The organism is Alteromonas sp. KUL17 (assembly GCF_006538305.1).
Lineage (GTDB): Bacteria > Pseudomonadota > Gammaproteobacteria > Enterobacterales > Alteromonadaceae > Alteromonas > Alteromonas macleodii.
The window spans coordinates 1-91,273 of sequence record NZ_BJKJ01000018.1; the positions used below are offsets into that span (position 1 = coordinate 1).

At 44.4% G+C, this 91,273-nt stretch carries 76 protein-coding genes, 6 tRNA genes and 2 pseudogenes; 39 read left to right on the forward strand and 45 right to left on the reverse strand.

Annotation, left to right across the window (positions count from 1 at the left end):
* The 3 genes from KUL49_RS14795 to KUL49_RS14805 all read left to right on the forward strand — a co-directional run bounded on the left by KUL49_RS14795 (window position 1) and on the right by KUL49_RS14805 (window position 1,893).
* Window positions 1-85, forward strand: a tRNA-Leu gene (locus KUL49_RS14795).
* 5 nt (window positions 86-90) lie between these two features.
* Window positions 91-166, forward strand: a tRNA-Gln gene (locus tag KUL49_RS14800).
* 320 nt (window positions 167-486) lie between these two features.
* On the forward strand, window positions 487-1,893 hold the full coding sequence (locus tag KUL49_RS14805) for a sodium:alanine symporter family protein (RefSeq protein WP_075176299.1): 1,407 nt from the start codon (window positions 487-489) through the stop codon (window positions 1,891-1,893).
* A 183-nt stretch (window positions 1,894-2,076) separates the two neighbouring features.
* Here KUL49_RS14805 and KUL49_RS14810 read toward each other — a convergent pair whose 3' ends face one another.
* On the reverse strand, window positions 2,077-2,733 hold the full coding sequence (locus KUL49_RS14810; protein WP_131137799.1) for a cupin domain-containing protein: 657 nt from the start codon (window positions 2,731-2,733) through the stop codon (window positions 2,077-2,079).
* A gap of 50 nt (window positions 2,734-2,783) precedes the next feature.
* Entirely contained in the window at window positions 2,784-3,404 is a 621-nt protein-coding gene (locus KUL49_RS14815) for a flavin reductase family protein (RefSeq protein ID WP_080986466.1), read from the reverse strand.
* 92 nt (window positions 3,405-3,496) lie between these two features.
* On the opposite strand from KUL49_RS14815, the gene KUL49_RS14820 reads away from it, so the two are divergent.
* Complete coding sequence (locus KUL49_RS14820; RefSeq protein ID WP_014976142.1) at window positions 3,497-4,054, forward strand: acyl-CoA thioesterase; 558 nt, start codon at window positions 3,497-3,499, stop codon at window positions 4,052-4,054.
* Window positions 4,055-4,123: 69 nt separating this feature from the next.
* On the opposite strand, the gene KUL49_RS14825 is transcribed toward KUL49_RS14820, so the two are convergent.
* On the reverse strand, window positions 4,124-6,688 hold the full coding sequence (locus tag KUL49_RS14825) for a TonB-dependent siderophore receptor (protein ID WP_131137800.1): 2,565 nt from the start codon (window positions 6,686-6,688) through the stop codon (window positions 4,124-4,126).
* Between the two features lie 592 nt (window positions 6,689-7,280).
* On the reverse strand, window positions 7,281-7,451 hold the full coding sequence (locus tag KUL49_RS20835) for a hypothetical protein (protein WP_014949001.1): 171 nt from the start codon (window positions 7,449-7,451) through the stop codon (window positions 7,281-7,283).
* Between the two features lie 247 nt (window positions 7,452-7,698).
* Between KUL49_RS20835 and KUL49_RS14835 the strand changes: the two genes are divergently transcribed.
* On the forward strand, window positions 7,699-7,881 hold the full coding sequence (locus KUL49_RS14835; RefSeq protein WP_131137801.1) for a hypothetical protein: 183 nt from the start codon (window positions 7,699-7,701) through the stop codon (window positions 7,879-7,881).
* A 161-nt stretch (window positions 7,882-8,042) separates the two neighbouring features.
* Here the strand turns inward: KUL49_RS14835 and KUL49_RS14840 are convergent, their stop codons facing one another.
* Window positions 8,043-8,594, reverse strand: coding sequence for a carboxymuconolactone decarboxylase family protein (locus tag KUL49_RS14840; RefSeq protein WP_131137802.1), 552 nt, complete (start codon window positions 8,592-8,594; stop codon window positions 8,043-8,045).
* Window positions 8,595-8,743: 149 nt separating this feature from the next.
* Between KUL49_RS14840 and KUL49_RS14845 the strand changes: the two genes are divergently transcribed.
* A complete protein-coding gene (locus KUL49_RS14845) occupies window positions 8,744-9,334 on the forward strand; it encodes a TetR/AcrR family transcriptional regulator (RefSeq protein ID WP_014976138.1) in 591 nt (196 codons plus the stop codon).
* A 254-nt stretch (window positions 9,335-9,588) separates the two neighbouring features.
* Here the strand turns inward: KUL49_RS14845 and KUL49_RS21250 are convergent, their stop codons facing one another.
* From KUL49_RS21250 to KUL49_RS14855, 3 genes are all read right to left on the reverse strand, one after another.
* Window positions 9,589-9,894: a hypothetical protein gene (locus tag KUL49_RS21250; protein WP_242633847.1), complete on the reverse strand. Its 306-nt coding sequence runs from the start codon at window positions 9,892-9,894 to the stop codon at window positions 9,589-9,591.
* Window positions 9,895-9,975: 81 nt separating this feature from the next.
* Window positions 9,976-10,152, reverse strand: a complete 177-nt coding sequence (locus KUL49_RS20840; protein WP_014948996.1) for a hypothetical protein — start codon at window positions 10,150-10,152, stop codon at window positions 9,976-9,978.
* Window positions 10,152-11,351: an FAD-dependent monooxygenase gene (locus KUL49_RS14855; protein WP_131137803.1), complete on the reverse strand. Its 1,200-nt coding sequence runs from the start codon at window positions 11,349-11,351 to the stop codon at window positions 10,152-10,154. The genes KUL49_RS20840 and KUL49_RS14855 overlap by 1 nt, the downstream gene beginning before the upstream one ends.
* Before the next feature lie 305 nt (window positions 11,352-11,656).
* Between KUL49_RS14855 and miaB the strand changes: the two genes are divergently transcribed.
* The 6 genes from miaB to KUL49_RS14885 all read left to right on the forward strand — a co-directional run bounded on the left by miaB (window position 11,657) and on the right by KUL49_RS14885 (window position 18,678).
* Window positions 11,657-13,090 (forward strand): tRNA (N6-isopentenyl adenosine(37)-C2)-methylthiotransferase MiaB, encoded by a 1,434-nt coding sequence (miaB, locus tag KUL49_RS14860; RefSeq protein WP_014948994.1) that lies wholly within the window; start codon window positions 11,657-11,659, stop codon window positions 13,088-13,090.
* A 29-nt stretch (window positions 13,091-13,119) separates the two neighbouring features.
* Window positions 13,120-14,202, forward strand: coding sequence for a PhoH family protein (locus tag KUL49_RS14865; RefSeq protein WP_039216249.1), 1,083 nt, complete (start codon window positions 13,120-13,122; stop codon window positions 14,200-14,202).
* On the forward strand, window positions 14,199-14,675 hold the full coding sequence (gene ybeY, locus KUL49_RS14870; RefSeq protein WP_039225624.1) for an rRNA maturation RNase YbeY: 477 nt from the start codon (window positions 14,199-14,201) through the stop codon (window positions 14,673-14,675). The genes KUL49_RS14865 and ybeY overlap by 4 nt, the downstream gene beginning before the upstream one ends.
* A 116-nt stretch (window positions 14,676-14,791) precedes the next feature.
* Window positions 14,792-15,649 (forward strand): CNNM family magnesium/cobalt transport protein CorC, encoded by an 858-nt coding sequence (gene corC, locus KUL49_RS14875; protein ID WP_014948991.1) that lies wholly within the window; start codon window positions 14,792-14,794, stop codon window positions 15,647-15,649.
* Between the two features lie 106 nt (window positions 15,650-15,755).
* Entirely contained in the window at window positions 15,756-17,261 is a 1,506-nt protein-coding gene (gene lnt, locus KUL49_RS14880; RefSeq protein ID WP_131137804.1) for an apolipoprotein N-acyltransferase, read from the forward strand.
* Between the two features lie 118 nt (window positions 17,262-17,379).
* Complete coding sequence (locus tag KUL49_RS14885; RefSeq protein WP_039230292.1) at window positions 17,380-18,678, forward strand: amidohydrolase family protein; 1,299 nt, start codon at window positions 17,380-17,382, stop codon at window positions 18,676-18,678.
* Between the two features lie 211 nt (window positions 18,679-18,889).
* Here the strand turns inward: KUL49_RS14885 and pta are convergent, their stop codons facing one another.
* Together pta and KUL49_RS14895 are read right to left on the reverse strand one after the other, a co-directional pair.
* The gene (pta, locus tag KUL49_RS14890; RefSeq protein ID WP_039225623.1) at window positions 18,890-21,031 is read right to left on the reverse strand and encodes a phosphate acetyltransferase; all 2,142 of its coding nucleotides are present in this window, start codon (window positions 21,029-21,031) and stop codon (window positions 18,890-18,892) included.
* A gap of 44 nt (window positions 21,032-21,075) precedes the next feature.
* Complete coding sequence (locus KUL49_RS14895; protein WP_014948987.1) at window positions 21,076-22,257, reverse strand: acetate kinase; 1,182 nt, start codon at window positions 22,255-22,257, stop codon at window positions 21,076-21,078.
* A gap of 388 nt (window positions 22,258-22,645) precedes the next feature.
* Between KUL49_RS14895 and KUL49_RS14900 the strand changes: the two genes are divergently transcribed.
* Window positions 22,646-23,095, forward strand: a complete 450-nt coding sequence (locus KUL49_RS14900) for an Hsp20 family protein (RefSeq protein ID WP_014976128.1) — start codon at window positions 22,646-22,648, stop codon at window positions 23,093-23,095.
* 100 nt (window positions 23,096-23,195) lie between these two features.
* Here the strand turns inward: KUL49_RS14900 and KUL49_RS14905 are convergent, their stop codons facing one another.
* The 8 genes from KUL49_RS14905 to dapB all read right to left on the reverse strand — a co-directional run bounded on the left by KUL49_RS14905 (window position 23,196) and on the right by dapB (window position 34,631).
* Window positions 23,196-23,588 carry a DUF3224 domain-containing protein gene (locus KUL49_RS14905; RefSeq protein ID WP_014948986.1) on the reverse strand — a complete coding sequence of 131 codons (393 nt, stop codon included), beginning with the start codon at window positions 23,586-23,588 and terminating at the stop codon, window positions 23,196-23,198.
* Window positions 23,589-23,678: 90 nt separating this feature from the next.
* Window positions 23,679-24,218: an NUDIX hydrolase gene (locus tag KUL49_RS14910; protein ID WP_131137805.1), complete on the reverse strand. Its 540-nt coding sequence runs from the start codon at window positions 24,216-24,218 to the stop codon at window positions 23,679-23,681.
* Between the two features lie 10 nt (window positions 24,219-24,228).
* Window positions 24,229-26,079, reverse strand: a complete 1,851-nt coding sequence (locus KUL49_RS14915) for a hypothetical protein (RefSeq protein WP_131137806.1) — start codon at window positions 26,077-26,079, stop codon at window positions 24,229-24,231.
* A 124-nt stretch (window positions 26,080-26,203) separates the two neighbouring features.
* Window positions 26,204-28,189, reverse strand: a complete 1,986-nt coding sequence (locus KUL49_RS14920; protein WP_165477913.1) for a methyl-accepting chemotaxis protein — start codon at window positions 28,187-28,189, stop codon at window positions 26,204-26,206.
* Window positions 28,190-28,496: 307 nt separating this feature from the next.
* Entirely contained in the window at window positions 28,497-28,973 is a 477-nt protein-coding gene (gene greA / locus KUL49_RS14925) for a transcription elongation factor GreA (RefSeq protein ID WP_014948981.1), read from the reverse strand.
* 117 nt (window positions 28,974-29,090) lie between these two features.
* Window positions 29,091-32,312 (reverse strand): carbamoyl-phosphate synthase large subunit, encoded by a 3,222-nt coding sequence (carB, locus tag KUL49_RS14930; RefSeq protein WP_075176286.1) that lies wholly within the window; start codon window positions 32,310-32,312, stop codon window positions 29,091-29,093.
* Window positions 32,313-32,325: 13 nt separating this feature from the next.
* Complete coding sequence (gene carA, locus KUL49_RS14935; protein ID WP_014948979.1) at window positions 32,326-33,456, reverse strand: glutamine-hydrolyzing carbamoyl-phosphate synthase small subunit; 1,131 nt, start codon at window positions 33,454-33,456, stop codon at window positions 32,326-32,328.
* 371 nt (window positions 33,457-33,827) lie between these two features.
* Window positions 33,828-34,631: a 4-hydroxy-tetrahydrodipicolinate reductase gene (gene dapB, locus KUL49_RS14940; RefSeq protein WP_014976121.1), complete on the reverse strand. Its 804-nt coding sequence runs from the start codon at window positions 34,629-34,631 to the stop codon at window positions 33,828-33,830.
* A 403-nt stretch (window positions 34,632-35,034) separates the two neighbouring features.
* On the opposite strand from dapB, the gene KUL49_RS14945 reads away from it, so the two are divergent.
* Window positions 35,035-35,718, forward strand: coding sequence for a cytochrome b/b6 domain-containing protein (locus tag KUL49_RS14945; RefSeq protein ID WP_044583832.1), 684 nt, complete (start codon window positions 35,035-35,037; stop codon window positions 35,716-35,718).
* Here the strand turns inward: KUL49_RS14945 and KUL49_RS14950 are convergent, their stop codons facing one another.
* The 3 genes from KUL49_RS14950 to KUL49_RS14960 form a co-directional block, all read right to left on the reverse strand.
* Complete coding sequence (locus KUL49_RS14950) at window positions 35,719-37,623, reverse strand: propionyl-CoA synthetase (RefSeq protein WP_131137808.1); 1,905 nt, start codon at window positions 37,621-37,623, stop codon at window positions 35,719-35,721. It abuts the gene before it with no gap.
* A gap of 189 nt (window positions 37,624-37,812) precedes the next feature.
* Window positions 37,813-40,401 carry a bifunctional diguanylate cyclase/phosphodiesterase gene (locus KUL49_RS14955; protein ID WP_131137809.1) on the reverse strand — a complete coding sequence of 863 codons (2,589 nt, stop codon included), beginning with the start codon at window positions 40,399-40,401 and terminating at the stop codon, window positions 37,813-37,815.
* Between the two features lie 306 nt (window positions 40,402-40,707).
* A complete protein-coding gene (locus tag KUL49_RS14960) occupies window positions 40,708-41,970 on the reverse strand; it encodes a hypothetical protein (protein ID WP_131137810.1) in 1,263 nt (420 codons plus the stop codon).
* Window positions 41,971-42,071: 101 nt separating this feature from the next.
* Between KUL49_RS14960 and KUL49_RS20845 the strand changes: the two genes are divergently transcribed.
* On the forward strand, window positions 42,072-42,224 hold the full coding sequence (locus KUL49_RS20845; protein WP_155279855.1) for a hypothetical protein: 153 nt from the start codon (window positions 42,072-42,074) through the stop codon (window positions 42,222-42,224).
* A gap of 115 nt (window positions 42,225-42,339) precedes the next feature.
* Here KUL49_RS20845 and KUL49_RS14965 read toward each other — a convergent pair whose 3' ends face one another.
* The 5 genes from KUL49_RS14965 to KUL49_RS14990 all read right to left on the reverse strand — a co-directional run bounded on the left by KUL49_RS14965 (window position 42,340) and on the right by KUL49_RS14990 (window position 48,661).
* Window positions 42,340-42,825, reverse strand: coding sequence for a cytochrome c (locus KUL49_RS14965; protein WP_014948974.1), 486 nt, complete (start codon window positions 42,823-42,825; stop codon window positions 42,340-42,342).
* Between the two features lie 311 nt (window positions 42,826-43,136).
* The gene (gene dnaJ, locus KUL49_RS14970; RefSeq protein ID WP_014948973.1) at window positions 43,137-44,267 is read right to left on the reverse strand and encodes a molecular chaperone DnaJ; all 1,131 of its coding nucleotides are present in this window, start codon (window positions 44,265-44,267) and stop codon (window positions 43,137-43,139) included.
* 200 nt (window positions 44,268-44,467) lie between these two features.
* Window positions 44,468-46,396, reverse strand: a complete 1,929-nt coding sequence (gene dnaK, locus KUL49_RS14975; RefSeq protein WP_014948972.1) for a molecular chaperone DnaK — start codon at window positions 46,394-46,396, stop codon at window positions 44,468-44,470.
* Between the two features lie 119 nt (window positions 46,397-46,515).
* Window positions 46,516-47,139: a nucleotide exchange factor GrpE gene (gene grpE, locus KUL49_RS14980; RefSeq protein ID WP_131137811.1), complete on the reverse strand. Its 624-nt coding sequence runs from the start codon at window positions 47,137-47,139 to the stop codon at window positions 46,516-46,518.
* 631 nt (window positions 47,140-47,770) lie between these two features.
* Window positions 47,771-48,661 (reverse strand): aspartyl protease family protein, encoded by an 891-nt coding sequence (locus KUL49_RS14990; RefSeq protein WP_131137812.1) that lies wholly within the window; start codon window positions 48,659-48,661, stop codon window positions 47,771-47,773.
* 257 nt (window positions 48,662-48,918) lie between these two features.
* Between KUL49_RS14990 and KUL49_RS14995 the strand changes: the two genes are divergently transcribed.
* The 6 genes from KUL49_RS14995 to tmpT all read left to right on the forward strand — a co-directional run bounded on the left by KUL49_RS14995 (window position 48,919) and on the right by tmpT (window position 56,322).
* A complete protein-coding gene (locus KUL49_RS14995) occupies window positions 48,919-51,261 on the forward strand; it encodes a fatty acid cis/trans isomerase (protein WP_131137831.1) in 2,343 nt (780 codons plus the stop codon).
* A gap of 90 nt (window positions 51,262-51,351) precedes the next feature.
* On the forward strand, window positions 51,352-52,227 hold the full coding sequence (nadK, locus tag KUL49_RS15000) for an NAD(+) kinase (RefSeq protein ID WP_014948959.1): 876 nt from the start codon (window positions 51,352-51,354) through the stop codon (window positions 52,225-52,227).
* Between the two features lie 259 nt (window positions 52,228-52,486).
* Window positions 52,487-52,996: a DNA starvation/stationary phase protection protein Dps gene (dps, locus tag KUL49_RS15005; RefSeq protein ID WP_014976104.1), complete on the forward strand. Its 510-nt coding sequence runs from the start codon at window positions 52,487-52,489 to the stop codon at window positions 52,994-52,996.
* Between the two features lie 401 nt (window positions 52,997-53,397).
* Complete coding sequence (gene recN, locus KUL49_RS15010) at window positions 53,398-55,083, forward strand: DNA repair protein RecN (RefSeq protein WP_131137813.1); 1,686 nt, start codon at window positions 53,398-53,400, stop codon at window positions 55,081-55,083.
* A 124-nt stretch (window positions 55,084-55,207) separates the two neighbouring features.
* A complete protein-coding gene (locus tag KUL49_RS15015) occupies window positions 55,208-55,564 on the forward strand; it encodes an outer membrane protein assembly factor BamE (protein WP_012517879.1) in 357 nt (118 codons plus the stop codon).
* A 104-nt stretch (window positions 55,565-55,668) separates the two neighbouring features.
* The gene (gene tmpT / locus KUL49_RS15020) at window positions 55,669-56,322 is read left to right on the forward strand and encodes a thiopurine S-methyltransferase (RefSeq protein WP_049586815.1); all 654 of its coding nucleotides are present in this window, start codon (window positions 55,669-55,671) and stop codon (window positions 56,320-56,322) included.
* Window positions 56,323-56,455: 133 nt separating this feature from the next.
* Here the strand turns inward: tmpT and KUL49_RS15025 are convergent, their stop codons facing one another.
* On the reverse strand, window positions 56,456-57,742 hold the full coding sequence (locus tag KUL49_RS15025; RefSeq protein ID WP_061485351.1) for a DUF445 domain-containing protein: 1,287 nt from the start codon (window positions 57,740-57,742) through the stop codon (window positions 56,456-56,458).
* Window positions 57,743-57,754: 12 nt separating this feature from the next.
* On the reverse strand, window positions 57,755-58,249 hold the full coding sequence (locus tag KUL49_RS15030) for an arsenate reductase family protein (protein WP_039216282.1): 495 nt from the start codon (window positions 58,247-58,249) through the stop codon (window positions 57,755-57,757).
* Between the two features lie 561 nt (window positions 58,250-58,810).
* Here KUL49_RS15030 and KUL49_RS15035 point away from each other — a divergent pair.
* Both KUL49_RS15035 and KUL49_RS15040 read left to right on the forward strand, forming a co-directional pair.
* Entirely contained in the window at window positions 58,811-59,482 is a 672-nt protein-coding gene (locus KUL49_RS15035; RefSeq protein WP_131137814.1) for a hypothetical protein, read from the forward strand.
* 40 nt (window positions 59,483-59,522) lie between these two features.
* Window positions 59,523-60,086 (forward strand): sugar O-acetyltransferase, encoded by a 564-nt coding sequence (locus tag KUL49_RS15040; protein WP_131137815.1) that lies wholly within the window; start codon window positions 59,523-59,525, stop codon window positions 60,084-60,086.
* Between the two features lie 223 nt (window positions 60,087-60,309).
* On the opposite strand, the gene dkgB is transcribed toward KUL49_RS15040, so the two are convergent.
* The 6 genes from dkgB to KUL49_RS15070 form a co-directional block, all read right to left on the reverse strand.
* Entirely contained in the window at window positions 60,310-61,113 is an 804-nt protein-coding gene (dkgB, locus tag KUL49_RS15045) for a 2,5-didehydrogluconate reductase DkgB (RefSeq protein WP_131137816.1), read from the reverse strand.
* Between the two features lie 228 nt (window positions 61,114-61,341).
* Window positions 61,342-62,238 carry a 23S rRNA pseudouridine(2605) synthase RluB gene (gene rluB, locus KUL49_RS15050; protein ID WP_014948949.1) on the reverse strand — a complete coding sequence of 299 codons (897 nt, stop codon included), beginning with the start codon at window positions 62,236-62,238 and terminating at the stop codon, window positions 61,342-61,344.
* Window positions 62,239-62,278: 40 nt separating this feature from the next.
* Window positions 62,279-62,872: an SMC-Scp complex subunit ScpB gene (gene scpB / locus KUL49_RS15055; protein ID WP_014948948.1), complete on the reverse strand. Its 594-nt coding sequence runs from the start codon at window positions 62,870-62,872 to the stop codon at window positions 62,279-62,281.
* Window positions 62,859-63,722, reverse strand: coding sequence for a ScpA family protein (locus KUL49_RS15060; RefSeq protein WP_131137817.1), 864 nt, complete (start codon window positions 63,720-63,722; stop codon window positions 62,859-62,861). Before KUL49_RS15060 ends, scpB begins: the two co-directional genes overlap by 14 nt.
* A 232-nt stretch (window positions 63,723-63,954) precedes the next feature.
* Window positions 63,955-64,575, reverse strand: a complete 621-nt coding sequence (locus KUL49_RS15065) for an L-threonylcarbamoyladenylate synthase (protein ID WP_014948946.1) — start codon at window positions 64,573-64,575, stop codon at window positions 63,955-63,957.
* Window positions 64,576-64,801: 226 nt separating this feature from the next.
* On the reverse strand, window positions 64,802-65,659 hold the full coding sequence (locus tag KUL49_RS15070) for a PHP domain-containing protein (RefSeq protein WP_069944025.1): 858 nt from the start codon (window positions 65,657-65,659) through the stop codon (window positions 64,802-64,804).
* Between the two features lie 277 nt (window positions 65,660-65,936).
* Between KUL49_RS15070 and KUL49_RS15075 the strand changes: the two genes are divergently transcribed.
* Genes KUL49_RS15075 through KUL49_RS15105 form a run of 7 tightly spaced genes read left to right on the forward strand, consistent with a single transcriptional unit; the run spans window position 65,937 to window position 73,043 of the window.
* Window positions 65,937-67,673: an anthranilate synthase component 1 gene (locus KUL49_RS15075; RefSeq protein WP_131137818.1), complete on the forward strand. Its 1,737-nt coding sequence runs from the start codon at window positions 65,937-65,939 to the stop codon at window positions 67,671-67,673.
* Window positions 67,670-68,302, forward strand: a complete 633-nt coding sequence (locus tag KUL49_RS15080) for an aminodeoxychorismate/anthranilate synthase component II (RefSeq protein WP_101563971.1) — start codon at window positions 67,670-67,672, stop codon at window positions 68,300-68,302. Before KUL49_RS15075 ends, KUL49_RS15080 begins: the two co-directional genes overlap by 4 nt.
* Window positions 68,295-69,326 carry an anthranilate phosphoribosyltransferase gene (gene trpD, locus KUL49_RS15085; RefSeq protein ID WP_131137819.1) on the forward strand — a complete coding sequence of 344 codons (1,032 nt, stop codon included), beginning with the start codon at window positions 68,295-68,297 and terminating at the stop codon, window positions 69,324-69,326. The genes KUL49_RS15080 and trpD overlap by 8 nt, the downstream gene beginning before the upstream one ends.
* On the forward strand, window positions 69,319-70,728 hold the full coding sequence (trpCF, locus tag KUL49_RS15090) for a bifunctional indole-3-glycerol-phosphate synthase TrpC/phosphoribosylanthranilate isomerase TrpF (RefSeq protein ID WP_131137820.1): 1,410 nt from the start codon (window positions 69,319-69,321) through the stop codon (window positions 70,726-70,728). The genes trpD and trpCF overlap by 8 nt, the downstream gene beginning before the upstream one ends.
* Window positions 70,729-70,748: 20 nt before the next feature.
* Window positions 70,749-71,930, forward strand: coding sequence for a tryptophan synthase subunit beta (gene trpB / locus KUL49_RS15095; RefSeq protein ID WP_131137821.1), 1,182 nt, complete (start codon window positions 70,749-70,751; stop codon window positions 71,928-71,930).
* A complete protein-coding gene (trpA, locus tag KUL49_RS15100) occupies window positions 71,930-72,739 on the forward strand; it encodes a tryptophan synthase subunit alpha (RefSeq protein WP_131137822.1) in 810 nt (269 codons plus the stop codon). The genes trpB and trpA overlap by 1 nt, the downstream gene beginning before the upstream one ends.
* Window positions 72,740-72,743: 4 nt before the next feature.
* The gene (locus KUL49_RS15105; RefSeq protein WP_131137823.1) at window positions 72,744-73,043 is read left to right on the forward strand and encodes a YciI family protein; all 300 of its coding nucleotides are present in this window, start codon (window positions 72,744-72,746) and stop codon (window positions 73,041-73,043) included.
* 387 nt (window positions 73,044-73,430) lie between these two features.
* Here the strand turns inward: KUL49_RS15105 and KUL49_RS15110 are convergent, their stop codons facing one another.
* Window positions 73,431-73,895 carry a pyridoxamine 5'-phosphate oxidase family protein gene (locus KUL49_RS15110; protein WP_131137824.1) on the reverse strand — a complete coding sequence of 155 codons (465 nt, stop codon included), beginning with the start codon at window positions 73,893-73,895 and terminating at the stop codon, window positions 73,431-73,433.
* Between the two features lie 631 nt (window positions 73,896-74,526).
* Here KUL49_RS15110 and KUL49_RS15115 point away from each other — a divergent pair.
* From KUL49_RS15115 to KUL49_RS15125, 3 genes are read left to right on the forward strand one after another with little or no spacing between them, the layout of a single operon-like run.
* A complete protein-coding gene (locus tag KUL49_RS15115; protein WP_014948937.1) occupies window positions 74,527-74,796 on the forward strand; it encodes a PepSY domain-containing protein in 270 nt (89 codons plus the stop codon).
* Between the two features lies 1 nt (window position 74,797).
* Window positions 74,798-75,472, forward strand: a complete 675-nt coding sequence (locus tag KUL49_RS15120) for a response regulator transcription factor (protein WP_131137825.1) — start codon at window positions 74,798-74,800, stop codon at window positions 75,470-75,472.
* Window positions 75,469-76,800, forward strand: coding sequence for an ATP-binding protein (locus KUL49_RS15125; protein ID WP_131137826.1), 1,332 nt, complete (start codon window positions 75,469-75,471; stop codon window positions 76,798-76,800). The genes KUL49_RS15120 and KUL49_RS15125 overlap by 4 nt, the downstream gene beginning before the upstream one ends.
* A gap of 281 nt (window positions 76,801-77,081) precedes the next feature.
* Here KUL49_RS15125 and KUL49_RS15130 read toward each other — a convergent pair whose 3' ends face one another.
* Window positions 77,082-78,122 (reverse strand): AI-2E family transporter, encoded by a 1,041-nt coding sequence (locus tag KUL49_RS15130; RefSeq protein ID WP_101563957.1) that lies wholly within the window; start codon window positions 78,120-78,122, stop codon window positions 77,082-77,084.
* A gap of 73 nt (window positions 78,123-78,195) precedes the next feature.
* Here KUL49_RS15130 and folX point away from each other — a divergent pair.
* Both folX and KUL49_RS15140 read left to right on the forward strand, forming a co-directional pair.
* Window positions 78,196-78,563, forward strand: a pseudogene (gene folX, locus KUL49_RS15135) (dihydroneopterin triphosphate 2'-epimerase).
* A gap of 23 nt (window positions 78,564-78,586) precedes the next feature.
* The gene (locus KUL49_RS15140; protein ID WP_131137827.1) at window positions 78,587-79,483 is read left to right on the forward strand and encodes a TIGR01777 family oxidoreductase; all 897 of its coding nucleotides are present in this window, start codon (window positions 78,587-78,589) and stop codon (window positions 79,481-79,483) included.
* Window positions 79,484-79,811: 328 nt separating this feature from the next.
* On the opposite strand, the gene KUL49_RS15145 is transcribed toward KUL49_RS15140, so the two are convergent.
* Together KUL49_RS15145 and KUL49_RS15150 are read right to left on the reverse strand one after the other, a co-directional pair.
* Window positions 79,812-82,334, reverse strand: a complete 2,523-nt coding sequence (locus tag KUL49_RS15145) for an ABC transporter permease (RefSeq protein WP_131137828.1) — start codon at window positions 82,332-82,334, stop codon at window positions 79,812-79,814.
* Window positions 82,335-83,034 (reverse strand): annotated as a pseudogene (locus KUL49_RS15150) (ABC transporter ATP-binding protein). It lies immediately after the preceding gene.
* 16 nt (window positions 83,035-83,050) lie between these two features.
* Here KUL49_RS15150 and KUL49_RS15155 point away from each other — a divergent pair.
* From KUL49_RS15155 to KUL49_RS15165, 3 genes are all read left to right on the forward strand, one after another.
* Complete coding sequence (locus KUL49_RS15155; RefSeq protein WP_049586851.1) at window positions 83,051-83,707, forward strand: arylesterase; 657 nt, start codon at window positions 83,051-83,053, stop codon at window positions 83,705-83,707.
* A gap of 45 nt (window positions 83,708-83,752) precedes the next feature.
* A complete protein-coding gene (locus KUL49_RS15160) occupies window positions 83,753-83,935 on the forward strand; it encodes a hypothetical protein (RefSeq protein ID WP_131137829.1) in 183 nt (60 codons plus the stop codon).
* 375 nt (window positions 83,936-84,310) lie between these two features.
* On the forward strand, window positions 84,311-85,285 hold the full coding sequence (locus tag KUL49_RS15165) for a transposase (protein ID WP_131137830.1): 975 nt from the start codon (window positions 84,311-84,313) through the stop codon (window positions 85,283-85,285).
* 29 nt (window positions 85,286-85,314) lie between these two features.
* Here KUL49_RS15165 and dusC read toward each other — a convergent pair whose 3' ends face one another.
* From dusC to gltX, 7 genes are all read right to left on the reverse strand, one after another.
* Window positions 85,315-86,253, reverse strand: a complete 939-nt coding sequence (gene dusC, locus KUL49_RS15170) for a tRNA dihydrouridine(16) synthase DusC (RefSeq protein ID WP_069944020.1) — start codon at window positions 86,251-86,253, stop codon at window positions 85,315-85,317.
* Window positions 86,254-86,536: 283 nt separating this feature from the next.
* Window positions 86,537-86,725, reverse strand: a complete 189-nt coding sequence (locus tag KUL49_RS15175; RefSeq protein ID WP_039230420.1) for a DUF1289 domain-containing protein — start codon at window positions 86,723-86,725, stop codon at window positions 86,537-86,539.
* A 277-nt stretch (window positions 86,726-87,002) separates the two neighbouring features.
* Window positions 87,003-87,908 (reverse strand): M14 family metallocarboxypeptidase, encoded by a 906-nt coding sequence (locus KUL49_RS15185; protein WP_049586858.1) that lies wholly within the window; start codon window positions 87,906-87,908, stop codon window positions 87,003-87,005.
* A 347-nt stretch (window positions 87,909-88,255) separates the two neighbouring features.
* A tRNA-Glu gene (locus KUL49_RS15190) sits at window positions 88,256-88,331 on the reverse strand.
* A gap of 156 nt (window positions 88,332-88,487) precedes the next feature.
* Window positions 88,488-88,563, reverse strand: a tRNA-Glu gene (locus KUL49_RS15195).
* Between the two features lie 93 nt (window positions 88,564-88,656).
* A tRNA-Ala gene (locus KUL49_RS15200) sits at window positions 88,657-88,732 on the reverse strand.
* Between the two features lie 86 nt (window positions 88,733-88,818).
* On the reverse strand, window positions 88,819-90,228 hold the full coding sequence (gene gltX, locus KUL49_RS15205; protein ID WP_014948924.1) for a glutamate--tRNA ligase: 1,410 nt from the start codon (window positions 90,226-90,228) through the stop codon (window positions 88,819-88,821).
* 949 nt (window positions 90,229-91,177) lie between these two features.
* Here gltX and KUL49_RS15210 point away from each other — a divergent pair.
* Window positions 91,178-91,253: transfer RNA gene (locus KUL49_RS15210), tRNA-Val, on the forward strand.
* Window positions 91,254-91,273: the final 20 nt, after the last annotated feature.

The following is a 91,273-nucleotide window of genomic DNA, read 5'->3' on the forward strand; positions in this document are numbered from 1 at the left end:
GCGGAAGTGGTGGAATTGGTAGACACGCTGGATTTAGGTTCCAGTGCTTCACGGCGTGAGAGTTCAAGTCTCTCCTTCCGCACCAAGTATTGGGGTATAGCCAAGTTGGTAAGGCAGCGGGTTTTGATCCCGCCATTCATAGGTTCGAGTCCTGTTACCCCAGCCATATTCTTGAAAAAGCCGCTCTTTTGAGCGGTTTTTTTGTTTGTACTCTCGTATTGTTCAGCAAATGTGTTCTTCTCCCCCATGAATGAATAAATTTGCTATATGCGAGCATAAAACGTCATAGTTTCAGTACGTTTTCATTGTCCAATCATTTAATTGTCGTGCTAGTATTGGTTTTTTATCGATATAGCTCGGCTTATTCCAAGGTTTAGCAAATAAAAGTTTGCTTAAGCCGAAGCGTTTGTTCTGACAACGCACCTGTCATGTTCAGTTCATTTCTACACGCCGAGCAATAATTAAAACAATAACGAAGGAAAGTGCGTGATAAACGAATTCGTTTCATTAGTTAACAATATTCTTTGGGGAGACGGTCAGGTACTTATCATTATGCTGCTTGCATGTGGTATCTGGTTTACCGTTAAACTTGGCGGTGTGCAGCTTAGGCACTTTGGCCATATGTTCAGCCTACTAAAGGGCAGTAACACTTCTACTAAGGATGGGATAAGTTCATTCCAAGCTTTGTGTACCAGCTTATCGGCTCGTGTAGGCACGGGTAACTTAGCTGGCGTCGCGGTTGCTATATCTCTAGGTGGTGCTGGCGCTATTTTTTGGATGTGGATGATTGCCCTTCTAGGTATGGCAACCGGCTTTGCCGAAAGTGTACTAGGTCAGCTATACAAAGTCCGTGACGAAAACGGCGAGTTCCGTGGTGGTCCCGCTTATTATATCAAGCAGGGTTTGAACAAAACCTGGCTTGCAGTCGCATTTTCTCTATGTTTGTTCTTTGGCTACGGCTTTGTCTTTAGCGCCGTTCAAGCCAATACTATTACCGATGCATTAAACAATGCGTACTCTTTCCCCACAGAATATGTAGGCCTAGCCATTATTGCACTGGCAGCCTTAATCGTCGTGGGAGGCCTTAAAAGCATTGCGCGCTTTGCCGAGTTTGTGGTGCCATTTATGGGAATAGGCTACGTGCTTGTGGCATTGGCTATTACCTTCATTAATATTTCCGAACTGCCAGCCATGCTGCTCGATATCGTTAAATCAGCATTTGGCTTGCAGGAAGCTGGCGCTGGTGCACTCGGTGCGGCCATTAAAAATGGTATTCAGCGCGGGCTTTATTCAAACGAAGCAGGCAGCGGCTCTGTACCGCACGCTGCGGCTAGTGCTGTGCCTAACCCTAATCACCCCGTATCACAGGGTTACATTCAGATGCTTGGCGTTTTCTTAGATACACTCGTGCTATGTACGTCTACTGCCTTCATCATTTTACTTGCTGGCGGTTCAAGCTCTGATCAAATGGAAGGCATACGCCTAACCCAAGATGCGATGAGCAGTCACCTAGGCGAAGGCGGTACTGACTTTGTGGCTGCCGCCATCAGCTTATTTGCATTCACGTCTGTAGTGGCAAACTATGCCTATGGCGAGAGTAACCTGCACATGTTCAAGCTAGATAATAAAATAGGCCGTGCAGTTTACACTATTGGTTATTTAGGCATGATTTACTGGGGCGCACAGGCAGCCCTACCTCAGGTATGGGCCATGGCCGATATGGCGTTGGGCCTAATGACGGTGATAAACATCATTGCTATTGTATGGATGACCCCTACCATTGTGTCTATCAGCAAAGACTACTTTAAGAAAAAAGACAGTGGCGCAAACATGGAATACAAAGCAGGCGACTGTGAAATACAGGGTAAGTCAGAAGAGGGTATTTGGGATTAAGTCCGGCATTTACTAGGTTAGTGTTTTAAAGTTAGGTGTTTCCACGCTAACTTTGACCAAGTAAGTTCTGGCGTAAGTTTTAGAAAAAGAAAGGCTAACCTCGGGTTAGCCTTTTTCGTTTGTAGTAATTGACCGCAAGTAAAACACTGGTTTTGATTTACCTGCAACAAATGAAATGGCGGCCTACAACGCTACTGGCAAATGCCCTGTCTTCACCCAAATTACTGTTTCTTCCTCCACGTAGGGATGATGCTGACTCATATGAGGATTGCGCAACCATGTGCCTTTTGGGTATGCGCCATGTTCGTCCTTAAATGTACCCGATAGCACAAAAATTTCTTCACCTCCGAAATGCTTGTGAGGCTTAAATACCTCTCCCACGGGCCACCTAACTAGCGCCACATGTTCATGCTCAAAGTTGTGGAGCGGCATCACTTGTAAACCGCCCTGCCCTTGCAGCCATTGTGCTTTATTTGTATTTACGCGTACTTCACTCAAGTCGCGCTTATCAATCTGGTTCAGCTTCACTAAAATAACACAGCCCTCTTTACTAAAAGGGCTATGTTTACTGCCTGGCGGGTTACGCAAGTAAGTGCCTGCAGGGTAATCACCGTGTTCATCGGAAAATACACCTTCAAGCACCAAAATTTCTTCACCATAAGGATGACTATGCTGCTTAAAGCTCGCGCCAGCTTCGTACTTCACGACGCTAGTTGTATGACCAGACTCTTTTGCTTCACGCTCTAAAGGCTTCCGCCATACCGTAGAAGACGGTGACGCCTGCCACTCTTGCATTTGCGTATTAATCGCTAGGCGTTCATCAAAGTTCATATTTAGCATTTAGGTCACCGGTTAATATTGACGCGTTGTCACTGTTTTATTAAAGACCGTTACTCTGGTCTTAGCATTTCGAAAAAGTTATCTCGGGAAATAGTGTAATAATCGCCTCGTCCGCCACCACGGGTAACTGGCGCACTTTTCAGCGTGCTGTAAACGCCGTTCTCGATGAGTGACTTATCAATGTGTACACCCACTACTTCACCCATGATAAACCAGCTATTCACCTCCTCACCTGAGGCGGTCTTAAGCTGTACCACATCAGTTAGCTTACATTCCATGCTCACCTTACTCGCTTTTACGCGGGGAACGCTTACCACTTCACTTTCTACAGTTTGAAGCCCTGCATGGTCAAATTCACTTTCTTCAGGTGCCAGAGGTTTACTTGTCGTGTTCATTGCATCAATCAAATCTTCTGATACAAGATTCCAGCAAAACTCACCCGTTTCCTGTACGTTTACCAGTGAATCTTTCTTACTGCCTACTACTGAAAAGCCGATAATTGGCGGCGTATAGTTCAACGCATTGAAAAAACTATAAGGAGCAAGGTTTAGCACTCCCGTTTTTGATTTTGTAGAGATCCATCCGATTGGGCGCGGTGCGATGATTGCGTTAAACGGATCGTGAGCCAAGCCATGACCTTCTTTTGGTTGATAAAAATGCGTTTGTGACAAAACCATTCCTTAAAATTTGTGGTAGGGTTAATCCAATACTGATATGAACGCTTATTCGGCGCTTTTCAAGGGCTTAAGATTAAAGGTTGTTTATGACTGCACGTAATGTCGCTTTTTCAAGAACAAGACTGACTGAATTAATGGTGCCATCTTTTGCTAATTTTGGCGGTAAGGTGCATGGAGGTGTCATTTTATCGTTAATGGATAAAGTCGCCTATGCCTGCGCAAGTAAACACGCAGGAGCCTATTGTGTAACCGTTACTGTTGATGGCGTCGAGTTTTTACAGCCTGTTGAAGTGGGTGACTTACTTCACCTCGACGCTACCGTTCATTATGTCGGAAACACATCCTTGGTAGTAGGGATAAAAGTCACTACGGAAAATATCAAAACCAACGAGGTCAAACATACCAACAACAGCTTTTTTACCATGGTTGCCAAAGATGATAGCGGCACACCTGTTTCAGTCCCTGAGCTAGAGTTATCTACTCACCATGAAATGCGCAATTTCGTAACGGCTATACGCCGCAGTAAAATTCGCAAGGAAGCACAAGTTAAGCTGCAACGTGATTACGACGCTTTTATTCCCAAAGAAGACTTTGCGCTTTTAAACGAACATCGCTGTGTAGTTACCTTTGAGAAAAATGACTAAGTAACAGGTACAAAAAAAGCCAGTTGCGTATTGATCAACTGGCTTTCAGCACTCAAGAACCGGTGCTAATTAGAAGCTATACGAGACTTTTCCGTAAACAAAACGGCCTGTAAAACCGTACGGCGAAAAGCCTGAATACGGGAATAAGCGCGAGAACGTGGTTACATCATCCACAAGTTCACGGGTTGTTTCTGGGTACACATCAAACAAATTGTTAGCACCAACAGAAACGGTAAGTCCTTCTGTTAACGCAATGCGAACGTCTAGGTCTGTGATCCACTCTGACGGAATGATTTCATTGCGTGCTTCAACTGACGATGGGTCTTCCACTTCACCATAACGAGTAGTGCGTAAGGTTGTTGTGTAGCGGTCATAATTCCACGTAACACCTAAATTCAGTTTGCTGTCAGGCGAAGCCGTTTCGAAGCGACGTAGTTCAACATCATCGAACAAGTTAGCCTGGTCGAAGCCTGCATTTTGCAACACCTCAGGTGCATCGATAACACTTGTTACTTCGTTATCGTTAAAGTTGGCACCTGCGTTAAAGTTAAACGCACCATAATCTGACGTATTAAGCGTATAGGTAGAAACAATATCAACACCTTCCGTACGCGAATCTATCGCATTTAAGAAGAATCGAGCCTGATTAGCTCCCGTACCCGCAAGTAGTGCTTCTATACCCTCACCTGATAGGTTGTTAGACAGCACGATACGATCGTCGATATCAATGCGATAAAAGTCTACTGTCAGGTTGAAATCGGCACTTGGCGAGTAGGTAAAACCTGCACTGTAGTTATTCGATTCTTCTGCATCAAGACCTGGGCTGCCCAGCGCTTGCGCAACATCACTTGACGGCGCAAATGTGCCCGTCTCTGTTGGCTCGCCATCAACAAATACCGTCGCGATTGAGGTGAAGAATTGCTGTTGTAGCGATGGTGCTCTAAAGCCGGTTGATACTGACGCTCGAAGTGCAAATGCATCACTCAGGGTTACACGGTGAGACATTTTCCAATTAAACGTGCTGCCGAAGTCAGAATAATCTTCATAGCGCCCTGCCACTGCTACGTTCCAATTTTCTACAACGTCAGCTTCTACATCCACATAGAAGCTATAGTTATGACGGCTGTTTTCACCTGCAGATTCTGGTGTAAAGCCTGGGAATACTTGCGAACCAGCAGCACCAAACGGGCCGTCTACCGGGTCAGTCACCACGCCGCCAGGTCCAAACGTACCTTGTATGTAAGACCCTTCTTCACCTGCAGTTATTTCATAGCTCTCATGACGATATTCTGCGCCCATAGCGAAGTTCATTTCGCTGTAGAAATACCCGGTATCTACCAAACGCGACGCGTCAGCATTCACAATTGTGGTGTTGTATTCTAGCGTACCCGCGTCAAACTCAGTTTGACTCGTTGGACCTAAAGACGTGTTTAGGGTGTTGATAACACCATACTCAAGCTCATTACCACCATGTGTTACGGACAAGTCGTAATTCCACACATCGCCATAGCCCTTAATACCAGCAAGCAGCGACATATCGGTTATGTCAGTTTGAATAGAAGGTAGGAATCCGTCTGGATAAATTTCAACTACGTTTCGTGAATCTTGAGCACGACGGTAAAAGCCTCCGCCTACCGAATCACGAGTGCTGTAACCTGCGGTAGTATAAAACTCAACGCTATCAGTAAGGGCTTTGCCCGCGTTTATGAACAAGGCGTAGTCTTCTACCTCACCATTTCCGTAAACGTGATTGTAGCGGTTGACCGTAAGCTCACGAGGGTCTAAGTTGCCGTCCGCGTCTCGCGCATAGTTTTCTCGCTGGTCGTAGTCCGAACGGTTCGCCTGTCCACGGTCGCGGTATTCACCTGATACGTTAACAAAGCCGTCATCTCCCCATTCGAAGCCTACGTTGCCGCGAAGGGTAAAGGTTTGTCCATCGGTTACGTCTCTGTCGCTTCCTTCAGCGAATGCTAAATTACCGTCAGCACCAACACTCACACCTTCAAGGTTAGGCACACCGTCCATTGTTGTAACATTAGCACCATACGTTGCCGACACTTCACCGCCTTCGGCAGCATCTTTCAAAACAATATTAATAACACCGGCAATGGCGTCTGAGCCGTACTGAGCCGCAGCACCGTCACGCAACACCTCAATACGCTTAATCGCATTAGCCGGGATAGCGTTTAAATCTACCGCTGAAGAGCCACGCCCCACCGAACCATTTAAATTAAGAAGCGCAGAGGTATGACGACGCTTACCATTAACTAATACCAGCGTGTGGTCTGGTGCTAAACCACGCAGCTGCGCTGGTCGTACGTGGTCGGTGCCATCGGTAATAGATGGCTGAGGGAAGTTAAAGCTAGGCAGTAACTGGTTTAAGATCATGTTGGTTTCAGTGAGCCCCGTTGCTTCTATAGATGAAGCATCGATAATGTCGATAGGTACAGGGGAGTCATTGATGGTGCGACCAACGCGACGTGAACCTACAATTTGGATTTGCTCAACATCTTGCTCATCAACAGAAGCTTGCTCCTGTGCAAGCACTGACGAAGAGGAAAAAGCCATTCCTGCAATTGCAGAAGCAATGAGGGAAAGCTTGAAAGCAGAAGCGTTAAATTTTGCCTGTTGCATTGTGTTGTTCCTGAATTCTTTTAAATTTTACTTTTCGAAGTGTGTAGTTTTGTATTTCGTGAATCAAAAACGCTTTGAAATACAATATCTTCTTTCTGTTGTTGGGGTACTGCTAAACGCCAGATTGTCTGATCAGACTTATTATTATTAGAGATGAAAAGCACGCGGTGCTTGAAGGCTGAGTAAATCACAAAAAGATTCGCTCGCACAATACTAAAGTTGTAATAAATCCTTAATATCGACGACAGGCGGAATTTTGAAGATGAAGCGACGGAATCATCTATTGCACTGGTGGTAAGAGGCGGTAGGAAGGTGCCTCCTTCACAAAAGGTAATTTGGACTAGAGTACATGAAACAGAAAAAGCGCTCCGTTCAGAGCGCTTTTCATACCAAATTTGCACTAATGAGTGCCAAATAGGCGCTTATGCTTTTTTAAGCTTCTTCTTAAGCTTTTTCAGCTTTCCTTCTTGCTTAGAAATTTTCGCCTTAGTTGCTTTAATCGCTTTTTTTAACTCTTTTTTCTTAGCCATGATGTAAATCCTTATCTTTATTTGTAGTGTTCGCTTCACTCACATAACGTTTAGCAAAGCCGCTATTGATCGCCGTGTTTGGCAATAAATTCTCGAATAAAGTGTCTAACTTCACGAGCAGCAGAAGTGTCTAGGTCTTCGCATAACGCGATAAACTGAGCACGCTCTTCGTCGTTAATTCGAATAATCATCTGACTATTCTTTTTCTTCTTTTTATTGTTTTTTTCAGACACCTTAAATCCTTGCAAATATCAATACGTGCAGTATGTCGTTCAATGAGAATCTGCAAGTACTACCACATTATTCGAATACAAAATGTATATCTTATGTATATACATTTCAAGGTATTTTGAACTTTTCCCCCTTATTTTTCATAAAAGCATAATGCTAGCGTCACATTAGTGACTTCAGGCTAAGCCAAAGTAATCCCAATAAAAATGGAAACAACGAACTTACGTAAAATCAAAAGTGAAGTAGACCATGACACAAACACAATCTATAACTCACCTGTCGTGTTTCATCGAAGCAGTGCCGATCGCTAAACAAAATAGATGCAGTAGTTGCGACGATTTGAAAACACTGTTGCAGCAAAAGGGATACGAAGAGTTAGTTGCAATGGAAACCGTAGAAGAATTAAGCCCGCAGCTGCCCTTGGCGTCTTAATAGTCGTATTTTGAATAGGAATAGAAAAATGCTGTTTGCGCTTTTTATCTACACACTGTGTAGCCTACTGCTATTCAGTTTTTGCGAGATTGCTCGCAAGCGTTTAAGCCAGAAACAAAAAACGGAAGCCTTGCTTCCGTTTTAAAAGAGCTATCAAATGATTATTTAGGCGACCAATCAAATTTTTTGAAAGGTTCGTCAACAGGCGTATCGGCCAAATGATTGGTATAATTACTCATCACTTTTTGCGCCAATATAAGTATGATTTCTAACAATTGCTGATGCTTGTATCCAGCGCTGTAAAATGCGTCAAGCTGCGCATTTTCAACATTACCTCGCCCGCGAGTTACAGCCAGCACAGTTTCTTTAAGCGTATTCAATTTGCTGTCAGACAGTGTTTCATCGTTTCGCAACTCTTCAATTAGGTCATCGCGCACTTTCATACTCTTCGCAATACCCGTATGCGCTGGAACGCAGTAATGACACGCGTGCTCTACATTCACTGCCTGCCAAACCACCGTTAACTCTTCTGCATTGAACGATGTTTCTTGCGCTAGTTTATGCAGCACTTGATAGCCTTCAAGCAAAGTCGGCGCTTCTGCCATTACTGCATGTAGATTTGGAATCATTCCAAATGCTGCTTGCGAATTATCAAGTAAAGGCTTCGCTGCTTCTGGCGCACTCTCTTTCGTGTGTAAAGTAAAATCGCTCATGTCACTCTCCTATTGATGTGATCAAAAACTGCAAGCAACGCTTTGCGCTACTCACTACTCGTATGCCAATAATAATAGGTTTACTTGAACGATCGTTCAAGCGATAATTGAACATATGTTCAAAATATTCACGTATAAGGTATGCAGCGATGAAATATGACCACGATGAGATTATAGAAAAAGCCACTACGCTTTTTTGGCAACGAGGCTTTCAGGCGGCTGGCATGCGTGATATTCAGCAGGCATTGGATATGCGCCCCGGTAGTATTTATGCGCGTTTTCAAAGCAAAGAAGGTTTATTCAAACTTGTTGTTGAGCATTATGCAGACAACAGTGCAAAACGTTTAAAGCAAGTCACAGAAGCTCAATCACCTTTAGACGCTCTTTACCACTTTTTTGAAACAGCATTAACTGGCCCCGACGAGCAACGCTACATGCGCCAGTGCTTGTTGGTTAAGTCTATTGCAGAATTAGAACTCATTGGTGATATTGCCAAAAAAGCTGTACTTGAGAGCATGCAAACCCTTAAGGCTGGTTTTAGAAATATTATTGAAGCCTGTATCGAAAAAGGTGAGCTGCCTGAACATACGCCAACGTCAACAGCCGCAGAGTGGCTTCAAAATCAGTTCGTTGGCTTACGAGCGTTTGCCTTACTGCAAGACGATAATCAAACAACTATTAAGATGATAGACAAAGTCATTATCGACTTGAAAGGACAATGGCCACAACAAACACATTAATGTAGATGAAGGCTTACAAAAACTGACGCAGTGCATTTCATGAAAATTGCCGTGAAACCAGTTGGATGAGCCCTTGTTTACTTAAATAAGCGGTTCGGAATGAACCGATTAAACCAAGTGGAAAAACCATTTTTGTCCGTTTTCATATTAATGTAGGCTCGCTTAACCTCAACCCACTGTTCCTGGTCAACAGTCACTTTACCATCAACAAACGGTACATATAGCTGATCGCCTTCAAAGTGGGTTCTAAATTCTTAGTAAAAGTCGCCGTGTAACTCCTCAAGTAAGGCATCGGACTCCCCCAACCCGTTGGGGAGGAAGTAATGAAACCGAGTGAGAACAAGGCTTCCTTCAGCACTTAACTGGTAACTGCCTGCATAGCCATCCCAGCAGGCAGACATCACCTCAACCTTTTCAGGGTCAGGTTTACTCTTCAGCTGATAAAAGTGTTTTTCGCCTTCGTCTGCTGGATGCCCTTGCCAAATATAATAAAGGCTATAGCCTTTTAGATTAACCCACGGACATTGATTGGAGAACCCTTGCGAAAATTGTACGGTCATTCCTTTGAACCTTTGAAAAAGTGAATTGATTTGAGTTCGGCAAGTGGCTAGATTTTGTGACTTTTTAAACCTAAGCAGCAGCTAAGAGAACAGTAACCGCAACAACTGGGCGATAAGCAAAATCCCCATTAAGGGCCAAATCCACTTAGCCCATTTCGCAGCATCCTCATTACTGATTCGCATTTTAGAGCGTTCTATTAGCGGTATAATCAATGCTAGCGCACCAAATAACACCGCCAGTAAAATTAACACTTCCATTATCGTAACCCTATCGCATATTTGAGCACTTCTTGTTTAGCAGGCTCTATGCGCTGCGCCACAGAAAGAAGCTGGTTTCTTATCCATTTTATGGGGGCAACGTCATTGCTAAACAAGGTATAAAACCCATCCATTGCCGTCATCATCACCAAATTATCTCGCTTTCGTGGCTTTTCATAATTGCTGATAAGCCTTTGAGAAAATACTTTATCGGTTAGCGACAATGCGTTGTCGCTACCGAATGGCTTGAATTCAGCACACACAGAAAGAAAGGTTTCTACATCTTTAAAACCTAAATTAACACCCTGTCCGGCAAGCGGATTAATAGTGTGTGCTGCATCACCAACTAACGCACAACAGCCTTTCACATAGTGATTGGCATGAGAACGGGTAAGCGGAAAAATCGCTTTATCAATAACCGAAAAGCTATTGCCATTTCTGGTCAATTCGTCTGGAAACGTTTTAAGAATTTCACTTTCAAGTTGGCTCGCTTTTAAACTTTTAATCCGTTTGAGTTCGTCTGGCGAGTCATACCAAACCAGCGAAGCGAAGTTATCAAACATAGGTAAAAAGGCTTTAGGGCCACTCGATGTAAACTGCTGCCAGGTTACAGGTTCAACGGCGTTCTCCATCTTTATAGTGATCCCCATCGCCTGCTGCGCATATTGCCAACCTGTGGTGCCAATGCCCGCCGCCTTTCTTACCTGAGAGTTTGCACCATCTGCGCCAACAAGCCAGCTCGCTTCAATGGTTCTGCCATTCGAAAGGCTGACCTTAGCCGTATTCGTTAATTGAATATCTTGCACCGTTTGTCCGGTAATGAGCTCAACATTGTCAAACTGCTTTAATGCGTGGTGGCACCCCAGCTGCAACAATCGGTTTTCCACAAAAAAGCCTAGCTGGGGCATGTCGATACTTTGTGCGGTAAAGTCTGTTCGATGGGCTGGGTCGTCCCACACGCTAAGGCCTGTGTAAGGTTTAACACGCATGGCGGCTATGTGCTCCCAAGCACCAAGGGCTTTTAACAGCGTTACCGATGCTTCGCTGATGGCTGAAACCCTTAAGTCGGGCCCCTTCTCAGCGTTAAAAGGTGCTGGTAGATACGGCTCTATCACTGCTACCTTAAACTGCTGCTGAGCAAGTCCCAACGCAAGTGCAGCACCTACCATACCGCCGCCATTTATACAAAAATCGACCATTTACTCTCCTTAAAACACGCACTTGCATTATGTCTTAAAACACAAAGCGCTGTGAAGTAAAACGTAGAACTGGCTTGCCCTAGATCAATTCTTAACGAATCGTCTCAAGATACTGGGAATATGCTTGCATAACAGGTAAAATATGCGGCTATTTTGAACATCTTCCTGTAACTGACATTATCAGTGTTTTTTACGTGGTGATTTAAGCGCCTTACGTAAAATAACATTCTGGCAGCCACCTTTTCTAAACAATGGTGAAACTGCTCTCACTTACAGGAACACTAACAGGTTATCGAATAGTTGTTATGACTAAAAAGCTGTATATCAAAACCTGGGGCTGCCAAATGAACGAGTACGACTCGGAGAAAATGGCAGACTTACTAGACTCAACGCATGGCTACAGTGCTGCAGAAAGTGCTGAAGAAGCCGATGTTATTTTGCTTAACACATGCTCAATTCGTGAAAAAGCACAGGAAAAGGTGTTCCACCAGCTGGGACGTTGGAAAACACTTAAGCAAGATAAACCTGAACTTATTATCGGTGTGGGCGGCTGTGTAGCCTCTCAAGAGGGCGATACTATTCGTCAGCGCGCGCCTTTCGTAGACTTAGTATTTGGTCCACAAACACTGCACCGCTTGCCTGAAATGATCAATCAGCTTCAGGGCGGCGCAAAGTCAGTCATTGACGTTAGCTTCCCGGAAATTGAAAAATTTGACCGTTTGCCTGAACCACGTGCTGAAGGTCCAACGGCGTTCGTTTCAATCATGGAAGGCTGTTCAAAATACTGCACATTCTGTGTTGTGCCTTACACCCGCGGTGAAGAAGTAAGCCGTCCTGTTGACGACGTGTTGCTTGAAATCGCTCAGCTTGCAGGTCAAGGCGTGCGTGAAGTAAATCTTCTAGGTCAAAACGTTAACGCGTATCGCGGTGAAAATTACGACGGTACAATTTGTCGTTTCTCTGAGCTGCTTGAATTGGTAGCGGCCATCGACGGTATCGACAGAATTCGTTACACCACCTCACACCCGGTTGAATTTACTGATGACATTATAGAAGCATACGCGTCTATTCCAGAGTTAGTAGACCACCTACATTTGCCTGTTCAAAGCGGCTCTGACCGTATATTGAACTTGATGAAGCGTGGCCATACAGCAATCGAATACAAGTCTAAAATGCGTAAGCTGAAGAAAATTCGCCCGAACATTAGCTTATCGAGCGACTTCATTATTGGTTTCCCAGGTGAAACAGATGCCGACTTTGAAGCCACCATGGATTTGATTCAGGCAGTCGATTACGACCTTAGCTTCAGCTTTATTTACAGTGCTCGCCCGGGTACGCCTGCTGCCGACGCAGTAGATGACGTAAGTGAAGAAACTAAGAAGCAACGTCTTCACCTACTACAGCAGCGTATTACGCAACAGGCCCTTCGTATTGCTCGTCACATGGTTGGCACAGAGCAGCGAATCTTGGTTGAAGGTCCGTCGAAGAAAAACCCAATGGAGCTTTCGGGACGTACTGAAAATAACCGTGTAGTGAACTTCGAAGGCACACCAGACATGATTGGCGAATTCGTTGATGTAAACATCACTGACGTATTCACTAACTCATTACGTGGTGAAGTTGTGCGCAGAGAGAGCGAAATGGGCTTGCGTGTTGCCGTTTCGCCCCAATCTATCATGGCAAAGCATCAGGCAGATTTGCCCGATGAGCTTGGCGTGGGTCAATTTAACCCAGCCTAAATACATTTTATAGCGAGGAAAAAAGTAGCTTGAGTACATTGGTTAGTAACGAATTTGAATTAGAACCGGCAGATAGCAAACGTTTGTCGAGTTTATGTGGCCCCTTTGATGACAACATTAAACAAATTGAGCGCAGGTTAGGCGTAGAGATTACCTACCGCAATAACGCATTCAAGGTGTTGGGTGAACCGCAGCAAATAAAAAGTGCCAGCGAATTACTTAAGCTTCTTTATATAGAAACTCAGCCTATTAAGGGCCGTATTCCCGAGCTAGAAGCAGAACAAGTTCATCTTGCCATTCAAGAAGCCCGCGTTATTGAAAAAGACGCAACAGGCGGCTATGGCAAAGAAGTCAATATTAAGACCAAGCGCGGTGTGATTAAGCCGCGTAATCCTAACCAAGCGCAATATGTGGCGAACATTGTAAACCACGATATTACTTTTGGTATTGGACCTGCCGGTACGGGTAAAACCTACCTAGCGGTCGCTGCTGCTGTGGACGCGCTTGAGCGACAAGAAATTCGCCGTATCTTGCTTACCCGCCCGGCGGTAGAAGCGGGTGAAAAGCTCGGTTTCTTACCCGGCGACCTTTCACAAAAAGTTGACCCGTACCTTCGTCCGCTTTACGACGCCCTATTTGAAATGTTGGGCTTCGAGAAAGTAGAAAAGCTTATGGAACGCAACGTCATTGAAGTTGCACCGCTGGCCTATATGCGCGGTCGAACGCTGAACGATGCCTTTATTATCCTGGATGAAAGTCAAAACACCACGGTAGAGCAAATGAAAATGTTCTTAACCCGTATTGGCTTCAATTCAAAAGCGGTGATCACCGGTGACATCACGCAGGTAGACTTACCTCGCGGTGCAAAATCAGGTCTTCGTCATGCTATTGAAGTGTTAAGTGAAGTGGATGACATTTCTTTCAACTTCTTTAACGCTGAAGACGTGGTCCGCCACCCTGTGGTTGCGCGCATCGTAAGAGCCTATGAAGTGCACGATGCTGAACAAGAGCGTCTTCGCAAAGCACGTAAAGAAGAAGCGTTGCGACTTCAACGTGAACAGGCTTCTCAAGACGATAATGCCACGCAAACGAAAGACGACAACGCATCGTGAGTGCCATTATTGATGTACAGCAAGCGTTTGAAGGTGACGAGGCCATTTTGTCCGCCATTCCCTCACCTTCGGAACTTGAGCTTTGGGCTAACGCCGTGCTCAATTACGAAGGGTTAGCTGAGCAAGAAGTGACCATTCGCTTTACTGACGAAGCCGAAAGTCAAAGCCTTAACCATGAATACCGAGGAAAAGATAAACCCACAAATGTTTTATCTTTTCCGTTTGAAGCGCCTCCAGGTATAGAAATAAACCTTTTAGGCGACCTGGTTATTTGTGCCCCCGTTATTAGTCGAGAAGCCGAAGAACAGCATAAAGACGTAAGCAACCACTACGCGCACATGACTGTTCACGGGCTATTGCATTTAATGGGTTACGACCATATTGATGATGCGGAAGCTGAGGAAATGGAAAGCAAGGAAATTGATATTCTTGCGCACCTTGGCATTGCTAATCCTTACGAATCTATTGATTAACAATTCAATATAAACCATTGTTAGTTAAGTACTTTAACACTTAATAACAATAAAACATTGACGACCAGCGAGAACCATTTTAACGTTGGCGTTGAACTAACAATTAAACGGACATTATGAGCGACGATAATCCTCACTCTACCAACGGCTCATCAGGCAAGAGTTGGTTAGATAAACTAAAAAATTCAATTTCTGGCGAGCCGAGAAGTAAAGAAGAGTTAGTATCGGTTATTACTGATGCTGAACAGAACGAAATCATAGACCCACAAACCCGCGAAATGATTGAAGGGGTTATTGGGGTAAATGAAATGCGAGTAAGGGATATCATGATCCCTCGCGCTCAAATGACCACCATCGATGTAGAGCAAAAGGTAGAAGAGTTTTTACCTGTAATGCTTGAATCTGCTCACTCCCGTTTTCCCGTTATCAGCGAAGATAAAGACCACATCGAAGGTATTCTGTTAGCAAAAGATCTTTTAGCTTTTGCATTTAACGCGGAAAAAGAATTCAACCTTCGCGATATTCTGCGCCCTGCGGTTATTGTCCCAGAAAGCAAACGCGTGGACGTTCTGCTTAAAGAGTTCCGTCAGCAACGCTACCACATGGCCATTGTTGTAGACGAATATGGCGGTGTGTCTGGTCTAGTCACGATTGAAGATATCCTTGAAATTATCGTGGGTGAAATTGAAGACGAATACGATACGGAAGAAGATGGTACCGATGATATTCGCCCGTTAAATAAATCAACATACTCTGTTAAAGCCTTAACGCCGGTTGACGATTTTAACGAGTTTTTTGAAACCAAGTTTAGCGAAGAAGAAGCCGACACTATTGGCGGTATTGTGCTGAAAGCGTTTGGTCATATGCCTGAAACCAATGACGAAATCACCATTGGCGACATTCAATTTAAAGTGACTAACTCTGATAAGCGCCGACTTATCCAACTTAAGGTTTCAGTGCCTTCTCTCGAATAGTGAAGTAACGCAAACTACGCCTGTTTCAGCATAGGGCAGCATGATTTTATGCGTGCTCACCCTATGTTGACGTAACAACTCTATTAACCACGATCAGATGACTCCTATGCTGAAACGGTTTACTCCCCACCTTCTTCTTTTACTAAGTGGTGCAAGCTTAACCCTTGCTTTTGCTCCCTTTAACATGTGGCTTTTAACTATTCCTGCGCTTGCACTTGCTATACGTCAGGTGATAAAGCTCAAACATCGCCCATTTTTAGCCGGATGGCTGTTCGGTGCGGGATGGTTTGGAGCGGGTATAAGTTGGGTTCATGTGAGTATTGCCGACTTTGGCGGGCTTCCCATTGCGGCATCTATTGGCATTATGGCGTTGCTATGTGGCTACTTATCGCTTTATCCTGCGCTTGCCACCAAGTTAACCGCCAAGTTCTTCTCTCCTCACTTGTGGCCAATGGCGTTACCTCTTTTCTGGGTTGCGGCTGAGTGGTTACGAAGCTGGATGCTAACCGGCTTTCCATGGTTATCTTTAGGGTATAGTCAACTAGAGAGCCCTCTTTCAGGCTTTGCGCCAATCATCGGAGAAACGGGAATAAGCGCGCTTATCGTTATCAGCGCTACGCTATTTGCGTTGATACACAATAAGCGAACTTTCGCCAACGCAGTGCTAGTGGCACTGTGCTTATTTACCAGTGGCTACCTTCTTAAACAACATACTTGGGTTGCCCCCCAAAAAACCTACTCAGTAGGCATGGCTCAAGGCAACATCGCGCAAAGTCTGCGATGGGTGCCAGAGCAAGATGGTCCAACCATGGACACCTACTGGAAATTAACTGAAAGCTTATGGGATAACGACCTCATCATTTGGCCTGAAGCCGCGGTCCCTAAGTTAGAACCATTAGCCCAACCTTATCTTGCTAAAGTTAACGAAAGAGCCTTTCAAGAGAACACGGCACTTATTACGGGTATTGTTAATTACAACTGGGAAACTGATGAAGCGTGGAACAACCTAATTGTGCTAGGTAAACGTACGCCAGATGCCGCTTATCCCGACTATCAATATTTCCACAACAACCGATTTTCGAAACATCATCTATTGCCCGTAGGCGAATTCGTACCTTTTGAAGACTGGCTTCGCCCGCTCGCTCCCCTATTCGATTTACCTATGTCATCATTCTCTCGAGGTGACTATCAACAGGCAAACCTTGAAGCTAACGGCATTCACCTAGCCCCCGCTATCTGTTTTGAAATTGCGTTTCCTCATCAAGTGATGGCAAATGTATTTGAAAATACCGACATGATCATAACCGTGAGTAATGATGCGTGGTTTGGTCACTCACATGGGCCTGCTCAGCATTTGCAGATAGCGCAAATGCGCGCCCTTGAGTTAGGCCGCCCTGTCGTTAGAGCGACAAATAATGGCATTACGGCTTTTATAGACCACAGAGGCGAAATAACTGCTCGGCTACCTCAATTCATGGCAGGTAATATTTCGGCGCCAGTTGTCGCAACCAGAGGGTTTACACCGTATTACCATCTTCAAGAGCTAGGTGTTTGGTTTATAGTTATTTTGCTATTTGTTAGTGCGTTACTTCTTAGACGAAGACAGAGATGATCTGTACAAGTTAAAGGTACCGACACAATAGTCATTCAATAATAATACTAACTCGATGTAGGACATGTTGAGCTTGTTTTTTTGCAAAGTTCAATGTGTGCTAATTAAGGAAATACTTGTGAACTGGGTTTCTCTTTTTTCAAAAAAACTACTCACCTTTTCTATCACTGCCATTGTTTGCTCTACTGCTGTTTTCGCAGAGACAACGGTAATTACTGCAGATCGCATGATTGACGTTGCTAACGGGAAAGTCGTCAAACAGGCGGCTGTTATTGTAACGGACAATATAATTACTGCATCTGGTCGTCTTAAAGACCTGACAGTTCCAAACGAAGCAACACGTATTGATTTAGGCAATGCCACGCTAATGCCTGGGTTAATGGATATGCACGTACACTTAACCAGTGATGCAACTCGACACGGGTACAAGCGTTTAGAAGTATCACTGCCCCGCGCGGCTATTACTGGCGTTAAACACGCTAAAGCAACGTTAGATGCAGGTTTTACCACTGTGCGTAATGTAGGTGCACCTGGTTTTGCTGATGTTGCGTTAAGAGATGCCATCAACGCGGGCGACGTAGTGGGACCGCGCATGTTTGTAGCTGGGCCAAGCCTAGGCGTAACTGGCGGCCATTGTGACAGCAATCTTTTGCCCTATGAGTATGACAATTATAGCGAAGGTGTAGCCGATGGCCCGTGGGAAGTACGCAAAAAAGTACGTCGAAATATTAAGTACGGCGCTACCGTGATCAAATTCTGCGCTACAGGTGGCGTTTTGTCTAAAGGCACAAAAGTAGGTGCACAGCAGTACACATTCGAAGAAATGAAAGCCCTCATTGATGAGGCCCATTTACGTGGTTTGACAGTAGCGACTCATGCTCATGGCACTAATGGCATTAAAGCAGCCATTAAAGCGGGTGTAGATTCAGTAGAACACGTAAGTTTGCTTGATGACGAAGCGATAGATTTAGCGAAAAAGAACGGTACTTACTTCTCTATGGATATTTACGTAACTGAATATATTCTGGGTGAAGGAGAGAAAGCCGGTATTCTAGAAGAAAGCCTGAATAAAGAGCGTATTGTTGGTAAAACTCAGCGCGAAAACTTTGAGAAGGCAGTTAAAGCTGGTGTAAATATGGTATTTGGTTCCGATGCCGGGGTTTACCCTCACGGTGATAATCCTAAGCAGTTTGCCCGGATGGTGAAGTTCGGTATGACCCCCATTCAGGCTATTCAAGCTGCTACTATTAACCCTGCCCGCTTACTGAAACAAGAAGCTACCCTTGGAAGTTTGGAAAAAGGTAAGCTGGCAGATATCGTCGCAGTGCCCGGCAACCCACTAGATGATATGAGCCTTATGGAAAAAGTGGGCTTTGTTATGAAAGATGGACAAATTGTGAAGCAGTACGCGATGTGATGAATGGCCGCTAAAGGAAAAATTTTAGTTTGTAGTTCATAGATTGCAGCTTGCTGCACAGAGCAGAGGATAGTCGCTACGCAAGGTTAATAGCTTAGCAATACATCACACTGCATCAGACTAAAAAATAAAAAACGGCGCTAACTTCATTTGAAGTAGCGCCGTTTTTGTTAGCAGCAACTACCTTACAACAGATAGGTAGTCTACCCTGTTAAGCGTTACCTGCCGCCTGAATAGCAGTAAGTGCTATGGTAAATACAATATCGTCAACCAATGCACCGCGACTTAAATCGTTAACGGGCTTTCGCATGCCTTGGAGCATTGGGCCAATACACACTAGATCGAAGCTACGCTGTACCGCTTTGTAAGTGGTATTTCCGGTATTGAGGTCAGGAAAAACAAACACGTTTGCCTTACCAGCAACAGGGCTATTTGGTGCCTTGCTCTTGCCCACACTTTCGATAGCCGCTGCATCGTATTGAAGTGGACCATCAATAAGTAAATCAGGGCGAAGGCTTTGCGCAATTTTGGTCGCTTCTCTCACCTTTTCTACATCGCTTCCTGCACCTGACGAACCAGTGCTGTAGCTAATCATCGCAACCCGCGGTTCAATGCCAAACATTTGTGCAGATTCCGCAGATTGAATAGCAATATCAGCGAGCTGTTGAGCGTTGGGATCTGGGTTAATTGCACAGTCGCCGTAAACCAAAACTTGGTCAGGCAACAGCATAAAAAATACTGACGACACCAACGACGCGTTTTCAGCGGTCTTTATCAACTGGAGCGCTGGGCGAATAGTGTTCGCAGTTGTATTTACTGCACCTGACACTAATCCATCCACGTCATCTTGCTGAAGCATCATCGTGCCCAGAGTTACGTTATCTTCTAACAACTCTTGGGCAACCACTTCCGTCACACCTTTATGGCCGCGTAGCGCCACTAAGCTCTCAACATAGTCTTTTTTAATGGCCGACGGCGAGAGAATCTCAACGCCTTCGCTCAGTACAACACCTTGCTGTTCTGCTACCCGTCTAATCTCAGTTTCATCGCCTAGCAATACAGGACGAGCAAGACCCCGTTTGGCACAAATAGAGGCCGCCACCACGGTTCTTGGCTCGTTTCCTTCAGGAAGCACAATGCGTTTATTTACCTGCCTTGCACGGTTTGTTAGGTAAAAACGAAACGCTGATGGAGAGAGTTTTTTCTGGCGCGACACTTTTTGGGTAAGTGAATTTACCCAACTTGCGTCTAAACTTTCCGCAGTGTGAACCATCACCTTTTCAATGCGTTTACTGTCATCTACAGGTACTTCCTGATTAAAAGCGTGAAGTGCTTGGGCGGTTTGCCATGTATTAGAATTTACAAGCATGACAGGCAGACCTGTTTCCATGGCCTGGCTGCACAACGCCATAATATTTTCATCGGGCTGGTAGCCGCCGGTAAGCAAGAGCGCGCCTAGCTTTGTGCCGTTTAATGCAGCTAAACAGCACGAAACAAAAACATCGCCGCGATCACCCGACATTACAAGTAGCGCCCCCGGCTTTAGGGTGTGCGTCATGTTGTGAATTTCTCGCGCGCAAAACGTGACACTACTTAAACGCCGCTCAGCCAGCTCGCCTTCGTTTAACAAGCTAGCGTTAAGATGCTTCGCTACGTCGGTGGCGCGAGGAGATACTAAATCAGCGCTCCAGTCAATTGTGCCAAGTAGACTCAAGCCCTTTTTGAAAATAGGCAAATCACGTAACGCTTGGGTTCGCTCTTCGTCGTGCTCAGGGGCTTCTATTGCGCCAATATCAGCGCGTAAGCGACCATGTTCATCAAAAGGCGCGTTAACCTTGTTGAAGATACAGCCCACTACTTTTTGACTTTTGTGACCGCCATAGGTGTCTACAACAATTTCGAGGCGATGATTGATATCTGTGGTCGACTCATTTCCCGGCACAGCCACGAAAACGATGTCGGCATCAAGTGCCCGACTAATTTCTAAATTCAGGCGCTCTGCATAAGGATGATGGCGAGTTGTCACCAGTCCTTCAATAACAGTAACAGCCTCTTGAACACTGCTTTCTTCAAACCGCTCGATGATCTCCTCTAAGAGCTCATCGGTGCTGTCGTTACTGATCATTCGCTCTACGTATTCAAGCTCGAAAGGCGTGATGGGCGACACACTGGCATGGTGCGCAATAATTGCTGTAGAGCGCTCTTCGCCGTTATCGCCTTTACGTGGCTGTGCAACGGGCTTAAAGAAATTGAGCTTTATGCCTTGTTCCTCAATAGCACGAACAAGGCCCATGCTGACCGTAGTTAGGCCAACACTTGTGCCTACGGGGATCAACATAATTCTGCGAGACATAGTTACTCCTGCTTTTGCTAACGCGTTGGCGTTGCTTATATAATTTACGCGAAGGTTGCAGCTTCTGCGGCTATCACCCATTCTTCATTTGTAGGCACAACATAAACTGCCGTTGATGCGGTATCAGCGGTAATCTTTCCACCTTGACCAAATCGCGCGTCGGTATTCCTTTGCTCATCTAAGCTAATTCCAAAGTGGGCGAAATACCCCATAGTTGTCTCACGAATAAGCGATGAGTTCTCCCCTATTCCGCCTGTAAATACAATAGCGTCTAACGTGGGCACGGCTACCATATAACCCGCGATGTATTTAGCTAAGCGATAGCAAAAAATTTCAATGGCCAATAATGCACCTTCGTGACCTTCAAGCGCCGCATCTTCAAGGGTTCGACAGTCGTTACTCAGCTCTGAGATACCAAGTAATCCAGACTGTTTGTTAAGTAAATCACTTATCTCATCTGCGGTTTTGCCAAGCTTCTTCTGCAACGTTCCCGGTAGACTCGGATCTAAGTCGCCACAGCGAGTGCCCATAACTAAGCCTTCAAGAGGAATAAAGCCAAGGCTTGTGTCTACTGCCACACCTTTTTCTATAGCCGACACACTGCAGCCATTGCCTAGGTGGGCACTGATAATGCTGGTATCTGAAACCGGCTTCTCAAGAATTTTTGCCATGCTATCAAGTATGAACTTGTGACTGGTTCCATGGAATCCGTAGCGTCTTATGCCGTGCTCGCGATAAAGCGACATGGGTAAAGCATAAATGAAGGCTTTTTGGGGTAAGGTTTGAAAGAAAGAAGTATCAAATACGACTACGTGAGGCAGGTCAGGGTAAGCCTCTTGCGCCGTGACGATCCCCTTTAGGTTCGCCATATTATGAAGCGGAGCCATGCTTGCATAATCTTCAATTGCTTTTAGTACGCTATCATCGACAAGTGCAGCCTGCTTAAACTTTTCACCACCATGAACAACACGATGCCCTATTGCGATAGGCTTAACGCCCGTACTAGCGATAACTTCTGAAATTGCGCTTAACGCTTCGGTATGGCCAGCTTTTTCAGGTAGTGCGCGTTTTTCTTTTTTGCCGTTTAACTTGTAAGACAAACTAGCATCACTATTACCTAGTGCTTCAGCAATACCAGACAGTCCAGCCTCTCCAGTGTCAGCGTCAATTATCGCGAACTTTACGGACGAACTGCCGCAATTTAAAACTATAACTTCTTTCTTCATTTTTTAAATTTACAAATAAAAGTGGTAAGACATTTTGCTTAACCAAATTGTAGCATTTATAAACAACCGGATTGGTTAAACAATTGCTAAATGTTTTATAAAAACATCGCATACACTTATTGTATGTGAGGTTTTTTCTCAATATTTATTGAAAAGCACGCGATTCATTTCATGCCGTAAAAAAAGAAACAAATAAAACCAATAAATACATACACTTAAAATTAAATCCAAGTTTTTTGGAAAAAATATGCATTTTCTTTCTTGAAAAGTATTTGGGCCATTCCTATATATGTTTTGTCGGCGCTGAAAGGTCAGGTCGACAAAACCGCCGCCGCAGAGTCGGGGCATTTAAACTTTTAACATATTGCTTAATTTTGAGGATATGACTATGCGTACTATCGATCTATCTCCACTTTACCGTTCATTCATTGGTTCTGATCACCTAGCGTCATTAATTGATGCAGCATCTCGTGCTGAGAAGCAAAGTACCTACCCGCCGTATAACATAGAGTTACTTGGCGATGACAAGTATCGTGTAACCATGGCTATTGCCGGCTTTAGTAAAGACGACGTTTCTATTCAGGTTGAAGAAAACACGTTGACGATTACGGGCACGAAGAAAACGGAAGCGGACGATAAAGAAAGCAAAGAGCGTAAGTTCTTACACAAGGGCATTTCAGAGCGTAACTTTGAGCGTAAATTCCAACTTGGCGACCATGTAAAAGTGCTAGCTGCAGATATGGAAAACGGTCTGTTACACATCGATATGGAGCGAGTCATTCCTGAAGCCAAGAAGCCTCGTCAAATAGAGATTGGTTCTCGTTTAATTGAAAATTAATAGTTAGTTTCTTGGTTTGTTTCCCAACTTTTAGCGGCGCCTTTCGGCGCCGTTTTTTTGGGCTTAAAAAAATCGCTTTTCGTTGCCGCTTACCCGTTACTCACGCGTTGTCGATTTCAATGGCGTAATCAGCTTTACCCGATTCACCAGACTTAAAGTTACCTCGAAGGTTTTTTCCCGTCAGTTCACCTGTAGCAGACCCTTCAATTGATATAAATTCGCTGCTTGCAACTCCATTCTCAAACTTACCGGCATGCTGAAAAGTAACCGTGCCGCGCATACCGTTTACTACGCCAACGAAGGTTTCAAACCCGGTAAATTTGGCAGACATCTGAGATTGATAAGACATCAAAAACTCGACATTAGATTCGCCACTCATTTCACCAGAATACACCTGCTTAATACTAGCGTGAGATACCTTAATTCCCTCTGATCTTTCACTAAGTGTGTCTTCGTCCCATTGAGTAATGGAAAAACTTCCTTTGAACGCCATAAATATCTCTTTATAAATGGTTTTTAGTTATAAACTGTAAACCCTAGCTTCTCAGAAAGAAAAAACAGTCAGCAAATTGTAACAGGGTGTTTAGATAATCCCCTTAAGCATGGCTAACCCCACTGCGTTACAGGTGCTTGCGTCCTTGATTTCTCCACGTTTTATTTTCTCCTTTAACTCATTTAAGGAGAGTGAAACAACGCGCAAGTCTTCTTCCTCAACATCGAGTTTTTGTGTGCCTTGGGTGAGGCCTTTAGCTACATAAATGTGATAACCCTGATTACAAAAACCGTATGCTAAATATTGAAAACCCACATATTCCATTGAATCTGCAGTTAAGCCAGTCTCTTCTTTAAGTTCACCTTTCGCCAATTCAACAGGGTCGACATCAGGGTTACTTTCCCATGCACCTTGAGGCAACTCAAGCTGGCGCTCTTTTATGGTATAGCGATATTGCTCAACCATGTAAACCGTATCGCCTTCTATCGGCAAAATAATAGCGAAGTCAGGCTTTTCCACCACGCCGTAAATGCCTTCGTTTCCACTGCTGCGTTGTATTTTGTCTTCTCTTACGCGAAGCCATTTGTTTTCGTACACAACTTTTGTATCTAGTGTTTTAATATCAGCCATGCCTCACTCCTCACTCACTGTCTTTTTCGTTTCGAAGAAAACCTGCACTTTCTTCCGTCTCTTTAAGTGTTAGGCGATCGTCAGGTTTTTTATTAAACGCTCGGGTTTGTTGATTAACTTGATGAATGGTACTTGCATTGGCTAAGTCTGATTCATTAGTGATTGAAGCGATGGTCTCTCTACCGCGTAAGAATGCTTTAATTTCGTCGACGATTTCCTTCAATTCTCCGTCGTTTTTGTTCATTCCCATTACAAAGCGCGGGGCTTCCAGATTGTTCATACCGCTAGTGGCGAATATAGAAGTGTTAATTCGGCTAGTAATGATCCACGGTGTGATACTGCTTCTAACTACGACATTTTCAGACCGTGTAGAATCGTGAATTGCCATACCTGTTGAAACTCTAGACTCGGTATACGTGCCTTCGGTTTTCATGTACATCAGCAAAGAGTTAAAGTTCAGCTCGCCCCAAAACATGTGAGACGCGTTATTTAAAATACTTCCTGCCGCTCTGAAAGTAAGCCAAGCGAATATCAGCATGAGCAAATTATTGACCATAGAAAAAGCATTGTTCAACAGTGCGCTGTTATCTACACCGATATTGATAACCAGATGTAGTAGCTCAGCGAGCTGTACGCCAGATGAGTAAAACAATACCGCGGCAACAACGACGGCAACTTGCGCAATGGCGCTCAGCGCTACTTTAGCCCCTCTGGGTAATGCCAATCCCTCACTGAGGGTTGGCTGAGTTTCTATCAGTAATTCCCCTTCGAAACTACCCTTCCCTTCAGCCTGCTCTTTAAGCTTAGGAACAAAGTCTGCGTATATTCTGTTTGGGACTTCCTTGTAACGACGGTTGGCAAGCACGATGTTTTCTATATTGATAAAAATCTCATTGGGATGAACAGACTCTTGCATGTTTGCTCGAAATTCGCTGACGTCAGTTTGTGGTGTCACTAAATCCATGCGCTTTTTAAGTAATGGAAATACAAGACCTATCACCACGCCGATACTGATGAAGAGGTATACAAAGTTCAGCCAAGCGCTAAAAAAAGCGTGTTCTTCAGACCAGGTTTTAAGTTCATTGATATTACTTCCCACCACACCATCGAGAAACACACCCGCACCAAGAGGAACGACAAGTGCTAATCCAATGATTACACCAATTGACAACCCTCCCGCTTTAGCAAGTTGCGAGTTTCCTTCGTTATGGATGCCCTTTGCCGTAGAGGTCCAGTTGGCAACAAAATAGATAAGCAATACCAAAGAAAGAACAGGCATAACGACAATTTTTGCGACTTCACCTGCAAAGCCATTACTTACTAAAAAATAGACGATGGCGTAGGTAACTAAGCCCACGATAAGTGTCGCCCCCATGGCTAAAATTTCTTGGGCAAGATGGCGTAGCGGGTAAGGTAAGAAAACAAGCTTGGGAAAAACGCTGTGAACTAGCCGAGCGAGCCAGCCTTTTGGCTCCTCAAAGGTAGTATTTCGTCTTCCCATAAGCATAGAGTGCAGTGATTCTTTTGAGTAAAGCAGGGATTTTTGCTCTGCCTGAGCAGCATCTTGTTCAGATTTTGAGAAGTTGTAGGCCAGTGAAGTGGGAACCGTTCTACCTACAAAAAAGCGCATAAGTTGAAGGATACCAACCGCCGTATGGCGTATTCCCGATACTACTAAAACAAAACCAACCGCTAGCAAGGTATAGCCTTTCACCTTGTTGGCTTCAAATATTGCCGGTACTGTGAAAACAACGTAAACCGCTAACAATAGCGTTAAGACACCACCCAGTGTTCTAAGCGCTCCTTCTGTCTTAAATGGGTTCTTTATCCCTAGCGTCTGAGAACCAAAATCATAAGCCATGATGCATCCTTTCGAAAACAAAAGGAAAAATCATACTTAGTGTAAGTAGATTGAGCAATAAATTTGTATCGTCTCTCACTCAATAGAAAACAGTCCTTTGCAAGTTCAGAATAGGCGTGACGACTTAATCTGCTTTAAACCCATCAATGGTTCGCTGTAGTAAGTCATTATTTTGCTGCATTTCATTTGAGAGTTCTGACAACTGCTCAGCAATATAGAGCTCATGTCGGGCAGCTTCTTCTACAGAAACAACATCTTTAGCCACCTCTTCGGTGGTGACAGATTGCTGTTCAGCAGCAGAGGACATGTTGTTCGCCATGTTTTCTAGCTCACTTGCAGCTTCTTTTACTTTCTCAGCGGTGGACCGCCCTTCTAACGTGGTGTCCATAGACGTAGAGATTGAACTGACATTCTTATTGATGTCATTGACAACGATAACGCTTGCCTCTTTTAAACTAACAAGTAGTGTGGAAATTTTGTCCGACGACTCCCGGCTGCTTTGTGCTAATTTTCTTACTTCGTCAGCTACTACAGCAAACCCTCTTCCGTGATCACCCGCTCTCGCAGCCTCAATGGCAGCGTTCAATGCCAACAGGTTAGTCTGATCAGAAAGCGTGTTAATAGTCTCTAGAATAGTGCTTATTTCCGTTACTTTTAGCTCCATCTGTGCCGCGTTGGTTTGAACCCCACGAATATCCTCTGACAACACTGTCATACTATTTCGGATATTGTCGTTAGCTGCTAGCGATTGATCGGCTAGCTCATCTAGCCTCTTACTTGCGTTTAACGTATCTAAGGAAGAATTGGCGATTTCACGACTTGTTACGGCGACTTCTTCTATCGCGGAAGCGATGTTCGCAGTGAGTTGCTGTGTATTTCCGGCATCACTCAACATTTCTGCACATGCCGCCTCTAATTTTCCAGAAAGTCTTGTGCTAGTACCAATTGATTGCCCTAGCCCTCTGATAAGGTCACGTAGCGCTAGAATAGTAGTATTAACTGAACGTGAAATTTCCCCCAACTCATTGCTTGTACTCATTGATACATCGATAGTGAGGTCGCCTTTTTGAGCGATTTTGTCGAGGTTTGAAACCAAGACGCTGAGTTGCTGGGTGATAATACCTATCAACACGCGATAGATAAGTGCGATGAATAATGTCACTACAACAATAATAACAGCAATCGCGGTTAGCGATGACGTTGCGGCAGCGACATTACTATTAGAATCTTGTTTTGCTGTTTCTACAACGCCGCTAAGGATCTTTGCAATTTGGCCAATCTGAGCCGTTGCCAACGCAAACCATTCGTTATTGTTTGGCAAGGAAGCGAAATTTACATCACTTGCTACAACATTGGCAGCAATTGATTCAACCTGCGTTGATGTAGACGAAGATATTGAACTAGCAAATTCGGATTTGAACTCACCGGTTAATCCGAGTGTCAGCTTCTCCGCTAGGTAACTGATATCGTCGGTATAACTGTTAATTTCAGCTTTTGTGTTGGGGTTAATACTTTGCTTTGCTAACACTGCGTTTATTTTCCCCCTGCGCTGTCCAAGCCTTTCTTTCAAGCGAGCAAGATTTAGCCCCTGCAGCAAATGCTGCTTAGCTTTTTGATCACTAAGCAAAATAGTAAACGCATTAGCCGCATTGAGAGCGCGCTTGTTTAATTCACTATAGTAACCAAACGCTTCAGCACCATTTAACGAATCGACTGCTCTCCTTATTTCCCCTTTGTTTGCCTCCACTTTAAAAAGGGGCTGTAATATAACGTCTATACCAAGATCTTCAGACCAGTTTTCGTTGTGAATTGATTTAAGGCTTTGAAAGGCTTGATCTGCATTTTCGCGCTGATTAACAATCTTTTGCTTAGAATCTGAATTTGGATTTCCTAAATATCCGGCTGTTAGCCCACGCTCAACCGCATGGTGATGGGCGACTCTTTCTACTGCGCTGACTAACGTCACCAAACGCTTATCTTGTTCAGCCGATGACATATCCTTTACGAGTTGACTGATGTCTTTATATGCTAAAAATGCAATGGAAAGAAAAAGTGTCCCTGTTCCAATCAACGTAAGTTGTACAACGGATAGTCTACTAAAAATAGTCAAGGTTTTGGCCTCCATTCCGTGCACTTAAATACCGAACCTAATACTTGGAAATTGCTTTAGCGAAGCGTGAATTGTCGAAGAATTCTGCTAATAAAACTCAAAACACTTTTGAAGTATAGGCAGTAACGAGGAAATTGAGGCTTTTTGTTCTAATAAATTAGTCTAATTTAGGACCACTATTACCAAAACTAAAAAATACAAAACAAGGTGAAAATCAAAGGCGTAAAAGTTAGTTATATAGGATCAACTGAGAGGAATGTTTAGATTCAATAAGAGCCAGCGGTATTGCACCGCTAGCCCCTCGATATTAAATGTACTCGACTTCGATGATTTCAACTTCAACTGCGCCGGCTGGCGTTTGAATCGTTACCATGTCATCAAGCTCTTTGCCTATTAGACCACGAGCGATAGGTGAATTAACCGAAATCAAGTTGTTCTTAATATCAGCTTCGTCATCACCAACAATACGGTAGGTGGTTTCTTCATCGGTATCGACGTTTAGAATGGTTACGGTAGTACCGAAAATAACCTTACCCGTATTTTCCATTTTGGTAACGTCGATAATCTGTGCATTTGATAGCTTGCCTTCAATATCTTGAATGCGGCCTTCACAGAAGCTTTGCTGCTCACGGGCCGCGTGATACTCAGCATTTTCTTTTAAGTCACCATGTTCACGTGCTTCGGCAATAGACTCGATAATACGTGGGCGTGTTTTGGTTTTTAGCTCATTTAATTCGTCACGCAGCATTTGAGCGCCGCGCGCTGTCATTGGATACTGACTCATGAATACCGTCTCACTTAGCTAGTAATTTAAACAGAAAAGTGCGCCGCGAAGGCGCACTTTTTATTCGTTCACACAAATGTAATATTGCTAGGATACCTCGTATCCTAGCGTATGTCATTAGTGTTTGAGTCTAGCGTGTAGTTCTTGAACTGACGCCACTTTATTGCGGTCATCAGCAGACTTAGCACGGATAGTTGCGAACGCTGCGTTCATTGTCGTGGTGTAGGTTACCTTGTTTAGCAAGGCTTCACGACGAATGTACACTGAGTCGGTGATGGCTTGACGACCTTCTGTTGTATTAATCAAATACGCGTATTCGCCATTTTTGATTGCATCAACAATATTAGGGCGGCCTTCAGACATCTTATTAACCACAGTACTCATGATGCCTGCATCATAAAGCTCGGTAGCCGTACCGCGGGTAGCTTCAATACTGAAGCCCGCTTCAACCAACGCTTTTGCCAGAGCAATCATACGAGGCTTGTCGGTATCACGTACTGAAATAAGCGCTTTACCTTGCTTAGGTAGTGGCGCACCCGCACCTAAGTTAGCTTTAGCATAGGCTTCTTCGAAGGTATCGCCAACGCCCATTACTTCACCCGTTGAGCGCATCTCTGGGCCTAGCAGTGGGTCAACACCTTGGAACTTAGCAAATGGAAGCACCACTTCTTTCACAGAGTAGAAAGGTGGAATCACTTCTTCTGTTACGCCCTGCTCGGCTAGGCTCACGCCAGCCATTACACGTGCTGCAACTTTAGCAAGAGGTACACCCGTTGCCTTAGAAACGAATGGAACGGTACGTGCTGCACGAGGGTTAACCTCGATTAGGTATACTTCACCATCTTTAATCGCAAACTGTGTATTCATCAGACCGACTACGCCAAGTTCAAGCGCCATGGCTTTAACTTGTTCGCGCATGACATCTTGAATCTCTTTTGAAAGCGAGTGTGGAGGTAATGAACACGCAGAGTCACCAGAGTGAACACCCGCTTGTTCAATGTGTTCCATGATGCCGCCAATCACTACGTCTTTGCCGTCGCAAATAGCATCGATATCAACTTCAATAGCATCATCCAAGAAACGGTCTAGCAATACTGGCGCGTCGTTAGACACTTTAACCGCTTCATTAAGGTAACGCTTAAGATCTTTGAGGTCATACACGATTTCCATCGCACGACCACCTAGCACGTAGCTTGGACGAACCACTAGCGGGAAGCCAATCTCTTCAGCCATAGTTAGCGCTTGCTCAACGTTAGTTACCGTGGCATTCGCAGGCTGCTTGAGGTTAAGCTTGTTCACCATTTGCTGGAAGCGCTCACGGTCTTCAGCACGGTCAATCGCTTCTGGTGAGGTACCGATAACCGGTACACCCGCCGCCTCTAGTGCACGAGCAAGTTTAAGTGGCGTTTGACCACCATATTGCACGATAACGCCTTTCGGCTGCTCTTTAGCAACGATTTCAAGTACATCTTCCAGCGTTACTGGCTCGAAGTACAGACGGTCTGATGTGTCGTAGTCGGTAGATACTGTCTCAGGGTTACAGTTAACCATAATGGTCTCGTAACCGTCTTCACGCATTGAAAGCGCCGCGTGAACACAGCAGTAGTCGAACTCAATACCTTGACCAATTCGGTTTGGACCGCCGCCCAAAACCATGATCTTGTCTTTGTCAGTTGGCGCTGCTTCACACTCTTCGTCATACGTTGAGTACATGTAAGCTGTACTGGTAGAGAATTCTGCTGCACAAGTATCTACACGCTTGTAGACAGGAGAAATACCAAAGTCACGACGGGTTTCACGAATATCGCTTTCTGCCACTTTGGTTAGCTCAGCAAGACGCGCATCAGAGAAGCCTTTACGCTTAAGTGCGCGCATAAAGTCGGCATCAATACCCGGTAAACCAAGCTCTGCTACTTTAGCTTCAAGAAGAATAAGATCTTCAAGCTGTACAAGGTACCAGCGGTCGATATTGGTAAGGTTAAATACCTCTTCAACCGTCATGCCCATACGGAATGCATCACCGATGTACCAAATGCGCTCTGCACCAGGCTGACGAAGTTCATAAACCACTTTATTGCGTGATTCAGGGTCTTCAAGGTCAACCATTGGGTTAAGGCCTGTCGCACCTACTTCAAGACCGCGAAGGGCTTTTTGCAGTGATTCTTGCTGGTTACGGCCAATGGCCATCACTTCACCTACCGACTTCATTTGAGTAGTCAGTCGGTCGTTAGCACCGGCAAACTTCTCAAAGTTAAAGCGTGGGATCTTAGTCACTACGTAGTCGATAGACGGCTCGAAAGATGCTGGCGTTAGGCCACCTGTAATGTCGTTTGCTAATTCATCTAGCGTATAACCTACCGCAAGTTTCGCTGCTACTTTCGCAATTGGGAAACCTGTTGCTTTCGAAGCAAGCGCTGATGAACGCGATACGCGAGGATTCATTTCGATGATTACTACACGACCAGTTTTCGGATCTACACCGAACTGTACGTTTGAACCACCGGTTTCAACGCCAATTTCGCGCAGTACAGCCATCGCTGCATTACGCATTAGCTGGAATTCTTTGTCAGTCAGGGTTTGTGCTGGAGCAACTGTGATTGAGTCGCCGGTATGCACGCCCATAGGGTCGAAGTTTTCGATAGTACATACAATAATGCAGTTATCTGCTTTATCGCGTACTACTTCCATTTCGTACTCTTTCCAACCTAGCAACGATTCATCGATAAGCAGCTCGTTGGTAGGAGAAAGGTCTAAGCCACGGTGACAAATTTCATTAAATTCATCAATGTTGTACGCGATACCGCCGCCGGTTCCACCCATGGTGAAAGACGGACGAATGATACAAGGGAAGCCGATGCGGCTTAGTACATCGTGCGCTTCATCCATGCTGTGCGCGATTTCCGCACGTGGACATTCAAGGCCGATGTTTTTCATTGCTTTGTCAAAGCGCTCGCGGTTTTCTGCTTTATCGATTGCATCTGCCGTTGCACCGATGAGCTCACAACCGAATTCTTCAAGTACGCCGTGCTTGTCTAGCTCTAGCGCACAGTTAAGCGCAGTTTGTCCACCCATTGTAGGTAAGATGGCATCTGGACGTTCTTTTTCAATGATCTTGCGAACTACTTCCCAGTGAATAGGCTCGATATAAGTCGCATCTGCCATTTCTGGGTCGGTCATAATGGTTGCAGGGTTAGAGTTAACCAAAATAACACGGTAGCCTTCTTCTCGAAGGGCTTTACACGCTTGCGCGCCTGAATAATCGAATTCACAAGCCTGGCCGATAACAATAGGGCCAGCACCAATGATAAGAATACTTTGTATGTCGGTACGTTTTGGCATAGCGGGCTAATTCCTACTGCTTGTGTTGTTCAATAAGTTCGATGAAGTGGTCGAATAACGGTGCCGCTTCATGAGGACCTGGGCTGGCTTCAGGGTGTCCCTGGAAGCTGAACGCAGGTTTGTCGGTGCGGTGAATACCCTGCAGCGACTTGTCGAACAACGAAATGTGAGTTACTTCTAGGTTATCTGGCAAGCTAGACTCATCAACTGCAAAACCGTGGTTTTGGCTAGTGATCATAACTACATTGCGCTTAAGGTCTTTAACCGGGTGGTTTGCACCGTGGTGACCAAACTTCATCTTCACTGTCTTCGCACCACTTGCGATAGCAAGTAGCTGGTGACCAAGACAAATACCAAATACAGGCGTACCGGTTTCGACGATAGTTTTGATTGCGGTTACTGCGTAGTCACATGGCTCTGGGTCGCCCGGGCCATTTGACAAAAATACACCATCAGGATTCATGGCTAGTACGTCTTCAGCAGGCGTTTGCGCTGGTACTAACGTAACTTTACAACCGCGGTCAGCTAGCATACGAAGAATATTATTTTTAACACCGTAGTCAAAAGCAACAACGTGATATTTGAACTCGCTTGGTGTTACATAACCTTTACCAAGTTCCCAACTGCCTTCTGTCCATGTTTTTGGCTCAGTAATACTTACTACTTTTGCCAAATCCATGCCTTTAAGGCCAGGGAAAGCTTTTGCTTGCGCTAGTGCGCTAGACTCGTCTAATTCATCAGAGCAAATAATGCAGCCGTTTTGTGCACCTTTGTCTCGCAAGATACGCGTTAAGCGACGTGTATCAATGTCGGCAATACCCACAACGCCTTTCGCTTTAAGGTATTCAGACAAAGTTTGCTGTTGACGAAAGTTACTAGCAACAAGAGGTAGGTCACGGATGATTAGACCTTTCGACCAGATTTTATCTGCTTCGACGTCTTCTTCGTTAGTGCCGGTGTTGCCAATGTGTGGATAAGTAAGGGTGATGAGTTGTTCAGCGTAGGATGGGTCGGTGAGAATTTCTTGATAGCCGGTCATGGAAGTATTAAAAACGACTTCCCCAACGGCGGAGCCTGTAGCGCCTATCGCCGTACCTTTAAAAACAGAACCATCCTCTAACACCAAAAGGGCAGAATTAGCCAAGTCAACCTCCAGATTAAGGATAACTATGTGTTTGTGCAGTTTTCTGCACAAACCCCACAAAAAACGGGAGTTATTGATAACAATACATCCCGTTTTACGATCTTTGCAGCTAATAAAACCGCACTCTTCAGCCATTTTGGCGGCCTCAGAATACGAAATTCTGGCAAATTCCGGCGAGTATACATCACTGACCGAAAATGGCAAATTTATTTGTAATAATTTACTAAAATACCGCTTATACCACGATTTTTGCGCAGAACCACCGAAAGTACGGCTTATTGCTCATTTAAAGTGCAACTTTAGTTTAACACTTTGATAACGCCCTCAAGCTCGCCTGCTAATTTAGCTACAGCATGCTGGCATAAAAACGCCTATAGCTTTAAATCAAGTACATCAACCATGGAGTATAGACCAGGTTCTTTTCCATACAACCACTTCGCTGCATGCACTGCGCCTTTCGCAAAAGTAAGTCGACTTGATGCCTTGTGCGTAATCTCCAGGCGCTCACCAATATCTGCAAATAAGGCTGTGTGTTCACCGACAATGTCTCCGGCTCGAATTGTTGCGAAGCCAATAGTGCCTTGGTCGCGTTCAGGCTCTTTTCCTTCTCTGCCGTATACAGCGCAGGTTTTTAAATCACGGCCCAATTCGTCAGCAATGGCTTCACCAATGGCCATGGCTGTACCAGAAGGCGCATCTTGTTTAAATCTGTGATGTGCTTCTGTTATTTCGATGTCAGCCGTTTCACCCAGCACACTTGCAGCTTGTCGAACTAGGGAAAGCATTAAATTTACGCCCACACTGTAATTAGCCGCAAATACGATAGGTATATGCTTTGCTGCTTCGTCGAGTGCCGCCAACTGTGAATCGTTTAATCCAGTAGTTCCAATAACAACAGGCATTTTATTTTTAACGCACCACGTAAGATTACTTTCAATAACCGAAGGCAGGGTGAAATCGATCATTACATCTGCATCATTACCACTTAAATCTGATAGCGCAGTACAATCAACGTCTTTTTTGCCAATGCCCGCAAGTTCGCCCACATTTAGTCCAACCCAAGGTGAATCATCGCGTACCGTTGCCACGCTAAGTTGTGCATCGTCACTTAAATCTAGCGCTTCAACTAAAACCCGTCCCATACGCCCGTTGGCGCCAAATAATCCTACTTTCATTTTTTCGTTTTACACTTTTATAAACCTTCAACTGTGAGGCATTTTGCCAAATGTCGTCACTATTGCAATGTGAGATTCATATTAAATAGGCATAACAAGGAATCGGTAAGATTTAACTAGTACCAATCTGCATAGTTCTATGCCAAAACTTCAGGCTCGGATGTAAAAAAATTCAGTACACGATGCTTAGGACATGTTGAGCTTTACTGCGCATTTTTGATGCAAAGATCAACATGTCCTAATTGCAACACTAAGACAAACAGAGGTTTTCTGCCGTTGGGCCTACTTGTTTTATAGAGTAAGTTAAGCGACGCTATGGCAATTAACAGATGACCGAGTACTTATTCGTCACCGCTGAACGGCAAGTGTGGATAAGTCAGAATACAACCCAACTAAATTTACTATGCAAAAAACTCTTATATGGGATATTCCCACCCGGCTTTTTCACTGGCTTATTGTAGCGAGCCTTTTAGCGCAATATGCAACAGTTGAATGGCTTGAAAACAAAGTGCAATGGCACTTTTACATTGGGTACTTCACCTTATTCCTTATCGTTTTCCGCATAATCTGGGGATTTGTTGGTACGCAACACGCGAAGTTCAGTAGCTTTATTACTGGTCCCAGAAAGGTTTTCAATTATATAAAAACCTTATTTAATAGGCAGTCCGAACCCGCTATTGGCCACAACCCTTTAGGCGGATGGTTTGTCGTCGTTATGCTAGTGTTGCTTACCATACAAGCGGTATCGGGATTGTTCATGACCGATGATATTTTCTTAGACGGTCCCTATCGCCAGCTAGCCGGAGAAGAAACACTAGCGCTAATGAACACTCTGCATCACCTTGCCTTTGATGTGTTACTTTACGTTATCGCACTTCATATAGGCGCGGTAATATTTTACAGCGTGTATAAGAAGCAAAAATTGGTTCCTGCCATGGTGCATGGCAATAAGGAGTCAGCAACAGCAGGTATTACTGACTCGCGAATTCTACGTGCTTTTGTTGTGGCGCTCATCGCCGCAGCAGCTGTATATGTGGCTATTGAAGTATACCCGCCAGCTCCACAGGCAGATGAATATTACTACTAGCTAAACAGCCGTGGGCTTGTTGACCAAGCCCTTCTCTCGCATGAGCGTCTCAATCTCACTTACGCTTGACGGATCATCGATGGTTGAGGGTACGGCAACAGATTCATTGGCAGCAATTTGACGCAGCAGTTTGCGGAGTATTTTACCTGACCGGGTTTTGGGTAAACGATTGACGACGATGGCTCGCTTAAAGCACGCCACTGGCCCGATTTTATCTCGAACCCGTTGAACCAAATCTTGCTCAAGTGCCTGTTCATCAACGGTAACGCCGTCTTTTAGCAGTACCAATCCAACTGGCAATTGCCCTTTCAGTGCATCATGGATGCCTATTACACTACATTCAGCAATGGCAGGATGTCCTGCAAGCACTTCTTCCATTTCACCGGTAGATAACCGGTGCCCGGCAACGTTTATGACATCGTCGGTGCGACCCATAATAAATACGTAGCCATCTTCATCTAAGTACCCGTTATCTCCGGTGCTGTAATACCCTTCAAATTCTCGTAAATAGCCATCAACAAACCGTTGATGGTCTTGCCAAATCGTTGTCAAACAACCTGGGGGAAGCGGTAACTTGATAGCAATAGCGCCTTTTTCACCGGTTACTTGCTGTTCATCAGCACCTTGCAATACCTTTACGTTAAATCCAGGCGTAGGCACGCTTGATGAACCGGGTTTCGTGGCCAATGGTTCAAGCCCCATCGGGTTTGAACAAATTGGCCAGCCAGTTTCGGTTTGCCACCAATGGTCGATAACGGGAACACCAACCTTCTCGCTCGCCCAGAAATATGTTGGCGGATCTAGACGTTCACCCGCCATAAATAAGGTACGCAAGCTCGACGTATTGTATTTAGATAAAAACTCAGCATCAGGGTCCGCTTTTCGTATCGCTCTAAATGCTGTTGGAGCTGCAAAAAGCACATTCACTTTGTGAGACTCTATCATACGCCAAAATGCACCGGCATCAGGAGTGCCAATGGGCTTTCCTTCGTACAGTACCGTCGTTGCGCCTTTTATGAGCGGGCCATAGACAATATATGAATGACCGACCACCCAACCAACATCCGATGCAGCCCAAAAAATATCGTCCTCACTAATACCGTAAATCGCGCCCATTGAATAATGAAGAGCAACCGCGTGCCCGCCATTATCTCGAACGGCCCCCTTGGGTTTACCGGTTGTACCTGAAGTATAAAGAACATAAAGCGGGTCAGTTGCATCGACGGCAACAGGAGAAGCTGGCACGCTAGCTTCAACCAGAGAGAGCCAATCGTGGTCAGTTGCTTCATTTAACTCAGCAATTAGCTGAGGGCGTTGATACAACACGCATGCCTGTGGTTTGTGCTCTGCCAATGATATTGCTTCATCAACAAGAGGTTTGTACGGTAGAACTTTATTGCCTTCAATGCCACATGACGCAGTAACAATAACTACCGGTTTTGCGTCATCTATTCGTACTGCAAGCTCATTTGCGGCAAAGCCACCAAACACCACAGAGTGCACAGCTCCCAAACGAGCGCAAGCAAGCATCGCGATCACTGCTTGCGGGATCATGGGCATGTAGATAATCACAAGGTCGCCTTTCGTCACACCCAAGCGAGATAAGCCGCCTGCGAACTCGGCAACACGGTTTAATAGCTCTTTGTAAGTAAAGTGCTGAGTGGTTTGTGTAACAGGTGAGTCATAAATAAGCGCGGTTTTATCGCCACGACCATTTTTTACGTGATGATCAAGCGCTAAATAGCTGGTGTTAAGCTGCCCTCCCCTAAACCAGTCGAAGTAACCATTATCTGTAGGTTGGCATCCTTTTTGAGGAGGTTGAAACCACGCTAGCTTTTGTGCTTGTTCTAACCAAAACTCATCGGGGTGCTGGGTCGAGGCAATATATTCATCTTTATAAGTCATAACCATGTCCTGAGTAGGGTTTATCTTCACCCTACGATAGTTACATGACATCTACTAATAAGACTTCAGGCGTAGATCGACCAACAAATTGATTTACATAAATTTAAACTTTATCTATCCATTTGATAACAAGAGGTATCGAAGCGGTTGTTTCAACGCATACTTGAATAAGCCCTCGACTGCGTAGGGTTAACTACCTTCTTTATATTGCTTCTCACTAATTTTTCTTTTCCAATCACCTACACTCATGGGTTTATCTAAGTAATATCCCTGAAATGCTCCGCAACCACATGCCTTAGCTTGATCTAATTGACCCGTTGTCTCTATTCCCTCAGCTACGGTATTTATGTGTAACGCTTTGGCCATGTTGCAAATACTTGTAACTAATAATGTTTTTTGCTGCGAGCCTTCCATCGCTTCGACAAATACCCTGTCTACTTTCAGTTCGGTAATTGGCAAATCTTGAAGATAATTTAAATTTGAGTCACCAAGACCAAAATCGTCGATAGACAAACTAAACCCTTGTTCCGCTAATTCTCTAACGCGACATTGAATAACGCTCACCCCTCTTATCAATGCACCTTCAGTGAGCTCTAGAGTTAAATTTTTGTGTGACACGCGCCACTTATTTACTATTGCGACGAACTTACTCACAAAATCAGCTCGCGCTAAGTGCTTTGCACTGATATTAACAGACAACTTAGTGTTAATTTTCTTTGACTGGCATTCACTAAGTAACCCGCAGGCTTCGTTACACACCCACAGCCCGAGTTCAGCAATAAAATCATTCTCTTCGGCAATAGGAATGAATTCAGAAGGGCTTACTGTACCCATATGAGGATGCTTCCACCTTAACAACACCTCTGAGCTTATAACGCTCTTCGTCGCATCGTATTGAGGTTGAAGCTCAATATATAACTCGTTGTTAGAAATAGCCCTGCTCAGAGAGTGTTTAATGTAATTGTACCGCTCGATATCACTTGCATTAACATGAAAATACTCGTGCTCCGACTTAAAAGTAGAAGTATTTTTTACCTCTCTTAAAGGTTTTCTCGACAATAGTTCTTTTATCTTTTTAAACGAAAAATGCTTTGTTGGAACCGTGCAACTTATGGTTTGCGTTTCAATATTTAAGAGGCTGTTGTGCAGGGTTATTGGCGCTAGCACGTGATCGTGGATAAGAATAGCGCAATCGTGTGCAGCATTTAGAGACTGTGCTTCTTCACCAAAATATTGATGAAGATGAATATAAAAAGCACCTCTCTCACATTTGAATATACTGGCTGAATTGCGCTTGTTAATCTCGAATATGCGAATGAAGCGACTGGCCAAAATTCTCAGAATATAGTCTATCGTTGGCTCTCCAAACGCATTTTCGTACTCTTTTATGTTACAGATAGCAACGCGCATAAACGTGGCAAATGGTTTAGATGACTTGTCGTCATGAGCTTTATCGCCAAGGTATCGCTCAAATTGGTGTAAGTTCGGAAGACCTGTCACCGTATCGATTAAAGCGAGTTGTTTGTAATGCTCAATTTCGTGGTTTTGATTAGTGATATCGCGCACTGAGGCGATAATTAATTGTTGATTATGTACAGAGCATTTCGACAAATTAACTTCACAGGCAATACGTTTACCATTTTTATGGCGAAGACATTCGTTTACCGAGCCATTTTCGCTACACCATGCTAAACCCGCTGGTATGTTTATGAAACAAGAAGGCGCATCGGTATTTTGCACCTTGGTTGATATTAATTTTATATCTTGCCCAATCAGCTCTTCGGGCTCAAAGCCTAATACAGAATAAACGCGTTCATTTGCAGTTAGAATAGTGCCATGTTCATCTATGCTTAACACCACGCTATCCACATTATTCAATAAACTGGTCAGATAATCTGTGTAGTTATGTTGTGAATCCGATAGACGCTGTATTTCCGTTTCATCCTGCACTGCGCCATAAAGCCGGGTTAATTTAATTCCGCTAGCATTTCCTCGCTGAACCTGTAAGAACACGGTTAGCTTTATGCTTTTCCTGCGACCTTGCTTGTCGTGAAATTCAAAGTGCTTTACGAACTCTCTATCTTCTTTAAGCGCTTTAAAAACGCGCTGCTTTAAGTCTCTTCTATCACTCGAGGTAAGCATGTCGAGCACTTCATTAAGGCCGACGCTTTTTACACGAGGTAAGCCTAATAAGGCTTTCATCACCTCAGTCAGAGAAAGTACGCCTGTGAATCTGTCAATCTCCCACGCGCCCACTTTAGAAATTGAACTCACCTCTTCTAACAAGGCAAGCTGTTCGGATAACTTGTCTGAATAGGGATGACGCGCCAGCTCATATTGGTAACTAAGCTCTACTTTTTGGCGCGTAATATCTATCAATGTATGTTGTAGAGGGCTCAATACACTGTGGCGTACAAAAGTGAGAACAACACCCATTACTTCATTTTGCATATCTCGCACGGTAGCAACTACTACATAGCTATCAGCATAATGTTCGAGTGAAGGGGGAAAGATAAAATCTTTGCAAGGTATTGGAGCGCTCAAAGGTGTAAGCGGGAGCATGAGCAATACATGTGAAGGAAAAACAACACTCTCGGCTTCTAATGATAGGTGGTTTACGTCGCAAGATAATACCGTTGCTCTTCCATTGCTAGGGTTTACCGAGGCAAGTAATATACACAGAGCCTCTGTTTTCGTTCGACTTTCATTGAGCAACACAGAAATGTTTTGCTGTGTTGTGCGCATGGTTGACAACATGCGTTCACTGCGTAAATCCATCTAAGCAAACCTTTTGATATCTCTTCGAATTCAGCACAAACGATAGCAGCACGACAATAAAAGGATGAAAAGTTGTGTCGTGGTTTTAAGCGCTTTACAAGTTTTGCTGTTTCAGTTGTCTACGAGCTGTTTTATATTTTTTAAAAGCAGGACCTGCGAAGATTGGGTACCTAAACGCGTACCTTCAGTCGAAGAAAATTATCGCCAAGCCTGAGTGTTTAACATAGCCAAGAATTGTACAAATTTCCAGCAAAAACCCGTTGAAACGTTTCGAACCCGTGGAAAGTTCTTATTATTACGAATTAACTATTTGAAATCCGGGATAGTACTTGCGAGCTCTTTTATCTGAACAGGATCTAACACTACTGAGCTTAGCGCGCTAGAAACAGTTTGCGTGGGAAGGGCTGTATTCTTGCTAAAAAATTCACGGTCACGCAACTTGAATTTACGCGTTATTGTCGGATACAAGTAATTTTCTGTCAGCCAAAGGACTGCCGCTACTTCTGGACCCGCCGCCATAAGACCCGCAGCGAAAAAGCCTACGCCAATAGCGACCCTCGCAACTGCAGATTCCGATTGCTTTTCACCAAACAACGATGACAACTGCTTCGAATAGGCACGAGCCTCAGCAGTTAAACACTCTTCTGTACCTTGCCCAGAAAAATAGTCATCTTGAGCTTGACGGTATGCTCTCAACTGTTTGCCGACATCGCTAAACGGAGATACTAGTTCCGCCCATTTTGGCCCGCTATTCATTGATATATTTTGCGGTACACGCAATCCGGGTATTGAAACGTGCTGCATTTGTAACTCTTGTTCTACTTTGGATAAATCAGCAAACGCTGAGCTAAACCGTGTTTCGACCAAAATTTGCTGTTTCGACAAAGACGTCTGGCTGCCCAAGCAAACACCGAAATTGTAGTGATACGCCTCACAGGCCAGGTGCATCATAGCTAGACGCCCTTGATGGTTATCAGCTAAGCACTCAGTGACCGCAGACTCCCAACGGGTTCGGGTAGCCTCTTTGTCGTATCGATTTGATTGTTCATACAAATCAAACACTCGTCGCCACTGGTCATGACTGACACTGCCAATTGATAAGTCTTCTGGTGTGCGTTCAGCCAACCGCATGATCATTTGATCAAAGCCATGACTGATGTGTTTTTCTGGCCAAGGTATAAAATTATCCGTTTCTTCTAACAGTGGCTGCCACTTACGTAATTCTCGCTTCAAACTTGGCCATTCGGCAGAATTTTTCAAAACGTTGAAACTGGCAACACCTTGATCCGCCATTTTCTCTGGTAAGGAGACTAAATCGGCGTTCCGCGATAAGATCCTTACAAAACCTTGCTCAATTAGTGACGTGAGCGGAGAACAACTGGGGTTTAGAATAGCTTGCCTTGCCGCACTATTATTAAGTAAATACCCATCATTGATAAGTATCTTCTCTCCTAATATAGCCTTCCTCACTAGCAATTGATTAAAGTAGTTTATATCAGCGTCGAATTGCCAAGGAAAACGCTCTACAACATCGTCCAGTGTACCTACATACGTTAGCGAGGGTCGCATCTTATCTCCATATTAAAAATCTGTTGTTAAGCACTTACGAATATACCACAGCGTATGGGTCTTAACGATGTACTCTCGTAGACACGTTCTACAAGGCTATAATGAAGTCAATTTCTGAGGTGGCTAAGTGTGTGGCGATGCCTGATGCTTATTACCTACAAAGCCCTGGACGAAAAAGTACACTACTGTTTGAGGAAGGTTGCGAGTCTGCGCTTCAGCGCCACTCTCAATTTATCTGTATGATTGAATTATAAAATACTAATTAACACATCGAAGTACTAATCGAGGTTTTGGGTCAGTAAAATGCAATAGTACATTCTTACTGACCCGATATTAGAGCGCTTTCACGTGTTGAAAAACAAGCTTGGGCTAGTCCTTCTTATAGTCGTCATGGCATGATTTACAACTTGCACCAATTTTACCGATTGCACCTCTGTACGCGCTTTCATCACCCGCTTTAACAGCTGCTTGAAGCCCTTGCGCTGCCGTTTTAAGTGCCATCACTTTCTTTTCTACATCTGAGAAATTTTCCCAAATTTCATCTTTTGCGCCAGTTTCAACGTCAAACTTACGGGTATCAACTGATAAATAATCGCCCATCATGTCAGCAAGTTGTTCTAGACGTACGGCATTTGTTTCCATAACGCTTTCGTCAAATGGTAGAGCACCTTTTGCCATGCCACCTAACGGTCCCATGTTACTGCGTACTAACTGAAAAACGGCCTGGCGATATTGTGTTGCAGCTCCCGCGTGTTTTTCTGACGTTGCTTCTGTCACGTCAGCAGCTAATACCGAGCCTGATAAGATTGCGCCTGCCGTGGCAGCGCTCAGTAGCAATTTACTTGAAAATTTCATGCCTGTTCCCTTGTTAGGTAAATATTATTCATTGGTCTCAAACGGGCTTTTAAGCCTTGTGATCTGCAAGCTAAAAGTCCCGATACTTGGGTTATCGTGACGAATAGTCGGATGATGCGCAAGATTTTTAGCGGTAAAAGTAAGTAAAGAAAAGACTAACTCCCCCTTTCCTTCTTAAAGTGAGCACTTTCTATTACAAATACCAATCTGCATGGATAATTGGCCACTCATAAGAGCGCGTTTAAGTGCCTTTCAAAAATAAAAAAGCCCTCAACTGAGGGCTTTCAAATGAAGTATGTACTACTAAGCAATTAGTTCGTTAAGTCGTCAAAGAACTTTTTAACGCCGTCAAAGAAGCCTTGCGCTTTCGGGCTATGCTTACTTGACGCTTTACCCATCGACTCTTCAAGCTCTTGAAGTAGTTCTTTTTGGCGAGATGATAAGTTTACTGGTGTTTCGACCACAACCTTACACATTAAGTCGCCCATGGCACCGCTTCGCACTGATTTAACACCTTTACCACGTAGACGGAACATTCGGCCAGTCTGCGTTTCAGGGCTGATTTTCAGTTTTACTTTCCCATCTAGCGTTGGAACTTCTAGCTCGCCGCCAAGGGCTGCCGTAGTGAAGCTCAACGGTACTTCACAGTACAAATTGTTGCCATCGCGCTTAAAGATATCGTGCTCACGTACGTGGACCTGAACGTATAAATCACCTGGAGGTGCACCGTTCTCTCCAGCTTCACCTTCGCCTGATAGACGAATACGATCACCGGTATCTACGCCAGCTGGAATTTTAACGTTAAGGGTCTTAGTCTTTTCTTTACGACCGTGGCCATGACAGCTGTTACAAGGATCTTCAATGATCTTGCCTTTGCCCGAACACGTAGGGCAAGTCTGCTGAACAGCAAAGAAACCTTGGCGCATTTGAACTTGGCCATTGCCGTGACAGGTTGGACAGGTCTTAGGTGAAGAGCCTTTCTTGGCACCAGAACCATCACAGACTTCACACTCGACCAAAGTTGGTACGCGAATATCTACGCTCTTGCCACGAACCGCTTCTTCAAGCGTTAGCTCTAAGTTGTAGCGAAGGTCTGAACCTTGACGTGCGCGAGATTGACGACCTCCTCGGCCACCGCCGAAGATATCACCAAATACATCACCAAAAATATCGCCGAAATCGGCACCACCACCGAAGCCACCGCCACCACGGTTAGGATCTACTCCCGCGTGGCCATATTGGTCGTATGCTGCACGTTTCTGCGAATCTGACAGAATTTCGTAGGCTTCCTGGATTTCTTTAAATTTATCTTCCAGGCCTTTATCGCCTTGCGTACGGTCAGGGTGATATTTCATCGCCAGCTTCTTATACGCCTTTTTAATTTCGCGTTCGCCTGCGCTTTTATCTACCCCGAGTACTTCGTAGTAGTCTCGTTTCGACATATCGTTTACATATCCTACTTTTTGTCGATAAGCATTTTATGCTCATCGAATCTACATCTGACTGTTGTGAAAATAACCTGAACACACATTCAATAAAGCCAAGTCATTTACACAACAAAGGCGCAACAAGAAATTCCTGCTGCGCCTGAACTGCTTACACGGCCCGCTAACATGCTAAGTAACGGGCCTGACACAACAGTTTACTTCTTGTCGTCGTCTTTCACTTCTTCGAATTCAGCGTCAACAACGTCATCGTCTGCTTTACCAGAAGAAGCTTGCTGCTCTGCACCTTCTGCGCCACCGGCTGCAGCTTGCTGAGCTTGCGCCGCTTCCATCAGCTTGCTAGATGCTTGGATAAGCTCTTGCGTTTTCGCTTCGATGTCCGCTTTGTCTTCGCCTTTAACTGCAGTTTCAAGTGCTGAAAGTGCTTCTTCGATTGGCGCTTTGTCTTCTGCACTTAGTGCATCGCCAACTTCTTCAAGCTGTTTACGTGTGGCGTGAACCATACCGTCAGCTTGGTTACGCGCTTGAATCAGCTCTTCAAACTTCTTATCAGACTCTTTATTCGCTTCCGCGTCAGCTACCATTTTTTCTACTTCTTCATCGCTTAGGCCTGAAGAGGCTTTGATAGTGATCTTCTGCTCTTTACCTGTGTCTTTGTCTTTCGCAGACACGTGTAGGATACCGTCAGCATCAAGATCGAATGTTACTTCGATTTGCGGTACACCGCGTGCTGCTGGACGAATACCTTCTAGGTTGAACTGACCAAGAGACTTGTTGCCACTTGATTGCTTACGCTCACCCTGTAGTACGTGTACTGTTACTGCAGACTGGTTGTCTTCAGCAGTCGAGAACGTTTGCGACTTCTTCGTTGGAATTGTCGTGTTCTTCTCGATAAGCACAGTCATCACGCCACCCATAGTCTCGATACCTAGAGACAGAGGTGTAACGTCTAGAAGTAGTACGTCTTTAACGTCACCTGACAGTACGCCACCTTGAATTGCTGCGCCTACTGCAACTGCTTCGTCAGGGTTTACGTCTTTACGTGGCTCTTTGCCAAAGAATTCAGTCACGTACTTCTGTACTAGCGGCATACGAGTTTGACCACCAACTAGGATGATGTCGTTAATGTCGCCTACAGAAAGATCTGAATCAGCTAGTGCCTTCTTAAGCGGCTCAAGTGAATTCTTAACTAGGTCTTCAACCAAAGACTCAAGTTTTGCACGAGTAAGCTTAATAGCTAAGTGCTTAGGACCTGTTGCATCTGCAGTGATGTATGGCAGGTTAACTTCGGTCTGTTGAGAAGAAGAAAGCTCAATCTTCGCTTTTTCACCCGCTTCTTTAAGACGCTGCATAGCAAGCGGATCTTTACGAAGGTCGATACCTTGGTCTTTCTTAAACTCTTCAACTAGGTAGTTGATAACACGGTTATCGAAGTCTTCACCACCAAGGTGAGTATCACCATTAGTTGCTAGTACTTCAAACGTGTGTTCGCCGTCTACTTCATCGATTTCGATGATAGAGATATCGAACGTACCACCACCTAAGTCGTATACTGCAACAACGTTGTCGCCTTGCTTTTTGTCCATGCCGTAGGCAAGAGCAGCAGCAGTTGGCTCGTTGATAATACGCTTAACTTCAAGACCAGCGATGCGACCCGCGTCTTTAGTTGCTTGACGCTGAGAATCGTTGAAGTAAGCAGGAACAGTGATAACTGCGCCAGTAACTTCTTCACCAAGATAATCTTCAGCTGTCTTTTTCATTTTCTTAAGTACTTCAGCAGAAATCTGCGGAGGCGCCATTTTCTCGCCTTTCGCTTCTACCCACGCATCACCATTATCAGCACCTACAATTTTGAAAGGCATGATGTCGATGTCACGCTGTACTTCTTTATCTTGAAAGCGACGACCAATTAGACGCTTAATAGCGAATAATGTGTTAGTCGGGTTAGTTACCGCCTGACGCTTTGCAGACTGACCAACTAATGTTTCCCCATCGTTTGTGTAAGCGATGATTGAAGGGGTTGTACGATCGCCTTCCGCGTTTTCAATTACGCGAGGTTTGTCGCCGTCTAGAACTGCGACACATGAATTCGTTGTACCTAAATCGATACCAATGATTCTACCCATTTCGTGTCTCCGAAAAAGTTTCTTAATTCTGTACTTTTAGTGGGGTTATTCCCCAGCCTTTTCAATAGATGCCAGTAAAAAAACTGACATTTTTGTGTGTTTATCGCAAAAAGCGTGACTTACGCTTGCGTGTCCACACCACCACTTGGCGCACGCGATACCATAACCATGGCAGGGCGTAACAAGCGGCCGTTAATTTGATAACCTTTCTGCATAACCGCCATCACCGTATTTGGCTCGTGGTCTGCACTTTCTTGCATAGACATTGCCTGATGCAAGTCAGGGTTGAAGGTTTCGCCCTGCGGATCAATAAGGCTTAATCCAAATTTCTCAATAGTGCTTAAGAAAGTTTTGTGGGTCATTTCCACACCTTCTAAAAGCGGCTTAACCGCTTCATTGTCGCCATCGGTCATTTCGATAGCACGCTCTAGGTTATCGATAACCGGAAGCAACTCGCCAGCAAAGCGTTCAAGGGCAAATTTACGCGCCTTTTCTACTTCACCTTCAGCACGACGACGTGCGTTGTCAGCATCTGCACGCGCACGAAGCACGCCATCTTGCTGCTCTTTGATTGTGGCTTGCGCCTCAGAAAGTGCCGTTTCTAGCTCGTAAATGCGTTGTGCATTTTCATCAAGCTCTACGCCTTCTGCTTGTGACACTTCTACTTGCGCTTCTTCAGCATTTTGTACAGTTTGATCAACTGTATTTTCTTGTTCTGCCTGCACGTCGCGATTATCGCTCATGCCTACCTCCAAACGTTTTTCTTAATTAGGCATTGCCCAATAACGTTAAAATTATTGGGAATAAGTCTGTTGCGCTTAGTTATGGGGCTAGATTTAAGGTGATCAAGGGTATCCACATTATTTTTGTGGGTGATTTCTAAAAAATTATCGGAGACGTGCCAATTGTAAAAATAATAACGCATTCTCATCTTTTAAGGACACCCGTTTTCTACTAGTAGAAAATGATGAGCAAGTCGCAAATGCAATGCACACTCTACTGCGCGACTAGGGAGGGAGCACGACATTGATAGCGAGCAGAACCGATGCATTGAGCATTTCGCACCAACTTTTTTTGATATGCTCGTTGCCGATTATCACCTAAGTTATGGCGAGATCGATTTTGACGTCGCAGTGATAGTTTCTGAAAACAAAGTGAGTTTTATCTTGAAGGTTTCATCACTGGCAACAGAAGTAATGACTTAAGAGATGAGGCGGCAGAGCAGCAATTTAGCTATCTGCCAAAACCTTTGAAGCCAGCAACATTTAAGCGACTGTTCAAACAGTCCTCTGTTTAACCGAGGACAAATTTATCTATTCATTTAGAATCGCAAATAAATAAAATTTTTTAGTTAGTGAATAAAGTACGTTAATACTATTGCGGCAACGCGATGTGAAGCCTACCGTAACGATAATCTAGCGTTACAACAAAATTCTTCAGCAAATCATAGCCAATTAAGCCCACTACCCGCTTTCCACCAATCCGGCTACCAGTTCTTTCGTATTGACTTTCTAAGTTTGTTTTTTGCCCTTCAGCAGGAAAACTAATCTTGACGTCACCAATCTCATAGGGACCAAACTTCACCACATCAGACGTAGCAAACTCATTTACGCCGGAGCTGTTTGCTCCAAAGGATGTGCTTGTGCCTTCCACTTTGTCTAGCAATCCAGCCTTTGATGCAGCACGTCGGTCAATTAAAATTGTGCCTGAGTTCCCGGTATCGATAAGCAACCATAAAGCTACACCGTTTATCTCGACTTGTGCGATAGGCATACCGCTTCCCTGTTGGGACGAGGCGGTAACATTTGCAACCTCTCTCATATCCAGTGAATCACGCGTCACTAAACGAATTTTTCTGTGGGGATAATCTAGCTGGACGATAAAATTGTTAAAGAAGCCTGCACCCAGCAACATGCCATTGGAATGGTGACCCAGGCTGGTCTCGACTAGTGAATCTAGCTCGAAACCAGTACCAAAAATCTCAACGCTTACGTTGTTATAAGCATTGCGCCTCTCCACATCATAGACACCTTTAACATTTACTGGACGCCCTTTATCAAGATCCAATTCATGCTTCCTTATGAACGCGCGATTAATACTGTTTATTTGTGCCCCTGAGTCCAACATAACCCGAGATTCGATACCTTCAATGGTAACAGGTAGAAACACGTGACCGTTATCTAGCGTGAAGTCTGTCCATGCCGTGACGGCACTCAATGCGCTGAATGAACTAAAAAGAAGGGACAGTAAAATTAAGCGAATCATAAATATCCTTTTATGTTAGTAGTTTAATCCTTTGTTTTCACGCTATCACAAGAATGAATTTAGGTCGATTGAACACGACGAATTGCATAATAAGATTGCTATTTAAAGAAGAGAATTTACAACTGCGGAAGAACAACAAGGAGGGTTAGTACAAGAGCGAAGTGATGTGCTTTAAGATTTATAACATCACCTTATCTGAAATGAGTGATAGACTGGCTACAACTTTTCTATGGACTATGACTATGAAAAAATTCGGTATCACTTCATTGCTTATAGCAATTATCGCTATAGCGATATGGCAATGGCCGAAACCTGACGCTCCTTTACTTTCATCAAACAACGTCATGCCCGCCATGGAGAATTTGCCCGACAATTTCTTTGACACACAAGTAAACCCAGTACTAACGCAGCGCTGTGTTGTCTGCCACGCCTGTTACGATGCGCCATGCCAACTAAAGATGGCATCTCCAGAGGGTATAGCCAGAGGTGCTAACAAAGAGAAAGTGTATGACGGTACGCGGCTTACTGCTGCCCAACCCAATAGAATGTTTCTTGATGCACACGGTGTGAACGGATGGCGCGAACGCGGCTTTTACGATGTATTGCCAATAAAAGAAGATAGCAGCATTTCGCCAACACAATCCTCTGTACTAGCGCAAATGCTTTTGCTAAAAAAACAGCATCCTCTGCCAAATACTACTCATTTAAGTGACAGTTTCGATGTAAGCTTGAACCGACAAAACCAGTGTCCAACCATAGTTGAAATGGGTGAATATATAGCTGGTGAGCCTCTAGGAGGCATGCCCTACGCCCTGCCAGCCCTGTCTGACGCTGAGCACACTACACTCATTCAATGGTTAAACCATGGTGCGCCGTTACCCTTACCCAAAGCGCTCTCTCAAGAACTGAATGAAAAAGTATCTGACTTAGAAGCGTGGCTAAATGGCGATAGCAACAAGATGCAGCTTTCTGCACGTTATGTATACGAGCACTTGTTTACGTCTCACCTTTACTTCGAAGACATTTCAGAAAAAGGAAAAACCCCTCAGTTCTTTGACCTAGTACGCTCGCGTACACCACCAGGACAACCATTAGATATTATAGCCACTCGCAGGCCCTTCGACGACCCTAAGGTCGAGCGCGTTTATTATCGCCTTCAGCCTGTGCACTCGACTATTGTGAGTAAAACACATCAAGCTTACGCCGTTAACAAGGATCTTTTAGATAAATGGCAATCGTGGTTTGTTGACGCCAACTTTTCTGTAGAATCATTGCCATCATACAAACCTCAAGTGGCGGCCAACCCTCTAACTGCTTTTACTTTATTGCCAGTAGAAAGCCGTTATCGGTTTATGCTTGAACGCGCGCAAAACACCATTATGGGTTATATAAAAGGGCCTGTATGTCGGGGGCAAGTCGCGCTAAACGTGATTAACGACCGGTTCTGGGTGTTCTTTGTCGACCCAGACATTGCAGCTTCTGAAAAAGTGAATGCTTTTTACACCGCTCAAAAAGAAAACCTTCACCTTCCTGCTGAAAAAGATAGTTCAGCCCTTGCAGTAAACTGGGTTAAATACGCAAAGCGCCAAGGCGAATATATGCGTGCAAGAACCACCTTTTTGAACAATGAATTCAAAAATGAAGAGCATTTGAGTGTGTCGAGTATATGGGATGGCGACGGCGATAATACTAATGCCAGCTTAACCGTATTTCGTCATTTCGATAATGCCACAGTTGTTAAAGGGATGGTTGGCCAGCCCACTAAAACAGCATGGGTGATTGACTATGCCTTGTTAGAGCGCATTCACTATTTGCTTGTGGCTGGCTTTGATGTTTACGGCAATTATGGCCATCAGTTATTGACCCGTTTGTACATGGATTTCTTGCGCATGGAGGGTGAATCGAACTTCCTTAATCTACTTCCTCCAACTACCCGCCATGAGCTTCTCGACGATTGGTATCAAAACGCAAGCCCTGAACTTACCGATTATTTGGAAGGTGATATCAACAGTTTCGAACAACCTTCTGGCATAGCGTTCGAAACAGCTAATCCTCAACAAGAACTTTATCAATTGTTATCGCATTACTTGGCTAAGGTTCAACCGAATGCCTCAACCTACAATAAACGTTTGCTATCAGCTGAACAGCTCGAAGCATTAGAGCGCTTAGATTCACTTCCTGCTCAACAAGCGACGTTGATGCCTGAAACTACCATGATTGTGATTCAAGACGACAAAAACCCAGACAACATTGATGTATTCACTGCCCTTAGAAATAGCGCGCATTACAATGTAAATAGCCTATTTGAAGAAGAGGAAAACCGGGAGCCTTCTAAAGATTCAATCACGCTAGTTCATGGTTTGTTAGGCAGTTACCCTGACGCATTCTGGTATATCAATGCCTCAGAGATAACGTCTTCGATTGAGAAGCTTAAATCCATTAAAAGCGAAGCCGATTACAAAGCCTTGCTCGACGATGTTGGCATGCGCCGAACCAACCCTAATTTTTGGGCGTTTAGTGATAAATTAATGCAATGGTCTAGCGAGCGCTATCCTATTGAAGGCGGTCTTCTCGACTATAATCGGTTAGAAGATCGCTAAACCTTGCGCTGTGTGCCGTTTTACGCTTTTCTTTTGCAAAAAACCTGTGCTAATGTCCAACCATTGGAAATGAAAGGACATTAGCATTCCATGCCCTATCAAACCGTTGCTTTAATTGGAAAACCTCAGCACGCTGCAACCCACGACAGCCTGAACATTCTTGCCGAATATTTATTGGCAAAAGGCTGTAAATTATTGGTTGAGGAAAGTATTGCTGAAGAGCTTGAAACCGAGAACTTTAAAAGCTGTAACCTTGTCACTATTGGCAAAGAGGCTGACCTTGCCGTTGTGGTAGGCGGTGACGGCAGCATGCTTGGTGCAGCACGTGTGCTCGCTCGCTTTGACATTCACGTTGTCGGTGTAAACCGCGGAAATCTCGGCTTTTTAACTGATATCCACCCCGATGATATTGTTCAGCAACTTGACCTTATCTTTAACGGTGAATGCGTAGTAGAAGAGCGCTTCTTACTTGAAGTAGAAGTTTATCGACACGAAAAGCTTAAAAGTAACAACTCTGCTGTAAACGAAGTGGTGCTTCACCACGGAAAAGTTGCCCATATGATGGAATTTGAAATTTACATCGATGAGCAATTTGTATTCAGTCAGCGCAGCGACGGATTAATCGTAGCCACACCCACAGGTTCAACGGCTTACTCTTTATCAGCGGGCGGCCCTATTATAATGCCTAAGCTAGATGCGCTAACTTTAGTCCCCATGTTTCCTCACACACTGAGCAGCCGTCCAATCGTTGTTGATGCTGACAGTCAGGTATCGATGAAAGTATCAAAGGTTAACAGTGACTCGCTACAAGTGAGTTGCGATAGCCATATTGTTCTGCCGGTGCTACCTGGCGATGAAATTCGAATAAACAAAAGCGTAGACAAACTCCATCTTGTTCACCCTAAGGGCTACAGCTACTTCAATGTACTTCGTAAAAAGTTAGGTTGGGGTAGTAAGCTTTACTAACCTCTCGGCTCCATTTAGTTGATTCCATGTGCATTTATTACATAAGCCTGTAGCATTTTCTTGATTGCTACAGGCTTGAAAAATAAAGATTTTTTAATCTTCTCTAATTTCCTTAACGAAAACCAAGACTTATAGAAATATAAGTTTTCGGCATACCTGTTGCACCTATTACAATAAGTCGTCAGCACAAGGTTTTTGTTATTTGGCCTAAATGATGTTTCGCATCCCGCTGACTTATTTGCATTCAATAGGAGATATCATGAGTAACACCAATATCAAATTTACAGCCCCTGGAATGGATAACGATGCTGCTGCCAAAACAATCAAGGTATTGGATCAGCGACTGGTTGCACTATTAGATTTACAGTTAACGTTGAAGCACATTCATTGGAATGTAGTAGGACCAAATTTTATCGGTGTGCATGAGATGTTGGATCCGCAGGTAGATGCGGTACGCGAAATGACCGACACAATTGCAGAGCGAATTGCTACATTAGGTGGCGTACCGAAAGGTACACCAAAAGCCATTGTTGAAGGTCGCAGCTGGAACGATTATGAATTGGGTAAAGGTTTAGTACTTGACCACCTTAAGGCGCTGGATGCCGTATATGACGGTGTGAATGGTGACCATAGAAAAGCGTTAGAGCTTTTAGGTGAAATTGACCCAGTATCGGAAGATATGATCACCGGCCAACTTGCAGATTTAGAACAGTTCCAGTGGTTTGTGCGCGCGCACATTGAGTCTGGCAGCGGTGAACTACAGCAATAATGTATAATTGCTGGTAAACCACATAGTCATTCGGACTACCTGCTATTTAATTGAAATTGAATTTTAAGGAGAGCTTACGCTCTCCTTTTTGCTATCAGGTTCTCTACTGCGTTGTGGAATTGTTTACCGCTTGCTTTTGAGTTATTCAGCTACTTAGCATTGAGCTAATTTACTACTGTATAACCACTGTAACGAACGCATCTAGCGCAGCCTATTATTAATGGGTTACTCATAACCACTCCTTTTTAAACGCTCTATACAATATTGATTTATTTAAACTTTTCACAATCCACTTTAATTTTAAGTAAAATATTTACGACTTAACTTTACACAGAAAAAATACTGTATATATTATCAGTTACTGTATATATCATCATGTTCAACTTTTTTCGAGTGTGGTTATGTTAGCGCATCTTTCTATTTCAAATTTTGCTGTTGTAAAACAATTATCGGTTCAACTGGAAAACGGGTTGACTGCTATAACCGGCGAAACCGGTGCTGGTAAATCCATCGCCATTGATGCCCTAAGCTTGTGCTTAGGCGAGCGCGCCGACGCAAATGCGGTGCGAAAAGGCAGCGCAAAAGCGGAGATCATTGCTCACTTTTCTCTAAACGGCAATGTATTAGCTAAAGCCTTCCTCGATGAACATGAGCTCACCTCAGATGAAGATGAGAATAGCTGCTTTATTCGCAGAGTTATTTCAAAGGAAGGCCGTTCAAAAGCTTTTATCAACGGTATTCCCGCCTCACTTCAGCAGTTAAAAGGCTTAGGCCAGTTTTTGTTGGCCATTCACGGTCAAAATACTCACCTACAGTTGCTGAAAGAAGACCATCAAAGGGAATTAGTCGATGGTTACGCTAAGCACAACGACATATTAGTGCAGGTTAGAGAAACCTACTCTCTTTGGCGTGATAAGCAGCGCACGTTAAAGGCGCTTCAAGAACAAGCCCAGCAGCGCGAAGACAGAATTCAGCTGTTAACTTATCAGGTTCAAGAACTTGATGAATTCGCCATTGAAGAGGGTGAATTTGAAGAGTTAGAAATAGAGCACAAACGCCTGAGTAACGGGCAAAGCCTTTTAGAGCAAGCACAGACTAGCGTATACAATTTATATGAAAGCGATGAAGGCAACGCACTGTCAGTTATACAAAGCAGTATTGAACGTTTAGGCGAATTAGAGGCGCACGACGCTAGTTTAACGCCAATCATTGCAATGCTTAATGATGCAGCAATTCAAGTAGAAGAAGCGGCAGGAGAGCTACGTAGCTACTGCGATCACTTAGAGATCGATCCACTTCGCTTACAGCAAGTTGAGGCGCGCTATGCGAAGGCGATGGAACTTGCCCGTAAACATACTGTGATGCCAGAGGGACTTTATCAGCATCACCAAGAGCTAGCCGCCGAATTCAATGCTTTATCGGAACAGGAAACACTGTTAGGTACGCTTGAAGGCGAAGTAGAAGAAGCACGAGCAACGTATTTAACCGCGACCAAAGCGCTTTCTGAGAGCAGGCAACGTGCTGCTGGTAAGCTAAGCGAAGATATTGAAGTGCAAATTCGCCAAATGAATATGCCCCACGCAAAAGTGGATATTCAGATTCAATACGACGAACTTAAGAAGCCGGTGAGCACAGGTCTAGATACCGTAGAATTTAAAGTGTCTACCAACCCTGGTCAAGATGCAGGCAAATTAGAAAAAGTCGTATCAGGTGGTGAACTTTCTCGTATAGGATTGGCTATTCAGGTTATCGCGAGCGGCCATCACGCTACCCCTACTATGATTTTCGATGAAGTCGATACGGGCATTAGCGGCCCAACAGCATCAATCGTTGGCGGGCTTTTACGTAAATTAGGTAAACAATCGCAAGTAATGTGTGTTACCCATCTACCTCAAGTAGCGGCACAGGCACATAATCAATTGTTTGTTACCAAGCTTACCGACGGGGAAAGTACTGAAACCCAGATGTTGGCGTTGACGAAGCAAGACAGGATCGATGAGCTTGCAAGACTATTAGCCGGTGATAAAGTAACCAAGTCGGCGCTAGCGAATGCAAAAGAACTGCTTAAAAGCGCAGCATCGAACTAAAATGCAGTTGATTGGTCATAGTTGTCAATGTAGCATGCCTTCGCGCTTGCAATAAAACAGTCTCGAAATTCGCTTTAGCGAAGTTCATTGACACTAACAAAGGCAATACTGGACAAATTAACGCATGAAGTTGCAACACCTATTAGTAATTCTTGGTATCACACTAACATCAACCGCTTGCTCGAACTGGATTTATCGAATCGACGTTCCTCAAGGAAACTTCCTTGATCAAAGAGATGTGGAAAAGCTGCGCGTTGGAATGACAAAAGAACAAGTTATTTATGTACTAGGTAACCCTGTTGTTCAAGACTCATTCGACGATGACACTTGGTACTACGTTTACGATATGAAGCGCGGTATGAAAAAGCGTGGTGAAGATTTTCAAAAGCAAATGGTGATTAACTTTGTAGACAACAAAGTGACAACGGTTGAAGGTGACTTCGAGTTATCTGAAGACTTCAATACACCGCTTGATAACTAATTTTGTTTAAAAGGTAGCGTTTCTCGCTACCTTTTTTGTTTCTAATACCCTTCATAAAAACGCCTGTTTTTTAGAGATATATCGCTTACCTACTTGAGGTTTATATGGAACATAGTTTTTGGCACAGTAAATGGCAAAAGAACGAGATTGGATTTCACGAACCTGAAGGGAATGCGCTTTTAGTAAAGTATGCGTCTTTTCTGTTTGGCGACGATAGTCCTAGCACATCTTTAAAGCGCATTTTTGTACCACTATGTGGAAAGACCCGAGATATTGGTTGGTTACTCTCCAAGGGTTGTGAAGTGGTTGGTGCTGAGCTAAGCGAAGTGGCTATTATACAGCTGTTTGAAGAGCTAGGTGTAGAGCCTACCGTTACCACTACTTCCAACGGTAAAATTTACGCTAAAGACGGTTTAACCATTTACGTAGGTGATATCTTTAAACTTACATCAAGCGACTTAGGTGACGTTACGGGCATTTACGATAGAGCCGCTTTAGTCGCGCTGCCTAGCCCGCTTCGCGAGCAATATGCTGCGCATTTAATGGCCATTACTCAATGCGCCCCCCAGCTAATCATTTCTTTCGAGTATGACCAGAATGAAATGGCCGGCCCTCCCTTTAGCGTAAACGAAAAAACCGTCGACGCTCTTTATTCAGCGGACTACAACATTCAAAGGTTAGAGCGCTCGGTGCTTGAAGGCGGTTTGAAAGGCAAAGTAGACGCTGATAATTTGGTATTTGCACTAACGGCGAAGTAGACTTTTTTAAGACTTGTTGCCAATACAAAGCGTTGAAATGGTTGCTTTATAGTTTGCGTTTTAGCGCTGATTAACAGCGACACTAAAGCTATTCATACCCACACCAGCTAATGCGACTTGCTTAAATAAATGACTAGAGGCCAAGCAGTGCCTCTATGCCAAACAATATTGCACCTATCAACCCGCCTACGATCGTGCCGTTTATGCGAACTTTTTGAAGATCGCGGCCAATATTCAACTCTACCTGCTCAGCCATTTCACGTTCATCCCAACTATTGATGGTGTCGCGAATGTGACGGGTTAGAAATTCAGCCAACTCAGGCGCCATATATTTAGCCGCTTCTCCAATGTGCTTATTGAACGCTTTTGCTAGCTCACTGTCTTGCGTTAACGTGGTACCCAAATCGTTTAAAAGGCTCGACACCTTTGTTTCTGCTTTACCATTTTGCTGTTCAAGAGACGTTAAAAGCCATTGATGAAACTTTGCCCATGATTGCTGAACATACGCGTTTAACGCTGGGTCATTAATAATTTTTTCCCGATAGCTGTTTACCTTTTTCTCCATTAACGGGCTGTGCTGTAGTTCGTAGAGGAATTCGTGTACTTGCTCATCAAATGCATGGCGAATGGGGTGATGCTCATCTTCGTATACATCTTCCAAAATACTTGAAACCGCTTTAACAGCAATGAGTGCCCCCTGCTCGCTTAGCCAACTAGACGGCAATAGCTTTTCGATACGACTGTATTCAGTTTTTAGCCAGACTACTAACGTATCTGCTATGTAGATTTGGGTTTCTGGCTCTGCAAGCAGTGAGGCCAATTTCCCTAACACCCTATCAAGCACTACCTGATGCTGGCGCTCTTTCGTAACGGCGCTTAACGAGGTTGCCATCAATTGCCTAAGATCAAGTTGGTTAATGCCCTTCTGTGCGGTTTTAGCGATAAACGCTTTCACAGGTTTGTCATCGAGCACACGCAGAACGCCTGCAAAAGCATCGCATAGAAAGCGACTTAAACGGGTAGCGTTTCTATCCTGTGACAACCACCTTCCCGCGCCCTTAGCAGGGTCGCTGTCCCGAATTAGCTTCTCTATTGCTTCAGGATGAAAGAACTTTTCCTTAACGAACAATGACAGGTTATTAGCAATAACAGACTTGTTACTAGCCACGATATTGGTGTGCGGAATGGGGTACTTCGCTGGAATTGGCTTAAATAATGCTGTCACTGCAAACCAGTCAGCTAGACCACCGATGAGCGCCGCCTCACTGGCCATCTTAATAAGCCCCAACCACCATGCTCCTTGCAAGTTTGGATAAAACTTGGGAAGTAAAACCGTTAAAACAAATACACTTGCGGCAAAAATCAAACAGGCCAATGCAAGCCTTTTAGCCTTATTTAATTGCGTGTACTTGTCCTGCATAAACTACTCCGTTTAAATTACTCGTTTACCATCTTGGTCTATAAGTGGTGTGCCGTCTTCTTTAGCAAAAGGGCCTTGTGGCCATACAGGCAAAATATCCAGTACAGCTTCACTTGGCCGGCATAATTTCACTGTTTCTTTTGCGTTATTCGAATAGGAATTACCTTCAACTCTCCCAAGAGGTAAAGAAACTGCTTTTTCGTGTTCACCTTCGGGAATGCAAACAATAGGCCTATTCACTAAAACAGGATGTTCCAGCATCAATTCAAAGATGATTTCGTTACTCACTGTTTCATCAAGTAACCCTAATTCAGCAGCAGGAGACTTTGTTGTGCGAAGCGCTTGTCGAGGGTTAAGGTTAGCTGCATTCAACAAATAAGTTAGTTGTTCACGTTCCCACCCAACACGTAAATACTCAATAACCTGCACCTCATACCCAGCGGCCTTGATCACCGCCAGTACATTCCTAGACGTGCCGCACTCTGGGTTGTGATAAATCTTTATCATCGCCACCTAACCTCACTAAAAAGTAAAAACCACATATACCAACATACTATTAAAATTCGAGGACAGACACTCGCATAGGCTAAAACCTTGCCTGTACTCGTTGGACACACACTCAAAAAAGCAGCTTGTAACCGAATACAATTCGAGGACGGACACTCACATAGGCTAAAACCTTGCCTGTACTTCTCGGACACACACTCAAAAAAGCAGCTTTTAACCAAACAGATGTACTCACATTGAGTGTCTGTCCATTTCTTTAAATAATTTCTTCAAGCGAGTGTCTGTCCCCTTCTGAGCTCCCTTCTGAGCATAGAGCCATGTGGTGCAGAATGGTCAAATTCGCCATCCGATAGCAGATGAAACTATAAAATTAGCCATTACACTATTAAGGCAGCCTCCCCCCTTTGGCATATTAAACTAACCTTTTGATTTAAAATACTTTTTAAGAGTGGCATGATACGTGAAATGTATTTTATAAATACACAATAAAATTTGTGTTTGATATTAATACTATTAAAGCGTGTTATTAAGTATTTATAAAATAATCAAGGATATAAGAATATGAAAAAGTCTATTATTGCTAGTGCAGCTATGTTGCTTTCAGCCTCTTTGCTTACTGGCTGCGTTATCCATGTTGGAGACGCTAGTGCATTAGAAGGCAGCGATTTCAGTTCTATTCTAGGCAATATTGACATAGCTGAAGGGAAGCACGCTGGCGATATTTCTTCTGTTAATGGCAATGTGGAAATTAGCGATCATGGTGGCGCGGATGAAGTCAGCATCGTTAACGGAAATATTGAAATGGGTAGCCATGTGTCTGTCCGAAATATCGATATTGTAAATGGCGATGTAAGTGCAGCTTCACACCTCAATGTGCTTAAGGGTGTAGAGACCGTGAATGGAAATGTTACGCTTCCTACGCAAAGTACAATTGGCGGTAGCGTTGAAACAGTGAATGGAGACATAACAGCCGTTGATACAACCATTGAAAAACACATCAAAACACTCAACGGCGATATTACTTTGTCTGGCTCTTCTCACGTTTTAGGCGATATCGTATATAAGGAAAGTGAAAGCTCTTGGGGTAAGAAATCAGACAACAAACCTACCCTATCGATAAGTGCATCGGTTACTGTAGACGGCAACATTGTTTTGCACCGCCCTGTTAACTTAGATATTGAAAGCGATGAACTAAAACAAAAAGTCATTGTAAGCTACGGCAGTGCACAGTAACGTATTAGCTTAATCATTTAAGCTTACCTACTGGAAATGCATGACTGAACAAGAAAAGATGCTTGCTGGCGATTTATACTTTCCGTCAGACAAAACATTAACGGCATTGCGCAAGCAATGCCGTATGCAATTAGACGAGCTCAACACAACTTGTCAAAGTGACCACAAAAAGCGTACGAGACTACTAAAAGCGCTGTTTGGTAGTACTGGAAAAAGGCTTTACATCGAGTCTTCATTCAAATGTGATTACGGCGAAAATATTCACGTAGGCGAAAATTTTTTCGCTAACTTCAATTGTGTGATTTTAGATGCAGCGAAGGTCACGATAGGTGATAACTGCATGATTGCGCCTCAAGTCGGTTTGTACACCGCTACGCACCCATTAGATCCTGTACAAAGGGCAACCGGCATCGAGTTCGCCAAGCCCATTACTATTGGCGATAATTGCTGGATTGGTGGTATGGCGGTCATAAACCCTGGCGTAACGTTGGGAGACAATGTGGTTGTTGCCTCTGGCGCGGTGGTAACTAAGTCTTTTGGGGACAATGTGGTCATTGGTGGTAACCCTGCCAAAGTCATCAAAGAAATAGAGCAAGCCGAATAGAGCATGTGATGTTTTCGGTATCACATGCCTTAAAAAACACCTTTACACGAGTCCATACCAAGTCACATCTATCGATTTAATCTGAACCGGTAATTCAAAGACTCTTCAAGGGCCGCCATTAGTACCTCAAAGGCGGCCCCTGATTTTAGCCTAGTACACAGAGCTAGGTAAAATTAAACGCTATCCCGTTAGTAGTCTAAAGACAAACGCGCTCTATAAATCGTTAATCCCAGTCTGGAGCAAAATCTGGGTTTACAATTCGGTCGCCGTTATCAAGATCATCAATAAGCGCGAGCTCTGAATCAGTTAAATGTACACCACCGTAAGCTAAATTCTCCGCCAAGTGTACTTTACTGGTTGATGAAGGGATTGCGTAAATGTGACGTTTCTCCATCCACGCCAGAACAACTTGCGCAGGCGTCGCATCGTGGTTTTGCGCTATTCGCAATAAAGTTTCGTCCTTCATTACTTTTCCTACCGCAAATGGCATATATGCAGTCGCTTTTATGCCTTTTTCCTTACACGCTTCAACAACTTTCTTATTTTGCATGAAAGGATGGATTTCAATTTGGTTGGTGTAAATCTCGCCTTTACCAAGAACCTTTTCGGCCTTATCTAACAAATCAATAGTGAAATTAGACACCCCAATATGACGAGTAAGCCCTTGCTCTTTCGCCTTCGCAAGATTACCTAAGTAACTTTCGAGTGAAATATCATTGCCAGGATATGGCCAATGGATAAGAAGCAAATCAACATATTCTAGCTTCAGCTTTTCTAAGCTTTCGTGAACACTTGGAATAAAATGATCATCGCCCAATAACTCGTGCCACACCTTGGTGGTGACAAACAGTTCGCTTCTATCAAGGCCGCTGGTTTTTATGGCATCACCAACTTGTGCTTCGTTGTCATAAAATTGTGCGGTATCAATGTGTCTGAACCCAACCTCTAGCGCTTTACTGGCTGACTCACGGGCCTCGTCACCTTTCAATCGAAACGTTCCCATTCCTAACTGAGGCATATCTTTCATTACTTTCTCCTTTTCCGTGTTGGTCTTACCCTACTTGACGTAGCAGCTTCACACTTTGCTACGCCATCGCTTAGAAAGAAGATCGTAATCATCGCGACTGAAATCAGAATTAAATGGGAGACAAACTTAGTGAATAAGTTGAAGAATGCACGTCACTGAAATAAAAAAGCCGCTAGCGAACGCTTGCGGCTTTGAGTATTCACTTACACGTGATGAATAAATAAGACTTTACTTACGTTTGGCGGGACGCCCAGCTCGTTTATTTAAGCCTTGTTGCTTACGCACTTTATGCTTTTTAACCGAGCGACGCATGCGACTTAAACGCGCGTGGTCAAGTTTGCCCTGGCGTACATTAACCATAGTTTGCGTTTCATCCGGCAGTTGAACATGGCTACGAAGCGCGTTCACGTCTTCTAATCCTAGTTCTACCCACGCACCTTGCGGTAGACGCTTCTGCAGTTCAATTGGACCATATTTAACGCGGATCAAGCGGCTAACTTGCACGCCTTGCGACTCCCAAAGACGACGCACTTCGCGGTTACGCCCTTCTTTCAACGTTACGTTGTACCAACGGTTCATGCTTTCATCTTCAGCATGCTGCGGCGTAGGCGCACCTGAAATTGTCAGGAACTTTGCTTCGCCGTCTTCCAGCTCTACACCTTTTTGAAGGGTATGTAGTGTTTTGCCTGTTACCTCACCGAATACACGTACTGCGTACTCGCGTTCTACTTCACATTTTGGGTGCATTAGGCGGTTGGCTAGTTCACCATCGTTGGTGAATAACAGCAGGCCACTGGTGTTCATGTCTAGACGACCAACGGTGATCCAGCGCCCCAATCGAATGGCGGGAAGGCGGTCAAATACCGTATCGCGACCTTCAGGGTCGTGACGGCTACACAATTCACCTTCGGGTTTGTTGTACATCAACACACGGCAAATTGGCTGTTCTGTTTGACGAGATAGCAAATGACCATCAACACGAATTTGTGCGGTGTGATCGACTCTATCTCCTAATGTTGCTTTGGTGCCATCGACCGATACTCGGCCTTCTTCAATCCAACGTTCCATTTCTCGTCGCGAGCCTAGCCCTTGGTTAGCCAGTACTTTTTGCAACTTTTCAGTCATGGGTTTTCACTCTTTAATTGCTTGTTTACGGTCGCACGGTCTATTCGGACGGTGCCTCATTTAACACCTTAAGCGGCGAGTCTGACGCAACGCTTTCAGCCATGTTTTCGAAAGCATCAGCATTGGGCAAATCGCTCAACGACGTCATCGAAAAATAGTCTAAGAAGCCTTTGGTAGTTGCATAAAGCGCTGGTCGCCCAGGCACTTCTTTATGACCTACTACCTTTACCCAGTCTCGTTCTGTGAGTGTCTTTATAATATTACTGCTTACCGCCACGCCCCTGACCTGCTCTATTTCTCCGCGGGTTATAGGTTGACGATAGGCAATGAGTGCCAAGGTTTCGAGCATTGCTCTAGAATACTTTGGCGCATTTTCCTGCCACAATTTGCTTAACCACGGGCTTAACGCATCTAACGACTGAAAGCGATAGCCACTTGCTACTTCCACCAATTGAATGCCTCTTGGCTGATAGTCTAACTTTAGTTCGTTAATCACCTTACTCAAGGTTCTATCAGCGACGGTAAACTCATTGAGTACCGTTTCTTTTAAATGCTGCTTTGAAATAGGTTTATCAGCAACAAATATTGCTGCCTCTACCAATTGTTTAAGCTGCGCCGTGTTAATTTTCTTCATGGGCACCTAATTTTACATGAATTTTTGCATAAGGACCTGCCTGAATGCATAAAATTAGCTGTTCTTTTACTAATTCTAAAATTGCTAAGAAGCAAACCACTACCCCAGCTTTACCTTCTTCAACCGCAAATAGGCGTTCAAGTGGCGTGTATTCTGATGTTGTGAGTAACGACAAGATGAGCGACATGCGCTCTCGCGTGCTCAGTGCTTCCCGTGCAATGGTATGGTGTTCAAACGCTTCAGCGCGCTTCATGGCCGCACTGAACGCCAATACAATTTCAGCTAAAGACACATCGGGCTCAATGCGAATGGGTGTCACGCTCTCACTTAATTCAACGTGAAGGGTGAAAACATCTCTTTCAAGCCTAGGCTGACTATCTAAATCTTCTGCGGCTTGCTTTACTAGCTCGTATTCTTTTAGTCGGCGAATAAGCTCTGCTCGAGGGTCTTCTTCTTCGTCGGAATCGTCACTGCGTTTAGGAAGTAGAAGCCTGGACTTAATTTCTGCCAATATGGCTGCCATCAGCAAGTACTCTGCCGCCAGCTCTAATTTTAGCGACATCATGGCATCCACATACTCCATATACTGCTTGGTAACATCAGCGATTGGCAGTGTGGTGATATCAAACTTTTGTTTTCTAATCAGATAAAGTAGTAAGTCGAGCGGCCCTTCGAAGGTTTCTAATATGACCTCTAGGGCATCGGGGGGAATGAAGAGATCTTCAGGCTTTTCAATTAGCGCTTCGCCATTAATAAACGCAAGTGGCAACGGCTGCTGAACAGGTGTCGAAAGCCCCTTCTCAACAGAGGCGTCATTATCGTTATTATTGTCTTCAACAAGCTCTGACACAGTTCCACAACCGTTTTTACGCGCTAACAAAGCGGCGATTATTGATATTATTATTTACGCGTTCGCACGAGGGCTTAGTTTGCGTTGCTTTACATCAAAGAACAACAACCCTTGGCTATTTAGCTTCTTAGCTTACGGAATCCTATAATAACTTTCACCTACAACTAGCAAAAGAAGCTATTTAAAATAACCTATTTAAAACAGTCTTTTCAAAAAGTCAGCCTAACGAAAATTACTCAAAGGGAGACGGATCGCCCGTGCCATGTCGCACAATTACTGGCGTGTCTTCCGACAAATCAACCACGGTAGTGGGCTGCTCACCAATGTAACCACCGTGAATAATAAGCCCAACTTGCTTTTCTAAGTTGTCGCGAATGACATCCGGGTCTGATTCGGCCATGGTGTTACCTGGCAAAATCAAAGACGTAGACATCAATGGTTCGCCCAGCTCCTCCAATAATGCAAGTGCAATGGCGTTATCGGGCACGCGAATTCCAATGGTTTTACGTTTAGGGTTTTGCAAACGCTTTGGTACTTCGCGGGTCGCTTTCAACACGAAGGTGTAACGCCCTGGCGTGTTGTTCTTAATTTGTCTGAACGCCGTGTTGTCTACCTTTGCGTAAATTGATAGCTCAGACATGTCTCGACACATTAAGGTAAAGTTGTGATCTTTATCGATTTGACGAATACGACACAACTGCTCAAGCGCCTTTTTGTCTTCCATTTGGCAACCTATGGCGTAGCCTGAGTCTGTCGGATACACCACCACTGCCCCCTCTCGAATTAACTCACAAGCCTGACTAATTAGGCGCTTTTGCGGGTTGTCGGGGTGCACATAGAAAAATTGACTCATAATTACTTCCTTTTCTTAAACGCGCAGAACGATACTACTTTGCCAACGGGGTAAGTGTCTGTCCACTTGTTGAGCTTGCTGGTTAAGCTCGTTGGTAAAACTCGCTTTTAAGCTTTTTACTAACCAACTCTCGGCATTTTAATTTGCTATAGCGCTCATCAACCGTACGTGAACCATTTGCCTTACCTTGCCCATTTATACCGAGAGCGTTGCAAATTAGATTTCCTTAGCTCTCGGCCACCTGCCCTTCAAATTGTTTCCAATTATGCCATACGGGTGTGAGCTTACTGCTAATGCCGAGGTTCTTACCCAGCTCAGTCCAACGAGACGGAAAGTGAAAATCAGAGCCCGCCGATGCTAGTAACTGATGGGTTTGTGCAAGCTCATTAATAAGCTCTTGTTTGGTTTTATTGATACCTGGAAATGCGGTTTCAATGGCGTCGCCACCGGCTTGTTCGAACAAGGCCACCAAGCGCCGTAGCCACTTCGCTGTCATATCATAATGAGCAGGATGAGCCAGTACAGCTTGTCCACCTGCATCGTGGATCCACTCGATAGCCGTTTCGATGCTTGGCCACTCTGCTTTAACTGCAGCTCGTTTGCCTTTGCCAAGATACTTTTTAAACGCGGCGTCCATACTTGGCACACCGTAGTTGTTTACTAATACGCGCGCAAAGTGCGCCCGTGTCACCTGGCCAACGCCCGCTAGCGCTTTTGCTCGCGTTAGAACACCTTCAAACCCACACTTTTCGAGCTTATCAGCAATTTTTTCAGCTCGAGCTTCTCGGGTTTGAGACTGGCCTTGCAGCCGCTCAAGAAACGTTGGGCAGTGTCTGTCCACATTTAATCCAACTACATGGATATCGAAACTGTGCCAAGTGGTGGAAATTTCAACACCATCAATAATGGTTAATGCACGTTTTTGCTTCGATTGAGTAGCATGTGCTTCTTCCAAACCGGCTACGGTATCGTGGTCGGTAACGGCAAGCGCATCCACCTGCATGGTGTGCGCGCGTAGGATTAATTCTTCTGGCGTTAGGTGGCCATCAGAGAATTTTGTATGACTGTGTAGATCTATTTTCAATGTCTTATGCAAATTTTAGGTTGACACAAACGGTAATTTGTTTTCTTCTATACACACAAAGTATACGTACTAACCGCTTCAAATCCTATTGAAGTTTGGAAAAACAACGAGTAATTCATGCATTCATACAATATTTCAACAGCAATGACAGTTGCAGCTTGGTGGTGGCACTCCCTAACTTAACGGGCGGTGTGCACTGTAGTGCGTGAATGAATACACATAAAGGCCCGTTTATACGGGTCTTTTTTTGTCTTTTTGCAGTTGGAGAGTAGCAAAAATGAGTTTAGCGGAACTGGGGATTTCTCCAGGTAAGGTAGAGACAATTGAGCAGGTGGGACACTATGTCGATGATCCACTTGCCGCGTTTGCCCACCTTTGTGGCAATAAAAATAACGCATTGCTTTTAGAGTCGGCGGAAATTGATTCTAAAGACGATTTACAAAGCTTGTTAATGGTTGACGCAGCACTGCGCATGGAATGCCGGGGCAACCGCGTTGAAGTGAAAGCACTGACAGGCAACGGCGCTTCAGTGTTACCTTTATTTGTTGACCACGCCCCTGACGGCCTACACATCAAAGAAAGGACAGACACTTCAATTACGTTGGTGTGTGATGAGGCTGACGGTGAACTTGACGAAGACAGTCGCTTGAAGGCCGCAAGCGTAATGGACGCGCTTCGCATTGTTATCAATAAGATTACGCCAATCCGCCAACATCCCCACGCCATTTTCTTAGGCGGTGTATTTGCCTACGATATGCTAGCAGGCTTTGAAAAGCTACCTGATGTTGCAGAAGGTGAAAATGACTGTCCAGACTTTGTGTTTTACTTGGCAGAGACCTTAATTACCGTTGACCACCAAACCCGCGAAACTCATTTAATTGGCAGTGTTTTTAGCGGACAAGACGTTGCCCAGCAATACTTTGCCATTGCTCAGCGCTTAGAAGCAATTCATCAGCAGCTACACGATATGCCCGCTGAGCCAGTGCTAGTAGGTGCAAATACAGCAAAGATTGCTGATGTAGAAAGTGAAGCTCAAAGCGGACAGTCACTCGTTTCCGACTCAGAAAGCTCAAACGAAACCGAAAACGGACAGTCACTTTCTTCTTTTGACCCAAGCGTTGAAGTGAGTGTTGATTTAAGTGATGAACAGTTTTGCAACCATGTGCTGGACTTAAAACAGCACATTTTAGCCGGCGACATTTTTCAGGTTGTGCCCTCGCGCACATTCTCTCTCCCCTGCCCGTCGCCGCTACTTGCTTACGCTAAACTTAAAGAATCAAACCCGAGCCCTTACATGTTTTACATGCAAGATGCCGCTTTCAGCATATTTGGCGCCTCTCCTGAATCAGCGCTTAAATACGAAAGAGAAAGTAATCAGGTAGAGATCTACCCGATTGCCGGTACCCGTCCACGTGGCAAGCGCCCTGATGGCAGTATCGACAGAGATTTAGACAGCCGTATTGAGCTCAACCTTCGCGAAGACACCAAAGAAAAGTCTGAGCACATTATGCTGGTTGACCTTGCCCGAAACGATGTTGCAAAAGTGAGTCGCCCAGGTACGCGCTATGTGAAAGACTTGCTAAAAGTTGACCGTTACTCTCACGTGATGCACTTGGTGTCACGCGTGGTTGGCCAGCTACGTGACGACTTAGATCCACTGCACGCTTATCAAGCCTGCATGAATATGGGCACCCTAGTCGGCGCACCAAAAGTAAGCGCAGCGACGTTAATTCGCGAAGTAGAGAAAAAACGCCGCGGCAGTTATGGCGGCGCGGTTGGCTACTTGAATGGTCAAGGCGACATGGACACTTGTATAGTCATTCGCTCAGCGTTTGTGAAAAACGGCACGGCTTATATTCAAGCGGGTGCAGGTGTAGTATATGACTCGGTTCCACAAGCTGAAGCTGATGAAACCCGCGCTAAGGCACAAGCGGTAATTGGTGCAGTAAAAGCAGCGCTACAAGAAGAAGCTGAAAGTATCAACGTTGCATTAAATGAAGGAGGCAACGCATGAATCAGCAAGTGACCACCCTATTTTTGCTCGACAATGTAGACTCATTTACCTACAACCTTGTGGATGAACTGCGTACCTTAAACCTAGACATTAAAGTCTATCGCAACACGGTTTCAGCAAATGCTCTGTTTGAAAGAATGCAGGAACAAGCAACGAAAGGCCCAGTGCTTCTTATGCTGTCGCCAGGCCCAGGTGCACCAAGTGAAGCTGGCTGTATGCCTGAGCTACTTAAAAAAGTACACGGCGTGTTCCCCGTAATTGGTATTTGCTTAGGCCATCAAGCTATTGTTGAGCATTACGGCGGCACCGTAGGTCGCGCCAGCCAAGTTATGCACGGCAAATCTTCTGCCATTACTCATTCTGAAGACGCTATGTTCAAAGGCTTACAGCAGCCCTTACATGTCGCACGCTACCACTCTTTAGTGGCACATTCATTGCCTGAAAACCTTACTGTTTGCGCATCTACAATAAACGATGACGGCAGTGAGGCCGTAATGGCAGTTTACAATAGCGAAGATCGCATGTTGGGTTTCCAATTTCACCCAGAATCTATTTTAACAGCCCACGGCAGTTTGCTGTTAAAGCAAAGTATTGACTATTTAACGTTACAGGGAGCGAACCATGCTTAACGCAGGCCCTCTACTAGAACAAATTATGTTGCGAGAATCACTGTCGCAAACCGAAGCATACAGCTTGTTTAACAGCATCATGCACGGTGAGCAAAGCGAAGTGATGATTGCTTCAGTGCTGACTGCGCTGAAAATGAAAAAAGAATCACCCAACGAAATTGCGGGTGCAGCGAGTGCCATGGTTGCCAATGCACTGCCCTTTCCCACACCTTCTTATGAGTTTGCAGATATCGTTGGTACAGGCGGAGATGGCCACAACACCATTAATATTTCCAGTGCAGCCGGTGTAGTTGCCGCATCTTGTGGCGTGAAGGTGGCGAAACACGGTAATCGCAGTGTATCGAGTAAGTCTGGCTCTGCTGATTTGTTTCGCCAGTTTGGTCTTAATTTAGAAATTAGCCCAGAAACATCCCGCAAGTGCTTAGATGAAGCAAATTTCACATTCCTTTTTGCACCGGTTTATCACGCCGGTATGCGCCACGCAGCCCCCGTGCGCGCTGCGATGAAGACCAGAACCTTATTTAATATACTAGGGCCGCTGGCAAACCCGGCGGGTCCAACTCATGGCGTTTTCGGCGTATACTCTCCTGAACTGCTTGAACCTTACGCAAAAACCCTTATGCTGCTTGGCCAACACCGCGCAATGATAGTGCATGGCGATGGCTTGGATGAACTGGCGCTTCACGGCGAATCAATGATTTACGACCTTGAGCATGGCGATATTCGCAAGCTTACCGTTACCGCCGAAGACTTCGGTTTACCTCATTATCCTCTTTCTGCGATTGAGGGCGGTGAACCTGAAGAAAACAGACAATTTGTTGAAGCAGCGCTAAACGGCGAAGGTAAAGAGGCGCACCGTGCCGCTATCGCCATGAACTGCGGGGCACTGTTGAAAGTAACCGGCAAAGCCTCAACCTTCAAAGAAGGGGCTGAAATGGCGATGAACGCTATGGCCGAAGGGTTACCCATGCAGTTATTAACGAAGGTTGCCAAAATTACTCAGGAGGTAAGCACGAATGGCTAATGTGCTTGAGAAAATTGTTGCAGACAAACGAGAAGAAGTGGCCGCACGCAAAGATGCACTGCCGCTGGAAAGCTTCAAGGCGAATCTAGTTCCTTCCGAAAAGAGTTTATTTGCCGCACTTAGTGAGCCAAACGCAGGCTTTATCTTCGAATGCAAAAAAGCATCGCCTTCAAAAGGCCTAATTCGAGAGCATTTCGATTTAGACGAGATCTTAGCGGCTTACACGCCTTATGCTGCCGGTATTTCTGTGCTGACAGACGAGAAGTACTTCCAAGGTAAATTTGAGTACTTAGCTTATGTAACTGAGCGTGTTGCTCAGCCTGTGCTTAACAAAGATTTCTTCGTAGATACCTATCAAGTGTATCTAGCCCGTCACTATAATGCCGACGCAGTGCTATTAATGCTTAGTGTGCTAAATGATGACGAATATCGCGAGTTGGCAAGCGTTGCCAATGCTCTGTCATTAGACATTCTTACCGAAGTAAGTAATGAAGAAGAAATGGAGCGCGCTATTGCCCTTGAAGCCAACATCATTGGTATCAATAATCGCAACTTACGCGACCTTTCTACCGATTTAGCCACAACCGAACGCCTTGTGCCCATGCTTGAAAAAGCCACGCACGACTACGTGGTTATTTCAGAGTCGGGCATATACACACATCAAGACGTGCTTCGTTTAGCGCCTGTATCCCAAGGCTTTTTGGTGGGCAGTGCGTTAATGGCAGAGGCTGACCTACCGCGCGCTGTGAAAACGTTAGTGAATGGCGCAGTTAAAGTGTGCGGACTTACCACCCCCGAACAAGCACAAATGGCGTTTGATAAAGGCGCTAGCTTTGGCGGACTTATCTTCGCTGAAAAATCGCCACGCTGTGTGAGCGAAGCACAGGCTTTGACTATAACGCAGAGCATTGACGGTGCTTTTGTTGGTGTGTTCGTTAATCACGACATTGATGAAGTGGCATCACTCGCCGCCTCGCTCAACCTTTTTGCCGTGCAGCTTCACGGCAGCGAAGATGACACCTACATTTCAGCGCTTGCTGCCAAGCTTCCAGAAGGTTGTGAAATTTGGAAAGTCGAAGGTGTTAAAGCAACCTCTTCTGGCGCACTACCAGACGCAGTGGACAGACACTTAAAAAATAGCCTTGTAAGCCGTGTTCTTCTGGATTGCCAAGTGGGTGATGCCAAAGGCGGTACAGGCGAAGCGTTCAACTGGCAGCTATTAAACGATATCGAAGCGAAGCATAAGTTAGTGCTTGCTGGCGGTATTAACGCCCAGAATGTTGCAGAAGCTATTGCAACCGGCTGTGGTGCTATTGATGTGAATTCAGGCGTAGAAACTGCACCCGGCGTGAAAAGCGAAGAAAAACTCGACGCGCTTTTTGCCATTTGCCGCCGTTACTAATTTAAATACAGGACAACGTAATGAACCAGTTAGATACAAAATTTGGTGAATTTGGTGGCATGTACGTGCCCGAGCTACTTATTCTAGCACTAGACCAACTGGAAAAAGCATTTTTGGATGCCAAGGACGACCCGACATTTAACGAAGAGTTTTTATCTCTGTTAAAAGACTACGCCGGTCGCCCAACGTCAATGACGTTAACTCGCAATCTGGTAAGTAACCCAAAGGTGAAGTTATACCTAAAGCGTGAAGACTTACTACACGGTGGCGCTCACAAAACTAACCAGGTGTTAGGCCAAGCGCTACTTACCAAGCGCATGGGTAAAAAAGAAGTTATTGCCGAAACAGGCGCGGGCCAACATGGTGTTGCCACCGCGTTAGCATGTGCATTGTTGGGGCTAAAAGCACGTATTTACATGGGGGCGAAAGACGTTGAGCGTCAAGCGCCAAACGTGTTCCGTATGAAGCTTATGGGCGCAGAGGTTATTCCTGTAAATGCCGGTTCTGGTACGCTTAAAGATGCCGTAAACGAAGCCATGCGCGACTGGTCGGCAAACTATGATAAAGCGCACTATTTGTTAGGCACAGCCGCGGGCCCACACCCGTTCCCGACTATTGTTCGTGAATATCACCGTATGATTGGTGAAGAAACTCGTGCACAAATTATGGAAAAAGAAGGTCGCTTACCTGACGCCGTAGTAGCATGTGTGGGCGGAGGCTCAAATGCTATCGGTATGTTTGCAGACTTTATTGATGAGCCATCTGTACGCCTAGTTGGCGTTGAGCCTGCGGGTAAAGGTGTGCACACCAAAGAGCACGGCGCAACTATCGTGACGGGTACAAAAGGTATTCTTCACGGCGCTTACACCTTTATCATGCAAGACAAAGAAGGCCAGATTGAAGAGAGCTACTCAGTATCTGCTGGTCTGGACTACCCTGCTGTTGGCCCTCAGCATGCTTATCTTCACGACATTGGCCGAGCGGAATACGTGGCCGCCACCGACGAAGAAGCGCTGAACGCATTCCAATTGCTTGCAAGAAAAGAAGGTATTATTCCTGCCCTTGAATCGTCGCATGCCTTAGCGCACGCGCTTAATATGGCAGATGAAGCGGAAGAAGAAACCATCATCGTAGTTAACTTATCAGGTCGTGGCGACAAAGATTTAGCGCACGTTATCAACATTTTAGGGGACGATTTATAATGGATAGATATGCACAAATGTTTGCCGGGCTTGATAAAAAGAACCAAGGCGCTTTCGTACCTTTCGTAATGGTTGGTGACCCCGATTTAGCGCAATCTGAAGCCATTATTTGCCAGCTAGTAGAAAGCGGTGCTGACGCACTTGAGTTAGGTATACCTTACTCTGACCCCATCGCTGATGGCCCCACAATACAAGCTTCAGCCATTCGCGCGTTAAATAATAAGGTGACGGTAGCAGATTGCTTGGGTGTTATTTCACGTGTTCGCGCAAAATATCCTAATGTGCCTATCGGCTTGCTACTGTACAGCAACTTAGTAATGGCCCAAGGTATTGAGAACTTTTACAATAAAGCACAAGAGGCAGGCGTTGACTCAATTTTGGTTGCCGACGTTCCTATTCGCGAAGCGGCACCTTTTCAAAAAGCAGCCGAAGCCACTGGCATTTCACAAATTCTGATTGCTCCACCTAATGCTACTGACGAAACCATGGAAAAAATCGGGGAATACTCGAAAGGTTACACGTATTTGCTGGGTCGTGCGGGCGTTACTGGCGCAGAAACTGCCGCAAACGTGCCTGCTTCAGAGCTTATTGAGCGCTTGAATAAGCACAAAGCAGCACCAGCATTGTTAGGTTTTGGTATTTCTACACCTGAACAGGTTAAATCTGCTATTGACGCAGGTGCCGCTGGCGCAATTTCAGGCTCGGCGACAGTGAATATTATCGCAGCCAATTTATCGGACAGTCACAAAATGCTAAGCGAGCTCGGCAGCTTTGTTGAAAACATGAAAGCAGCTACGGCAAAAGGATAAACGTATGCTATATATGATTTGTGCAACCGATGTAGCGGACAGTCTAGAAAAACGCCTAGCGGCGCGACCTGCTCACCTTGAACGTTTGAATGCATTAAAAGATGCGGGCCGTTTAGTTATGGCAGGCCCCTTCCCTGCTGTAGATAGCCCAGATCCTGGCCCAGCTGGCTTTACCGGCTCGCTAGTGGTAGCAGAGTTTGATTCATTAGAGGACGCCCAAGCATGGGCAGATGCTGATCCATACATCGAAGCAGGTGCTTACGAAAGTGTTGTAGTTAAACCTTACAAAAGGGTTTTGCCTTAATTTTTAGCTAAACGCTAAGTAACAAACTGCGATAAATAACGAAAGCCCCTTAAGATCGAATAGCTCCGGTTTTAAGGGGCTTTTTTGTTGCTTCAACAGTAATGAAGCTAACACTTATCTATTAAACTAGTGTGGACAGACACTCACTTGCTAGACTAATGAGGACACACACTCGTCAACTAGTGTGGACAGTCACTTATTTACTAAACTAATGAGAACACACACTCGTAATTGTTTGCCAAGCTTCATTTGGTTGATAATGGACAGTCACTTAATAATCAGCCAACAATCGCAATAAACAATCCCTTGTGGACAGACACTCGCTCCTCTGAGTAGGTGTCCCAGCGCCTCCAAGCTTCGCCATAAAATTGGCCCAAAATGCTGCGTTTAAAGTTTGACCTTCTCGTGTTCACCCATCTCTTCTGGTTTTACCGTTTTACCAGTAAGCATTTTAAACATGCCTTTGAGTGAAGGGTCTGCATCCCACACTTCTGCATCTATAAGTTCGAAGCGAAGCATTAATAAAGAAGGATCATCTCTACCTTTCTCGAACCATGCTTCTACTGGATTAGACCAGTATTTATCAATCACCTCTTTACGTGATTCAACAGTGAGGTTGCCTCGTATACAAGCAAATACATCATGACCTTTGGATGCAAAATGAACCATGGCTTTTCCACCTTTAGCAATGCGGTTGTCTCGACTAGTGTAAAACCAAAACTCGCTATCAGCGTCTTTATCAAGCTGGGCGTACATAGGCTCGGCATGCATATCCTCGCCTACCAGACTTACCATGACTTTTGGACTATCTGACATTGCTTTCCACATTGTTTTCTTAATATCGCTAGACATAGCTCCTCCTTGTTGAAAATAAGTGTCAGTCCGACGTTACTATTGAATGGAGCAGTTGAACTAAACGCCTTATTTTCATTTTATTGATTCATCTGAAGCTTATTCCTCGCACGTGGCATGCCAGAAAAGTCAATATCACCCCGCTCAGCTGCTAAAAGAGTTATTGAGAAATGTAAGCTCTTCACTACACACTAGTTAGGTACAGCTTTGGACACACACTCATACATCCATATGAGCGTTGTGAACTAATTTACAAAAACCGTGGACAGTCATTCGTTTGCACAATAAACATTGGTCCCCCTTAATAACAATCAACAAAGTGGACAGACACTTTTTCAAAGTAGGAGTAAAGATTACTCAATATGACTTACTAACGAGAGCACTTAAATATATGCGTCACTTTGAAGCTTAGAAATAGACTTGTGGACAGACACTCTCATTTTGACTTGTGGCCTCTTAGCAACTAAGTGTCTGTCCACAATATTTGCTCTTTCGTAAATGCCATTTACTTAAGGCTTATATACAGCTTTTGCTCCGCAAGGTAGACTAAACCCAGTTCAGAATCGGTTCAGTTAACCAAGTTATACTTATCTGTAGTTTGGCCTGAGTGGGATAATAATTGTGAGGTTGTATGAAATTATCGCTTCGTGTTGCAGTAGTTTGTTTAGTGTTAGCTTTGTCTAACACAGCGCCAGCTTTGGCGTTTCAAGACTCTGGCGGCGATATATCAAAAAGCGAAGCTGCTGAGCGTGCTCGCGTTGCTGTAAATGGACGCGTCTTAAAAGTTGAACAGACCTCAAAAAACTACCGGGTAAAAGTACTTAAAAAGTCAGGGCGAGTAGTATCAGTAGATGTAGACAAACGCTCAGGCAAGGTAAAAACAAATAAAGATAAGGACTAACATGCGTATCCTCGTAGCCGAAGACGATAGCAGATTATTAACCCAGCTTGATGCGCTCCTTCAGCAAAATGGCTATAGCGTAGACCTCGCAGATAATGGTGAGCACGCGCTTTTTCTCATTAAAGAATATAGCTATGACCTGGCTATCGTCGACATCGGCATGCCAAAGCTAGACGGATTTGAGGTTATACGAAAAGCCCGTCAAGCTGATATTTCCTGCCCTATACTCATTTTAACTGCTAGAGATAGGTGGCAAGAGAAAGTGGAAGGCCTTGATGTCGGAGCCGATGACTACCTCACCAAACCCTTTCATAACGAAGAGTTACTTGCTCGAGCAAAAGCACTAATTCGACGAGCTTCAGGACAAGCGAACCCAACCATTCAGTTCGGCCCTATCTCGCTGGATACCGTTAGTGAAGAACTATCGTTAAACGGTCAAGCTTTGGATCTAACAGCTTACGAATACAAAGTCATGGAGTACCTTATGCTTAACCCGCAAAAGGTCATCTCAAAAACAGAGCTAACCGAGCACATTTATGACCAAGATTTCGATTTAGATAGTAATGTCATAGAGGTTTTCGTGGGAAGACTGCGGAAAAAGCTGGACCCAACCGGTGAGTTAAAGCCAATCGAAACCCTTCGAGGTAGAGGCTATAGGATAAATAGAAGTTTATGAGGCAGTTGTCGCTACGTCTTCGGAGTATCTTTCTAGCGATTGTTCTTCTAGCGTTATTTGCGCCCTTTACTGTTGTCATTTTAGACGAGGCATATACTGATAGCCTTACGCAAGCCAAGATGAGTGAGCTTAGGTTGATGAACTTAGGTCTGTTATCGGCTTTCGAGTTAGATGGCGACCTGCCCTATATGCCTGAAATTTTATACGAAGAGCAGTTAAACCTTCCGGGATCAGGTTATCTTGGCGTGATTGTGTTTCGAGACGAAGTAATTTGGCAGTCAGCCTCAGCTCTTGAATATACCTTTTCACCACCTGAGATAGACGTTGCAGTCGGTAACGAGTTATTTTTGGATTCTCATACACCTAAGTTTGAAGAAGATTCCGAGTTTTTTGTATACGCCTTTACTGCGGAATTTGCTTCAAGTAGAGACTTCGAGCCTGTTCGGTTTTATATATTTAACAATAAAGCACTTTTTGAAGCAGAGCGGAATACGTTCTTAGACACGACGTGGCAGTGGATTTTCACGCTCTGTATAGCGCTCCTAATTTTTATTATTATCGGGATTAGCCTAGTACTTCTTCCTGTTAGGAAGTTAATTGACGAAATTTCACAAGCCTCAAGTGGACATAAACGCCAGTTAGAATCACGCTATCCCGTTGAATTCGATTCCTTAAAACAATCCATTAATGGTTTGCTTCAAACTGAGGCCGCCCAGAGGGCGAGATATAAAAACAGTTTAGGAGACTTAGCACATAGTTTGAAAACGCCTTTGGCAGTAGCATCGGGCACTAGCGATTTACCTACTGAGGTAAACGAAGCATTACAACAAATTGACCGAATCATTAAACGTCAGTTGAAAAGAGCGAGTGCTGGAAAATCTGGCTGGCAACACGCTATCGATATATTACCCATTTTGCACAAGCTTGCCGATGCAATGGACAAGGTCTACCAAGATAAAGCCCTTACTATTGAATTTGAACTGGATGAGGAGGTTCAGTTTAAAGGAGACGAGACCGACTTTATGGAACTTTGTGGCAATCTTTTAGACAATGCATGTAAAGCAGCGAACAATAGAATTATCGTATCAGTGACGAAGCGTGCTGGTTGGCTAGCAATTAAAGTAGAAGACGACGGCCCTGGTATTCCTGACGACAAAAAGGTACTTTTGTTAGAGCGAGGAACTCGACTTGATACCTATACCGACGGCCACGGAATAGGCATGGCGTTGGCGGCCGATTTAGTTTCAATCTACGAAGGTAGAATGCTCATCGAGGACAGTTCGCTTGGCGGTGCTCGTATCGTTATTCAATTTCCCAATCACGAATAGTGCTTTAAAAAGTACAACGAAGTTTGTGCATGATCGTTAACCCCTTGAGCTTTCAATTGCTCAAGTATGAAAGTGGACAGACACTTGAGTTCCTGCAAAAATTTGCTGCGTGTGGAAAGTGGACACACACTTAATCTTGCCCAAAAGTTTTTGGGGGACTGACACATTCTCAATTGACTGTTTAGCTAGAGACCAATGAGAGATTTTTTCAAATCGATTGAGTGTCTGTCCACTATCGACTTTCACAAACAAGTGTCTGTCCACTTTCTACTTCCACTAAGTTACGACACAGACTTCTCACCTTCACTCGACAACAACACTGCAAGCCACTTGCTCTCTTCTCGAGACTCTAATGCGATTTTCACTACCATGGTTAAAGGCACAGACAACAGCATCCCGACTGTACCTAGTAACCAACCCCAAAATATTAAAGACAGAAATACTACGAGCGTAGACAACCCCATGCCCTTACCCATCAATCGAGGTTCCACCATATTACCCATGATGGTATTAACAAGCACAAAGCCAAGCGCTGCAAAACCTGCTGAGGCTGGACCAAGCTGAACAAATGCGATGAGTACAGCTGGCACAGCGGCAATAATAGATCCAATGTTAGGAATAAAGTTGAGCATAAACGCCAAGACAGCCCAAAGCATGAAATGATCGACGCCCATCACATACAACCAAATGCCAATAATTAAACCTGTCCCTAAACTGACCACAGTTTTTATCGCTAAGTAACTGTTCACAGAACGAATAAATCTGTCGATATGCTTTAGCTTCATTCCAGGATCAGCAAGCGCAATATGCAACCGGCGTGGAATACTGTCTGCTTCAAAAAGCATGAATATGACAGTAAGAAGAATAAGGAAAAGGTTTGAAAGTACGCCGCCCATCCCGCTGATGAAATTTGTTGCTACAGACATAGCCGTTGCTGGATCAAGGTGCGAAGCGATTAACTCTCTATTGATGTGAATATTAAATTCAGCCAATTTGGACACAACCCAGGCAAACTCTGTATCAAGCTTACTTCTATATTCTGGCAAATTTTCTCGAAACTCGGTCATAGACTGGCCAACTAAGCCAGCTAAAAGAAAACCAAAAACAACGATAAGCAGTATAACAAAAGTTATAGAGAGCCATTTAGGCACGCCAAATTTCGAGGTCCAACGTATTATTGGGCTACACGCGATCGCTATAAAAATAGAGAGAAAAAACGGTACCATGATCGTACTGGCGGCTTTAATACCAGCCATTACCACTACTAAACATGCTAAAACGATTAGAATTTTTGCTGTTGGCGAGCGTAGTTCCATTGACATTTTGTGCTACATTCCTGGCTGAAACGACAACACTTTACAACGACTTATAAACAACTACAAACAAGAGACTTCAATGAACTTTAATCTTGCCACTATTAAAATTAAAAACTTAAGACTACGCACGTACATTGGCATCAATGAAGATGAAATAAAAACAAGCAGGACGTTGTTGTTAACGTGAAAATTGATTACGACGCTGAAAAAGCGACGAACACCGACGATATGAGTGATGCGCTTAACTATAAAACGATTACAAAGGCAATCATCAAGCTTGTAGAGGACAACCGTTTTTCTCTTCTGGAAAAACTTACCGCCGATGTGCTAAGCATTGCCGCAGAACATTCTTCGGTGCGCTACGCTGAGGTTGAGGTCGATAAGCCACATGCCCTTAGATTTTCTGATTCCGTGTCCCTGACACTATCTTGCAATAAGACGGGATAAGGTCATACCTCGAGGAGCTAATTGTGAACATTCTTTTGACCGGTGGAACAGGGCTGATAGGAAGCAAATTTATTCGTCAATATTCACATGAACATGAATTCACGGTGATTTCTCGCGGTTTTGCAAAGGCAAAGAGCAAATTGGGGGATAACGTCAAAATCGTCGAGAACGTTTCTTCGTTAGAAAATTTTGAAAGTTTCGACGCAGTAATTAATTTAGCTGGTGAGCCTATCGCCGATAAGCGCTGGACAGACACTCAAAAGAAAATAATTTGCAATAGCCGCTGGGACATCACTTCTGAGCTAGTCTCAAAAATAAATAGTTGTGATGCGCCTCCGCCTGTTTTCTTATCGGGCTCCGCGATTGGTTACTACGGCAATCAAGGAGACAAGCTTGTAACTGAAGAAACTCCTCCTCATAACGAGTTCACCCATGAACTGTGCGCTAAATGGGAGACTATTGCCCAAAGTGTAGATCAAGCTAAGACACGTGTCGTAACGCTTCGAACTGGTGTAGTTCTCACCGAAAAAGGCGGAGCGTTAGGGAAAATGGCACTACCGTTTAAATTGGGGGCCGGAGGTACACTTGGGAGTGGTAGTCAGTATTTGGCCTGGATCCACTTACAAGATATGGTGCGTGCTATCTCCTTCTTGCTCGAGAATAGTGCATGTTCTGGTGCATTTAATTTAACGGCACCAGAACCAGTGACGAACAAGGAGTTCTCTAAAGCGCTCGCAAAATCACTTAACCGCCCTTGCCTGTTCAATGTCCCGGGCTTTGTTATGAAAATAGCAATGGGCGAATCGTCGACGATGATACTTGAGGGGCAAAGAGTCATTCCTCAAAAGCTTACTACCGCCGGCTTCAGTTTTGAATTCCCTTCTATCGACGAGGCGCTAAGAGAGATATATCGCGCTTAAATGAATTACTGAAATTAGCTACGTGCCTTGTGGACAGTCACTTGAATTGCTAAGCAAGTGTGTGTCCACATTTATTGCACAACATTATCGCGAGGCACTTTGCTTAGTCGCAGGCCTCAAAAACATCTATTTACTATCAAACCAGAGCACTTCTCAAACTCTTCGCGAAAACCATTCCTTTGTAATTAGTGAACTTTGCTGTGAAATGCACAGTGGACAGACACTCATTTGAATTGAGTGACTGTCCACTGCCCTAAATCTAAACGGCACTTGACCGAGCGTCTGTCCGTTTTGTATTAAAGCGCATTTTAAACTAACGCAACAATACCTAAACCATATTCCGCAGCATCTGACTGGTATTAAGTGTAAGCAAACGCCAGCACCCAAACGCACCTAATATGCCTACAACGACAGCGCCAACGCTTGGCGCTATTGCCCAATATTCAGGGTGTAAGCTTGCTTCCATTTGGAATACAGAGGTTTGAAGTAAATAAAGGCTCAACTCATTGGCCATTGCTGCCATAAAGCCTGCTACTACACCAATAATAACAAACTCAAAAATAACACTTTTTCTTATCAACGCCCCCTTTGCACCGAGCGTCCGAAGTATGGCTATTTCCTGTCTGCGTTCATCCATACTCGCCTGTACTTGTGCAATCAATACCAGACTGCCCGCTAACAATACCAGCACCAAAATAAATTCAACGGCAACAGACACCTGATCCACAATCTCTCGCAACTGATTAATTCGAGCATCAACGTCGAACATAGTTATTGATGCAAACGGTTTAAGTAGGTTAGTTAACTCTGCCTTTCTCTCGGTGGGAAGGTAGAAACTAGTAATATAAGTTGGGCTAAATGCGGCCATTGCCTCAGGGTGAATAACGAAGAAAAAGTTAGGCTGCATAGTCTGCCAATTCACAGTACGAATACTCGTTACTTTCGTTTCGACAATCTCGCTGCCCACATTAAAAGTAAGCCGATCGCCCATTTTAATGTTCAACCTTTCTGCAACGCCTTCTTCAACGGAAACCGGGAACCATCCTTCGCTGTAGTGTTTATCCTCATCGCCATGCCAGTTCCCGTCAATGACCTCGTTTTCTTTTTGAAGCGCGTTGCTCCAAGTTAGGTTTGCTTCTCTGCCTAAACCTCTTCGGCCTTCTCGATTCGGCTCATCTTCTTTAGAAACCTCGGTGTTTACCCCTTCTCCATTTACCGAAACAAATCGGCCTCGAATGACAGGATAAAACTCTTCAATTTTTACGCCATTGTCAGCGAAGTGTCTGTCCAACTCGGGTTGAATATCCGGCGTAATGTTAATTAAGAAGTAATTGGGTGTACCTTCGGGTAATTGCGAACGCCATTGCGAAACCATATCGTTACGCATTACCAACACCACTAAAAGCAACATAATGGTGACAGAGAAGCTAATAAGCTGTACGCTGTTATCCATTGCACGTCGCTTAATACGTGCCCATGCCAACTGCCACGCCCCCATTCTTCCACTGCCCAACTTGCGTCCCACAGCAATTAAGATATACGTAGCACCAAGCAATCCAAGCACCAGCGCAGCGCCAGAAACGAAAAGAATAGCGCTAATTTTTAAATCTCGACTATACATCCACATCAGTAAGAATATTGCGCCACCGGAAGCCACGAACTGAATGCTTCTGGAACGTAAATTCGCTGATATGTCCTTTCTTAATACGCGAAGCGGAGGAACTGAAAATAGCTGCAAAAGCGGATATAAGGAAAAAAGCAATGCACACGTAGCGCCTGTAGCAACGGCGATTAAAAGCGGCCGCCAATGCCACACGTCAAGAGACACATCCACTCTGTCCGCTACAAGTGAAACCACCACTTGCTGACCAATAAAACCAATAACAAGGCCAATAAAAATACCAAGCCCAGTGATAAATAAAATCTGGAACAAATAGACTTTTCGAATGGTGCTGCTTGTTGCCCCCAAGGTCTTCATTATTGCCACAGGGTCAAAGTGACGTTGAGCATAACGCTGAGCAGCAACGGCAATGGAAACTGCTGCTAGTACAATTGCTAACAAGCTTGCCAACAGAAAATAGCGCTCAGCACTTGCGACAGAACGTCCTATCGCTGACTCGTCATCTTCGACTGTCCGCCACGAATGTAGGTCATCGTTTAGTTGGGGCAATAACCAGGTATTGAAACTTTCTATATCACCCGCATCACCGGCAAAAAAGCCCACATAACGAGCGCGACTTCCTGGCCCGGTTATCGCAGTTTTTTCCAAGTCATCTAAGTTAATCAGCGCAATAGGGTCGGTATTAAACACGCTGAAGCCAGCATCTGGAATATCTACCAGCACATGGGTGACGGTAAAAGTTCCATCACCAATTTCGATACTATCGCCAATAGAAAGCCCCAAGCTCTGAAAAAGCCGAGACTGTACCCATGCTTCCCCAGACTGAGGTAATTCTGCAGTATTGCGTTTTTCTCCAAAAGGCTGGTCGGTAATATTGACTGTCCCTTTCAGTGGATAAGCGTCATTCACAGCTCGTAAATCAACAAGCGACATCTCGTCGCCTCTAAACACCATTGAACGTGTTGCTACCTGCTTTGCCGTCGCAAGACCCTCTTCTCGAGCTCTAGCTAACCACTCTTCGTTTATAGGATCGTCTGAGCGAAGTTGAGCATCTGCTGCAATGAAGGCCGCAGACCGAGACTTTAGTGCGCCTTGTAAACGCTCACTGAAAAGAGACAGCGACAACACCGCGGCCACAGATAGCACAATGGCCAGCAATATGATGGTCAGTTCACCACGTCTAGCCTCATGCTTGAAAAGCCGCCAAGCTAAATTAAAAGACGTCGACATCTAAACCGCCTCTTTCTTATTCATTGTGTTCGCGCCAGTTGTTTCAACTAATTCGCCAGCATTCATAGTGAGTTGCCTGTCACAATGTTCCGCAAGCTCGTTATCATGAGTTACGAGTACGAGAGTTGTGCCTTTTTTCTCTATTCATCTCGAACAACAGCGCTTCGATTTTTTCACTATTTTTGGCGTCTAGGTTGCCGGTAGGCTCATCGGCGAAAAGTATTTTGGGAGAGGTAATAAATGCTCGCGCGATGGCAACGCGCTGTTGCTCGCCCCCCGACAACTGATTAGGGAAGTGGTGTGCGCGATGTTTCAATCCGACTTGCTCTAGAATATCCAAAGCTAGTGCCTTTGGGTTATCAAGCCCTGCAATTTCTGCCGGTAGCATCACGTTTTCTAAGGCTGTTAAGCTTTGAACTAACATAAAGCTTTGGAAAATGAAGCCTACTTTATTTCCTCTTAAAATCGCGCGCTCTTCTTCATTCATGCTGTGAAGAGCTTCGCCATCTAAGAAAATTTCCCCTTCTGTAACTTGGTCAAGCCCTGCCAACAAGCCCAAAAGGGTTGACTTACCCGAGCCGGACGCGCCAATAATGGCAACGGACTCACCAGACTTGACTTCAAAAGAAATAGGACGAAGGATCTGCAGTGAACCTTCACTCGTATCCACTACTTTGGTTACAGCATTAGCTTTTATCATAAGAGGTCATCAATTCGTGTTTGTTAAATTTCGTTATTTGTTCGCTTTTTTACTTATTCTTTTAATACCCTTTCAAGCGCTATCAGATCAAGCCGAGCAGAGCGACACAAGCGAAAATGCGGTTTTACTTATCTTAGGTGACAGTTTATCCGCGGCTTATGGATTACAGCAACATGAGGGTTGGGTCAGTTTGTTACAAAAGATGTGGCAAGACGACAACATTCCGATTGATATTGTAAATGCTGCGGTAAGCGGAGAGACTACTGACGGCGGTTTAGCGCGATTTCCCCGTTTATTAGAGCAACACAACCCTACCCATGTATTGATTGAACTGGGCGGTAATGACGGCCTTCAGGGCCATAATATCGGTAAGATTAGGGATAATTTAGATTCGCTGGTAAGTGTTGCGAAGGAGAGTAATGCCGTAGTGTTTCTGCAAGAAATGCAAATTCCTTCTAATTATGGCAAGCGCTATACGCAGATGTTTACTCAAAACTTCAATAAAGTAGCGGAAGCTCAGGACGTTCAAAAAATTCCATTTTTCCTTGAAGAAATAGCGCTAAATAAGGACTTAATGCAAAACGATGGTATTCATCCAAATGCTGAGGCACAGCCTTTGATCGCTAATTTTATGGACAGACACTTAAGAAGTTTAATTCTTAGCGCTCAATAATTGTGCTAATCTTATCAAGTGATTTTTTAAATGCGAGGTTTGTTTATGGACGTTTCTTCTGTTAATTCGTCTCCTGTTTCCACTGTCTTAGAATCGCCGCAGCGACCTACTCAACAGGTTGAGCCCCGTAATGTGCAAGAAAGTCGCGAGACTCAGCTTCAGAGCACACAGCAGACCTCAAGCACTAACGATGGGCGTGTGGGTTCTAGAGTTGATGTATACGTTTAAATTCCCTCTTATTGAAAACTTTTGGGGACAGACACTCGTTCAGATTATTGTCTAGTCTCCTAGTAAGCAGAGGCGCATGTGCTAAATAAGGGAATTAGAGAGAAATTAGAAAGGACAGACACTTACTAAATAAGAGTGTCTGTCCTTTTTCTTTTTAATCTGTTTGATGCAACGATGAATGTCTATCCGCTATTAAGCTCGAGTGTCTGTCCAAGATTTTCAGTTCTAATTATCTAACTTCAACTGAGACTCTTTATGATATTTGATTGAAAGTGCACTCATTGGAAGTAATCTCCTCCTAAAACTGTCCCAAAGACCACTTAAAATTGACGCCGTAAATCTCATAATGTCAATAAATAACTATGGGATACGGATATGCCTCTACCTCGATACAAGCAAATAAATACTGATGTTACACCTTATTACCACTGCATTTCTCGCTGCGTGAGGCAATCTTACCTTTGTGGTCGCGATGCCCGCACTGGCATAAACTATGAGCATAGAAGAAAGTGGATTCAAGACAGGCTCCATAAGCTTTCTCAAGCTTTTGCCATCGACTTATGCGCCTACGCTGTTATGCACAATCACATTCATGTGGTCTTGCATATAGCAAAAGGCAGAGCTGAAGGCTGGACGATGGATGAGGTCTTGCTTCGGTGGAGGATGTTTTATAAATGCCCGCCCGTAGTGCAGCGATATTTAGAAAACTTTGATTCTGTAACGTCAGAAGAACTTGCTGAATTGAAATCATTATCTGTTTTATATCGAGAGCGACTTCAAAGCATCAGCTGGTTTATGCGTATGCTCAATGAATATATTGCTCGAAGAGCTAACAAAGAAGATGAATGTAAGGGCTATTTCTGGGAGAGAAGGTTTAGGTCACAAGCTATACTCGATAAGAAAGCACTGGCCAGTGTAATGGCTTACGTCGATTTAAATCCCATTCGAGCAAAAATAGCGACGACGCTAAGCAACTCTCACCATACGAGTATCCAATATCGCTTGAATGCCAAACGCTCGAATAAAACGCCTAAGTTTTTGATGCCCTTTAGCGATAGTCACCACAAGAACACCGTGCCGTTGCCCTTCGCATTTACCGATTATTTGCAGCTTATCACTGATACGATGAATGCGGAGAGTAATAAGGATACCTGCAAAGTCCCAAAGCTTCCTAACCGCTTGTTAAGTAAGCTTGGAATGACAAAAGAGAACTGGCAGCTAGTAACTAGTAATTTTGAAACACTTTTTACTGGGCCTGTCGGTTGCCCTGAGATGATGGAGAATTTCGCCAGATGCTGCCAAAGAGCATGCCGCCCAAACGTTGCAAATGCTCAAAGGTATCTGTCGTGAACCTCTAACACCATTGCAAAAGTACCTGGCTAAATATCGGCTTGGCGTGCAAGCACATCAACAATGTCCTGAGATTTCGTTAGGCGCCTTATGTCGTTGAACAGAACTTCAGCTTCAGGGTATTGTCTTTTCAGATAGCCGCACCATTGCTTAATTCGGTTGGGGTAATATTTGCCCTTATCACCAAAAATTTCGTAGCCAGAGTACTGAATCAGCAAAGCAGCCAGTTCAGACCATGGCATAGGTGCTACACCCTCTTTAATACTCAGCGCCAAATTAGGCATTGCCAATGCACCTCGTCCAATCATAAGGTTGGTACACTCTGATTGGCTCTGACATCGCTTAGCGTCTTCAGCGTTCCAAATTTCACCATTTGCAACAAGTGGAATATCGGTGTGTTGCTTTATCTTCGCTATCCAGTCCCAATAAGCCGGTGGTTTATATCCCTCCGTTTTGGTCCGCGCATGAACAACGAGCTCAGAAGCGCCCGCTTCAGTGATAGCTATAGCATTCTCGATAGCTAAAGATTTGTCTTCAAAACCTAGTCTGATTTTGGCTGAAACTGGGATTTCTGCAGGAACAGCGTCCCTTACAGCTTTCACAATGTCATAAAGGGTTTGGGTTTCTTTCAACAAAACCGCCCCGCCCTTACTCTTATTAACTGTTTTGGCAGGGCAACCAAAATTTAGGTCAACACCAGGAGAGCCCAGCTCTATTGCTGTTTGTGCATTCTCTGCAAGCCACTGTGGATGTTGTCCTAATAATTGAACTCGGACAGGCACACCTGCCGGAGTTTTGCCGCCATTATGAAGCTCAGGACAAAGTCTATAAAACGTTTTCTTTGGTAATTTTTGATCGACCACTCTTACAAATTCAGTAACACACTGATCGAAACCACCCACGCGAGTGAGCATATCTCTCATTAAGTGGTCGACAACGCCCTCCATAGGGGCAAGCATTACTCTCATTGCAAACGTCTCAGATTAATAGAACATAAAATTGGCGCGGGAGTTTAGCAAAAAGCACTTATATCAGCCAGGCTTTGATGCTTAGTTTTTCAACTTCTGTGACTGTCTACTTAAGGTGCATTCAAGGTGGTTTTAAATTGCAGCTGTTTAAATCTAGTAAGTGTCTGTCCGCTAGACACTTTACTTCATGTGGGAGTGATGCAGGCTTCTAATTCTATACGAATAGAAAAGCTTGTGTGTCTGTCCATACGTAGAAAGTTCTTGATAGAAGTTCGCACTTAGCCTATTTACGAGGCTGTAACTGGGTAGCGGCTTCCTTTTCTAAATTTTCAAGGCGAGTGAATACGGCCTTCTTTTGATTATCGGTGTATGTCCGCCAATTAATGATTTCTTCAATCGTACGTTTACACCCAATGCAAATGTCTTCTTCGGTTAATTTGCACAAGGCTACACATGGGGAAATTAAGTTCATAAAGCTTCTGTTTTATCCAGACCGTCTTTTTTACTCTGTACTCGCGAAGCTGCGATAGCTGCCATTGTAGTTTCTGATAGCTCTTTATTGGACCACAAACAGACATGACAACCAAAGCGCGATTCAAGATATGAGGAAAACTCAGTGTCTGTCCCACAGTCATACCTCACTAAATTTTGCTTTTTACCGTCGTAAATAACCGCAGAATAAGTAAACACAAAGAGCCTCCTAAAAAAGAGGCTCAAATATACATCTAGACGTCTAAACGTTCAAGCGTCTAATTTAAATAATCGAGTGCAGCGCAAATTGCGGCCACCTGAGCATCATTGCAATTTTCGGGTGTCGCATTATCGCTATCGGGATAGACTTCTGTAGTTGTGACGTACTTAGCATCTGTCATACCTCCACAAAGGTACAACGACTTCTTGTCATAGCAAATTACACCTTCACTCACCACATCTGCACCTATAATCTTTCCGTTTTCATCGGCCGGTGCGATATGCGTTACTTTTTTCACAGCCTCAATAACTGCTTTTTGAAACTCTATTTGGGGGCTTGGAGTATTAGCAACCGTATAGAAACCATCTGGAATGTTCCAGTTATCATGGGTCACCCCATCCCGCGCAGCCAGTGCTGGTCTAAACTCACTATTGTCCGTGTCTGTCGTTTCGTGCAAATCAATATGAAGCGTAAGAGATAACGCTAAATCAGATACTAATTGCATAAGCTGAGCAGACTCTGGTGCAGGAGAATCACTGTAAAACGAGCGATTCGGATCTAATGCCATTGGGTTCCATCGATTTATCGACTCGTATCCCCAGGGACTTACACATGGCACCACAACTATATTTACTTGCTCTGCGTACTGAGCCAACTTTGTTTCAATAAATTGAAGCGCTCCTTGCACACCACTAGTTTCGTAGCCGTGAACACCGCCTGTAACGAGTGCAGACGGCTTTTCAGCGTCAAAACTCTTGGGAATTACAGCATATAGTGGGTAACGCGCTGTATCATAAGGAAGTGCGCCATACTGCTTTAACTCAAAGCCTTCAGGGATAATGTTGAAGAGTTTATTAAGTACTTCTTCCTGATAACTTCTTTTCACAGTCTGCTGTGCTTTCCATTGGGCTTTTTCTTCTTCGCCCCACGGCTCACCAGGAGTTCCAATTGGATAATTCTGCATATAACACCTCTTTTGTATTTTTTAGATCATAACAGTTCAACAAGCTCACGTATCTATCACACAAAAGTTTCTTAAAGGGTTGTGACATGAGTTCTTTACGCATTGAACCTCTGAAAAGTACTTGCGCGAAGGTGTTGACGCCTCTTTTGTAAGAATTGCAAATTCCGATGAAAATGATCGGTGTATGTCTAGGTAGATGGTTTAAAGAGGGAAAGAAGAGTGTCTGTCCACTGAAGCTTTCTTAAGATGGCTTTGCATCTATTTGCTTACAGATTTAATTGCAGTGTCTGTCCACAAAGTTTTAAGCCAGAAACAAAAAACCAGCCGAATGGCTGGTTTTTTCGATATGGCGTCCCCTAGGGGATTCGAACCCCTGTTACCGCCGTGAAAGGGCGGTGTCCTAGGCCTCTAGACGAAGGGGACTGAAAATTTTCTTTCGAAAGCTACGCTTTCGAGATTTCAGTTAGGAAAAGTGAGTCAGCGAACTGAGCGACCTTACCCTACCGAAACTTTCAGTCAGAAGTTGAATAATCAACTCCAGCCTATTTCACAGTTTTAATCGACTGTGACGCGATAAAATGGCGTCCCCTAGGGGATTCGAACCCCTGTTACCGCCGTGAAAGGGCGGTGTCCTAGGCCTCTAGACGAAGGGGACTGAATTCTTTCTTCGAAACTAAATTTTCGAATTTTTCAGTCCGAAGCTGCGTTAACAACTTCAGCCTATATCAAACCACATCTCAATGTGACTTGGTGGAGCCAGGCGGGATCGAACCGCCGACCTCCTGCATGCCATGCAGGCGCTCTCCCAGCTGAGCTATGGCCCCATCATGGTACCAGTCATTTTGTGTGACTGTTCCGTGACAGCGGGGCGCATTCTAGGCATCCCCCCCGTGTCATGTCAACGCTTTTTTTATGAATTTTCTCTGTTTGCTATAAAAGTAAGCGCTTTGTCGATTCTCTCGCCAATTTTCTCTTTTGAGATAAGATTCAACGTGATATCTAACGACGGTGAATTACCACCACCTGTCACAGCTACACGCAGCGGCATACCTACTTTCCCCATGCCCACTTCCAATTCTTCGGCTGTACTATTTATAGCAGCCTGAATATTTTCTGGGTTCCACTCTTCAATTGCCATTAATTTATCTTTAGCAAGCTCTAATGGGCCGCGAGCGACTGGACGAAGGTGTTTTTTCGCTGCGTTCGCATCAAAATCTTCATAGTCTTGATAAAAGTACGTAGAAATCTCAGCTAATTCTTTAAGCGTTTTTACTCTATCGGCCTGAATAGCGATAATAGATTCGAGCGCAGGGCCTGTCGTTAAATCAACATTCAACTCTTCAAAGTGCCATTTAGCGTGTGACGCAACTTCACTTGCTGGTAATGTCTTAATGTAGTGTTGATTCAACCAGATTAGCTTTTCTGTGTTAAATGCCGATGCAGATTGCCCAATGGCATCTAAGCTGAATTTCTCAATCATTTCATCAACTGAGAAAATTTCTTGGTCGCCGTGAGACCACCCCAACCTAACAAGGTAATTAAGCACAGCTTGCGGTAGGAAACCATCATCGCGATATTGCATCACGCTTACAGCGCCATGACGCTTAGATAACTTCTTGCCGTCATCACCCAAAATCATAGAAACGTGAGCATATTCTGGAACAGGTGCACCAAGCGCTTCAAGAATATTGATTTGACGTGGCGTGTTATTAATATGGTCTTCACCACGAACTACGTGAGTAATACCCATATCCCAATCATCAACAACTACACAGAAGTTATATGTAGGGGTACCGTCAGAGCGCTGAATAATAAGATCGTCTAGCTCAGTATTGCTAATCTCGATTTTTCCACGCACGTGATCATTGATTACCACTTTACCTTCTAAAGGGTTTTTGAAGCGGATAACAAAAGGCTGACCTTCTGGATGATCCGTTCTGTCTCTCCACGTACCTGGGTAGCGAGGCTTCTCACCACGTTCTTTTTGCGCTTCACGAATCGCATCTAACTCTTCAGAGCTCATAAAGCATTTATACGCTTTACCTTCATCCAAAAGCTGCTGAATAAGTTCTTTATATCTATCGAACCGCTCAGTCTGATAGATTGGCCCCGTATCCCACGTTAAACCTAACCATTGCATTCCGTCTAGAATGGCCTGCTTTGCTTCTTCAGTTGAACGCTCGATATCTGTATCTTCAATACGAAGAACAAACTCGCCGCCTTTGCTTTTAGCAAGAAGCCAAGAATAAAGCGCAGTTCGTGCGCCGCCAACGTGAAGATAGCCTGTTGGGCTGGGTGCAAATCGTGTAACAACCGACATGGTCACTCTCTATTGTTAATGTATTTCTAAAGTTGGGCGCATTCTACCAGTGTCCGCGCGACTTCAAAAGTAAGATAAGAATAGAAGGAAAAAGAAATCCCTTGAAGTAGTTTAGATGGTACGAAGAAAGTGAGCTATAAAGTGGACAGACACTTATTGTTGAAGCCCACTTTTTCAAAATTCATTTCTTACTGAAGTGGACACACACTCAGAAAAGTCTAACGCTCAAAGAGTGCCAGAACTGAAAAAAACTCTAAAAAAGTAAGTGTGTGTCCGAAAAGACCAGGTACTTTAAATAAAAAGATTCTGCACGCACTTTATCAGGTTTACGTAAGTGCCTGTCCTTTCTCCTTCTCTCCTTTGTTTTTTCGTTGCGTGTTTTCTAAGTGACTGTCCACTTGGTAATTCAATTGATATTTCAAGAATAAAGTAAGCACCACTTTTATTTGGTTAGGTTTACTAGCGTTAAGCTATGAAAAAAATAAGTGGGTATCCACTTTGCGCTTGCACTTTGCCCTTGTTTGCCATTTCTTCTTTTAAAAAAATGAGTGTGTGTCCATTGTGTGAAGCCCCATTGTGCGAGGCCAATTTAATTATATGTTTGTGGTAAATAAGTGACTGTCTACTTCAATTCTAATTATATGTTTGTGGTAAATAAGTGACTGTCCACTTCAATTCCAGCCAACCTCTATTTCAACTCTTAGTAAGAAGCGAGTGTCTGTCCACCCAAGCTCCAGCTTTTTCGTGTAAACCCACGCTGCAGTTTTTGTCTATCGATGGATTCAAAACGCGATTAAAAACGCTGTTCTTTTCATCAATTTAGTTAAGATGCAGCCAGAGTGTCTAAAATTCGGCCACACAGTCATTTTTCTTTAATTTTATTGTTGACACTAACGGAACCGACTCTATAATACCGCCCCACTTGCTTAGGCAAGCTTTAAAGAAATATGGACGCTTAGCTCAGTTGGGAGAGCATCGCCCTTACAAGGCGAGGGTCACTGGTTCAAGCCCAGTAGCGTCCACCACTTCCTCACCGTGGTTAAAC

Bases quoted from the DNA above. Each gene is read 5' to 3' on its own strand.
- KUL49_RS14810 (WP_131137799.1), bottom strand. From the start codon at position 2,733: ATGCTAAATATGAACTTTGATGAACGCCTAGCGATTAATACGCAAATG.
- KUL49_RS14820 (WP_014976142.1), top strand. From the start codon at position 3,497: ATGACTGCACGTAATGTCGCTTTTTCAAGAACAAGACTGACTGAATTA.
- KUL49_RS14825 (WP_131137800.1), bottom strand. From the start codon at position 6,688: ATGCAACAGGCAAAATTTAACGCTTCTGCTTTCAAGCTTTCCCTCATT.
- KUL49_RS14835 (WP_131137801.1), top strand. From the start codon at position 7,699: ATGACACAAACACAATCTATAACTCACCTGTCGTGTTTCATCGAAGCA.
- KUL49_RS14840 (WP_131137802.1), bottom strand. From the start codon at position 8,594: ATGAGCGATTTTACTTTACACACGAAAGAGAGTGCGCCAGAAGCAGCG.
- KUL49_RS14845 (WP_014976138.1), top strand. From the start codon at position 8,744: ATGAAATATGACCACGATGAGATTATAGAAAAAGCCACTACGCTTTTT.
- KUL49_RS21250 (WP_242633847.1), bottom strand. From the start codon at position 9,894: ATGACCGTACAATTTTCGCAAGGGTTCTCCAATCAATGTCCGTGGGTT.
- KUL49_RS20840 (WP_014948996.1), bottom strand. From the start codon at position 10,152: ATGGAAGTGTTAATTTTACTGGCGGTGTTATTTGGTGCGCTAGCATTG.
- KUL49_RS14855 (WP_131137803.1), bottom strand. From the start codon at position 11,351: ATGGTCGATTTTTGTATAAATGGCGGCGGTATGGTAGGTGCTGCACTT.
- miaB (WP_014948994.1), top strand. From the start codon at position 11,657: ATGACTAAAAAGCTGTATATCAAAACCTGGGGCTGCCAAATGAACGAG.
- corC (WP_014948991.1), top strand. From the start codon at position 14,792: ATGAGCGACGATAATCCTCACTCTACCAACGGCTCATCAGGCAAGAGT.
- lnt (WP_131137804.1), top strand. From the start codon at position 15,756: ATGCTGAAACGGTTTACTCCCCACCTTCTTCTTTTACTAAGTGGTGCA.
- pta (WP_039225623.1), bottom strand. From the start codon at position 21,031: ATGTCTCGCAGAATTATGTTGATCCCCGTAGGCACAAGTGTTGGCCTA.
- KUL49_RS14895 (WP_014948987.1), bottom strand. From the start codon at position 22,257: ATGAAGAAAGAAGTTATAGTTTTAAATTGCGGCAGTTCGTCCGTAAAG.
- KUL49_RS14900 (WP_014976128.1), top strand. From the start codon at position 22,646: ATGCGTACTATCGATCTATCTCCACTTTACCGTTCATTCATTGGTTCT.
- KUL49_RS14905 (WP_014948986.1), bottom strand. From the start codon at position 23,588: ATGGCGTTCAAAGGAAGTTTTTCCATTACTCAATGGGACGAAGACACA.
- KUL49_RS14910 (WP_131137805.1), bottom strand. From the start codon at position 24,218: ATGGCTGATATTAAAACACTAGATACAAAAGTTGTGTACGAAAACAAA.
- KUL49_RS14915 (WP_131137806.1), bottom strand. From the start codon at position 26,079: ATGGCTTATGATTTTGGTTCTCAGACGCTAGGGATAAAGAACCCATTT.
- greA (WP_014948981.1), bottom strand. From the start codon at position 28,973: ATGAGTCAGTATCCAATGACAGCGCGCGGCGCTCAAATGCTGCGTGAC.
- carB (WP_075176286.1), bottom strand. From the start codon at position 32,312: ATGCCAAAACGTACCGACATACAAAGTATTCTTATCATTGGTGCTGGC.
- dapB (WP_014976121.1), bottom strand. From the start codon at position 34,631: ATGAAAGTAGGATTATTTGGCGCCAACGGGCGTATGGGACGGGTTTTA.
- KUL49_RS14945 (WP_044583832.1), top strand. From the start codon at position 35,035: ATGCAAAAAACTCTTATATGGGATATTCCCACCCGGCTTTTTCACTGG.
- KUL49_RS14950 (WP_131137808.1), bottom strand. From the start codon at position 37,623: ATGACTTATAAAGATGAATATATTGCCTCGACCCAGCACCCCGATGAG.
- KUL49_RS14955 (WP_131137809.1), bottom strand. From the start codon at position 40,401: ATGGATTTACGCAGTGAACGCATGTTGTCAACCATGCGCACAACACAG.
- KUL49_RS14960 (WP_131137810.1), bottom strand. From the start codon at position 41,970: ATGCGACCCTCGCTAACGTATGTAGGTACACTGGACGATGTTGTAGAG.
- KUL49_RS20845 (WP_155279855.1), top strand. From the start codon at position 42,072: ATGAAGTCAATTTCTGAGGTGGCTAAGTGTGTGGCGATGCCTGATGCT.
- KUL49_RS14965 (WP_014948974.1), bottom strand. From the start codon at position 42,825: ATGAAATTTTCAAGTAAATTGCTACTGAGCGCTGCCACGGCAGGCGCA.
- dnaJ (WP_014948973.1), bottom strand. From the start codon at position 44,267: ATGTCGAAACGAGACTACTACGAAGTACTCGGGGTAGATAAAAGCGCA.
- dnaK (WP_014948972.1), bottom strand. From the start codon at position 46,396: ATGGGTAGAATCATTGGTATCGATTTAGGTACAACGAATTCATGTGTC.
- grpE (WP_131137811.1), bottom strand. From the start codon at position 47,139: ATGAGCGATAATCGCGACGTGCAGGCAGAACAAGAAAATACAGTTGAT.
- KUL49_RS14990 (WP_131137812.1), bottom strand. From the start codon at position 48,661: ATGATTCGCTTAATTTTACTGTCCCTTCTTTTTAGTTCATTCAGCGCA.
- nadK (WP_014948959.1), top strand. From the start codon at position 51,352: ATGCCCTATCAAACCGTTGCTTTAATTGGAAAACCTCAGCACGCTGCA.
- dps (WP_014976104.1), top strand. From the start codon at position 52,487: ATGAGTAACACCAATATCAAATTTACAGCCCCTGGAATGGATAACGAT.
- recN (WP_131137813.1), top strand. From the start codon at position 53,398: ATGTTAGCGCATCTTTCTATTTCAAATTTTGCTGTTGTAAAACAATTA.
- KUL49_RS15015 (WP_012517879.1), top strand. From the start codon at position 55,208: ATGAAGTTGCAACACCTATTAGTAATTCTTGGTATCACACTAACATCA.
- tmpT (WP_049586815.1), top strand. From the start codon at position 55,669: ATGGAACATAGTTTTTGGCACAGTAAATGGCAAAAGAACGAGATTGGA.
- KUL49_RS15025 (WP_061485351.1), bottom strand. From the start codon at position 57,742: ATGCAGGACAAGTACACGCAATTAAATAAGGCTAAAAGGCTTGCATTG.
- KUL49_RS15030 (WP_039216282.1), bottom strand. From the start codon at position 58,249: ATGATAAAGATTTATCACAACCCAGAGTGCGGCACGTCTAGGAATGTA.
- KUL49_RS15035 (WP_131137814.1), top strand. From the start codon at position 58,811: ATGAAAAAGTCTATTATTGCTAGTGCAGCTATGTTGCTTTCAGCCTCT.
- KUL49_RS15040 (WP_131137815.1), top strand. From the start codon at position 59,523: ATGACTGAACAAGAAAAGATGCTTGCTGGCGATTTATACTTTCCGTCA.
- dkgB (WP_131137816.1), bottom strand. From the start codon at position 61,113: ATGAAAGATATGCCTCAGTTAGGAATGGGAACGTTTCGATTGAAAGGT.
- rluB (WP_014948949.1), bottom strand. From the start codon at position 62,238: ATGACTGAAAAGTTGCAAAAAGTACTGGCTAACCAAGGGCTAGGCTCG.
- scpB (WP_014948948.1), bottom strand. From the start codon at position 62,872: ATGAAGAAAATTAACACGGCGCAGCTTAAACAATTGGTAGAGGCAGCA.
- KUL49_RS15065 (WP_014948946.1), bottom strand. From the start codon at position 64,575: ATGAGTCAATTTTTCTATGTGCACCCCGACAACCCGCAAAAGCGCCTA.
- KUL49_RS15075 (WP_131137818.1), top strand. From the start codon at position 65,937: ATGAGTTTAGCGGAACTGGGGATTTCTCCAGGTAAGGTAGAGACAATT.
- KUL49_RS15080 (WP_101563971.1), top strand. From the start codon at position 67,670: ATGAATCAGCAAGTGACCACCCTATTTTTGCTCGACAATGTAGACTCA.
- trpD (WP_131137819.1), top strand. From the start codon at position 68,295: ATGCTTAACGCAGGCCCTCTACTAGAACAAATTATGTTGCGAGAATCA.
- trpCF (WP_131137820.1), top strand. From the start codon at position 69,319: ATGGCTAATGTGCTTGAGAAAATTGTTGCAGACAAACGAGAAGAAGTG.
- trpB (WP_131137821.1), top strand. From the start codon at position 70,749: ATGAACCAGTTAGATACAAAATTTGGTGAATTTGGTGGCATGTACGTG.
- trpA (WP_131137822.1), top strand. From the start codon at position 71,930: ATGGATAGATATGCACAAATGTTTGCCGGGCTTGATAAAAAGAACCAA.
- KUL49_RS15105 (WP_131137823.1), top strand. From the start codon at position 72,744: ATGCTATATATGATTTGTGCAACCGATGTAGCGGACAGTCTAGAAAAA.
- KUL49_RS15110 (WP_131137824.1), bottom strand. From the start codon at position 73,895: ATGTCTAGCGATATTAAGAAAACAATGTGGAAAGCAATGTCAGATAGT.
- KUL49_RS15115 (WP_014948937.1), top strand. From the start codon at position 74,527: ATGAAATTATCGCTTCGTGTTGCAGTAGTTTGTTTAGTGTTAGCTTTG.
- KUL49_RS15120 (WP_131137825.1), top strand. From the start codon at position 74,798: ATGCGTATCCTCGTAGCCGAAGACGATAGCAGATTATTAACCCAGCTT.
- KUL49_RS15125 (WP_131137826.1), top strand. From the start codon at position 75,469: ATGAGGCAGTTGTCGCTACGTCTTCGGAGTATCTTTCTAGCGATTGTT.
- KUL49_RS15130 (WP_101563957.1), bottom strand. From the start codon at position 78,122: ATGTCAATGGAACTACGCTCGCCAACAGCAAAAATTCTAATCGTTTTA.
- KUL49_RS15145 (WP_131137828.1), bottom strand. From the start codon at position 82,334: ATGTCGACGTCTTTTAATTTAGCTTGGCGGCTTTTCAAGCATGAGGCT.
- KUL49_RS15160 (WP_131137829.1), top strand. From the start codon at position 83,753: ATGGACGTTTCTTCTGTTAATTCGTCTCCTGTTTCCACTGTCTTAGAA.
- KUL49_RS15165 (WP_131137830.1), top strand. From the start codon at position 84,311: ATGCCTCTACCTCGATACAAGCAAATAAATACTGATGTTACACCTTAT.
- dusC (WP_069944020.1), bottom strand. From the start codon at position 86,253: ATGAGAGTAATGCTTGCCCCTATGGAGGGCGTTGTCGACCACTTAATG.
- KUL49_RS15175 (WP_039230420.1), bottom strand. From the start codon at position 86,725: ATGAACTTAATTTCCCCATGTGTAGCCTTGTGCAAATTAACCGAAGAA.
- KUL49_RS15185 (WP_049586858.1), bottom strand. From the start codon at position 87,908: ATGCAGAATTATCCAATTGGAACTCCTGGTGAGCCGTGGGGCGAAGAA.
- gltX (WP_014948924.1), bottom strand. From the start codon at position 90,228: ATGTCGGTTGTTACACGATTTGCACCCAGCCCAACAGGCTATCTTCAC.